The sequence below is a fragment of the Streptomyces sp. NPDC001617 genome, from assembly GCF_053596855.1.
Genome location: NZ_JBSFHA010000009.1, coordinates 1 through 114,385 on the forward strand (window position 1 = coordinate 1; position 114,385 = coordinate 114,385).

The following is a 114,385-nucleotide window of genomic DNA, read 5'->3' on the forward strand; positions in this document are numbered from 1 at the left end:
CGTCGTCCCGGTCGACGGTCCAGTCATCGGCGAAGTGCCGGTCGCCAGTGGCGTCGGGCACGTACTTCACAGTGACAACGATCCTCAAGCTCACGCCGGCTCTCCTACTGCATCGTCATTTCGGTGCTGCCTACTTTCAGGCAGCATAGGCGCCTCAAGCGGCCGATCCCGATCGGGGCGGCCCGCGCTCCGAGCGAAATATTACTCACCAGTACACCCAGTTCGTTCCCGCTAAGCAAGCGCTTTGAACTGTGACCTTTGCAACGCAGCGTAATCGGAACTCGACCGCTTCGCAGGGCGAGCCGTCGACGATCAGTCACGCAGGCCGTTGAACCGGCCCTGGTGGTAGAGGAGCGGGCTCCCGGGGCCCGTGTGGTCGCCGAGGACGACCTCGGCCAGCACGATGCGGTGGTCCCCGGCGGGCACACGGCCGACGATCCGGCACACCAGCCAGGCGAGGACGTCGTCGAGGACAGGGACTCCTTCAGGCCCCTCGGACCAGGCGGTGGGCGCGCCGAAGCGGTCGGCGCCGCTCCTGGCGAAGGTGGCGGCCAGCTCCTGCTGATGGTCGCCGAGTACGTGGACGCCGATGTGGTCGGTCTCCGATATCGCGGGCCAGCTGGAGGCTCCGGTGCTGATACCGAAGGAGAGCAGCGGGGGCTCGGCGGAGACGGAGGTGAGGGAGGTGGCGGTGAAGCCGACCGGGCCGACGTCGCCCCGCGCGGTGATCACGGCGACTCCCGCGGCGTGCCGGCGGAAGACGGAACGGAGGAGGTCGGGCGAGGCGAGCTGCGGGGTTCGCGTGCCGAGGTCGGGCGTGGCCGTCATGGAATCGTCCTTCTGCGAGGAGGGCCGAGCGGAGTCGTGGCTGCTCAACAGCTCGGACAGCGCGCGCTCGCGTTACGGGCCAGGTCGACGTGCGGCCGCCCGTAGAGAAGGAGTTCCCCAGGCATACGGTCAGGCTGACGATAGGTGGTACGCCCAGTCAAGTACGTTCCGACATATGGGAGATGCCTCACCGTCAGTCTCACAGCCGTCAAACCGCCTCCCCCAGTGCTGCGATGACGTCGGCCTTGCGCGGCTGGCCGGTGGCGCGCCGGACGACCAGGCCGTCGGCGTCGAGGACCAGCACGGTGGGGGTCTTGAGGATGTCGAGTCGGCGTACGAGTTCCAGGCGGTCCTCGGCGTCGATCTCGACGTGCGTCACGCCGGGGACCATGCCGGCGACCTCGCCGAGGATCCTGCGAGTGGCCCGGCAGGGCGCGCAGAAGGCACTGGAGAACTGCACGAGGGTGGCGCGCTCGCCCAGGTCCTCGCCCAACTCGGCCGCGCCGAGCCGCTTTCCGTCGTCGCGCCCACGCACGCGTACCCTCCCGTTCCGCCGCCGGTGAAGCACTCCGTAGGCGCTCGCCGCCGCGAGCACCACCACGCACACCACAAGTCCGGTCATCGACTGCTCCAGCGTTCACGAGACTGCAAAGATTCCCGAGCCCTTGAATCGTTTCCCCTGCGGAATGCTTGATTCATGGACATCGATGTGAAAGGCCCGCGCTTCGGGGCGGCCGTGACGACCCTGGTGCTGGCCCTGGTACTGATCACCGGCAGTGCCTGGCTGCTGGCCTGGCAGACGTCGGCGTTCGCGCTTGGCGCGGCGGGCGGGGTGGGCCGGTCGCCGTACGGCTGGCTGTTCCGGAAGATCGTACGGCCCCGGATCGGCCCGCCGACCGAGTTCGAGTCGCCGGAACCGCCGCGGTTCGCGCAGGCGGTGGGGCTCGTCTTCGCGGGCGTGGGTCTGGTCGGTTTCACACTCGGTCCGGACTGGCTCGGCCTGGCCGCGACGGGGTTGGCGCTCGCGGCGGCCTTCCTCAATGCCACGTTCGGGTACTGCCTGGGCTGCGAGATGTATCTGTTGGTGCGGCGGGTGACGGTGCGCACCGAGTAAAGACGGATTAAAAGCACGAGGTGGATCACCGCGGCCTACGTGACGAGGATCTCCGCCGTTCACAGGAACTTGGACTGGCTCCCCGGCCGTTCTTGGGGCACGATCTGCGGGATGCCGTAAACCTACGGCTGCGTAGCTTCCCGCCAGGAGACCCGTTCCCAGGCAGAGAGAAGGGTCCACCCCGTCCATGGCTGAGCTTGTCTACCGTCCCGTCGTCGGTCTCGCCCAAACGTTGTTCAAGGCCTGGGACCTCAAGATCGACTGCAAGGGATCGGAGAACATTCCGCGCTCGGGCGGCGCCGTGCTGGTGAGCAATCACATCAGCTACCTGGACTTCATCTTCGACGGCCTCGCCGCTCTCCCGCAGAAACGTCTCGTTCGCTTCATGGCGAAGGAGTCCGTGTTCCGGCACCGGATCTCGGGTCCTCTGATGCGCGGCATGAAGCACATCCCGGTGGACCGCAAGAACGGCGAGGCGGCGTATCAGCACGCGCTGGAGTCGCTGCGTTCCGGCGAGATCGTGGGCGTCTTCCCCGAGGCCACCATCTCACAGTCCTTCACCCTGAAGAGCTTCAAGTCGGGTGCCGCGCGCATGGCCCAGGAGGCGGGCGTCCCGCTCATCCCGATGGCCCTGTGGGGCACGCAGCGCCTCTGGACCAAGGGCCACCCGCGCAACTTCAAGCGCAGCCACACCCCGATCACCATCCGCGTCGGCGAGGCGGTGGAAGCGCCCCAGGACCAGTACGCGGGCGCCATCACCCGCCGCCTGCGCGAACGCGTCCAGGAGCTCCTGGAGGCCGCCCAGCGCGCCTACCCGGTCCGCCCGAAGGACGCGAACGACACCTGGTGGATGCCGGCACACCTGGGCGGTACGGCACCGACACCGGAAGAGGTGAAGGCGGCGGACTCCAACTGAGGTCGGTCGGCTAATTCCCGCGCGTTCCGGCCTGGACGGCTCCGGGGAGCGGCGCGTAGCGGGAACGGACGGCGGATTTCGGCTGGTTGAGCAGGAGCCCCCGCCACCCCCACAAGCGCGTCTCCGCCACCTGGACGGCCCGTTCGGACCCCGCCGGGCCTGTTCCGTTCTTCGTGGCGAAGCCCGAGGCGCTCTTCAGAGCGTTGTGGGCAGCGATTTCCACAAGTGTGGTCGGTCAAGGGCCGTCTTCAGGGCGCTGAGGACGGTCGGGTGCGGTTCTGCGTACAGGGTCGGGTAGTCCGCCTCGCCGGACTCCGGGGCCGGGATCCAGGCCAGTTGTTCGCCGGTGAGGGAGAACTGGGCGTTCACGCCCGGCTTGTTGCCGCGTGGGTCCTGTCGGTGCCAGGAGCCGTTGAAGCGGACGGCGACCAGGCCGTGGACGGCGTGTCCCTCGCCGTCGTCGTGGGCGAGGCGTTGATAGCAGAGCGCCGTCGGGATGTCCTCGGCGCGGAGCAGGGCGGCGAGGGCGTGGGCCTTGGCGTAGCAGATGCCGGTGCCCTGTTCGAGGACGTCGGAGGCGCGCCAGGTGACGCGCGGATCGCCGGAGTCCTGGGAGTGCGGGATGGTGTCCCGTACGAACTCGAAGGCCAGGCGTGCATAGACATACGAGTCGTCGGCGTGCTTGGCCAGGCGTGCGGCTGTCTCGCGCACCAGCTCGTGGTCATGGTCGATGGCCTCGTCAGCGGCCAAATACGCGGACAGGTCAGGGGTGTTCTGGATCAGCTCCATACCCGTAGAGCATAGAAACGCGGCCACCCGGCAGTCAATTACTTTACGGGAGACCGCATATCTATTCATCACCGAGCGTGGTCTAGCGTGCCATCTCCTGCTTCAGCGCCGCCACGAACGCGTCCACGTCCTCCTCGGTCGTGTCGAACGCGCACATCCAGCGCACCACACCCGCGGCCTCGTCCCAGAAGTAGAACCGGAACCGCTTCTGGAGGCGCTCGCTCACGTCGTGCGGAAGCCGGGCGAAGACTCCGTTGGCCTGGACCGGGTGGAGGATCTCCACGCCGTGCACCGCGCGGACGCCCTCGGCCAGACGCTGGGCCATCTCGTTGGCATGGCGGGCGTTGCGCAGCCACAGGTCCTTGGCGAGCAGGGCCTCCAACTGCACCGAGACGAAACGCATCTTGGAGGCGAGCTGCATCGACAGCTTGCGCAGGTGCTTCATATGGCTGACGGCGTCCTGGTTGATGACGACGACCGCCTCGCCGAACAGCGCGCCGTTCTTCGTCCCGCCGAGGGAGAGGATGTCGACGCCGACGGCGTTGGTGAACGTCCGCATCGGGACGTTCAGGGACGCGGCCGCGTTGGCCATGCGGGAGCCGTCCAGGTGGACCTTCATGCCACGCGCGTGTGCGTGCTCGCAGATCGCGCGAATCTCGTCCGCCGTGTAGAGGGTGCCGAGTTCCGTGCTCTGGGTGATCGAGACGACCTGCGGCATCGCACGGTGCTCGTCGTCCCAGCCGTACGCCTGCCGGTCGATCAGTTCCGGGGTGAGCTTGCCGTCGGGCGTGGGGACCGTGAGGAGTTTCAGGCCGCCCATGCGCTCGGGGGCGCCGCCCTCGTCGACGTTGATGTGCGCGCTCTCGGCGCAGATCACCGCGCCCCAGCGGTCGGTGACCGCCTGGAGCGCGACGACGTTGGCGCCGGTGCCGTTGAAGACCGGGAACGCCTCCGCCGTGGCGCCGAAGTGGCTGCGGATGACGGCCTGGAGGTTCTCGGTGTACTCGTCCTCGCCGTACGCGACCTGGTGCCCGCCGTTGGCCAGGGCCAGGGCGGCGAGCACCTCCGGGTGGGCCCCGGCGTAGTTGTCGCTGGCGAAGCCGCGGACCTCCGGGTCGTGATGGCGACGAGCGTCGGTCTTGGGAGGGTTCACGGCTTCTCGGTCAGCCACAGACGCTTTCCGTTCACTTCGGCGGCGGACTTGGTCCAGACGTCGGCGATGGCCTCCGCGAGGTCCTTGACGTCCGTGAAGCCCGCGAACTTCGCGTTGGGGCGCTCGGCGCGCATCGCCTCGTGCACCAACGCCTTCACCACCAGGATCGCAGCCGCCGAGGTCGGCCCCTCGGCGCCCCCGGCCTTGCGGAAGTAGTCGCTCATGGCCAGGGTCCACGCCTCGGCGGCGGCCTTGGCGGCGGCGTACGCGGCGTTCCCGGCGGTCGGGTTCGAGGCGCCGGCCGCGCTGATCAGGACGTAGCGGCCGCGCTCGCTGCGCTGGAGCGCCTCGGAGAAGGCGAGGGAGGTGTGCTGCACGGTGCGGATGAGCAGCAGCTCCAGGAAGTCCCAGTCGTCCAGGCTGGTCTTGATGAAGGTCTCGCTGCCGCGCCAGCCGCCGACGAGGTGGACCAGGCCGTCGACACGGCCGAAGTCCTTCTCGATGTGCGTGGCCCAGTCCCGGGTGGACTCCAGGTCCAGCAGGTCGACGGGTTCCCCGGTGACGGTGGCGCCGCCCGAGGCGTAACGCGCGGCGTCCACGGCTTCCGCGAGCCGCTCGGGGTCGTTGTCCGCGCCGACGACGGTCGCACCGGCCTCGGCCAGTCGCAGCAGCGTCGCCCGCCCGGCGGGTCCGCCCGCGCCGGCCACCGCGATCACCGCACCGCTGAGAGCTCCGTTCCCCGCCATGTTCTTCGCCTCCTGAGCTTGCTGAGCAGTGTTCTCGGTGCCGCGGTCGTTCACGCGGCGACCCGCTCGGCACTCTCCGCGGTGATGCCCTTGGTGGAGGCGATCACGTTCTTCAGCTTCTTGGAGAGGGCCTCATAGAACATGCTCAGCGGAAACTCGTCCGGAAGCACGTCATCGACGAGTTTCCGCGGCGGCTGGCTCAGGTCCAGGGCGTCGGGACCCTTGGCCCAGCGGGAGCCCGGATGCGGGGCGAGGTACCGCGACACCAGGTCGTACGCCGCGAACCAGTGGACGAGCTTCGGACGGTCGATGCCCGCCCGGTAGAGGTCCTCGATCTCGGCGCACAGCTGGTTCGTCACCTGCGGGGCGCGCTGCCAGTCGATGTGCAGCTTGTTGTCCGTCCAGCGCACGACGTCGTGCTTGTGCAGGTAGGCGAAGAGGAGCTGGCCGCCGAGGCCGTCGTAGTTGCGCACGCGCTCACCCGTCACCGGGAAGCGGAACATACGGTCGAAGAGGACCGCGTACTGCACGTCACGGGCCTGCGGGACGCCGTCGGCCTCCAGCTTCACGGCCTCCTTGAAGGCGGTGAGGTCGCAGCGCAGCTCCTCCAGGCCGTACATCCAGAACGGCTGGCGCTGCTTGATCATGAATGGGTCGAAGGGCAGGTCGCCGTGGCTGTGGGTGCGGTCGTGGACCATGTCCCACAGGACGAAGGCCTCCTCGCAGCGCCTCTGGTCGTGGACCATCGCGGCGATGTCCTCGGGCAGGTCGAGGCCCAGGATGCCGACGGCGGCGTCGGTGACCCGGCGGAAGCGGGCCGCCTCGCGGTCGCAGAAGATGCCACCCCAGGAGAATCGTTCCGGCGCCTCGCGTACGGCGATGGTCTCCGGGAAGAGCACGGCGGAGTTGGTGTCGTAACCGGCCGTGAAGTCCTCGAACGTGATGCCGCAGAACAGCGGGTTGTCGTAGCGGGTGCGCTCCAGCTCGGACAGCCAGTCGGGCCAGACCATGCGCAGCACGACCGCTTCGAGATTGCGGTCGGGGTTGCCGTTCTGCGTGTACATGGGGAAGACGACCAGGTGCTGGAGGCCGTCCGCACGGTTCGCGGCGGGCTGGAAGGCCAGCAGGGAGTCCAGGAAGTCGGGCACCTGGAAGTCATCCACGACCCACCGGTCCAGGTCCTTGACCAGGGCCTCGTGGTAGGCGCGGTCGTGCGGGAGCAGCGGGGAGAGCTCCTCGACGGCCGCCGCGACACGCCGTACGGCCACCTCGGCATCGGTGCGCCCGGGCGCACCCTCGGCCTCGAAGTCGATCGATCCGTCCTTGGACTGCCATGGCCGGATCCGCTCCACGGCATCCTTGAGCACCGGCCACGCCGGGTGCTCAACCACCCTGGTCGCGGGAGGAACCTGTTCCCCCGATGCCACCTGCACAAGAATTTCCGTCATGTCCCATCCTCCACGGGAGAACCTCGCGTAAGGAGACCGTATACATACGAGCTTCCTCCCAGCAAGAGCGGTCTCGGGAGATTATCCTGCCCACCAGCATCGTCACCGAACTTTTTCCTGCCGGATACAGTGGAGACGACTGTTCCGGGTATATATCCGTGCTCGGCGGGTACCAGCCATCGGTCAATGCCCACGGGACTCGCCCACGCCCGGGTGACCGCTCCCGGCGATACGGACCAGATACGCCCCATACGCCACGCCGATCCCCCGTGTACGCGCGGGTTCATCGCAGGGCGGGGCCGTTAGGCTGCGGCTCTGCCCGTGCGACCGTCCGCTCCGGTCCGCGCGTGGTCCGAGCCGCCGTCGACGGAAGCGAGTTGAACCTTGAACTTCCTTACCATCGGTCATCGCGGAGTCATGGGTACCGAACCCGAGAACACCCTCCGTTCCTTCGTCGCCGCCCAGCAGGCCGGCCTCGACGTCATCGAACTCGATCTGCATCTGAGCAAGGACGGCGCCCTCGTCGTCATGCACGACACCGACGTGGACCGCACGACCGACGGCACCGGACCGATCGCCGAGAAGACCCTCGCCGAACTGCGCGCCCTGGACGCGGGCCGCGGGGAGCGGGTGCCGGTCTTCGAGGAGGTCCTGGAGGCGGTACGGACGCCGCTGCAGGCCGAGATCAAGGACGTGCAGGCGGCGCGGGCGCTGGCCGAGGTGATGCTCAAGCGGGACCTGGTCTCCCGGGTGGAGGTGTCCTCGTTCCACGACGAGGCGGTCGCCGAGATCGGCCGCCTGGTGCCCGGCGTCCGCACCGCGCTGATCGGCAGCCGCTACGGCACCGACATCGTCGACCGCGCCGTGGACGCCGGCGCGCGGACCGTCTGTCTCAACATCCGCCGCCTCACGCTGGAGATCGTGGAGCGGGCCCGCAAGGCCGACCTGCGGATCATCGGCTGGGTGGTGAACACGCAGGACCAGCTGCGTCTCGTACGGGCCCTGCAGCTGGACGGCGCGACCACCGACTATCCGGAGATCAAGCGCACGGGCCGCTTCACGGCGTAACGATCATCCGAGCTCCTTGACCAGCAGCTCGAACTGGAGGTCGTCGCGCTGCGGGATGCCGAAGCGCTCGTCGCCGTACGGGAAGGGCGTCATCCTTCCCGTACGGCGGTAGCCGCGGCGCTCGTACCAGGCGATGAGGTCGTCCCGTACGGAGATCACGGTCATGTGCATCTCGTCGACGCCCCAGGCCTCGCGCGCCGTGCGCTCCGCCTCCGCGATGATCACCTTGCCGAGACCCCCGCCCTGAAGCTTCGGGCTGACGGCGAACATCCCGAAGTAGGCGTGGCCACCGCGGTGTTCGAGCTGGCAGCAGGCGACCACCTCACCGTCCCGCTCGACCGTCAGCAACCGACTGTCCGGCGACTTGATGACGGCGAGCACGCCCTCCGGGTCGGTGCGCTGTCCCTCCAGGATGTCCGCCTCGGTGGTCCACCCGGTCCGGCTGGAGTCTCCCCGGTACGCCGACTCGATGAGCGCGACCAGAACGTCCACGTCCGCGTCCGCGGCGTCGCGGAAGGTCAGTCCTGCGGTGGCGGCGGTGTCCATGGGTGAGGCTCTCCGATCTCTGGCGCGGCGCGGGCACCGTTGAGAGTAACGCCGCCACTAGGCTCCGGGTGCATGGTGCACATTCTCAGCGGCCGGATCCTGCTCCGTCCCACCGATCCCGAGCTGTCGAGGCGCTTCTACGGCGAGCAGCTGGGCCTCTCCGTCTACCGCGAGTTCGGCACGGGCCCGGAGCGCGGCACCGTCTACTTCCTCGGCGGCGGCTTCCTGGAGCTCTCCGGCCGCTCCGAGACGGCGACGTCCCCGGACGTACGGCTGTGGCTCCAGGTCGCGGACGCGGCCGCGGCGCACGAGGAACTGCGCGGGGCCGGGGTCGAGATCGTGCGCCCGCCGGTCAAGGAGCCGTGGGGCCTGATCGAGATGTGGATCACGGACCCGGACGGGACGCGGATCGTTCTGGTGGAGGTGCCGGCGGACCATCCGATCCGGTATCGGCCGGGGATCTGATCGGGGCGGGGACTTGTCGGGCCGGGCGGCAGTCGGGTCGGCCGGGTCATGTAGGGGCGGGGCGGGGAGCGGTCGGGCACGCGGGCCGGTCCGGTCGGAGTGTCGGCGGTGGGCCGGCCAGGCCCCCCGGTGGCGGGCTGGAGGGTGATCGAGGTCCGGGGCTGTTCCCCTGCGGGCCGGTGACTCGTCGGCGCCGTATGGGAGGAAGTCCCGCCGGATGGCCCCGGCCCCGGCCCGGGCTTGGCGTGCTGGAGGGGGCTGGCTCGGCTTTGTTGTGGAGGAGCGCCTGAAGCTCGACAAGCCCGTCGTCGGCGGACCCTGTTGGACCGAGCTGGGGACCGATGACCTCGAGGGTGCCAAGGGGTTCTACGCGGAGCTGTTCGGCTGGCGTGCCGAGACCGATCCGCGGCAGGAGGCGGGCGGCTACGCGGTCGCGCACCTCGGGGACGCGGCGGTCGCCGCGCTGACGCCGCTGTACCAGGAGACACAGCCGGTGGCATGGAACGTGTCGTTCGCGGTCGCCGACGCGGACGCGGCCGCGCGGGAGGTGACGGCGGCCGGCGGGACGGTGCTGCTGGGGCCGATGGACGTGTTCGACGTGGGCCGTTTCGCGGTGGCGGTGGATCCGACCGGTGCGGTCTTCCAGATCTGGCAGGCGCGGGCCTTCCCGGGCGCCGGAGTGTTCAACGCGCCCGGCTCGTTGGGCTGGGTGGAGCTGCTGACCCGGGCCCCGGAGCGGGCCGTGGACTTCTACACGACGGTCTTCGGCTGGAGCGTCGACTCCTCGGCCCACTACACGCAGTGGGGCATCGACGGCGCCGACTTCGGCGGCATGGTGCGGATGGACGAGAAGTTCCCGCACGAGGTGCCGCCGCACTGGCTGCCGTACTTCGCGGTGGCGGACGTGGACGCCACCGCGGCCACGGCGACGGAGGCGTCCGGCACGGTCCTCATGGAGCCGAGATCCGTGCCGGACGGACCGCGCATCGCTGTGCTGCGGGACCCGCGGGGGGCGGTGTTCGGGGTGTATGTGGCGGGGCAGGAGGGCTGACCCGCTCCTCAGGAAGTGGTGGTCGGCGCGGTGAGCGGTGTCGCCGTCACCTGGTCCACGACCGGTGCGTACGCCGAACGCTGGCCGTACGGGTTGCGGGTCTCGCCGTCGAAGTCGGGCAGTTCGTCGGCGGTGAAGGTGACCGTGTTGGTGCCCTCGTTCAGGGTGACGGGGACGGAGAGGTCCCAGAAGTTGTTGAAGTGGAAGGTGGTCGGGAACAGGACGCGGTGCGGGGCAGCCCCGTTGACGGAGATGTCGGCGTGCCGGCAGATCGGGTCCGGGTTGTAGTGGGTGGCGGGGGCCTGTTCGCCGTTGGAGTAGCGGATCGTCAGCGCGTGGCGTCCGGCGCGCTCCGCCGTCACCGTCAGGGTGAGGGCGTTGGCAGGGCCTTCCCCGATGCCCTCGACCGCCTTGCCACCGGTGGCGTACGGGAATCCGGTCACCTTGGCCGTGCCGCTCAGGCTGCCTTCCTCGGCGGCCGACACCGACGTCGGCAGCAGTCCACGGGACGGCCCGACGGTCAGCCGGTCCACGACCAGGCGTTCCGAAGTCCCGGTCACCGTCACCTTGTTGATACCGCCGGCCAGGAACAGCGGGACGGGGCCGCGCTCCACCGGCCCGACCTCCTCGCCGTTGACCGTGAGCAGGCCTTCCCCGGGGCCGAGCAGGTCGACGGTGACCGTCGCCTCTCCGTCCCCGTCGGCGTGCACCCAGAAGGTGGCGGTACCGCCGCGCGGGAGGACGGCGGTGCCGGGTCCGGAGGCGCCGGGGTTGGTCCAGTCGGCCTGCGCTCCCTCTGCGAGCGCCGCGAACTCGGCGTCGTACAACGCGGGTTGGCGATCGTCATGCAGGGCGAGGTCCAGTTTGTCGATGACCGCGTCGCCCCTGGTGACGCCCAGGTCGGGGTCCTGGGCCGCGAGGGTGATCCGGTGCGGGCCCGCGGTGAGCTCCGCCCGGATGTCGGTGTGGCCCCACACGGCCCACTTGTAGCCGAGCGGCAGCCGCAGTTCGCGGGCGTCCTCGCCGTCGATGCGCAGGAAGACGTTGGTGGGGCCCGACTCCCGTACCAGGTCGGCCTGGTTGTGGGAGTTGGCGAAGATCCGGATGTCGTACGTCCCGTCCTGCGGGACCTCGACGTCGAAGGCCAGGACGCCGTCGGAGCCGGTGCGCAGGCCGCCCACATGGTGGCCGCCGGAGGTGGCGAACTTGTCGACGGCGGACGGGGATCCCTCGGGGCCGTTCTTCGAGTAGCCGGTGCCCGTGTACGTCGCGTCCTCGGCCTCGTAGGTCTCCCGCCAACTCACCGACGACGGCAGCAGCTTGGCGCCGTTGCCGCCCGGCGCGAGGATCAGCTGGTAGGCGGACATCTCGTCGAGGCCGGCCAGCGGCAGCCGCACCCGGCCGTCCACGACGGGCAGTTCGATGTCCCGTAGCCGCAACGGCTGGGCACAGGAGCCGACTTGGCCGGTCCAGGGGATCTCCTGCAGCCGCAGATGAACCCGCGTACCGAAGACCTCCGGGTCGGCGCCCTCGACGACCAGGTCCGCCGCTCCGCCCGCGCCGCCGAACAGCACCCGCGCCTGCCGTTTCTCCCGGTCGAGCGCGGCGACCCCCTGGAGCGTGTACTGCACGTTGGGGTGCGGGGCGGTGACCCGGACGGTGCTGCCGGACAGTTGGCCGTAGGCGTTGAACAGCCACCACTGGCCGTTGCCCTTGTTGGCCTCCACGGCCGAGTCGTTGAGGTTGCCGGCGATGTTCCAGTACGCCATGTCGGCGTCGACCTTGGACTCCTCGATCGCGGCGATCCACTGGATCATCTGCCCGGGGACGGAGAGGTGGTAGTTGTGGGCGTACTCGTTGAGGTTGACGGGGAGCGGGCCGATGCCCAACTCCTCTTCCAGCGCACGGTACTTGGCGACGTTCGTACGGACCTCGTCCGGTGAGGACAGCTCGTGCCAGGTGATCACGTCGGGCAGGACGTCGTGCTCCTTGGCGTACTCCAGGAAGCCGCGCACCTCGGGGTAGAGGATGCAAGTGTTGGGGCCGGCGATACGTGCGCCGGGGTCGATCTCCCTGATGAGGCGGTGGGCGGCCGTCCAGGCCGCGAAGAAGGGGCCGGGTTCGGTGTGCCAGGAGACACCGTCGTAGCTCCACTCCCCCGTCCCGAACATGTTGCCCTCGGGTTCGTTGAACGGGACGTACACGACATGGGACGTGAGCGCGCCCAGTGTCCGCACCTGCTCGACCTGGCGGCGGACGTGGCCCAGATAGGTGGTGAGCTTCTCCTCGCCGGTGGCGCCCGGCCATTCGTAGGGGAAGCCGCGGTGCAGGTCGGGGAAGTAGATGTACACGTCCTTGCCGCCCGCCGCGACGAAGGACGGCAGGATCTCCAGGGCGTCGGCGCCGGGGTGCTGGACGCCGTCCTGGGCCTTGGTGGTGACCGTGCGGACGTACATGCCCTCGACGACGGTGCGGCTGGGTACGCCGTCGCCGTAGACGCCGTAGAGCGTGCCGCTGGCGCCGCCGTGGAAGGGGCCGGTTTCCGTACCCAGGTCGACGGTGAGCGTCTCGGCCTTCACGGGAACCTCTTTCGTTCGGCATGTCGTACATCGGCCGACGATCCGAACCGGCCTGGTCGAACGTAAGGACCACAGCGGGATCACGTCAACGGGCGCCCGGCCACCGAAACTTCCGAAAGCCACCGCTCAGGTGCGCAGGGCGCTCGGGCTGCCCTCCAGTCGGCCGAGCAACTCCCCGAGCAGGTCGGCGAGTTCGTCCTGACCCTGCGGGGCGAGGACGGAGAGTACGGCGGTCTCGTAGGCGAGTTGTTCCGGGAGGATTCCGTCGACGAGCTCGCGGCCCGTGTCGGTGAGGCGGACATGGGCGACGCGGCGGTCGCGGGTGTCGCCGCGGCGTTCGACCAGACCGCGTTCGGTGAGCTGCTTGAGGCGCTTGGTGACGGCGGCACCGGAGGAGAAGGTCTCGCGGGCGAGCTCGCTGGGGGTGAGTTCGTGGCCGGTGCGGCGCAGGGCGCCGAGCAGGTCGAACTCGGAGCGGCTGAGGCCGGCCCGGCGCAGCGGGGCGTCCTCGGCCTGCTGGAGGAGGGCGGCACAGCGGTTGATGCGGCCGATGATCTCCATGGGACCGGTGTCGAGGTCGGGGTGGACGGCCTGCCACTGCAGGACGACCGCGGAGACGGTGTCGCCCCTGGTCACGCCCGCCTGCCGCCCGTTCGCTGCCGTCATGGCCGTATGCCCTCCGAGCTCGCGCTCCAGTGCAGCCCCTGCTGCCGTACCGTTGCGGCGAGCGTACGGTGTCCGGTCTGCTCGGCGCGCACGACCCGCTCCTGGGGCAGGGCGCGCTGCCACCACTCGCCGGAGGCGGCGTCGAGCGTGGCGCGCAGGTCGGCCAGCGCGGCGGCGAGGGAGCGACGCGAGGCCTCCAGGGCGGCGGGTGCGGGGGCGGGCTCGGCCAGGAGGCGGGCGGTGCGCTCACGGGCGCGCTCGGCGGTGGCCAACGCCTGCTCCACTCGGTCACCGGCGCGCCGGTTGGTGACGGCGACGGCGGCGAGGAAGCCGACCAGGGCGCCGACCACGGTGTCGACGACCCGCTCGGTGATCAGCTGTCCGGGTTCCTGGAAGCGGGTGAACTCGGTGATGAGCAGAGCCATCGGGGTCACGCAGACGCTGCCGAGCCAGTAGTTGCGGCTGATCAGGGCCTCGGCGCCGAAGTTGAAGGCGAGACAGACGAGGACCAGGGCCGCCTGGCCCAGGTGGGCGAGCGGGGCGACGGCGGCGAAGAGGAGCACACCGACGAGGTTGCCGACGACGCGCTGGACGCCGCGGCTCCAGGTGAGCGCGAGGTTGGCCTGGTAGAGGGAGGCGGCGGTGACCAGGGCCCAGTACGGGCGGCCTATGCCGAGGGCGAGGGAGGCGTAGCCGGCCAGGGCGCAGCCCAGGGCGGTACGGATCGCGAGGGGGGTGAGCGGGCCGAGCCTGGTCCACAACGGGCGTGCGGGGGCGGCGAGTTCGGCTTCGGCACCGAGGAGTTCGTCGGTGCCGCGCGGGTCGTGCAGCTCGGGGACCGGGCCGGTGCCGCACACCTCGCACGCCCAGGTGCGCAGCAGCTCGGGGTCGGAGTCGGCGGGCGCGGCGAGGGCGACCTCGGCGCGGACGACGAGGCGTTCGAGGGCGCGCCGGGTGCGGGGGTGCCCCGTCGCCAGGAGTGTCTGCCAGGCGGCCTGGATGGCGGCGGCCGCCGCGGCACGGGAGCGGGGGTGCCCGTCGCCTGCCGGGTGGGCTGCGGCATACGCGGCGGCGGCGTTCAGGGCCTGGGCGGTGGCCCTGCGCTCGGGGCCGTGCGGGCGCAGCAGACCGGGTGCCATGCCGACGAGCCAGGCCCAGGCGCCCGCCGCGAGAGCCAGGGCGAGATGTCCCGGGACCTGGGCGAGGGTCTGCGGGGCGAAGAGGGAGGCGGAGCTGATGAAGGTGAGCACCACATTGCCGGGCGGGCCGATACGGGTCGCGTCGCACAGCACCTTCTGTACGGCGGCGAGCAGGGCGCCGACGGTGACCAGCACGACCGCGCTCGAGGTGACGGAGGCCGCGGTCAGGGCGACGGCGAGGCCGCCGACCATGCCGAGGACGACCCACGTGAGGGCGCGGGCCCGGGCGGCGTACGGGCGGTTGTGGGCGTAGAGGGCGCACAGCGATCCGGCCATCGTGTACACGGCGAGGTCGAGCCGGCCGAGCGCCAGGAGGGTGAGGTTGGGCGGGGCGACCGCGGCGACCACGCTCAGGGCGGGCTTGAACCAGATGTCGGAGGGGCGGCCCAGGCGCAGCACGCCGGCCAACGGAAGGTGTGCCATGTGACATAACATTAGCAGGTGTTTTACTCGTAAAGAATACCCCCAGCACCCCGCTCACCCGCCGTGCTCCCTCGAATGCCCCCCGTGTACATCCTTGCGCTCGCGTGCGCGCCGCATGGCCCGGGCATCGACGGACTGTCGAGACCTTCGAGCGGGGAGGTGCGCGTGCACGGACCGGCTTCGCCCGGCTGGCTGCTGGTCGCGCTGTGTGCGGCGACCGGGGCCTACTGTCTGCTGCGGATGCGCAGCACCGTCGAGGAGCAGCGCCGGGCCGCGGGGGGCGAGGCGCTGATGGGGTTCGGGATGGCGGCGATGGCCGTACCGACGGCGGTCTTCAGCCCGCCGTCGTGGACCTGGCCGCTCTACGCGGCCGTTTTCGGTGCCGCCGCGCTGCGCGCCCTGTGGTCGGCCCGTACGGACGCGCACCATCTGCACCATCTGGTCGGCACCTCGGCCATGGTCTACATGGCGGTCGTGATGGCCGCCTCGCCCGGACACCATGCCGGGCACGGGAGTTCGTCCGGGGTCCCGCTGGTGACGGGGGTGTTGTTGCTCTACTTCACGGGCTATGTGCTGCTGTCCGGCGTACGGCTGATACCCGTCGCCGCGGGCGGCGAAGGCGCCGCGGGATGGGGCGACCGACCGGAGTTGGCGCGGGCGTGCCGGTTGTCGATGGGGATCGCCATGACGGCGATGCTGATCACGCTCTGAGCCGGCGGGCCGCTGCCTCGCGACCGTTGCCTGCGTCACTTTGCCGTGGCAGCCGGTGTCGCGGAGGGCGGGCCGCTCATAGGGTGATCGCCATGATGGTCCCCGCGGCACTGTTGCTGCTCGGCGCGCTGGCCGCCGTGGTCGCTCCCCGGCTGCTCGCCCGGGCCGACTGGCCGGACCGGGAGCCGGTGGTCGCGCTGTGGGTGTGGCAGTGCGTGGTGGCGGCGGTACTGGTGTGCTGTGCGCTGTCGATGACGCTGAGCGCGGCGGCCGCCTGGCAGGCGGTGCGGGGCGATGTGTTCGCCACGGCGCCGCACGGGGTCGTGGACGCGTACGCGCTGCGGACGACCGGGCCCTGGGCGGCGGTGACCGCGGTGGTGCTCGCGGGGGCCGGGCTGTGGAGCGGGGCGATGCTGGTCCGTGAGGTCGTACGGGCGCGTACGCGACGTCGGCGACGGCGGGCCGAACTCCTCGTCCGTGCACCGCTGTTGCCCGGGGAGGAGCCCACGGGCGGGCAGTTGGTCGTGCTGGAGGGCGAGCGGGCCGACGCCTGGTGGCTCGCCGGCGCGGCGCCCCGACTCGTGGTCACCACGGCCGCGTTGCGCCGGCTGAAGGGGCGGCAGCTGGATGCCGTCCTCGCGCACGAGCAGGGGCATGCGCAGGCCCGGCACGACTGGCTGCTGCACTGCTCGGCGGCGCTGGCCGGCGGGTTTCCGCAGGTGCCGGTGTTCGCGGCGTTCCGCGACGAGATGCACCGGCTGGTCGAACTGGCCGCCGACGACATGGCCTCCCGCCGCCACGGCCGGCTGACCACCGCGCTCGCCCTGGTCGAACTCAACGAGGACCGGGGCGTGTTCGGCCCCTCCCCCACACCCCAGGCCCACGTCCCGCAACGCGTCCACCGCCTTCTCACCCCACCCGACCGACTCCCGGCCATCCACCGACTGGGGCTGACGGCGACGGCCGCGCTGGTGCCGGCGGTGCCGGTGCTGGTGGCGTTCGTGCCGGGGTTGCGGGCGTTGGGGTAGGAGGAGCTTTTCCGGGCAGGAGAGCCGGGAGACGCAGAAACCACCCCGTATTGGCCTCCCGCCCCAACCGTCGGCGAGGATCACTTCATGCACTCCCCGTCCGTCGACTCCCCGCCCCGCCCGCCCGACCACCGCCCCGCCGCCCGCGCCGCAGCCGCCCTCGCGCTGTGCTCGTCCCTGTTCCTCGTCCTGGTCGCGGTCGAGTGGCACCCCTTGTTCGGCCTCGACGGCGACATCGCCCGGACCACCCACCGCTGGGCCGTGGAAGAGCCCGGCCTCACCCACGTCTTCCGCATCCTGACGGACTGGGTCTGGGACCCGTGGACGATGCGTCTGATCACGGCAATCGTCGTGGTGTGGCTGGCATGGCGGCGTTCGGCATGGCGGACGGCGCTGTGGCTCGCGATCACGGTCGCGCTGGGCTCGGTGCTCCAACAGTCCCTCAAGGCGGCGGTCGACCGCCCCCGCCCCGTCTGGCGCGACCCCGTCGACTCGGCCCACTACTCGGCCTTCCCCTCCGGGCACGCGATGACCGCGACCGTCGCCTGCGGCCTCCTGCTGTGGCTCGTCCACCACTACGGCACCGGCCGCACCCGGTGGCGTACGGCCCTGTGGGTGGCGGTGATCTCGGTGATCGGTGTCGGCCTGACCCGGGTGTGGCTGGGCGTCCACTGGCCGTCGGACGTGATGGGCGGCTGGCTGCTGGGGGCGACGCTGGTGGCGGCCGCCGTGGCGGTGCACCGGCGGTGGGTGCCGTCCGCTTCGCCGAAGCCGACGGGCCTGGTCGGCCAGCGTAAAGGACGGCATTCGTGGCTGTTCAGGTGAACCTGTGATGCGCCGACGTGAGCGCTGCGCGGCGTTCTTCCGTGGCCTCGGGATGCCGGAGAAGTTCCGCTTTCCTTCCGAAGGCGAGCCGCACCAGGCCGAGATGGAGGCCGCGGGCGTCCGGATCGGGTTCAGCTCGGCCAGTGTGGGCCGTGAACTGTTCGGCATCGCCACGGCGCCCGGTGAGAACACCGAGGTCGTCCTGGGGTGCGCCGATCTCGACGAGCTGCACCGGACGGCGCTCGATGCGGGAGGCGAGTCACTGACGAGCCCGGCCGACCCGCCCGACGGACGACTTCGGTGCTCCTGGCTGCGCGACCCTGAGGGTCACCGCGTCAAGCTCGTGCAGGAACGCACCTGAACCATCGCCCCGTAGGATCCCCCCATGCTCGCTGTCCTCTTCGACTTCTCCGGCACCCTCTTCCGTATCCAGTCCACCGAGTCCTGGCTGCGCGGCGGGCTGAAGGAGGCCGGGATCGTGCTGCCGGAGCCGGAGATGGTGCAGACGGCCAAGGCGTTGGAGGCGGCGGGGGCGTTGGCCGGTGGGGTGGCCCCGTCGCACGTGCCCGAGGAGCTCGCCGAGGTGTGGCGGCTGCGGGACGAGAGCGCGGAGCTGCATCGGGCCGCCTATACCGGGCTCTCCCGCCAAGTACCGCTTCCCGACTCGGACTTGCATGATCTGCTCTACGACCGGCACATGACGCCGGCCGCGTGGACCCCGTATCCCGATGCCGCCGAAGTGCTCTACGGGCTGTGCGAACAGGGGCTCGGCATCGGCGTGATCAGCAACATCGGTTGGGATCTGCGCCCGGTCTTCGAGGCGCACAACCTGGACCGATTCGTCGACGCGTACGTGCTGTCGTACGAACACGGCATCCAGAAGCCCGACCCACGGCTGTTCGCCATCGCCTGCGAGGCGCTCGAGGTCGAACCCCGCGACGTGCTGATGGTCGGCGACAGCCGGGAGGCGGACGGCGGTGCGGCCGTCCTGGGCTGTCAGGTCCACTTCGTGGACCATCTGCCGGCGGACCGGCGGCCGGACGGGCTGCGTCCGGTGCTGGCCCTGGTCGACTGACCCGGGCCGCTACTCGAGGTAGCCCTCCACCTGCGACGACGGCCGTACGCTCGCCTCGTCCGGGTTCTCCCCGAACTCCTCCTTGGCACGCCGCTGCCGCAGCAGGTCCCAGCACTGGTCGAGCTCTCGCTCCAGCTGCCCCAGCCGCTGGTGCTCCGTCTCGTTGTCGATCTCTCCGGACGCGAGCGACGCGCGCAGCTTCCGCTCGTCCTCGACCATCTCCGTGATCCTGCCCAGGATCCGCTGGTCCTGTTCCATGTCCGTACGCCTCCTCGGCTCGGCACCGATTGACCACTGTAGGGACGGCAGGGGCGCTGTGCGGCAGGGTTCGAACGACGAGGACCGCGCAAGTAGTCGCCTCAGGACACCTTCAGGGGCGAAGAAACCGCCCGCCTGAGACGATCCCCCGCGTCGCCCCAGACAGACGGCAGCCCCGACCAGATCCTTGGAGGCATCGGCCCGGATGCGCTGAGTATAGTTGGCTGGCAGCCAGTCAACGCAGGAGTTACAGCATGTCCCCGCGCAGCGCCTCGGTCAATGAAGAGTTGCGGAGACGTTCCCGGGAGCGGCTCCTGCAGGCGGCCGTCGAGATGGTCGGCGAGCACGGCTACGAGGCGACGACACTCGGCGACATCGCGGACCGGGCCGGTTCGGCGCGCGGCCTGGTGTCCTACTACTTCCCGGGCAAGCGGCAGCTCGTGCAGTCCGCGGTGCACCGGCTGATGCACCGGACGCTGGAGGAGGCGCTGGAGCGGGAGCCGCGTACCGAGGACGGGCGGGAGCGGATGGCGCGGGCCGTGGACGCGATCCTGGAGCTGGCCCGGGACCGGCCCGTGCTGATGCGTCAGCACATGGCGGGGTTGCTGCAGGCGGAGGGGTTCGTGCAGTGCCCGGAGCAGCAGCGGCTGGCCGAGTTGTTGCGGGACACCGTCGTACGGCACGGGTCGGCGGACGTCGACACGGACTATCCGATGCTGCGGTCGCTGCTGATGGGTGCCGTCTACGCGATGGTGCTGCCCAATGCGCCGATGCCGATCACGACCCTGCGGGCCGAGCTCTTCGAGCGCTACCGGCTCGACTGGGAGATGGGCGTCCCGCCGGACTCTGGGGAAGCGTCCGGCGGGACTCGGGAGACCGACCTGTCACGGTTCTTCGCGACCGGCGACGGTCCGGACGAGGAGCACGGCCGGCCCGATCAGTCGAAGTAGTCCGGCTGCGACTGGACGTTGAGCTCGTCCAGCCGGACCCACTTCGCCGGATCGGTGCGCCGGTCGGTGAGTTTGAGGACGTCGAGGCCCTTGGCGATGTCGTTCGAGTAGATGTGGCCGTTGTAGTAGTACGCCGACCACGAGCCGCCGACCCTGAGGGTGTCCGTGGTCAGCGGGCCGCGCTCGAAGTAGGCGATCTCCTTCGGGTGCGCGGAGTCGGTGAACTCCCAGACGGAGACGCCGCCCTGGTACCAGGCCTGCACCATGATGTCCTTGCCCCTGACCGGGATCAGCGAGCCGTTGTGGGCCACACAGTTCTCGGTGTCGGCCTGGTGGCGGGGGATCTTGTAGTAGCTGCGGAAGACCAGTTTGCGCTTGTCTCCCTTGCCGACGATGTCGTAGATGCCGTCGGCACCGCGGTCCGGACCGACGGCCGCGTTGCAGGTGGCCGCACCTCCGCCGCCCAACTCGTCCGTGAACACGACCTTGTCGGCCCTCTGGTTGAAGGTCGCCGAGTGCCAGAAGGCGAAGTTGACGTTGTCCTGGACCTGGTCGATGACCTTCGGGTGCTCGGGATCCTCGATGGAGAACAGGATGCCGTCGCCCATGCAGGCGCCCGCGGCCAGGTCCTTCGAGGGCAGCACGGTGATGTCGTGGCAGCCGGTGGTCTTGGAGACGCCCGGGTTGGTGGGCGCGCCCGGGTTGCCGCCGCCGTCCGGGCCGTCACCGGGGAAGAGCACCGGGAAGCCCACGACCGCGGCCTTCTCGGGGTGACTGCGGGGCACCTTGATGACGGAGATCCCGTCGTGCGGCGGCTGACAGTCGGGGTAGGTGGCGCTCGGCGAGTACGAGGAGACGTAGATGTAGACGTTGCGGCGCTCGGGGACGAGCGTGTGGGTGTGCGAGCCGCAGGCGGTCTCGACGGCGGCGACGTACCTGGGGTTCCTGATGTCGCTGATGTCGAAGACCTTCATGCCCTCCCAGGAGGCCTTCTCGGTCGCGGGCTGCGTGGTGCTGTTGCAACTGCTGTCGCTGCGCGAGGAGTCGGTGGACAGGAAGAGCAGGTCTCCGGAGACGGAGATGTCGTTCTGCGAGCCGGGACACAGGACCTGGGCGACCGTCTTCGGCGCCTTCGGGTTGCCGATGTCGAAGATGCGGAAGCCGTCGTAGTTGCCGGCGAAGGCGTACCGGCCCTGGAAGGCGAGGTCCGAGTTGGTGCCGGCCAGTGCGTCCTTGGGGATGTTGACCAGGGGCTCGATGTTGGCGGAGTGGGCGGTCTCGTCCTGGCCGGGTATCTCACCGCTCCCGATGGCCGCGGCCGCCTCGGCCCGGGCGCTCTCGGATACCTCCTTCTTGGCGGCCGGGGCGTCCCCGGGGTCGGGGGTCGCGGCGGCCGGACCCGCGGTCAGCAGCGCGGCCAGGAGACCGGCCGCGGCGGCGGCAACTCCCAGGCGTCTGTGCCGGGTTCGGGACGCGTTCGACAGGATCACTGTTTCCTCCCTTGTTCCGTTGGTGGCGGAACGGTTCACGCACCCCCGAAGTATCGTCTTTATCATGCCCAGATCAATAGATGGCAATGAAGTCGTAATGAAGGTCTTCTCTCGGTCATGGAGAGCCCTGGCCGTGACGGCTCTGGCCCTGTCGGCGCTGACGGGTTGCGACTCCGGCTCCGACGCCAAGTCGTCGGCGCCGAGCGGCTCTTCGGTGATCGTGCCGGGCAGGCCCGGCGAGGTGAACCGCACCCTCTCCGCCGCCGACGCCGCCGAACAGCGCGCCGAGGACGACTCCCCCAACTCCGCGGACGTCGCGTACGCCCGCATGATGATCCGGCACCACACCCAGGCCCTGGAGATGACCGAACTCGCCCCGCGCCAGGCCGAGTCGACTCAGGTCAAGCGACTGGCGGCACGCATCGCCGCCGCCCAGGGGCCCGAAATCACCGCGATGCGGGGCTGGTTGAAGACCCACGGCAAGGCGGAGAACGCCGACGACCACGACCACGAGGCCATGCCCGGCATGGCGACGGAGGCCCCACTGAAGAAACTACGCGCGGCGGAGGGCAAGGCCTTCGACGAGCTCTTCCTCACCCTGATGATCACCCACCACGAGGGCGCGATCACCATGGCCACGGATGTGAAGGCCCAGGGCAACAACATCCTGGTCGAGGAGATGGCCGACGACGTGATCGCCCAGCAGACGAGCGAGATCACACGGATGCGCTCGCTGCTGTGACCGTCGGCGGGGAGGGTGGACCGGCCGACTCGACCAGGCGACGGGGCGGGTCAGCGGCGTGCATGGCTGGGCGTCAGGAAGCCCGCGTCCCGGGCCTGCGGATTCATCCTCAGTTGACTTGCGGCGGCTGCGTCCCGTCGCGCACATCACGGCCCCTCGATCCAGTCGGCGAGCGCGTCGACGCGGGCGCCGTCCGGGCACGCCAGCCGGACGGTGAACCACTTCGTGACGCTCTCGTCCTCCTGAACCTCCCACGCGGGCCACACGGACACCACGCCGTCCGTCGGGAAACGATCAGAAGGATGAGGACAGGATGCTTCCAGCGCATACACAAAGTAACCTCATGATCACACTCCATACGAATGGACCCACACCCGTGTGGCGCACCTGCACCCTGTCAGCGCAGCACCGCCGGTGCGATGCTGGAGTCGTCAGCGATCTCCTGTCGTAAGGAGTTCCGCCGTGCTGCATGTCGCCGTCGTCGGCTCCGGGCCGAGCGGGTGCTACACCGCCCAGAGCCTCGTCCAGCTGGACTCCGGGGTGCGCGTCGACGTCCTGGACCGGCTGCCGTGCCCGTACGGCCTGGTGCGGTACGGCGTGGCGCCGGACCACGAGAAGATCAAGTCCCTGCAGAACAACCTGCGTGCGGTGCTGGAGCACGAGCGGGTGCGGTTCCTGGGCGGCGTCCAGATCGGGCCCGGCGGGGTGTCGGCCGAGCGGCTGCGGGAGCTGTACCACGCGGTGGTGTACTGCGTGGGCGCGGCGACCGACCGGCATCTGGGCATCCCGGGCGAGGACCTGCCGGGCAGCTGGTCGGCGACGCAGTTCGTGTCCTGGTACAGCGCCCATCCGGACGCCGGCGAGGACGGCTTCGTCCGTGACGCCCGCTCGGCCGTGGTCATCGGTGCGGGCAACGTCGCGGTGGACGTGACGAGGATGCTGGCCCGGGGCGCGACGGAACTGGCCCCGACCGACGTGCCCCAGGCCGCACTCACCGCCCTGGCCGCGAGCCGGGTGACCGACATCCACATGGTGGGCCGCCGCGGCCCGTCCCAGGCCCGGTTCACCACGAAGGAACTGCGCGAGCTGAGCCGTCTGCCGGACGCCGAAGTGGCGGTGGACCCGGCGGAGTTGGCACTGGACCCGGCATACACCGACCCGTCCGCACTGCCGGCGGCCCAGCGGCGCAACGTGGAGGTGCTGCGGGGGTGGGCGAACAACACGACCGGCCTCGCTGCGAGCACTCCTCGCAGCATCACCCTGCGCTTCTTCCTGCGCCCCGTCGAGCTCCTCGCCGATGGGGGGCGCGTGGGCGCCGTGCGCTTCGAGCGGACCGTGCCCGACGGGCTCGGCGGGGTGACCGGGACGGGGCAGTTCGAGGAGATCGAGGCGCAGTTGGTGTTGCGGTCCGTGGGGTATCGCGGAGTGCCGTTGGAGGGGCTGCCCTTCGACGCGAAGGGCGGGACCGTGCCGCATCTCGGCGGGCGTGTGCTGCGCGAGGGTGTCGTCGCGGCGGGCGAGTACGTGGCCGGTTGGATCAAGCGGGGCCCGACCGGGGTCATCGGCACCAACCGGCCGGACGCCAAGGAGACGGCGACATCACTGCTGGAGGACGCCCCTGCGCTCGCGGCGAAGGACCTGCCCGGGGATCCGCTCACGGCACTGCGCGCGGCGGGCGTCGAGCCGGTGCCGTGGACGGGCTGGCAGGCCATCGAGCGGGCCGAGGCGGCGCTCGGGGCCTCGCTGGGGCGGAGTGTGGTCAAGCTGGCGGACTGGGAGTCGCTGCTCGCGGCGGCGCGGACGACGGCTCCGTGACGAACGCGCACGACGGCCTCGCAGCAGAGTCGGACGGGGATCGGTGGGCAGGACACACATCGGCAACAACCCAGAAATCAACAAACTGTTTAAGCCTCTTACGGTCTCGTGCTGTTCGGATGCCCCCTCCCCTCCGCCGCTCTGGAGTGCCCATGGCCACGACCACCCCTGTCCATCCCGTCGACGAGGTCCCACCCGCACGACAGTTGGCCGCCTTCGGCCTCCAGCACGTGCTCGCGATGTACGCCGGCGCGGTGGCCGTACCGCTGATCGTGGGCGGTGCGATGAGGCTGTCGCCCTCGGACCTGGCGTATCTGATCACCGCAGACCTGCTGGTCTGCGGTATCGCGACGCTCATCCAGTGCGTGGGCGTCTGGCGGTTCGGTGTGCGGCTGCCGATCATGCAGGGCTGTACGTTCGCCGCGGTGTCGCCGATGGTGCTGATCGGGACGACGGGCGGCGGACTGCCCGCGATCTACGGTTCGGTGATCGTCGCGGGGCTCGCGATCATGCTGCTCGCGCCTGCGTTCGGGAAGCTGCTGCGGTTCTTCCCACCGCTGGTCACCGGCACGGTCATCCTGATCATCGGGGTGTCCCTGCTTCCGGTCGCGGGCAACTGGGCCGCGGGCGGGGTCGGTTCGAAGGACTTCGGGGAGCCGAAGAACCTGGCGCTGGCCGGCTTCGTGCTGCTGGTGGTGCTCGGTGTGCAGCGGTTCGCGCCGGCGTTCCTCAGCCGGATCGCGGTGCTGCTCGGCATCTTGGTGGGGCTCGCGGTGGCGGTGCCCTTCGGGTTCACGGACTTCAGCGGGGTCGGGGACGCCGACTGGGTGGGCATCAGCACGCCGTTCCACTTCGGCACGCCCACCTTCCATGCCTCGGCGATCATCTCGATGCTGGTGGTGGCGCTGGTGACGATGACCGAGACGACCGGTGACCTGATCGCGGTCGGCGAGATGACGGGCCGCGGGGTCGAGCCGCGCCCGCTCGCGGACGGACTGCGCGCGGACGGACTGTCGACCGTGCTGGGCGGCGTCTTCAACACCTTCCCGTACACGGCGTACGCGCAGAACGTGGGCCTCGTCGGCATGACCCGCGTCCGCAGCCGCTGGGTGGTGGCCACCGCGGGCGGCATCCTGGTCCTGCTCGGCCTGTTGCCCAAGCTGGGCGCGGTCGTCGCGGCCGTGCCGGCGCCGGTGCTGGGCGGCGCCGGTCTGGTGATGTTCGGGACGGTGGCCGCGAGCGGCCTCAGAACCCTCGCCCAGGTGGACTTCAAGGACAACCACAACCTCACGGTCGTGGCCGTCCCGGTGGCCGTGGGCATGCTGCCGGTCGGGGTGCCGACGGTCTACGAGAAGTTCCCGGACTGGTTCCAGACGGTGATGAACAGCGGTATCAGCGCGGGCTGTCTGACGGCGATCGTGCTGAACCTGCTCTTCAACCACCTTCCCTCGAAGGCGGGTTCACCCGCCGAGGCGGGCGTCCTGCCGAGTGGCGGCGGCGAGCAGGGCGTCGAGGAGTCCCGGGAAGAGGTCGTCTAGGTCCTCGCGGCGCAGGCCGTTCATCTTGGCCGTGCCCCGGTAGATCTGCCGGATGACCCCCGCTTCGCGCAGCACCCGGAAGTGGTGCGTGGACGTGGACTTGGTGACCGGCAGCTCGAACTGCGAACAGGAGAGCTCGTCGCCGTCGGCGGCGAGCTCTCGCACGATCCGCAGCCGCATCGGGTCGGAGAGCGCGTGCAGCACGGCTTCCAGCCGGAGGTCGTCGCGGGCGGGGTGCGGCAGGTCGCGGCCGGCGGTGGCGGGGACGGGGGCGGGGGCGGGGGTACTCACGGCAGCCATTGTACGAGAGGCATCGTAGTTTGACACTTGCCGTACTACGATGCCTATCGTACGAGCGCCTTTCGTCCCGCGAGAACGGAGCAGCTCCGCATGAGCGCCCTCTTCCAGCCCTTCACCCTGCGCGACGTGACCCTCCCGAACCGGGTCTGGATGGCGCCGATGTGCCAGTACTCGGCCGCGACGGAGGGCCCCGACACCGGCGCACCGAACGACTGGCACTTCGCGCACTACGCGGCGCGGGCGGCCGGAGGCACGGGGCTGATCGTCGTCGAGGCCACCGGCGTGTCGCCCGAGGGCCGGATCTCCCCGTACGACCTGGGCATCTGGAACGACACACAGGTGGCGGCGTTCCGCCGCATCACCCGCTTCCTCGTCTCGCAGGGCACGGTGCCTGGCATCCAACTGGCACACGGCGGCCGCAAGGCGTCGACCGACCGCCCGTGGAAGGGCGGCGCGCCCCTCGGACCGGAGGCGCAGGGCTGGCAGCCGCTCGCCCCGAGTGCGGTCCCGTTCGATGAACGGCACCCGGTACCGGACGAGTTGACGGACGATCAGATCGGCGAGATCGTCGGCCGGTTCGCGGACGCCGCGCGCCGCGCCCTCGCCGCCGGCTTCGAGGTCGCCGAGATCCACGGCGCCCACGGCTACCTGATCAACGAGTTCCTCTCGCCGCACTCCAACCACCGCACCGACGCCTACGGCGGCTCGTACGAGAACCGCACCCGCTTCGCGCTCGAAGTCGTGGACGCCGTACGGGCGGTGTGGCCGGCGGACAAGCCGCTGTTCTTCCGTGTCTCGGCGACCGACTGGCTGGAGGAGGGCGGCTGGAGTGCCGACGACACGGTCCGCTTCGCCGCCGACCTCGAGCGCCACGGCATCGACCTGCTCGACGTCTCGACCGGCGGCAACGCCTCCGGCGTGACCATCCCGGTCCGGCCCGGCTACCAGGTGCCGTTCGCGGCCCGGGTGAAGTCCGGGACGTCCCTGCCCGTCGCCGCCGTAGGACTGATCACGGACGCCGAACAGGCCGAGAAGATCCTGGCCAACGGCGAGGCGGACGCGGTGCTGCTGGGCCGCGAGCTGCTGCGCAACCCGTCGTGGGCGCGGCACGCGGCGCGGGAGCTGGGCGGGGATGTGCACGTGCCGGAGCAGTACCACCGCTCGGTCTAGGGCCCGCCGAGGGTCTCACTGCGGGTCGAAGTCCGAGAGGTCCGCATCGGCCACGGGGTATCCGTGGAGCCCCTGCAGCGCCTGGTGCTGCGCCTTCTCGGCCACTTCGCGGGTCTCCGCGACGACGTCGCCGCGTTCGCGGACGAGGCTGTCGTAGACCGGTAGGTGGTCGTTGTGGGTCGCGTTCGGTGTCACAGGAATGATCCTTCTCGGTGCGGTACGGCCGACCAGCAAATAAATCAGAGCGGGTGGGACGTAACCGCGAAGAACGTGAGCGCTTACTGTGCCCATGATGGAGACATCCTGTGGGCCGAAGCCGGACGCCTCCGACCCCAGGAGGACGCGAGAAGGTCAACCCGCCGTGCAGGCCGTCCCGTTGAGCGTGAAGGCGGCCGGCGCCGCGCTGTTCCCCGTGTGGTTCGCCTGATAGCCGATGGACACGCTCGCGTTCGGGGCGATCGTCCCGTCGTACGAGGCGTTCGTGGCCGTCACCGCCCCGGTGCTCGGCGCATAGGTGGCGCCCCAGCCGTTGGTGATCGTCTGCCCCGTGGGCAGGGTGAAGGCGAGCTGCCAGCCGTTGATCGTCGTCGTGCCGGTGTTGGTGACGGTCACGGAGGCGGTCAGGCCCGTGTTCCAGGCGTTGGTGGTGGCGGTCACCTTGCAGGCGCCGGGCTGCGGCTGGGGCGCGGGACCCGAGCTGTCGAGACCGAAGAAGGTGAGGGCGCGGGACGCCATGCCGTACGTGTAGAGGTTGTGGCCCACGCCCTGGAGGCTGATCGCCTCGACGGGGGCCTGGTCACCGGTGGAGCCGTAGCGGGTGCGGGTCCAGCCGGAGACGGGAGTGTCGGTGGCGGCCGGGGTCTGGCTGACGCCGAGCACGTTGGTCCACTCCTTGATCTCCTCGCCGAAGTTGGGGTAGCGCAGTGTCGCGTCCTCGGTGCCGTGCCACAGCTGCATACGCGGGCGCGGCCCGGTGTAGCCGGGGTAGGCGCCCCGCACCAGGTCGCCCCACTCCTGCGGGGTGTGCGTGATCGTGCCGTTCGCGCACGCGCTGTTCCACTCGGAGCCGTCGGTGGTGGCGAAGCAGCCGAAGGGCACGCCGGAGAAGGCGGCGCCGGCCGCGAAGACGTCCGGGTAGTCGCCCAGCAGGACGTTGGTCATCATGGCGCCGGAGGAGATGCCGGTCGCGAAGATCTTCGTCGTATCGGCGTTGTAGGTGCGGGTGACCCAGTCGATCATCGACTTGATGCCGACGGGGTCGCTGCCACCGCCCCGCTTCAGGGCCTGCGGCGAGGAGACGTCGAAGCACTTGCTGGCCCGGGTGACCGAGGGGTAGATCACGACGAAGCCGTAGGTGTCGGCGAGTTGGTGCCACTCGGTGGCGTTGTACATGTCCGGCCCGGAGCCGGTGCAGTAGTGCACGGCCACGACGACCGCCGGGTGTGCGGTGACGCTGTCGGGGACGTACAGGTACATCTGCAGGTTGCTGGGGTTGGTGCCGAAGTTCGTGACCTCGGTGAGGGTCGCGGTGGGTACGGCCGCGCGCGCGGCGGCGGTGGCCGGGGGTGCGGTGAGCGTCACCGCGGCGAGTAACGGCACGAGTGCGGTCACCAGCGCCAGGAGGACCCTCCGCAGGGGTCTGTTCGCGGCTGTGCGGGTGCGGGTGGACACGGCCTTGCTCCTTTCTCGACGGGTGTTCAGCAGGAGGCCTCGGTCTGGGTCAACAGCCCGAGACGCCAAGGGAGTTGGGAGTAGTCGCCGGTCGCGCCCGGGTCCATGCCCTGGTAGAGGAAGCGCAGTCGGCAGGGATCGACCGTGAGGGTCTGGTCGACGCCGTCGCGGATCATCTCGCCGTGGCTGAAGTCGGTCGTCCAGGCGCTCTGCCCGTCCGCGAAGGTCACGTTGTTCGAGCGGATGAAGGCGTTGGCCTCGGTGTCGGCGAGCGGCGTCCAGGTGCCGTCGAGGCTGTCGGCGGTCCAGGCCCGGAAGTAGCGGCGCCAGTCCGAACCGGTGGCCAGGCCCTCGACGAGCATCAGGTACGTGCCGTTGTCGCCCAGCCGGTAGACGTTGCTCGCCTCGAAGAGGTCGAAGCGGTTGGGCTCGGAGAGTACGACGGTGGTGTCCCGGAAACCGTTCGGGAACTCGGCGAGCGTGGTCCGGGCGCGGTACTCGTGGCCGTTGTCGTCGGAGAAGAACAGGTAGCAGTCGGCCCGGTCGCAGATGGTCCAGAAGTCGAGCCAGCCGCCGCTGCCCTTGTTCTCGGTGACGGCGGGCGGCTCACTGTCGAAGAAGTTCCGCGGCGCGCTCCAACTGGACGGGTCCGTGGGGTCGTTGGTGGTGGAGTACGACGGCGGTCCGGTCTGGTAGACCATGTACCACTTCTTCTGCGGCGCGAAGTAGAAGACCTGCGGGGCGGCCGCGTACCGGGTGCCGATGTTCGGGTTGGTGTCGAGGAAGGTCTGCGGGGCGGTCGCCGCCTTGTCGAAGTCGGCGAAGCTCGTGTAAGCGAGGCTCCACCGGCCCGAGGTGTCGGCGGTGGTCATGTAGACGTTCCAGCGATTCTTGTAGCGGAAGACCGTCGGGTCCTTGACCGAGACGACCGGGTGGGTCGCGTCCGGTTGCGGGCTGATCAGCGGGCCGGTCGAGGACCAGGTGAACGACCCCGGAAGCGGGCCCGCCCGGCCGGCCCCGTCGGCGCTCGCCGGCCCGGGTGACAGGACCAGCGTGCCCACCGCCAGCAGGAGCGACACCAGTCCACTTGCGAACGTACGCGTGCGCGGAGTCGTCATCGACTCGCCCCTTTCGGAAACCTCTCGGAATCTCTCGGGAATCTCCCGGAAAAGGGAACCGTCCGCCCCGCATGGTGGCATGGACACGACCGCCATGGAAGCGCTCCCACACCACTTCGGCACCCAGATCCGGACAAGCCCTTGCCACCCACCAGGGCTGACGGAATGTCTTTTGCGCAAAGCGTTGACCAGAAAGCGCTTACCCTCTACGTTCCGTTCAGCGATGTGACCGAGAGGCGCCCCTGATGGGTCAAACCGCCACATTGCTCGCGCGATGAGTTCAGCATGACGTACATCGTTCAGATACATGATCGAATTGGACCTCCCGAAGGGACGCACCCGCATGCGTACTCGCCCCCCACGTACACACGCGCAAAGATCCACGCTGGTGACGGCCGCGGCTGCGGCCCTCGTGACGGTCACCGTGCTCACCCTTCCCCAGTCCGCCTCGGCCGCCGAGTCCTCGCCGGTCGGCTTCGGCGCAGGCACGACCGGCGGCGGCAGCGCGTCGGCGGTGACCGTCTCGACGCTCAGCGCCTTCAAGTCGGCGGTCGCCGGAAGCACTTCGAAGGTCGTCAAGGTCAGTGGCCTGATCTCGCTGAGCGGTCAGGTCGACATCGGCTCCAACACCACGGTGCTGGGCGTCGGTTCGTCGTCCGGGTTCACCGGCGGCGGACTGCGACTCAAGAACGCGACCAACGTGATCGTCCGCAATCTGAACCTCAGCAAGGCGGTCGGCACGGACGCGATCACCGTCCAGAAGTCGACCAAGGTGTGGATCGACCACAACTCCCTGTCGTCCGACCGCGACCATGGCAAGGACTACTACGACGGCCTGGTCGACATCACCCACGCCTCGGACTACGTGACGGTCTCCTGGAACACCTTCAAGGACCACTACAAGGGCTCCCTGGTCGGCCACAGCGACAGCAACGCCAGTGAGGACACCGGGCATCTGCGGGTGACGTACCACCACAACTGGTTCGACAACGTCAACTCCCGCATCCCCAGCCTGCGTTTCGGCACCGGGCACTTCTACGACAACTACGTCGTCGGCGCCGAGACCGCCGTGCACTCGCGCATGGGCGCCCAGATGCTCGTCGAGAACAACGTGTTCCGCTCCACCGAGGTCGCCGTCACCACCAGCCGCGACAGCGACGAGGACGGCTACGCCAACCTCAAGGGCAACGATCTCGGTGGCGCCACCACCGAGATCTCACAGGTCGGCACCTTCACCAGCCCGCCCTACAGCTACACCGCCGAACCGGCCTCGTCCGTCGTCACCTCGGTGACCGGCGGCGCGGGCGCCGGAAAGCTCTGACCCCACCCCCCACCTGGAAGAAGGCACCAGGACATGACTTCACCAGCACGCACGCGTGCCCGCCGGCGCGCACTGGCCGGAGGCCTGGCCGCACTCGGGCTCTCATCTGTCATGATCATGACAGATAGCGTCTCGCCGGCGAGCGCCGCCACCTGGCCCACCGCCAACGGCAGCCAGGCCGTCACCGCCACCATCTCCCTGTCCGGCACCAAGGACTACGGGATGAAACGCCTCTACGGCAGCGGTGACCTCGGCACCGGCGGCCAGAACGAGGACCAGGACCCGATCCTGGACCTGGCGGCCGGCACCGTTCTGAAGAACGTCATCATCGGCGCCCCCGCCGCGGACGGCATCCACTGCGAGGGCAGCTGCACGCTGCAGAACGTGTGGTGGGAGGACGTCGGCGAGGACGCGGCGACCTTCCGCGGCTCCTCGTCGTCCAACGTGTACACCGTCTCCGGCGGTGGCGCGAAGGAGGCCAGCGACAAGGTGTTCCAGTTCAACGGCGCCGGGACGCTGAACGTCTCCAACTTCGCCGTACAGAACTTCGGCAAGCTGGTGCGCAGTTGCGGCAACTGCAAGACGCAGTACAAGCGGACCATCAACCTCAACACCATCGAGGCGACCTACAAGGGCAGCGCGCTCGTCGGGATCAACACCAACTACGGCGACAGCGCGACCCTGAAGAAGATCACCATCGTCGGGGACTCCAGCAAGAAGATCGTCCCCTGCCAGAAGTACATCGGGAACAACACGGGTGCGGAGCCGCCGAAGAACGGCTCGGGCGCCGACGGGACGTACTGCAAGTACTCGTCGTCCGACATCACCTACAAGTAGGCCCCCCACGGGGAATCCGGCCGTACGAAGCGCACCCGCACGGCGCTTCGTACGGCCGCCCTGTCATGTCCCGATGGCTCATGTCCCGATGGCTCCGGTGAACTCGCGCCGGTACTCCGCATAGGCGTCACGCAGGGCCGTCCCCGGCCAGCGGGCGGGCAGGAGTTCGGGGGGCAGCACGGGGTCGGTGAGCAGATGGCGTACGACCGCGGCGAAGGCCGTGAGCCGGTCGGCGGGGCGGTCCGCCCGCGCGATGTGGGCCAGCAGGGCGCGGGCGGTGGCGGCCCAGGCGTCCAACGGCCAGAGGTCTGCGGCCAGTTCGCGGGGCGGCCGGTCGGGGCGGGAGGTGAAGGACCGGGCCACCGGCACCAGGTCCTCGGAAAGCGGGCGGGTGAGGTTGGCGGGGCGCAGCCAGACGCCCTCGCGGAGTTCCGCGAGCCGCAGCGCGGTCAGCCGGGCGCGCAGGTCGACACGTTCGGCGGGACCGCGGCCGGTCGCCGTGATCACCACCATCTCCCAGTCGCCGTCCCACGCGCGCGTGTGGGCGTCCACCGACTCGTCCTGGCGGCGCTGGCGGGCCAGCAGGCGGTCGCTGAGCCGGTACACGGAATCGGTGCGCCGCAGGTCACCGGCGGTCACCATCCGGCTGAGCGCGGCACGCAGCGTGGAGCCGCCGACGCCGAAGGGCTCCACCGCGCGGACGAGGTCCTTGACCGGGAGCTCCGGCGGGTGCGTGCCCAGCAGCAGGCTCAGCACGACCGACCGTGCGGACAGGGGCCGCAGGTCGACCTCGCCGGGCCGCTCCGAGACGTTCATGCGCATGGGGACGTACTGTACGTGCGTCTTCTTGTTGCATCATTGCTACAGCCGCAGGAAGGGTGCAACATGTCGGCATGGTCTCGACACCCTCCCCCACGCAGCCGCAGTACGCCACGCACGACGTCACCAACCAGCCCCCTCCCCTGACGCCGTACGACGCCTCCGAGGACACCGCCCTGCTGGAGGGGGTGCGCCGCGAGGGCGCCGGGTGGGCCGAGGAGGATCTGCGGCGGCTGGGTCTCGGGGCCGGCAGTGCCGAGGCGCAGGAGTGGGCCGAGCTGGCCAACGTCCATGAGCCGGTGCTGCGTACGCACGACCGGTACGGCAACCGCGTCGACGAGGTCGACTTCCACCCGAGCTGGCACCACCTGATGCGCACCGCGGTCGCCGAGGGGCTGGCCGGTTCCCCGTGGGCGGACGAGCGGCCGGGTGCCCATGTGGCCCGTACCGCGGGCGGGTTGGTGTGGGGACACACGGAAGCGGGGCACGGCTGCCCCACGTCGATGACGTACGCGGCGATCCCCGCCCTGCGCGCGCAGCCCGAGCTGGCCAAGGTGTACGAACCCCTGCTGACCAGCCGCGTGTACGAGCCGGGTCTGCGGGTGCCGACCGAGAAGCCCGGTCTGCTCGCGGGCATGGGGATGACCGAGAAGCAGGGCGGCTCCGACGTCCGGACGAACTCGACCACGGCGACGGCGACCGCCGAGCCCGGCGTGTACACGCTGCGCGGGCACAAGTGGTTCACCTCGGCGCCGATGTGCGACGTGTTCCTGGTGCTGGCACAGGCCCCGGAAGGCCTGTCCTGCTTCCTGGTGCCGCGCGTCCTGCCCGACGGCACCCGCAACACGTTCCGCATCCAGCGCCTCAAGGAGAAGCTCGGCAACCGCTCCAACGCCTCCTCCGAGCCGGAGTTCGACGCAACCGTGGCCTGGCTGGTCGGGCCGGAGGGCCGGGGGGTCAAGACGATCATCGAGATGGTCAACTGCACGCGGCTGGACTGCGTGATGATGTCGGCGACGCTGATGCGCAAGACGCTCGTCGAGGCGGGTCACCATGTGCGCCATCGCAGCGCCTTCGGGGCCCGGCTGATCGACCAGCCGCTGATGCGCAACGTCCTGGCCGACCTCGCCCTGGAGTCCGAGGCCGCCACCACGCTCACGCTGCGGCTGGCCGGGGCGGCCGACCGGGCGGTCCGCGGGGACGCGGGTGAGGCGGCCTTCCGGCGGATCGCCACCGCCGTGGGCAAGTACTGGGTCACCAAGCGGGGCCCGGCCTTCACCGCGGAGGCCCTGGAGTGCCTGGGCGGCAACGGCTATGTGGAGGACTCCGGCATGCCCCGCCACTACCGCGAGGCTCCACTGCTGTCGATCTGGGAGGGCTCGGGGAACGTCAACGCCCTTGATGTGCTGCGGGCTTTGAGCCGGGAGCCGGGTACCGCGCAGGCGCTCTTCGAGGAACTCGCCCTGGCCCGGGGCGCGGACGCCCGACTGGACGCGGCGGTGGCCCGCCTGGAGGGACTGCTGGCCGCCGGTTCCGAGACCACCGCGCGCCGCCTGGTCGAGCTGATGGCACTGACCCTGCAGGCCTCCCTCCTGGTCCGGCACGCCCCGCCCGCCGTCGCCGACGCGTTCTGCGCGACCCGGCTGGGCGGCGACTGGGGACACGCCTTCGGCACCCTGCCCGACGGCGCCGGCCTGGACGCGATCCTGGAACGGGCGCTGCCCGACGGGCGGTTGAGCCTGTTGTAGGCACACCGTCACCTCGCGATTCCGCTTCGTTGTCAGTGGCGTGGTGCAGACTCACGATCAGTTGGCACTTCGCCTGGGGAGGACAACGTGTTCACGGGGATCGACGAGGTCGACTGGGCCTCGCTGCGGCATGCGTACGGCAGTGCGGAGGACGTGCCCGGACTGCTGCGGGGGCTGGCGTCGGGGGACCCGGCCGAGCGGGAGATCGCGCTCGACGGGATGTACGGGGCGGTGCACCACCAGGGAGATGTGTACGACTCGACGCTGGCCTGCATTCCGTTTCTGTTCGCGCTCGTGGCGAGCGAGGCGGTGCCGGAGCGGGGCGGCATCGTGGAGCTGTTGGTCAGCATCGGACAGGAGGGCGAGGACCGGGAGCGTGCCGACGGCGCCTACGCGATGGCGCGCACCGCGGTCCGGGCGGGGGCCGGGGTCTTCGCCCGGCTGGCCGAGGACCCGGAGTCCGAGGTGCGGCGGGCGACCGCGGGCGCGCTGGTGCGCTTCCTGGACGAACCGGCGCGGGTGCTGGGCCTGTTGCGGGAGCGGATCACGGTGGAGCGGGACGACCGGGTGCTGCTCGCCCTCACGGAGGGTCTCGGGGTCTTCGCGCGCCGGCACCCGGGGCACGCGGCCCGGGCGGTGGAGCTTCTGACAGCCCAGAGCGCTCCGCCGTTCGGCCCGGGGCTGCGGCTGGCCGCGCTCGGGCAGCTCGCGGGCTGCGCGCCCGCCCGGCTCCCGGCCGACCTGGTGCCGACCGTCGTTCGGCTGCTGAGGGAGCGCTCCGGACGGCGTCCGTGCCGACCGGAGGAACCCGGCCGGCCGGACACGGACACGCTCGTCGGCCGGTTGCGCAGGCTGCGCCCCTCGGACGAGGAGGGCTCGCAGCTGATGCGGACCCTGCACCGGGCGCTGGACGGCCGGGTGGACGACCGGATCGCCCTGCTGGTGGGGCAGTTGAGCAGCCCGGATGCGACCGATCGATGCAACGCGGTGTGGATGACCCCCGGGCTGCTCCGCGAGTGGCGGGCCGACTACGGCGAGGTCGTGGCGCTGGTCGGCGCCCAACTGGGCACGGAGGACGACCGGTTGCGCGAGGCGGCACTGTCCGTCCTGGAGGACCTCTTCGACCTGGCCGCTCCGGCCGCCGACGACCTCCATGCCCTGGTCACCTCACGTCCCGATCTTTGGGTACGGCGATGGGAGCGCGGGGCGCCGACGCTGGGCGACCCGGTCAAGGCACTGGCCCGGTGCGGAGATCCGCGGGCGGTGCCTGTGCTGGCCCAGGTGCTGGCCGGGCCGGTCGTGCCGGACGACCTGGGGCGTGCGGTCGTCCATCTCGGCTCCGCCGGTGCTCCGTTGGCACCGGCTTTGCGGCACCGGCTCGGGGGCGTAGGGCTCGATTCACCCGAGATGTACGACCGGGCGGCACCGCTGTTGTCGGCGCTGGGGGCGCTCGGTGACGCGGAGGCCGTGCCGGAGGTGCTGCGGCTGCTGCTGGGGGCATCGGACGGGCGGTGGCTGCGGGAGGCGGCGGTGCGGGCGCTGGAAGCGTTCGGGGCGGCGGCGCGGGAGGCGATACCCGCGTTGCGGGGGCTGCTGGACACCGAGTCGGCGGTCGCCGCGGCGGTGGCCTTGTGGTCGGTGGAGGGCGATGCCTCAGCCGTACTGCCCGTGCTGATGCGCGAGTTGGCGAGCGAGGGATACGGCCGACGGGCTGCGGCCGATGCTCTGGCGCGCCTGGGGCCACCGGCCCGTGCCGCACTGCCCGAGCTGTGCCGCATGGCGGGGTCCGACGATCTGTGGGAGCGGACGGCGGCCGCGTGTGCCCTGTGGCGGATCGGCGGGGACCCGGAGCTCGCCGCGCCGGTCCTCAGGGCCGCGTGGGAGCAGAACCCGCACACCCGGCGCACCGTCGCGGCCTGCGTCGTCGCCCTGGGGCCCGCGGGCGAGCCGCTCCACGATCTGCTGCGCGCGGAACTCGCCTCCCCCCGGCGGCACAAGACTTCGTCCGGCGGATACGGCAGCCACGACATCGTCGAGGACCTGGAGCTGCTGCGGGTGTGCCGGGAAGGGGTGGGCGACCTGTAGCGGTACCGCGAGTCACGTCCCGGCGGTCGGCGCCGATCGCGGCCGGCACTCCCGTGGGCCGGGCGCCGATGACGGATGCCTTGGGGCTGGGCCGAGCAGCGGAGGCAGCGCCATGGCGCTGAGCGGGGCGCCCGTGACAGCTGACGCGGCGATGGGCCACGCGCCCGTGGCACCTGGCGCGGCGCTGGGCCGGGCACCGGTCGCAGCCGGGGCGGCCTGGTCGGCCGCCCGGTCCGCGTACCGCTCGTCACCTCGTCTTGCGGCCCCAGAGCGGCCCGAAACGGGACCACTCGGTGTCCCAGAGGTCCATGCGGCGGCGCTCCAGCCGGCCGCACAGGACCCGGCCGCCCACGAAGGGGACCGCCGCGGCGCTGATGCCGACCAGGACGCCGATCAGGGAGGCTCGCAGATGGGCCTGGGAGGCCGTGGCGGGCTTGGTGACCAGATGGCCCTGCGGGTCCGACCAGATGGGGACCGTGGTGCCGGCCCGGCTGCCGGGGGCGACCCGGACCTGCCCGGTGTGGCTGGTGCCGTCCGGCGCGGTCCAGCGGACATTGCCCCACACCTGGTCGCCGCTCACCGTCGCCGTGTCGGCGGTGGCCTTTCCGGGAGCCTTCGCGGTCAGCCGCGCCTCGACCCGCTGCCACTCGGCCCGCTCCCGGGCCAGCCCGTGCTCGACGGACTGGGTCGCCGTCAGACCGGCGAGCACTCCGGCGACCACGGTGACCAGCCAGGCGCCGAGCACGACCCAGGCCTCCACCGTGTCGGCGCGGCGCTTCAGCGGATTGTGGCGCCAGCGCCAGAGCCACACCTTCGGACCACGGAACGCCATCGAAGGCTTCCTCCTCATGAGCACATGACCATCCCCGATCTCCATCCCATACGGGCCCGGGTCCCCGGATGCTCAGGCCGGGTACCGGCACTTCGACGGTCGCACGAGTCCGCGCATCCCGCAGGGGACTTCGGGAAAGAGGCCGGAAGAGCACCGTCACAGACCTTCGACACCCCGCTGACCAGTGGCGATGCGACTTCCGGGGGTGACTGTCAGTGGTGGGGTGCAGACTGGCCAATGTCTGGGACAAAGAGGTCGCGGAGGTGATCGGGATGACCGAGGTACTGCTTGCCGTAGGGACACGAAAAGGCCTGTTCATCGGGCGTCGGCGGGGTGGCGTCTGGGAGTTCGACGAAAGTCCGTATTTCAACGCGCAGGCCATGTACTCGGTGGCCATCGACACCCGGGGCGACCGGCCGCGGCTGCTGGCCGGGGGTGACAGTTCTCACTGGGGGCCGTCCGTGTTCCACTCCGACGACCTGGGCCGGACATGGACCGAGCCGCCGCAGCCGGCCGTCAAGTTCCCCAAGGACACGGGGGCTTCGCTGGAGCGGGTGTGGCAGCTGCACCCGGCGGCCGCGGAGGAGGACGTGGTGTATGCGGGGACCGAGCCGGCCGCGCTCTACCGCTCGGAGGACCGCGGGGAGACCTTCGAGCTGGTTCGTCCGCTGTGGGAGCACCCCACGCGCTCGAAGTGGGTGCCGGGAGGCGGTGGCGAGGGGCTGCACACCGTGATCACGGACAAGCGCGACCCGCGGGCGGTGACGGTGGCCGTGTCCACGGCGGGGGTGTTCAGGACGACGGACGGCGGGGCGAGTTGGGCGCCGTCCAACTCCGGCGTCTCCGCGGTGTTCCTGCCCGATCCGAACCCGGAGTTCGGGCAGTGCGTGCACAAGATCGCCCAGGACGCGGCGACACCGGACCGGCTTTATCTGCAGAACCACTGGGGTGTGTACAGAAGCGACGACGCGGGCGCGCACTGGACCGACATCGGTGCGGGGCTGCCGTCCACCTTCGGCTTCGCGGCAGCCACCCACCCCAGGCGGGGCGACACGGCGTATGTGTTCCCGATCAACGCCGACGCGGACCGGGTGCCCGCCGACCACCGGTGCCGGGTCTTCCGCACGACGGACGCGGGCAAGAGCTGGGAGCCGCTGTCAGCGGGGCTGCCCCGGGAGGACCACTACGGGACGGTGCTGCGGGACGCCATGTGCACGGACGACGCCGACCCGGCGGGCGTGTACTTCGGCAACCGCAACGGCGAGGTGTTCGCGTCGGCCGACGACGGTGACAGCTGGCAGCAGTTGGCCTCGCATCTGCCGGACGTGCTGTGTGTGCGGGCGGCGGTGGTCGGATGAGCCGGGTGGGGGGATCGGGGGGCCTTGGCCACTGGTTGATTCCCGCTGCCCGTACGGCAGTAGGGTGACGCCCGTGGCACCACGACCGTTGCATGAAATCGTCGAAGCGGGCTGGGCGCAGGCCCTTGAACCCGTCGCCGGGCGGATCTCCGAGATGGGGGACTTCCTGCGGGGGGAGATCGCCGAGGGGCGCACCTACCTCCCGGCCGGGGCGAACGTCCTGCGGGCCTTCCAGCAGCCCTTCGACGACGTACGCGTCCTGATCGTCGGGCAGGACCCGTATCCGACACCCGGGCATGCGGTGGGGCTGTCCTTCTCGGTGGCGCCGGACGTGCGTCCGCTGCCGGGCAGCCTCATCAACATCTACCGCGAGCTGAACACCGACCTGGGCCTGCCCCAGCCGTCCAACGGCGACCTGACGCCGTGGACGCAACAAGGGGTGCTGCTGCTCAACAGAGCGCTGACGACCGCCCCTCGCAAGCCCGGCGCCCATCGCGGCAAGGGCTGGGAGGAGGTCACCGAGCAGGCGATACGCGCGCTGGCCGGCCGCGGCAAACCCCTGGTGTCCATCCTGTGGGGCCGTGACGCCCGCAATCTGCGCCCGCTTCTCGGCAACCTCCCCTCGGTCGAGTCCGCCCACCCCTCCCCCATGTCCGCGGACCGCGGCTTCTTCGGCTCCCGCCCCTTCAGCCGAGCCAACGACCTCCTGATCGGCCAGGGCGGCCAACCGGTGGACTGGCGTCTGCCGTGACCGACGGGGGTGGCGGCGGGCTGGGACCGGGCACGGGCGGCGAAGCCGCCGGCGGACCGGGCGACGGCCCTGTCGGTGTCCTCGCCGTTGACTCCGGAGGCTCGGGCCTGCGTGTCGTCGTCGCCGACAGCCACCGGACCGTTCTGGCCCAGCGCGCGTCGTCGGAGCCGGTGCGTATCGGGGCGCGGGGGATCGATCCCGGGCATCTGATGGAGCAACTGGTGCCGATGGTGCGGGTGTTGCTCGCCGACAGTGGGGTGACGGAGCTGCGGGCCGCGGTCGTTGGGGCCGCCGGGCTCGCCAGCCTCGGTGATGCTCTGCGTGCCGAGCTTCCGGGCGCCCTCGGGCGGGAGTTCGGGGTACCGGCGGTCGCCCTCGCGGCCGACGCGGTCACCGCCTACGTGGGTGCGCTCGGCGCGCGGCCCGGGGCCGTGGTCGCCGCCGGTACGGGGTTGATCGCCGTCGGCACGGACCTGGACCACTGGTGTCGCGCCGACGGCTGGGGACATCTGCTGGGCGACTGCGGCAGCGGCGCCTGGATCGGGCGGGCCGGGCTGGAGGCGGCGCTCCGTGCCCACGACGGGCGGCCCGGCGGGTCGGCGGTCCTGTTGGCGTGCGCCGAGCAGCAGTTCGGGCCCATGGCGGGGCTGCCCGGGCAGCTCTACCCGCGTCCGGACCGGCCCGCCGTCCTCGCCTCCTTCGCACCCCGGGTCGCCGCCTGCGCCGGGCACGACCCGGTGGCCACGGACCTCCTGCGCACGGCGGCCCGGCACATGGTCGAGTCCGCCGCCGCGGTGTGCCCCACCGGCGGCGAGCCCCGAGTGGCCTTCACCGGCGGCCTCTTCAAGATGGGCGAGCCTCTGCTCGTACCGGTGGCGGAGGAGCTGGCGATACAACTCCCGCACGCACGGCGGGTGGCGGCCGCCGGCGATCCCCTCGAGGGTGCGCTGCGCATCGCGGTCGACCTCGCGGCGGGCACGCTCACCCTCCCGGGTGACGCGGCGATGTTGTCCGTGATGACCGGTTAGAGGGACGGGGCATCACGCTTCACAAAAGCGCCCGGTTCGTACAGCAATCTCTTCTGATCTGTCCGTAACTCATCAGACAAAACCGGACGGATACCGCTCACCTGCACCCTCCCCGAACAGGGGAACCCAGGAAGCCAGTAACATGCGTCGCCATGAGCTCCCCCACTGGGCCCGCGTCCGGCCTGCCAGTACGAATGCCGCGACCTCGCCAGCCCGGGCGGCACCGCCGACCCGAGCCGCTGGCGGCTCCCGAGGGCGCGCCCGCGCTCGTCCTCGCGGTGCCGGGCACCCCCGCCCCGGCCACGCGCAGCCTCGCCGAGGAGGTCGTGAGCATCGCCCGCTCCGAGCTCCCCGGCCTCGACGCGCGCATCGGCTACCTGGACGGGGACGACCAGGAGTTCCCCACGCTCCAGGCCGTGCTCGTGCATGCCGCGGAGGAGCGCACGGCCCGCTTCGAGCAGGCCAAGGCCGCCGGCCTCGACGTCAAGGAGCCGGACGGCCCCGTGGCCGTCGTCGTGCCGCTGCTGGCCGGTCCGGACAGTGCGCTGCTGCGAGTCGTCCGCCAGGCCGTGATGGACAGCCGCGTCGCGGCCGACCTGACCGACGTCCTGGGCCCGCATCCGCTGCTCGCCGAGGCGCTGCACGTGCGGCTGTCGGAGGCGGGTCTGGCCCGCGCCGACCGCGCCCGCCTGTTCACCGTGGCGACCGCGGCGGACGGCATCATCCTGGCGTCCGTGGGCGGTGACGAGGCCGTGCAGGCGGCCGGGATCACCGGCATGCTGCTCGCCGCGCGTCTGGCCGTGCCGGTGATGGCGGCGGCCCTGGACCAGGAGGGCTCGATCGCCTCCGTCGCCGAGCAGCTGCGCGGCTCGGGCTCGCAACAGCTCGCCCTGGCGCCGTACCTGATAGGGCCGGAGATCGACCCGGGCCTGATCGAGGAGGCGGCCAGGGAGGCGGGCTGTGCCGCCGCCGAGGCGCTCGGCCCGTACCCGGCGATCGGCAAGCTCGCCCTCGCCAAGTACACGACGGCCCTGGGTATCGCCCCGCAGCAGCCGCAGGGCGCGCCGGTCCGCTGACGCCGACGCGCACGGCACGGCCGTAGAAACGCCGAAGGGCCCGCCCCGGAACTCGGGAGCGGGCCCTCGGCATGTGCGCGGCGCGCCTCGGGACTCGGCGGTCTGCCTCAGGGCCCAGCGGGTGTACCTCAGGCTCAGTCGAAGACCACGCAGGACACGGCCGGGACCTCGACCGAGCCCTCGTAGCGCGGCAGTCCGGTGTCCGGGTCGACGGCGAACCAGGTGATGTCGCCGGAGCGCTCGTTGGCGGCGTACAGGAAGCCGTGGGACTCGGTGAGGGCGCGGGGCCAGTGGCCGCCGCACGGGCCCGTGCCGAGCAGCCGGAGGTCGTCGCCCTCCACGGCGAAGGTGGACAGGACGTCCTCGCCCCGGGTGGCGATCCAGACGAAGCGGCCGTCGGGCGAGGCGACGATGCCGGACGGGTAGGCGTCGCCCGCGGGGGCGCCGGGCAGCACCTGGGTCTCCGTGAGGGGCTTGAGGGTGCCGTCCTCGGCGTCCCAGCGGCAGGCGGTGACGGTCGGGGTGAGTTCGTTGACGACGTACGCGCGGGTGCCGTCCGGGTGGAAGGCGAGGTGGCGCGGGCCGGAGCCGGGGCGCAGGGCGATCTCGCGGTGCACGGCGAGGGTGCCGTCGGTCAGGGCGCAGACGCGGACCGAGTCGGTGCCGAGGTCGACGCTGACGGCCCAGCGGCCGCTGGGGTCGGCCTGGACCTGGTGGGCGTGCGGGCCCTGCTGGCGGCGCGTGTGCGGGCCCGAGCCGGTGTGCCGGAGCACTCCGGAGGCGGTGTCGGCGAGCGTGCCGTCGGGGCGGACGGGTACGGCGGTGACGCTGCCGGAGCCGTAGTTGGCGGTCAGGACGTGACCGGCGAAGAGGCCGAGGTGCGTGGGTCCGTCACCGCCGACCGGGACCGGTGTACCGGCCCGCTCCAGCCGGTCCCCCTTCACGCGGTACGCCGCCACCGCGCCCTCGGCCGTCTCGCTGACCGCGTAGAGGGTGGCCGCGCCGGGCGCCAGGGCCAGGTAGGACGGGTCGGGAACACCGTTCAAGCTGCTCAGGAGGGTCAGAGCGCCGCTGTCGGCGGAGACGGCCGCCGTCACGATCCCGGGGCCTCCCGCCGCCGTGAACGACCCGATGAAGGCCCGCCGTCGCCGTCCGCCGCCGTCTGTCACCGCTGTCCCCTCTCGGTTCTGTGCCGTCGGGGTGACCGTAGCAGTCGATCACGTGCGGTCTAGACCATACGGGATCAATTCACGGGGCTGCAACGGCCGTCCGCAGCGGCGTCGCCAGCTCCGCGAGGGCCCGCTCCAGGCCGTGCAGATGGGTCAGGGCAGGGCCGGCCGCCGACGCGTCCGGCGTGACGGTCACGACCCGATCGCGCCCCCCACCCGTGAGCGCCTCCACCGCCCCCTCCACGCGCCGGCACGCGGCGGCCAGACGGGCGTCGTGGGAGGCCTCCGGGTCGGCGGCGACCGAGACCAGACCGCGGATCTCGCGGGCGCAGTCGTCCAGGAGGGCCAGCACCCGGCGGGCGCGCTCCTTGCGGCCGGGCATCGGGTTGAGCGGGTGGACGAGCGGCGCGACGGACAGCCGTACGCGGCCCAGCAGTTGCTCCAGTTCGGTCACCCGGGAGGCCGGGTCGGCGTCCGCGGAACCGGCCAGCCGGGCCGCCGCCTCCGCGGTGCACGCGTGCACGCAGCGCAGGGCCCGCTGGATCCAGGCGTCGGTGGTGGTGTGCGTGGTGACCGGCAGGACCAGGAGCACGGCGAGGGCCGCGCCCAGCGCGCCGACGCCGGTCTCGGCGAGCCGCAGGGCGAGCAGGCCGGGAGTGAGGACGCCGAGGAGGCCGTAGAGGAGCTCGGCGAGGAGGGTCACGCAGAGCATCATCCAGGTGTACGAGACCGCGGCCGTGTAGAAGATCCCGAAGACGCAGGCGGCGAGGAGGACGGCCGTGGGGAGTCCCGCCCCGTTCACCGGTACGGCGACGAGCAGGCCGAGGCCGATGCCGATCACCGTGCCGAGGACCCGGCGGAAACCGCGGACCAGGGTCTCGCCGCGCGAGGCGGTGTTGACGAAGATCCACCAGGTGGCGCCGACGGCCCAGTACCAGCGCTGGCCGGAGACCAGTTGGCCCACGACGAGGGCGAAGCCCGCGCCGGCGGTCGCCTGGACGGCCTGGCGCGTGGTGAGGCGGGCGAGGCCGGTGCCGGCGGGCGGGGCGGGCACCGGCGCCGGGGGCAGCTGGGCCTCGTAGCACCACAGGCCGAAGCGCACCGCCGCCGCGGTGAGGAGGGACAGTGCGACGGCGACGTACAGCTCGGGCAGTCGCTCCGTCGTCGCGTGCAGGAACTGCGCCACGAAGAAGGTCATGAACGCGAACACGCCGAGGCTGTGGCCGCGCGGGCCCCAGCGGCGGGCGTGGACGCCGAGGCCGATGACCGCGAGGAAGGTCAGGTCGCGGGCGACCGGGTGGTCGTGCAGCTCGGCCGCGGCGGCGAGCACCGGCAGGCCGACGGCGGGCAGCAGGGCGGTGGTGACGGCCTGTCCGCGGACCGTGGCGTCGGTGACGGTGAACAGGGCGAGCAGGGCGGCCAGTCCGCCGGTGACGGTGCCGGCGAGGGAGACCCCGGCCAGACCGCACAGCACCACGGCCAGACCGATCCCGACGACGGCGCGCGCGGCGAACCGCAACCGCAGCCGCCCCGGGTCCGGAGCCACGAACACCCTCTTCAGCACTGCTACCCGCTCCCTTGGACACCGGCATGAGAAAGGCGCCGCGGGGTCCGCAGCGCCATCGACGCGAACATTGCAGCATTGCCGCCATGGCTGGCTCAAGTGACGCCGAATATACTGAGCCATTGGCACAGTTATTTCGGTTCCGTTTCATCCACCGGCGGGCCAACGGACCACGTACGAGGAGGCCGCGCCATGGCCGTCGACGAGCTCGACACCCGCATCCTGCGTCTGCTGCTGGAGCAGCCCCGCACGAGCGTGCGCGAGTACGCCCGGATCCTCGGCATCGCCCGGGGCACCCTGCAGGCCCGGCTCGACCGACTGGAGCGGGAGGGCGTGATCACCGGCACAGGCCCGACGCTCTCCCCCGCCGCCCTCGGCCACCCGGTGCTCGCGTTCGTGCACATCGAGGTCACCCAGGGGCATCTGGACGATGTGGGCGACGCGCTGGCCGCCGTGCCGGAGATCGTCGAGGCCTTCTCGATCACGGGCGGCGGGGATCTGCTCACCCGGGTCGTGGCACGCGACAACGCCCACCTCGAAGACGTCATCCAGAAGCTGATCAGCCTGCCCGGCGTCGTGCGCACCCGCACCGAGGTGGCTCTGCGTGAGCGCGTCCCGCAGCGGCTGCTGCCACTCGTCGAGTCGATCGGACGCGCGGCCCGCACATGACCTTTGCCATGCTGGGGCCGTGAGCAAGCTCGGCACTCTCTCGGTCATCTTCGATCTCGATGGAACCCTCGTGGACAGCGAGCCGAACTACTACGAGGCGGGCCGGCAGACCCTGGCCGCGCACGGCATCCCGGACTTCACCTGGGCGGAGCACGAGCGGTACGTCGGCGTCAGCACGCTGGAGACGGCCGCGCTCTGGAAGCGGGAGTACGGCCTGACGGCGTCCGTCGACGAGCTCTTCGCCGACACCGACCGCCGCTATCTGGGGCTGGCCTGCACGTCCACGCGCGCGTACCCCGAGATGCGCACGTTCGTCGAGCTGCTGGCGACGGAGGGTGTGCCGATGGCCGTGGCGTCGGGTTCGTCGCCGGCGGCCATCGACGCGATCCTGGCGGGGACCGGCCTGGACGCCCACCTCCGCACCGTCGTCTCGGCCGACGAGGTGCCCCGGGGCAAACCCGCGCCGGACGTCTTCCTGGAGGCGGCCCGCCGGCTCGGCGCGGCCCCGGCCGACTGTGTGGTCCTGGAGGACGCCGTTCCGGGCGCCGCCGCCGCGGACGCGGCCGGGATGCGCTGCATCGCGATCCCGTACGTCGCCGCACAGGCCGACGCTCCCGAGTTCGCCACCGCCGGTCTGCTCCTGCGCGGCGGCCAGGCGGAGTTCACGGCGCGGGCGGCCTACGACTGGCTGCTGCGGTCGGCCGGGTCCGCCTGAGATCATGACCGGGCCGGTCGACGATGTCCGTGTCCTGGAGGGCTCCATGGGTTCTGCCGCCGTACTGGTCGCCAACCGCGGAGAGGTCGCCGTACGCGTCCTGCGGGCCGCGGCGGAGGCCGGGCTGCGTACGGTCGCGGTGTACGAGGACGGCGACACCGGGCACACACAACTGGCCGACGAGGCCGTGCCGTTGAGCGGTTACCTGGACGGGGACGCGCTGCTCGCCGCCGCGCGGAGCACCGGGTGCGACTTCCTCCACCCCGGCTACGGCTTTCTGAGCGAGGACGCCGGGTTCGCGCGGCGGTGTGCAGAGGCGGGGGTGGTCTTCGTCGGGCCGTCGCCGGAGGTGCTGACGGTCTTCGGGGACAAGACGCGAGCCCGTGAGCTCGCCGTCGACGTGGGGGTGCCCGTGCTCGCCGGGGCCGACGGGCCGGACGGGGCACGGGAGTTGCTGGCGGACGGGCCGGTGATGGTCAAGGCGGTCGGTGGGGGCGGCGGTCGCGGGATGCGGGTCGTGCGGCACGCCGAGGAGCTGGACGAGGCCTGGGAGCGGTGCCGGTCGGAGGCTGAACAGGGTTTCGGACGGGGCGAGTTGTATGCGGAGCGGTTGCTGGAGGGGGCGCGGCATATCGAGGTGCAGGTGGTCGGGGACACGACCGGCGCCGTCACGCATCTGTGGGACCGGGACTGCAGCGCCCAGCGACGCCATCAGAAGCTGATCGAGATCGCGCCCGCGCCTGAACTCCCTGATGCCGTGAGGGAGAAGATCCTCGGCGCGGCCCTGCGGATGGCTCGTGCCGCTCACTGTTCCAGCCTGGTCACCTTCGAATTCCTGCTCCGGGACGAGGAGTTCTGGTTCATCGAGGCCAATCCCCGGCTCCAGGTGGAGCACACGGTCACCGAGGAGGTGACCGGCGTCGACCTGGTCGCCGTACAGCTGCGGTTGGCGGCCGGGACCCCGCTGGAGGAGCTGGGGCTGTCGGGGCCGCCCGTCGCTCCACGCGGGTTCGCCGTGCAGGCGCGGGTCAGCGCTGAGGGGGCAGGACGGATCACCCGCTTCGACGTGCCGACCGGACCGGGGGTGCGGGTCGACACGGCCGTGCGCGCCGGGGATCAAGTCGGCCTGCGCTACGACCCGTTGCTGGCGAAGGTGGTCGCACACCTGCCGTCCGGCGATGTCGAGGCCGCGTGCGCGCGGGCGCGGCGGGCGTTGGGCGAGTTCGGCGTGGAGGGGGTGAGGACGGGGATTCCGCTGCTGCGCGAGGTGCTCGCCGAGCCGCGCTTCTGGGCGCACACGGGTGTGGTGACCGAGCTCGCCGTCCCCGAGGTCCGGTCGGCCGACGGCGCAGTCCTGGCGCCGATGAGCGGAACGGTGCTCTCCGTCGACGTCTCCCCCGGCGAACCGGTGGGCGCCGGGCAGCAGTTGCTGGTGCTGGAGGCGATGAAGATGGAGCACGTGGTACGGGCGCCCGGTTCCGGAGTGGTGCAGTCGCTGCACGCTCGCGTGGGCCAAACGGTCGGTGAGGGTGCCGTGGTGGCCGTACTGGACGACGTGGCCGGCTCCCACCAGGACACCTCGGCCGAGGAACTCGGGGACCCGGACGCCATCCGCCCGGATCTCGCCGAGGCCGTCGGCCGGCACGCCTTCGGGCTGGACGAGAACCGGCCCGAATCGGTCGCGAAGCGGCACGCGCTCGGCCGGCGCACCGCCCGCGAGAACATCGAGGACCTCTGCGACCCCGGCACCTTCACCGAGTTCGGCGCTCTCGCGATCGCCGCCCAGCGGCGCCGGCGGTCCCTGGACGACCTGATCCGCTCGACGCCGGCTGACGGCATGGTCACCGGCACGGCGAGCGTCGACGGCCGCCCGTGCGTCGTGATGTCGTACGACTACACCGTCCTGGCCGGCACCCAGGGGCTGCAGAACCACCGCAAGACCGACCGGATGCTGGAGCTGGCCGAGCGACGGCGGTTGCCTGTCGTGCTGTTCGCCGAGGGCGGCGGGGGCCGGCCCGGGGACACGGACACCACGGCCGTGGCCGGTCTTGACGTGACCACGTTCGGGCGGATGGGGCGGCTGAGCGGGACGGTTCCGTTGGTCGGCATCGTCTCGGGGCGGTGTTTCGCGGGGAACGCGGCACTGCTGGGCTGCTGTGACGTCGTGATCGCCACGCCGGACGCGACGATCGGGATGGGCGGACCCGCGATGATCGAGGGCGGTGGGCTCGGGGTGTACCGGCCGGAGGAGGTCGGGCCGCTGTCGGTGCAGGTGCCCAACGGGGTGGTCGATGTCGCTGTCGCGGACGAGGCGGAGGCCGTGCGGGTGGCGCGGCGGTATCTGGCGTACTTCCAAGGGGTGCGGGGGAGTTGGGAGGCGCCGGACCAGCGGTTGCTGCGCCGGGTCGTGCCGGAGAACCGGCGGCGGGCGTACGACATGCGGGGGGCGGTCGCGGGGCTCGCGGACGTGGAGTCGGTGCTGGAGCTGCGGCCGGAGTTCGGGGTCGGGGTGCTGACGTGTCTGGTCCGGATCGAGGGGCGGCCGCTGGGGCTGCTGGCCAGCAACCCGGCGCACCTGGGCGGGGCGATCGACCGGGACGCGGCCGACAAGGCGGCACGCTTCCTGCAGTTGTGCGACGCGTTCGGGCTGCCGGTGGTCTCGCTGTGCGACACCCCGGGGTTCATGGTCGGTCCCGATGCCGAACGCACCGCCACCGTACGGCACTTCGCGCGACTTTTCGTGACGGGCGCCAATCTCCGAGTCCCGTTGGTGAGTCTGGTGCTGCGCAAGGCGTACGGGCTCGGGGCGATGGCCATGATGGGCGGCTCGACGCGGGGGCCGCTGGCCACGGCGGCCTGGCCGAGCGGGGAGTTCGGCGGGATGGGTCTCGAGGGGGCGGTCCGGCTCGGTTACCGCAAGGAGCTGGCGGAGATCGAGGACCCGGCCGAGCGGGCCCGCGCCTTCGAGGAGCGGGTCGCCGAGCTGTACGAACGCGGGAAGGCGGTCAACGCGGCGGCCGCGCTGGAGATCGACGCGGTGCTCGACCCGGCCGGGTCGCGGGAGTGGATCCTGGCGGCGCTGGAGGGGAGCCCACTCCCGCTACCAGGACATCGACCGTTCGTCGACACCTGGTGACCGGCGGGCCTCCTGGGGACACCCTTGGGTGACCGGAGGCTCGGGGTGCTCCGTCCCCCGCCCGGGGCACCCCTCGGTGATCGTCTGTGGTCAGCTGGGCCGGATGTTCTGGTTCAGCCGGAAGACGTTGTCCGGGTCGAGGGCGGCCTTGATGCGGGCCAGGCGGTCGTAGTTGCCGCGGTAGCTGGCGCGGACGCGGGCCTGGCCCTCGTCCATCATCATGTTCACGTACGCGCCGCCGGCCGAGTACGGGTGCAGGGCGTCGGAGTAGTCGACGGCCCAGCGTTTGATGAGCTCGGCGTTGGCGGGGTCGGGGTCGACGCCGGCGTAGACGGTGGACCAGGTGGCGCCGCGGTAGCCCCAGGGGGTGTCGTCGGGGCCGACGTCGTGGGCCGCGCCGTCGATCGGGTAGAGGTGCATCGTCGACTGGACGGTGGGTACCTCGGCACCGAACTTGGCGTGCAGTTCGACGGCCTCGTCGGAGATCTCGTTGACGAAGTCGGCGCGCCAGTACCACTGGTGGCCGGGCGGGTAGAGCCCGTCGAACATGGACTGCAGGGCCGGATGGGGCATCGGCCCGACGGCGTGCAGCATGGGTGCGGGCAGGGCGTCGAGCAGCGGGGCCATCTCGCGGGCGGCGGCCTCGGTGTCGTCGCCGGTGTAGCACCAGACGACGCCGGCGGTCTTGCGGAGCTGGATCTCCTCGGGGAACGGCGGGGCAGGCGGGACGGTGCCGTGGAGGAAGAACGCGTTGAGCTCGCGAGGTGCGTTCGGGAGGAAGTCCCGGTAGGCGGTGAGGACTTCGGCGCTGATCTCGACCGGCCAGAAGGTCGGCCCGGCGACCACCGTGTCGATCTCGTGCAGCCGGAAGACGAAGGAGGTGGCGACACCGAAGTTGCCGCCGCCTCCGCGGATCGCCCAGAACAGGTCGGTATTCTCGTCGGCGCTGGCGCGCACCTGGCTGCCGTCGGCCAGGACGACGTCGGCGGAGAGCAGGTTGTCGATGGTCAGCCCGCACCGGCGGGTGAGGTGGCCGAGTCCGCCGCCGGTGGCGATGCCGCCGACGCCGGTGGTGGAGACGATGCCGCTGGGGGTGGCGAGGCCGTAGGCGTTGGTGGCACGGTCCACCTCTCCCCATACGCAGCCGCCGCCGACCCGGACTGAGCGGTCCGCCGGGTGGACCTGGACGTCCTTGAGCGGGGACAGGTCGACGACCACTCCGTCGTCGACGGTGCCCATCCCGGCGCCGTGGTGACCGCCGCCCCGGACGGCGAGGGGCAGGTCGTGGGCGCGGGCGAAGCCGATCGCGCGGGCGACGGCGTCCGCGTCGGCGCAGCGGGCGATCAGCGCGGGGCGTCGATCGATCATCGCGTTGTAGACGGCGCGGGCGTCCTCGTAGCCGGAGTCCTCGGGACCGATCAGCTCCCCGGCGAAGTCGGCCAGTTCCCGCCGTGCCGTCTGAGCAGGTGTGGTGGACATTGCGGTTTTCCCCTTTTGCTCGTAGACGCGTAGATTTTATATGTTCTACTCGCGTTGCGCCTGTGCGGCATCCGTGGCCGTCACCTAGCTCGGGCGCTCGGGATACCTACGTTTCGCGGTCGGGGAGCAGCCCGAGCTCCACGGCGCGGACGGCGGCGTGGCGACGGGTGGGCGCGTCGAGCTTCTCGAGGACGGCGCGTACATGGTTGTCGACGGTACGGACGGACACGACGAGCCGGGCGGCGATCTCCGCGTTGGTCAGGCCCTGCGCGAGCAGCCGCATCACCTCCAGCTGCCGTTCGGTGAGCCGGCCGGGGTTGCCGCGGGTGGCGGCGAGCGGGCCGCGCGGAATGCGTCGTACGCCGAGCCGGCGCAGCTCGGAGCGGACCAGGCGGGCCAGCGGTTCGGCGCCGAGGGCGTCGAGTTCGGCGAGCGCGTCGAGCTTGTCCGCGGGGTGCGGGCTCTCCGCGCAGGCGGCGGCGTGCTCGTAGGGGCAGCCCGCGGTCTCCCAGATCGCGGCGGCCTCGCGCCAGTGGCCGCGGGCCTGGAGGGCGTACGGGTGGTCGGAGTCGTCCGACGGGACCGGGTGCCCGGCCTTGGTGAGCCAGTAGCCGAGTTCGGCGCCGTAGGGGACGCCGGCGAGGTGGCGGGCCTGGGCGTGGATCGGCGCGGCGGCCTCGATCACGGCATCGGGGTCCCCTCGTAGCCAGGCGGCTTCCGCGAGCGCCGCCGCCACGGGCCCGGTGCGCTGGAGTTCTCTCGTCCGTACGGCGATCTCCCGTGCCTCGGCGAGGAGTTCACCCGCGCCCGGACGGCCGCAGCGGATCCGCACCCGCGCCAGGACGGTCAGCGCCGGGCAGCGGGCCGGCAGGAAGTCGTGGATGCCGAACTCGGCGTGCCGCTCGGCGTCCTCCCAGTCGGCGGCGGCCAGGCGCCGCATCGCCAGTTCGACGTGGAGGTAGGTGAGGAAGCCGAGGTGTTCGGCGCGGTCGGCCAGGTCCATGGCCGGGGGCAGGAAGCGGTCGGCGTCGGCGTACTGGAGGTTGTCGAGCAGGGTCCAGATGATGTTGGCGTAGGAGCGGCAGGCATGCTCCACCTCCCCGGCTGCGAGGGCGACTTCGAGGCTCTCCTCCAACTGCTTGCGCCCGTCGGGGTCGCCGCCGCGCCAACGGGCCGTTCCCAGGTTGTTGAGAGCGTGCGCGAGGATCTCCGGGTCGTCCGTCCTGCGGGCCAGGGCGATGGCGCGCTCGGCGTGGTCGACGGCCTCCGGGTAGCGGTCGGAGAGCATGCGCAGCTGCGCGATGTTGCTGACGGCGAGGGCCAACAGCCGGTCGTGGCCCGCGTGTTCGAGGACGGCGACGGCCTCGCGGGCGGCCTCCTGCGCCTCGTCCGCGTCACCGGCCCACCAGTGGATACGGGACAGCCAGCGCAGGTCGGCGCCGAGGGCGAGGGTGTCGCCCAGGGAGCGGCGCAGGGCGACGGCCTCGCGCTGGGCGGTGACGGCGGCGGCCGAGTCGGCGATGGTGTAGCTCTCCACGGCGTAGCGTTCGAGCAGGTCGGCGAGTTCGGGTGGGGCGTAGCGGTGGCGCTGCCCGAGGACGAGCCGGAGCTGGGCGGCGGCCTCGCGGTGCGCGCCGGCCGATGCGGCGTCCCGGGCCGCGTCCGGGCCGTAGCGGGCGATGGCGTCGCGGTCGCCGGCCTGGGCGGCGTGGTGGACGATGCGCGCGGCGTCCGAGCCGGGCCGGGCGACCAGCGCCGCGAGGACGCCCCGGTCGAGGTCGATGCGGCGGGCGGCGGGCACGGAGTCGGCGACCGCGCGCCGGATCAGCTCGTGCCGGAACGCCACCCGCTCCGGGGTGACGGCGAGCAGTCCACGCTGCTCGGCCTCCGCGAGGACGGCGACGCCGTCGGCCAACAGGGCGTCGACGAGCGGGCGTTCGACGGCCGAGGGGACGACGGCGAGCTGCTCAAGGGCGTCCACGGTGGCCGCCTCCAGCCCGCGCAGCCGCGCGAGTACGGCGTCCACGACCGTCGGCGGGACTCCCCCGGTGCCACCCGCGGCCAGGACCTCGGTGACGAAGAAGGGGTTGCCGGAGGTCACCGCGTACACCTGCCGCGGGTCGAGCCGGCCGGTCGCGCTGAGCTTGCGTACGGCGTCGAGGGAGAGACGGGCCAGGGGCAGGCGGTGCACACGGGGCGCGCGGGACACCTGGCCGAGGAGGTGGCGCAGGGGGTGGCCGCGGCTCAACTCGTCGTCGCGGTAGGTGAGGACGAGCAGGGCGGGCAGCCGCTCCATGCGTCGCACGAGGAAGCGCAGGGCGTCCAGAGAGGCCTCGTCGGCCCAGTGCACGTCCTCGACGACGAGTACCGCAGGATGCGGAGTGACGGCCAGCTCTCCGTGCAGGGCCTCGTAGACACGGTGGCGGTCACCGCCCTCCGTGACGGCTCGGGCCAGCTCGGCGCCGACGCTGCCGACGAGGTCGCGGAACGGGCCCAGGGGGCGCCGGGTGGCGAGGTCGTCGCACTGGCCGACCAGGATGCGGGCATGCCCGGGCAGCCGGTCGGGCAGCGCCCTGACCAGGCTCGACTTGCCGATTCCGGCCTCACCGAAGACGAGCGCCACGGCACCGGCCCCGTCCGCCGCCTCCCGTGCGGCCGAGACCAGCAGCGCCAGCTCACGTTCACGTTCGAGGATCCCCCAGTCCACGCCGCCGATTGTGCCACCGGGGTGGGGCCGGGATGAGGGGTCTTTCAGGGCCGGTGTCGTAGGGCCGATACACTCGTGTCCGGCCGCGACTGGCGAGGGTGGACGACCACCGGGGAGCGGCCGTTCTGCCACGTGAGCGTCGACCGCCTGGGCGCCTCCGTCAGTGATGGTGCGCTGAGGAGGGCGACAGAGGTGGATCTGCGGTACGGAACGAACCCACAGCAGACAGCGGACGTCTCACCGACACGGCCGGGCCGGTGGCCGGTTCGGGTGGTGCACGGCAGTCCGTCGTACATCAACATGCTGGACGCGCTGAACAGTTGGCAGCTGGTGCGGGAGGCGAGTCGGGTGCTGCTCCGACCGGCGGCCGCCTCGTTCAAGCACGTCTCCCCCGCCGGTACCGCCGTGGCCGGGCCGGTCGACGAGGTGACGGCCGGGCTTCACGGTGTCCAGCAGGCCGGTGTCGGCGCCCTGTCCAGTGCGTATCTGCGCGCTCGCGACGCCGATCCGAAGTCCTCCTACGGGGACTTCGCCGCCGTCTCGCACCCGGTCGACGAGGAGTTCGCCGAGGTGCTGGCGCGTGTGGTCTGCGACGGCATCATCGCGCCGGGGTACGCACCGGGCACGGTCGCGACGCTCGGCAGGAAGAAGAACGGCCGCTTCCTGGTCATGGAGGCCGACGGGGACTTCGTGCCGCCGGAGCGCGAGGCGCGCGAGGTGTTCGGGCTGCGCCTGAGCGAGCAGCGGGATCAAGTGCCGCTGGCGGCCGGGCTGTTGGAGAACGTGGTGTGCGGCGCCCTGCCCGCGACGGCCGTGCAGGATCTGCTGCTCGGCCTGGCGGTGGTGCGCCACACCCAGTCCAACTCGGTGTGCTTCGTGCGCGACGGGGCGACGCTGGGCATCGGGGCCGGACAGCAGTCCCGCGTCGACTGCACGCGACTGGCCGGTGCCAAGGCCGACACCTGGTGGCTGCGGCGCCATCCGGCGGTCCGTGCGCTCGTCTTCCGGCCGGGCGTCCGCCGCCAGGACCGGATCAACTGGCAGATCCGGCTCGTCGAGGGCGACCTCACGCCGTACGAGAGCGCCGGCCTCTCCCAGGTGCTGGCACGGCCCTGGGAGGAGCTGACGGCCGGCCGGCGCGCCGAGTGGCTGGACCGTCTGCAGGGGGTCGCGTTCGTCTCCGACGGAGCGCTTCCCTTCCGCGACAACGTCGACCACGCCCACCGGCACGGCGTCGGGTACATCGCCGAACCCGGCGGTTCCCTCCGCTCCGAAGAGGTCGAACGCGCCTGCCGCGAGCACGGCATCACCCTCGCCCGCACCGGGCTGAGGATGTTCCACCACTGACAACCCGGCGACCGAGAATCCCGCGCCCGCAACCACGCCGTCCGGAAGGGACCTCACCTTGCCCGCTCTACACGACCTGCTGTCCGCCAACGCCTACCCCGGCCGCGGCGTCCTGTGCGCCCGCACCCGCTCGGGAGCGGTGCTGGGCGGCTACTTCCTCACCGGCCGCAGCCCCGCCTCGCGCGACCGCGCGCTGAGACTGGTCGACGGCGAGCTCGTGGTCGGCCCCCTCACCCCCGGACGGCACGATCCGCTGCGCCACTACGCCGCCGCCACGACCACCGGCGACTGGCTGGTCCTCGGCAATGGCGAGCAGGTGTCCCAGGCCGCGCGGCGACTCCGTGCGGGGGCCTCACCCACCGAGGCCCTCAGCGGCTTCGCGTACGAACCGGACGCGCCGATCCGCACCTCTCGCCTCACCGCGCTGATCGGCCGCGGCGACGGACGCACCATCGTCTTCGGAGCCGCTCGCCCCAGTCGTGCCGCCCGCCTGACCAGCAATGTGATGACCCTCGCCGTGCAGGACCTGGAACCCGGCGAAGCGGTCCTGCTGACCACCTACGAGTCCGACGGCGAACACGTCTCGGTGGCCGTGCCGTTCATGGAGGCCACCGTCGGCGCCCGGACGGGCGAGGAACTGCTCGACGAGATCTGGACCGCACTCGACGAACGCTTCCGGATCGCCGCCACCGTCCTCGATCCCTCCCAGGGACCGGGATCCGCGATCCAACGATCTTCTTGAGCCCACCCGTTGACGCTCACCCACCCCCTCCCTATCGTCTGGTCGACCATTCGAATGACGTTCGTTATCTCGAACACACATAGAGGAGCACACATGGCACCGCCCCTCTCCAGACGAAACCTCCTCCAGGCCGCCGCCCTCGCCGCGGCCGTACCGGCGATCTCTTCCACCGGGAGCTCCCGAGCCGTGGCCGCCACCGCCGCAACGCCCGCCGCCTGGACCGTGCAGCCCTTCGCCCTCGACGAAGTGGCGCTGCGACCGGGCGTGTTCGCCGACAAGCGGAAGCTGATGCTCGACCACGGTCGCGGCTACGACGTCGACCGGCTGCTGCAGGTCTTCCGCGCCAACGCGGGCCTGCCGACGGGAGACGCCGTCGCCCCCGGCGGCTGGGAGGGCCTGGACGGCGAGGCCAACGGCAACCTCCGCGGCCACTACACCGGCCACTTCCTGACCATGCTGTCCCAGGCCTACGCCGGCACCGGCGAGCAGGTCTTCGCCGACAGGATCGCCACCATGGTCGGGGCGCTCACCGAGGCGCGCGCGGCGCTGCGCGAGGACCCGGCCGTGCTCGCCGTGGACGGACGCTTCGGGTCCGCCGTCCTCAACGAGCGCGGCTCCTACCAGTACGTCGATCTGCCGGCCGGCGTGCTCGGCGGCAGCTCCGCGATCACCCTGTCCGCCTGGGTGAAACCGACCCACGCCGACAACTGGGCCCGCGTCCTCGACTTCGGCGACAACACCACCCGGTACATGTACCTCGCCGCCCGCAACGGCAGCGGGGTCCCGCGGTTCGCCCTCACCACCGGCGGGGCGGGCAAGGAGCAGGGCATCGACGGCACCGCCGCACTGCCGCTCGACGAGTGGAGCCACCTCGCGGTGACGATCGCGGACGGTACGGGAACGCTGTACGTCAACGGCACGGCCGTAGCGCGCAATACGGCGATGGGCCTGACCCCGGCCGCCCTCGGCACGCCCGCCAACAGCTGGCTGGGGCGTTCGAACTACTCGGGCGACCCTGTCTTCGCCGGTGCCTTCGGCGGGTTCGACGTCTGGTCGCGGGCGTTGAGTGCCGACGAGGTCGCCGGTCTCCAGGACCGGCCGGGCAACGGGGATCTGGCGTCCTACGCCTTCCACGAGACCTCGGGATCGACCTTCGCGGACGCCTCCGGCCGTGGTCTCACCGCCACCCTGCGCCGCACCTGGGGCGGGCCCAGTCACCCCGGGTTCCTGGCCGCGTACCCGGAGACGCAGTTCATCCGGCTGGAGTCGATGGCCGGCAGCGACTACACGAAGGTGTGGGCGCCGTACTACACCGCGCACAAGATCCTGCGCGGGCTGCTGGACGCGTATGTCGCCACGGACGACAGCCGGGCCCTCGACCTCGCGTCCGGCATGTGCGACTGGATGTACTCACGGCTGTCCGTCCTGCCCACCGCCACCCTCCAGCGGATGTGGGGGATCTTCTCCAGCGGCGAGTTCGGCGGCATCGTCGAGGCGATCTGCGATCTGCACGCGCTGACCGGGAAGGCCGAACACCTCGCGCTGGCCCGCCTGTTCGACCTCGACAAGCTCATCGACGCCTGCGCCGCGAACACCGACACGCTCGACGGCCTGCACGCCAACCAGCACATCCCGATCTTCACCGGGCTGGTGCGGCTCTACGACGCGACGGGCGAGGAGCGTTACCTGACGGCCGCCAGGAACTTCTGGGGCATGGTCGTACCGCATCGCACGTACGGCATCGGCGGCACCAGCACGACCGAGTTCTGGAAGGCGCGGGACGTGATCGCGGGGACGATCAGCGCGACGACCGCGGAGACGTGCTGTGCGTACAACATGCTGAAGCTGAGCCGGATGCTGTTCTTCCATGAGCAGGCCCCGAAGTACATGGACTACTACGAGCGGGCTCTCCACAACCAGGTGCTCGGCTCCAAGCAGGACACGCCGGATGCCGAGAAGCCACTGGTCACGTACTTCATCGGGCTGACGCCGGGTCATGTGCGCGACTACACGCCCAAGCAGGGCACGACCTGCTGCGAGGGCACGGGGATGGAGAGCGCCACCAAGTACCAGGACTCCGTCTACTTCAGGGCGGCCGACGGCAGCGCGCTGTACGTCAATCTGTACAGCGCGTCCCAACTGACATGGGAGGAGAAAGGGGTGACGGTCACTCAGACGACGCGTTACCCCGAGGAGCAGGGGACGACCCTCACCGTCGGCGGTGGTGGCGCAGCCTTCGAGCTGCGACTGCGGGTGCCGCAATGGGCGACCGCCGGCTTCCGGGTGACGGTCAACGGGCGTGCGGTGCAGGGCAGTCCGGTCCCTGGGAGCTACTTCGCCGTGTCCCGGAAATGGTGCGCGGGCGACACCGTACGGGTCTTTGTCCCCTTCCGGCTCCGCGTCGAGAAGGCCCTGGACGACCCGACCTTGCAGACCCTCTTCTACGGTCCCGTCAACCTGGTCGCCCGTAACTCGGCCACGGAATACCTGGAGTTGGGCCTCTACCGCAACGCCGCCCTCTCCGGCGACCTCCTGCCCTCGCTCACCCGGCTCCCCGGCGAACCCCTCCACTTCTCCCTGGACGGAACCGAGTTGGCCCCCTTCTCCGAGGGCACGGAAGACCCGACGCACGTCTACTTCCGGCGCTCGGAACCACGGGTCGTCTTCGGTGGCAGCGACTCGGGGGTCGCCAACCCCGTGAAAGCCGACGGCACTTCCCTGCTCGACGAGATCTGGGCCGGAGCGCCGTTCCGTGGGAGGGGTGCGTTGGTGGCGCGGGTGCGGGCGAGTGTGACGGCCTGGGTGTCCGCGGGGCTGCTGGACGCGGCCGACGCGGAGACGGTGGTGGGTACGGCGGAGAGGGCGACCTTCGTGCCCTAGCGGGCCGCCGCCGAACCCGTCGGGTCGTCCAGGAAGGCGATCAGGGTTGCCGTGAGTTCCGCCGGGGCGTCTTCCTGTACGAGGTGACCGGCGCCGGCGATGGGCTCGAAGCGGGCGCCGGGAATCCGGGCGGCGAGTTCGTGGCCCTTCGTGACGGGGATCCAGGTGTCGTCCTGGCCCCAGCACACCAGCGTGGGGATCGCGATCTCGCCGTAGCGGTCCTGCATCTCGTCGGTGTACAGCTGGTCGGCCTGGGCGATCTGCCGGTAGAAGGCCGCCTGGCCGAGGTCGCCCAGCCACGGCTGGACCAGGCGGTCGAGGACCGCGGGGTGCAGGCCGGGGCTGCTCGCCGAGCCCACGTACTCGCGTACCAGAGCCCGGTGCAGTGCGGGCGGCAGCTGCTCGAAGACGTCGGCATGCCTGCCGACCAGCCGGAAGAACGGGGACCCCCAGGGGGCCAGCGCGACCGGGTCGACCAGGGCGAGGGCGCGGTAGTGGGCGCCGTGCAGCAGGTGGGCCCGGAGGGAGACGGCGCCGCCGAAGTCGTGGGCCACGACCAGGGGGTCCGGCAGATCCCAGTGGGCGAGGAGTTCGGTGAAGACGCGGCCCTGGGCGGCCAGCGAGACGTCCTGGCCGGCGTACATCTCCGAGGCTCCGTAACCCGGCATGTCCCATACGAAGACCTGGTGCCGACGGACGAGGGAGCGGGCGATCGCGCGCCAGACGTACGAGGAGAAGGGCGTGCCGTGGAGGAGGACGACCGGGGTCTTGGCGGGGTCGCCGAGGCTGTCCCAGCGGACGTCACCGGCGGAGCTTCGGAATGTCCTGGTCAGGGTCCCCTCAATCACGGAGCTTCCTCTCGGCTGACGGCCGGGCGGCCTAGGAGCGGCGGCGGGGTTTCCCGCGGTTCGTGTTCTTGGTGCCCTTGGCGCCCTTGGTGCTGCTCGTCGCGCCGCGAGGGCTGCGGCCCTGTGTCTTGCCCGCGGTGGGCTTGCGCCGGGCCGCGGGCTGGTCCGCCGGCTTCTCCTGCGGCTGCGACCTTCGGCCCCGGGAGCTGTTCGGCGTGCGGCCCCGGACGATGCCGATGAAGTCCTCTACCAGGTCCGTGGTGGCCTCCTCCGGCCAGGACAGGGCGACGCTCGACTGGGGAGCGTCCGTCACCGGGCGGTAGGTGAGGTCGCGGCGGTGATGGAGGCGGGCCAGGGACTGGGGAACGACCAGGAGGCCGATGTTCGCCGCGACGAGTTCGATCGCGTCCTCGGTGGTGGCGGGGCGTTCGAAGGCGGGCTCACCGGGCGGGCCGTCCCAGTCGAGGACGTCGTCGAGGGGGTGAAGGAGCACCTCGTCGGCCAGGTCGGCGAGGGTGATCTCCTCGGCCGCGGTGATCACATGGTCCTTGGGGACCACGACCACCGTCGTCTCGGTGTAGAGGGGGATCGCGCTGAAGAACGCGCGGTCCACCGGCAGCCGCACCAGGCCCGCGTCGGCCTCGCCGGCCCGCAGGAGGTCGGATGCCTCGGTGACCGGTACGGCCTGGAGGGTCAGCGGGGTGTCGGGCAGGCGCTCGTTCCAGATCCGCACCCACTTGGCGGGCGTCGTCCCCGGGACGTACGCAAGCCGGAACGTCTGGGATGCTTCCGAGCCTGTCACCCCGCCAGGTTACCGGCCGTGGTCGGAGGTCTCGTACGCGCTCGATACCCTGGACCGTATGAAGTCGCACCAGACCACCCAGACGATGAAGCCCGCCACGGCGGCGAAGAAGCTGGGTGTGTACCTCGAGGCCACCCCCACCGAGTTCCGTGCGGGTGACGTCACGCGCGCCCGGCTCGACGAGCTGCAGGCGAATCCACCCGAGTGGTTGCGCGAGCTGCGGGCCAAGGGTCCGCACCCCCGACCGGTGGTCGCGGAGAAGCTCGGCGTGTCCATCTCGGGTCTCGCCCGCGGCGGGATCACCGAGCCCCTCACCACCGAGCAGATCGAGACGCTGAAGCAGGAGCAGCCCGAGTGGCTGGTGAAGGAGCGCGCCGTCCAGGCCGAGGTCCGCAAGGAGGGCGCGCGGATCAAGAAGCGGAACGCCGAGCGCGCGGCCGCCCACGACGAGCGCCCGCGTTCCTGACGCTCTCCGCTCGCCGGGTTGGACCACGGTCCGTAGTCGAACGGATGCCGTGCGTACACAACGGGCGGATCTGACGACGCGTCACGACGAAGGTCACAAAAGCGTATCGGACATTCCGGCCTTCAACCTTCACACGGGGCGCACAAGTTGGCTAACTTGGCCTCAGGCCGCTCGAGTCACTCCGGCGAACCCCGTCGGGAAGAGCGGCCTCCGCCGAATCCGGTGCGTCCGCATGGGCAGCCGGAGCCGGGGACCCAACCGAATCATGGGGTGAATCGGTCCAACTGTCCTTCGGGGCAAGGACCGTAGGGCAATCCTTCCGGAACGGCCGCCCGAACCCGACAGCTAACTCGGTAGGCGGAGTACGGAAGGAGTACGGCTCCCATGGCGCCGGAACGATCGTCGCGCGCCGGAGGCTTCGGGCTTCCCGGTGCGCGTAACTCCGACGAGGGACCCAGCCGTGAAGCCGTCCGGCAGCGGGTGAGCAGCCTCTACGACCGTGCCGAGGACGACACCGGCCAGTTCAACCTGACCCGGGTGCAGGGCTCGCGTGGTTCGCGGGGACAGGGCGGGAGTGCGCGCAGAGGCTCGGACCCCGATCTCGACAACGTCACCCGGCAGTGGTTCGACGTGGCGCGTGCGTCGCTGGGGCCGACGATTCCGGCCATTCTGCCGACCGACCGGAGGCCGGCCAGGGAGACGTCCGCCCGTCCGGCCGCGTCCCGGCCCGCGCGTCCGGCGGAGCTTCCCGCCGCCCGTGCGCTGGAGGCCCCCGGCCGGCCCGTGGCCGAGCTGCCCGCCGGAGGCGCCCGCCGTCCGGTGGCCGAGCTGACCTCCGGCCCGGTCGCCGAGCTCACGGCCGGTCCCACGCCCGCGCTGCCCGCCGTACCCAGTCCCCGGCAGGAGGCCGCCGGAGCTCCCCCGACCCCGGCGGCCCCCGAGTCGAGGCAGACGGTCCTGCGCCGGTCCAAGCAGGACAGTCAGCGCAAGGTCGCCGCGGCCAGCGATCTCCTGTACCGGCACATCGCCCGGCAGACCTCGGTCCCGCGCGCGGCTGTCGCGACGCCGGCCTGGGCGGCCCAGGGCACCTGGCAGACAGCGACTCGGCAGAGCACACCGCCCGCGGCGATCGAGCCCACACCGACCCAGGTCAACTGGGCCGTCCCGGCCCAGCGCACGGCGACCGACGCCCCGACGGCACAGCCCGGCTGGGACACCGGCGCACAGCAGGCCGTGACGCCGCAGGCGGCCCTGGAATCCCGACGCATGCAGCCCGGGGCGGACATCGGGACACCGCAGGCCCCCGCATCGCCGCCGGGTCTTGAGGCCCGGCGCATGCAGCCGGGCTCGGACTCCGGGACACCGCAGGCCCCCGCATCGCCGGTGGGCCTTGAGGCCCGGCGCATGCAGCCCGGCTGGGACACCGGCGCACAGCAGCTCGTGGCTTCGTCGACACGGCGGGAAGCCCGCCGGACGCAGCCCGGCTGGGACACCGCCGCCCAGCAGCTCGTCACCGAGTTCACGACGCCCCAGGCCGCGCCCGCGCAGGCCGACTGGGCCACCCAGGTCCAGCAGGCCGCCATATCACCCGCGACCCCCGAGGCCCGGCAGACGCAGCCCGGCTGGGACACCGGGGCGCAGCAGCTCGTGGCACCGCTCACGGGGGGCGACCCCCTGGCGGCACAGCCCGGCTGGGCGACCATGATCCAGCAGCCCCTCGCCACGCGCACCGCGGCCGACGCCGTGTCGACACAGGTCGGCTGGGACACCGCCGCCCAGCAGCTCGTCGCTCCGTCGGCACCCCAAGTCGACTGGCGGGACCCGGTGGCGCAGGAGCAGGCGCGCCGCGCGGCCGACGAGGCTCGGCGGCTGCAGGAGCCGTCGGTTCTCGACACCGGTGTGCCGGCGGTCGAGGACTGGCGTGGGCAGCAGCCGACCGTGCTCGAGACGGGCGTCCCGGCCGTCGAGACGACACCCAGCGCCACCAAGGCCGACCGTGCCGTCGCCTTCGCCCGCGCGCAGATCGGCAGGCCGTGCCTGTGGGGCGGGGTCGGGCCGGAGTCGTACGACAACTCCGGGCTCGCCCAGGCCGCCTGGAAGGCCGCCGGTGTCGCCCTGCCGCGCAGCACGCACGAGCAGTCGAGCACCGGCATGGTGATCCCGGTCGCCGAGAGCCGTCCCGGGGACCTGATCTTCTTCCACGACAACTTCAGCCACGTCGGCATCTACACCGGCAACGGCCTGATGATCCACGCGCCCGGTCCGGGCTCGGTCATCCGTGAGGAGTCGATCCACAACGCCGGGGAGGCGGCGATCCGTATCGCGGTACGCCCCGCGTGAGGCCCGGGACGCCGGTCGAGCCGTGACAACGGCGGCTCGCCGGCCCTCGCCCGCGTGAAGCTCAGGTGCGCCGGTCCAGCCGTGACACCAGCGACTCCGTGAACTGCGAGGCCGCCCACGGCAGTCGGCGGCCGAGCATCGTCTGGACCTGGGCCTCGCGCTGCCTGAAGACCGGGTGGTCGATCCGGACGTGGGCGACGCCCTCCGTGCACGCGCCCTCCTCCAGATCGCCGAGATCGCCGACGAGGGCGATGCCACCGCCCGATCGTACGAACTCGTACTGTGGGGCGAGCGCGTCACAGACCAGCGCGGGACGGACCGTGAGGCCCTCCAACTGGACTCCGATGTCGAAGAGTTCACGCTGGCTGGTGCCGGCCGAGCCGAGCGCGAGCGGATGCGCGCACAGCTCGGCCAGGGTGATCCGGTCCCGGTCGGCCAGCTCATGGCCGGCCGGCACGATCGCGGCCACCGGGATGACGACGGTGCACTCCACCCGCACATCGTGCTGCGGACCCATGGCGTAGGTGGCGGCGACGTCGGCGATCCCCTCCGCCACCCGCCGGGTCGCCTCCTGGCGGTCCACGATGTCGAGGCGGAAGACGACATCCGGATGCGCGCGCCGGAACTCGGCCATCACGCCCGGCACCACCCGCCGGCCGAACCCCTCCGAGCAGGCGACGGTCACACTGCGGACGTCGGCGCCGCGCCCGGTGCGCAGTTCGTCGACCAGCGCCGCCGACTCGGCCTCGCTGCGGCGGGCATGGGCGAGCAGCCGGGAACCCGCCTCGGTCACGGTCATCCCGCGCGGATGCCGGACGAACAGCGGCACCCCGATCCCCGCCTCCAGCTTGGCGATCTGCCGGCTGATCGCCGACGGGGCGACGTTCAGCGTGACAGCGGCCTCGCTGACCGATCCGGTCCGCGCGACCTCCAGGAAGTACGTGAGGTGCACCGGCACGAGCTGCATGCGGCCCCCTGGTCGTGGTGTGCCGAAATTAGAACGCGGGGCGCTACAAACGGCAATGGTCGACGACCCGAATCCGCCCTACGCTGCATCGGCATGATGCCTGCGCAACTGGTCCGGAAGGCCGAGGAAATCGTCGACTCGGGTGCCTTCTTCACAGAGCTGAGCTCCATGGTCGGCTACCCGAGCGAGAGTGCGCGCCCGGAGTCACGCGTTGCCGTCAGGGCATACCTCGCCGAGGTGCTGGCGCCGGCACTGGTCGGTCTCGGGTGCAGTGTGCGGACGTACGAGAACGAGAACCCGCGGGGTGGACCCTTCCTGGTCGGCAGGCGGGTGGAGTCGCCCTCGCTGCCGACCCTGCTCTGTTACGGGCACGCGGACGTGGTGGAGGGGCAGGCCGGCCGGTGGAGCGAGGGCCGGGACCCGTGGACGCTCACGGCCGACGGCGAGCGCTGGTACGGACGCGGCGCGGCCGACAACAAGGGCCAGCACCTGGTCAATCTCGCGGCCCTGCGGCTGCTCCTGGCCGAGCAGGGCCGGCTCGGTTTCAACCTGACGTTCCTCTTCGAGACCGGTGAGGAGATCGGTTCTCCGGGGCTCGCCGAGTTCGCGGCGGCGCACCGGGAGGAGCTGCGGGCCGACGTGCTGATCGCCTCGGACGGGCCGCGCGTCGACGCGGCGACGCCGACGCTGTTCCTCGGGGCGCGCGGTGGCGTGCAGATCCGGCTCGACGTCGATCTGCGCCCGGACGCGTACCACTCGGGCAACTGGGGCGGTGTCCTGCGCAATCCGGCGACCACGCTGGCGGGCGCCGTCGCGAGCCTGGTCGACGGGCACGGCCGGATCAGGGTGCCGCGGCTGCTGCCGCCCCAACTCCCGGATGCGATACGGGAGTCGGTGGCCGGTCTCACGGTCGCGAACAGCCCCGGGGACCCGGCGCCCGACGAGGGCTGGGGAGACACCTCGCTGACGGCGGCCGAGCGACTGTACGCCTGGAACACGCTGGAGGTGCTGTCGCTGGGCGCGGCCGACATCGACCGTCCGGTCAACGCGATCCCGGGGCGAGCCCGTGCGGTGCTCCAGCTCCGTCACGTGGCGGGCACGGACGTGAGCCGGGTCGGCGAGGTCATCGCCGAGCATCTCGCCAAGGGCGGCTACTCCATGGTCGACGTGAGGCGTTCGGGCCGGCCCTGTCCATGCACTCCAACTCGCACCTGGGCATCAGCCTCGCCGCCATGACCCATGTCGCGGCGGCCATCCCCAACCTCGACCACTCCTGCGACACGCACTACCCGTGGAACTCGGCCGACGACGTGATCCGTCCGGGCGTGCTGGAGTTCCGGGACGGCGAGGTCGCGGTCCCGAACGGGCCAGGTCTGGGCGTCGAGTTGGACCACGAGGCGCTCGACCGGCTGCACCGGCTGTATGTGGAGTCGGGGGTGCGAAGCCGCGACGACACCGGCCGTATGCAGCGCATCCATCCGGAGTACGAGCTCAAGCTGCCGCGCTGGTGAGACAGCACGCCACCGACTGAGTCACGCCACCGACCTGTGCCGTCCTTCCAGGGGTGCGGACCCGAGCAGGGTCGGCGTCCGGTGCTGGGGGCGGGCTCCGTGGTCGTACGGCCGTCGCCGGCGACCTGACCGAGGATCTCCGCGCGGGTCCGGCCCGTTCGTGGCCCGCCGTAGGTCGGCGAGTGGACGTGTTCAGCGTGCGCGGTCGGCCGCGCGGGGATCAACGGCCTTCGAACCGGCTCGAAAGGCGCAGTTCAGGGAGATGGCGGTGTGGTTGAGGAAGGAGTTCAGACGGCGGCGCTATGTTGACCGGCATGAACGGAACACAGCGTCTGGCCGGGAAGGTCGTCGTCGTCACCGGCGCGGCCGGCGGCCAAGGGGCGGCCGAGGCGGAGGCGTTGGCGCGGGCGGGTGCCCAGGTGGTCGCCACCGATGTGCGGGCCGAGGGCGACGTACGACGCCTCGACGTCAGCAGTGAGAGCGACTGGGCGGAGTTGGCCGCCGAGTTGAAGAAGTCGTACGGAGAGATCCACGGCCTGGTCAACAACGCGGGCGTCATCCGCCGCGAGCGTCTGGGCGAGGTGCGGCCGGAGGACTTCGCGCAGGTCCAGGCGGTGAACACCACCGGGCCGCTGCTGGGCATCCAGTTCCTCACTCCGCTGATGCCGCCCGGCTCGTCGATCGTCAACGTCGGCTCGTCGGCGGCACTCACCGGCTACTACCCGGTGGCGTACACGGCCAGCAAGTGGGCCCTGCGCGGGGTGTCGAAGATCGCGGCCATGGAGCTGGGTCCGCGCGGCATCCGGGTGAACACGGTCCATCCCGGCTACATCGAGACCGAGATGACGGCCGCGGCCTCGCCCGCCTTCATCGAGTCGACCCTCCGGGAGACTCCGCTCGGGCGCAGCGGGAGAGTCGAGGACATCGTGCCGCTGGTGGTGTTCCTGCTGTCGGACGAGTCGTCGTTCATCACCGGCGCGGAGATCCCCGTGGATGGAGGGCTGACCGCGCACGGCGGCGTGAAGTCCATATCGGACGCGGTGCGCGGGGGCTGAGCGTACGGGAACATCTGTCCCAGGACCGTCAGGAGTCATTCATGAAGCCGAACCGCTCCATCCCCGACGCGACAGTCATCTCCGTCCTGATCTACCCCGACGTGCGCGCGGCGGTCGACTGGCTGGGCGCGGCCTTCGGGTTCGTCGAACGGGTGCGGATCGGTGAGGACCACCGCGCCCAACTCGCTTTCGGCGACGGGGCGGTGATCGTCGGGGACGTACGCAAGGACCGGTGTCCGCCGCGCCCGGGCGAGGTCACGCACTCGGTGACGGTGCGGGTCGAGGACGCCCGGGCCCACTGCGAGCGGGCCCGGGAGCACGGCGCCCGCATCCTCATGGAGCCGACCGACTTCGAGTACGGCGAACGGCAGTACACGGCGGAGGACCTCGCCGGTCACCAGTGGACGTTCTCGGAGACGCTCGCGGACGTCGCCCCGGAGGAGTGGGGCGGGACGTCCGTCTCCTGACCACCGGGGTCGGCTCAGCCCTTCGGTCCGGGCCTGCGCAGCGCGTTCGCCTCCCGTCTGAGCGCCCAGGCGTCCGCCACCGGGCCCATGTGGCCGAGCTTGTCGGGGTTGAGCACCGAGCGGATCGTCTGGACCTGCCCGTCGAGGATGTCGAGCACCCAGGCGCTGACGACCTTGCCGTCCCGGTCGCGGAAGACCCCACCAGGCTGGCCGTTCACCTCGTGCGGCTCCAGTACGACGCCGACCTTGCCGAGCATCGCGGCGAACTCGGCGAGCACCCGGGCCACCTTGTCGGGGCCGACGACGGCGCCGGGGATCTGCGGTGCCTTGCCGCCTCCGTCGCCGACCATGTGGACGTCCGCGGCGAGGAGTTCACGCACCCCGTCGACGTCCCCTTCCCTGAAGGCGTCGAAGAACCTCCCGGCGAGCTCCTCGCGCTCCCTGCGGTCGGCCTCGAAGCGGGGCCGCCCCTCGTCCATGTGCCGGCGTGCCCGCACGGCGAGCTGGCGGCACGCCGCTTCCGAGCGGCCCACGGCCGTCGCGATGTCCTGGAAGCCGAACCCGAAGACCTCCCGCAGCACGAACACCGCGCGCTCCAGCGGGGTCAGCCGTTCGAGCAGCAGCAGGGCCGCCATCGAGAGCGAGTCGGACAGTTCGGCGGCCCGCTCCGGGTCCTCGTAGGGGTCGGTCAGCAGCGGCTCGGGGAACCACGGGCCGACGTACTCCTCCCGCCGTACCCGGGCCGAGCGCAGGACGTCGACCGAGATCCGGGTGACCACGGCCGAGAGGTAGGCCTTGGCCGAGTCGGGCCGGGTCGGCGTGGTCTCCCAGCGCAGCCAGGCCTCCTGCAGCGCGTCCTCCGCCTCGCTCACACTGGCGAGGATGCGGTAGGCGATCGCGAACAGCAGCGGACGTAGCTCCTCGAACTCCTCGGTGCGGGTCACGCCAGCTCCTCCTTGAAACCCTGCCGCCAGGACGGGTGGCGCAGTTCCCAGCCGAGTTCCCGCTTCGCCTTGGCGTTGGAGAAGCCGCGCCCCTCGGTCATGCTGATCACCGCCTGGTCGCCGGCCAGCAGCCGGGCCAGCCACTTGGGCACCCGCATCGGCCGCTTGGCGCCCGCGCACTCGGCGAGATACGGCAGCCAGTCGTTCGCCGGCGCCGGTTCGTCGTCGACGATGTTGAAGACTCCCCGCGCCTTCTGCTCCACGGCCAGCACGGTGGCGCTCGCCGCGTCGTCGATGTGGATCCAGGAGCTGTAACCGGCGGCGCTGCCCACCAGCGGGTACTGCCGCTTCCGTACGAGCACCACCTGGTCGTCGATGGCGCCGGGCCCGTAGAAGGCGCCGTAGCGCAGCACCGCGCCCCCGGCCTTCAGGACCGTCTCCTCGACGTGCCGTATCGCCTCCATCCCCACCTGCGCGAGCGTCCCCTCCAGGAGGTCCAGCGGGTCCTCCTCGGTCTTCACCCAGCCGCCCCTGCGGACGCCGTTCCAGCTGGCGTGGCCCTGCGCGACGACATGGGAGACGGCGGTCGCCTCGGCGGCGGCCAGCAGGTGGTCCGTGCCCTCGGTGCGCAGCCGGTTGGTCCGGGCGAACCAGCGGTCCGGATGCTTCAGATCGGGCTTGCCCGCGTGTACCGGGGAGATCGCGGTCATCTGGTGCACGATCGCGTCCGGCCGGGCCTGCGCGACCGCCTCGCCGACCGAGACGGCGTCCAGCCCGTCCATCACGGCCCCGGCCGCGCCCAGCCGCTGCAGCAGACCCAGCTTGGCCGCACTCGTCGTCGTAGCCGTCACCTGGTGGCCCCTGGCCACGAGCCGCGGTATCAGCCGCTGCCCGAGGACCCCGGAACCGCCCGCCACGAACACCCGCACAACCATCACCTTCCTGATCCAGGAACTCGTTCTCACCCTGGAGACGAGACAGACCCCCGCGTCTGTGACATGGGAGGCGACGGCGTTGTCAGTGCCGGGTGCGAGACTTCGTCGCATGGTCGAACCGAATCCGAAAGCGGATCTCCAGCGCTATCTGCAGGAAGGGCGGGACGCCCTGCTGTGGAAGCTCGACGGAGTCTCGGAGTACGACGTCCGCCGCCCGCTCACCCCCACGGGCACGAACCTGTTGGGGCTGGTCAAACATGTCGCCAGTGTGGAGCTTGGGTACTTCGGCGACACATTCGGGCGGCCGTTCTTCGACGAGGATCCCCCGCCCTGGTGGTACACGGAGGACAGCGCGGATCCCCACGCGGACATGTGGGCCACCGCGGACGAGTCACGTGAAGAGATCGTCGGGCTGTACCGCAAGGCGTGGGAGCACTCCGACACCACGATCGCCGCGCTGCCGCTCGACGCGACCGGTCACGTCCCGTGGTGGCCCGAGGAGCGACGGGAGGTGACGCTGCACCACATCCTGGTGCGCGTGATCACCGACACCCAGCGGCACGCCGGGCATGCCGACATCGTCCGAGAGCTCATCGACGGAAGCGTCGGTTATCTCAGGGACAAGAACAATCTGCCGTCGGAGGACCGGGCCGGGTGGGAGGAGCACCGACGCCGGCTGGAGCGCGCGGCGCGGGAGGCCGCCGACCGCTGAGCCATCCGCTGAGAGACCGCTCAGGCCTCTCCGGGCCCCGTGCCGCCCTGGAGGCGTTCCAGGTCGGACGGGCGGACCTGGATGCAGACCACGGCGATCAGCGCGGCGACCACGGCGAAGATCGCCGCCACCACGAAGGCGGCGGAGATCCCGGACGTGAGGACCTCGTCGGACCAGGGTCGCGGCAGCTGCCCGGTGTGCCGGAAGCGCAGCCGCTCGGCCGGGGTGGCCTGGGCGAGGAAGCGCGGGATCTGGGTGTGGGCCTCGTTGGTGCTGGCCGTGCCGAACGTCGTGACCAGGATGGACAGGCCGAGCGAACCGCCCACCTGCTGGGTGGCGTTGAGGAGTCCGGAGGCCGCGCCGGTCTCCCGGACGGGGACGTTGGAGAGCGCCATGAGGGTGAGCGAGACGAACTCCATGCCCATGCCCAGGCTGAAGACGAGGATCGGGCCGAGGATGCTGCCCGCATAGGTGGAGTGGACATCGGTCTGGGTCAGCCAGGCCAGGCCGCTCGCCGCGAGGACCGCGCCCACCACCAGGAAGGGCTTGGGTCCGAAGGTGGGCAGGAAGCGCGAGGCCAGGCCGGCACCGACGGCGATGACCGCGCTGACCGGCAGGAAGGCGAACCCGGTTGCCAGTGGGCTGAAGCCCAGCACGTTCTGCACGAAGAGCGTGAGGAAGAAGAACATGCCGAAGATCGCGGCGGCCAGGCTCAGCATCATGCCGTAGGTGCCGGCACGGTTGCGGTCGGCGAACATGTGCAGCGGTGTGATCGGCTGACTGGAGCGCCGCTCGATCAGGATGAACGCCGTGAGGAAGACGACGGCCGCACCGAACGAAGCCAGCGTGAGCGCGTCCCGCCAGCCCTCCTGTGCCGCTCTGATGAACCCGTACACCAGCAGCACCATGCCCACGGTGGAGGTCAGGGCGCCGAGGAGGTCGAAGTGGCCCGGGTGGCGTTCGGACTCCTTGATCCAGCGGGGTGCGGCGAGGGCGATGAGCACTCCGATCGGGACGTTGACGAAGAGCACCCAGCGCCAGTTCAGCCACTCGACGATCACCCCGCCCGCGAGCAGCCCGATGGCGCCGCCGCCCGCCGAGACCCCGGCGAAGACCCCGAAGGCCCGGTTCCGTTCCGGGCCCTCGCGGAAGGTCGTGCTGATCAGAGCGAGTGCCGTCGGGGAGGCGATGGCCCCGCCGACGCCCTGCAGGGCGCGTGCGGCGAGGAGTTCACCGGAGTTCTGGGCCAGCCCGCCGAGCAGGGAGGCGAGCGCGAACAGCAGCACCCCGAAGACGAACATCCGCCGCCTGCCGAGGATGTCCCCGGTCCTGCCGCCCAGCAGCAGCAGCCCGCCGAACGTCAACGTGTACGCGTTGACCACCCAGGACAGGCTGGTGGTGGAGAAGTCCAGCGCGCTCTGGATGTGCGGCAGCGCGATGTTCACGATGGTGATGTCGAGAACCACCATCAGCTGGCAGGACGCGATGACCAGCAACGCCATGCCGTTTCCTCCGCCGCCGGATGCACCGGTGGTGGCCTGCGCTGCGGAGGTCGGTTGCGGGCTGCTGCTCATGGTGCGTCGTGCTCTCGGTGAACGAGGGCGTCCACTGTTCGACCGTACGCCCGTGCTGTGGGCGTCACCACTCGATTGGCCGGACCCGTGCTGGAGCGCGTCGAGCAGACGGGACGACGCCTGGAGGGCGGTGCGCTGCATCAGGTCTACGACGCCTCGGACGCCCGCCATCTCGGAGCCGCCGCCCGCCCGGCCTGGGCCACCGTGCCGGAGCGCGGGCAGGGGCGAGCCGTGACCGGTGGTCTGGGTCATCGCGTCGAGCGCGGCGGCCTCCTGCTCGCGCGGGACGAGGACACAGCGGATGGCGGTGCACTTCTGGCCCGCCTTGACCGTCATCTCCGTCGCGACCTCGCGGACGAACGCCTCGAAGAGCGGGGAGCCCGGCGTGACGTCCGGGTCCCCGTCAGCGGGTCTTCCGGGTCATCGAGAACTCGTCGGCCGCGGGGAGATCGAAGTCGCCGTGGTCGCTGCCGAGGCCCTGGGCCACCAGTGCCGCGGCGGCGCCGCCGAGCATGGCGGACTCTCGCGGGGTGCGGCCCAGGCTCACTCCGCGCAGGAAGCCGGCCGAGAACGCGTCGCCGCAGCCCGTGGTGTCGACGACCTCGACCTCGAAGGCCGGGACGGACTCGGTGCCCTCGGCGGTGACCAGCAGGGCGCCGTCGCCGCCCCGGGTCACGGCGACCAGGCCCGCACCGGCGGCCAGGAGCTTCTTCGCGCCGGTCACCAGGTCCTCCTCCTCGCTGAAGCCGAGGACCTGGTCGTCGTTGGGGAGGAGGTAGTCGACGTACGGGAGCAGCGGTTCGATCTGGTCGAAGGTGCCGAGCTCACCGGGCGCGAGAAGGTCGACGGACGTCACCACGTCGTGGTCCTTCGCGTACGACAGGATGCGCGCCGCCACCTCCGCGCCGATCAACTCCGGTCCGCCCAGGTGCAGATGGGTGGCGTCGGCGAGCGCGTCCCAGGGGACGTCGTCGAGGCCGTAGGTGATGTTGGCACCGAGGAGGTGGAGCGAGGGCCGGTCGCCGTTGGGGCGGATGGGCAGCACGCTCGCGGAGGTCGAGGTGTCGATACGGCGGACCAGGAACTCCGTGTCGATTCCCGCCTTGTCGAGGAGCTGGATGAGCAGATCGCCGGTCGGGTCGGTGCCGATCGCACCCGCGGTGCGGACCTCGGCGCCGAGCTTGGCGAGGGTGAGCGCGGTGCCGGCGGCCGTACCGGCGGCGGTCATACGGATGTCCTCGACGAGGGTCGCGCCCTGTCCCTCGGGTATCTCCTCCACCGGCCGTACCAGCACGTCCAGCACGTGCACGCCCATCGTGACGACCTTCATCGCTTGCCCTCCTGCGCGGGTGGTACGGGGTGGGTGGTGCCGTAGTTGCGGGCGATCGCGGCCTCGATGACCGCGAGCTGCTGCTGTTCGTCGAGGACGCGGGGCTGCCCGAGCGCGGCCGCGTGCCGGTAGACACCGCACGCCCACTCCAGCAGCAGGGCGTGCTCGACGGCCTTGTCGAGGGTCGTCGCGTGGGTGACCGCACCGTGGTTGGCCAGCAGGGCGGCGCTGCGGCCGTCGAGCGCGGTGAGGACCGACTCGGCCAGCTCCGGGGTGCCGAAGGTGGCGTACGGGGCGACCCGGACGCTGCCGCCCAGGGTGAGCAACTGGTAGTGGATGCAGGGCAGTTCGTCGAGGACGAGGGAGAGCGCGGTGGCCATGGGGGCGTGGGTGTGGACAACCGCGCCGGTACCGTAGCGGCGGTAGACGCCGAGGTGCAGGTCCAGCTCCGAGGTCGGCTCCAGCATGCCGGCCACGACCTTGCCGTCCAGGTCGACCACTGTGACCTGGTCCGGGGTGAGCCGGGCGAGGACGGCGCCGGTCGCGGTGATCGCCACCCGGTCCTCGACGCGCACGCTGACGTTCCCCGCCGTGCCGATGAGCAGCCCCTCGGCCCCCAGCCTGCGACAGGCTTCCGCCACGGCGGCCCGCTCCGGCTCCAGTGCCGAGCTTGAGTCGGTCATGGGCGCGACCGTAACCTAAACCTGAATCAAAGTCACGTTCAGGTTCGGAGGTTTTCCGTGGGAGAGCCGACCTCGGAGTTCGGCGGGGCCGCTCCCCTGCGCCGTACTCCTCAACAGGCGCGCAGCAAGGCCCGGTTGGCGCGGGTGCTGGAGACGGCCGAGTACATTCTGATCAGGGACGGGGTCGAGGCGCTGACGACGACCCGGGTGGCCGCGGCCGCGCGTGTCTCGGTCGGCTCGCTGTACCAGTACCTGCCCGACCGGGACGCGATCATCGACGCTCTGGCGGCCGGGTACTTCGCCAAGCTGGAGGCCGCGATGGACGGCTTCGTCGCGGCCGCGGCGGCCGAGCGGTGGGAGGACCCGGTCGGCCTGCTGGTCGACGCGTACGCCGCGATCTACCGGACCGAGCACGGCTTCCGCGCCCTGTGGTTCGGCAGCGGCCTGACCGAGCGGACCCGGGCCGCGGACCGCGAGCACAAGCGCCGGATGGCCGACGGTGTCCGCCGCATCCTTCTCGCGCTGGACATGGCCCGTGACGACGAGGAGCTCGGCCGCGTCTGCCACGCCGCGGTCCTCGCCGCCGACGCGCTCGCCCAGGAGGCCTTCCGTCGGGCGGCGCAGGGGGACGCGGCGCTGCTGGAGGAGGCGAAGGTGATGCTGCGCTCGTACCTCGCGGCGGTCACGGCGCGCTATCGACCCTGACGGGTACCCGGGCCGTCCGCCGGTCGAGCTGTAGCACCTGGTAACCCCCACGGTCACGTAAAGTCAGGGCGGGGTGGAAGACCAGAGGGGGCCAGGTGCCGTCGGAGCCGGTGGAGTCGGTGGAGTTCTCGGTGCTGGGGCCGGTCCGGGTGCGGCGGGCGGGGACGGATGTCCTGCTCGGCGGGCCTCGGGAACGGGCCCTGCTGGCACTGCTGTTGGTGCGGGCCGGACAGCCTGTCGCCGTGAGCGAGATCGTGGGTGTGCTGTGGGGTCCGCATCCGCCGCACAGTGCGGTGAACGTGGTTCGCCGTCATGTCGGTGCGCTGCGGCGCCTCTTGGAGCCCGGGCTTCCCGTGCGGGCCGCCGGGCGGTGGCTGGCCCGGGACGCGGGCGGGTACCGGTGGACCGCCGACGCGGGCTCGCTGGACCTGCTGCGGTTCCGTCGGCTGCGGGACGAGGCCGGCCGGGTCGAGCCCGCGCGGGCTGTCGAACTCCTCACCGAGGCGCTGGACCTGTGGCAGGGGCCGGTCGCCGCCGGGCTCCCCGCGCAGGTGCGCGAGCGGGCCGGGTTCGGTGCGGTGGAGCGGGAACGGCTCGGGGCCGTGCGGGAGGTCGCCGACGCCGCGCTCGACGCCGGTGCGCCGGAGGCGGTGCTGCCCCTGCTGCGGGAGGCCGCGGCCGACAACCCGCTGGACGAGCCCCTGCTGGCCCGGCTGATCCTCGCCCTGGGGGCCTTGGGGCGCCGGTCCGAGGCGCTCGGCGTCCATCGGGCCACCTCCGCCCGGCTCGCCGACGAGCTGGGCATCGACCCGGGGGCCGAACTCCACGACGCCCGTCGCAGGGTCCTCCAGGAACCGGCGCCGGTCCTTCCGGTGCCCGCCCAACTGCCCCACGACCTGCCGATGTTCATCGGCAGGCAGTCCGAGCTGGACGACATACTGGGCCAGTTGGAAGAACCCTCAGGAACCTCCGTCGTCACCGCCATCGACGGCATGGCCGGCATCGGCAAGACGACCCTGGCCGTGCACTGGGCGCACCGGGTCGCCGACCGGTTCCCCGACGGGCAGCTCTACGTCAATCTCCGGGGTTTCGACCCGTCCGGCGCGGTGATGGGCGCGGGTGAGGCGGTGCGGCTCTTCCTCGACGCGCTGGGGGTGCCACCCGAGCGGGTGCCGCACGGGGTGGAGGCCCAAGCCGCCCTGTACCGGGGGATGTTGGCCGGGCGCCGGATGCTGGTCCTGCTGGACAACGCGCGTGACAGCGACCAGGTACGGCCGCTGTTGCCGGGCACACCGGGCTGTCTGACCATCGTCACCAGTCGCCGCCGACTGCCCGGCCTGGTCGCGGCGCACGGCGCGCACACGCTGACGTTGCGCCCTCTGGACGCCGGACAGGCCAGGGCGTTCCTGGCCCGTCGGCTGGGAGCCGCGCGGCTGCTGGGCGAGTCCCGGGCGGTGGACGAGATCACCGAGCTGTGCGCCGGGCTGCCGCTCGCCCTGGCCTGTGTCGCCGCCCGCGCCGCGGCCCACCCGCACTTCCCGCTGTCGGCGGTCGCGGCCGAGCTGCGGGCGGCGCACGGCAGCCTGGACGCGTTCAGCCGGACCGACACGGCCGCGAACGTCGGCGCGGTGTTCTCGTGGTCGCTGGCAGCCGTGTCACCCGGCGCGGCCCGCCTCTTCCGACTCCTCGGCCTGCACCCCGGCCCGGACATCACCGCACCGGCCGCGGCGGCCCTGGCGGGCCTTCCGGTACGAGAGACACACCGCCTGCTGGCCGAACTGGCGGCCGTCCACCTCGCGAACGAGCACATACCCGGCCGGTATGCCCTGCACGACCTGCTGCGCGCGCATGCCGCGGAACTTGTGGCGGCCGAGCACACGACAGAGGGCAGCACGGTCGAAGCGAAGTCCGGCCCGGCCCAGCGTGACGAGCGTGACGCCGCCCTGGACCGGCTCTACGCCTACTACCTGCACACCGCCCACGCCGCCGAGCGCATCCTCGCCCCGCACGCCGATCCCCTGTCGCCGGGGCCGGCTCCGGCCGGAGCCGTCGTGGAGGTGCTCGGCGGCGACCGGGACGCGCTGGACTGGCTGGCCGGTGAGTACCCGGTCCTGCTGGCCGTGCTCGAGGGTGCCGCCCGCTCCGAGCGGGACCGGCTGGTGTGTCTGCTGGCGTGGTCCCTGGAGCCGTTCTTCGACCGACGGGGGCACTGGCACGACGGACTGGCCGCCCAACGCACCGCGCTCGCGGCGGCGTCACGGCTGTCCGATCCCGTCTGGGAGGCGCGCGGGCTGCTCGGGCTGGCGCGGGCCGAGAGCCGGCTCGGTCTGCACGAGCGGTCCCGTCCGCGCCTGCGCCGGGCCCTTGACCTCTTCACCGAGCTGGGCGACCGCGGCGGACAGGCCCAGACGCATCGCAGCCTCGGCTGGGAGTGCGGCCGGCAGGGCGACCTGCCCGGCGCCCTCCGGCACAACCAGCGGGCCCTGGAGCTGTTCCGCGCGGAGGGCGGGCCGGCCGCGCAGGCCAGCGTCCTCAACTCGGTCGGCTGGTACCACGCGCTGCTCGGCCAGTACCGGCAGGCCCTGAGCCACTGCTTCGAGGCCCTCGCGATGCTCCAGGAGCTGGGCGACCGCTACGGCCAGGCCTCCACCTGGGACAGCATCGCCTACGCCCACCACGGTCTGCACCGCCATCCGCACGCCCTGCTCGGCTACCACAACGCCCTTGCTCTGTACCGCGAGTTGGGCGTGCCCTACCTGGAGGCCTGCACCCTCGTCCACATCGGCGACACCCACCTGGCGACGGGCGCCGTGGACGAGGCGGACGCGGCCTGGCGCCGGGCGCTCACCCTGCTCACCGCGCTCGGCCATCCCGACGCCGAGCAGGTCCGGGAGCGGCTGTCCGGTCGGACCAACAGCCGCGATCTCGCCTGAGAGAGCACCTGAGAGAGCAATCGCACGTGGACATCGACGAGTTGACGCGGTTCGAGGTGCTGGGACCCCTGCGGGTGACGCGCGGGCAGGCCGAGCTGGAGCTCGGGTTTCCCCAGCAACGCGCCCTGCTCGGCCTGCTTCTGGTGCGAGCGGGACGTCCGGTGCCGGCGGGCGAGATCGTCGACGTGCTCTGGCCCGACCGACCGCCCGCCAGCGCGCTCAACGTGGTACGCCGCTACGTCGGTTCGCTGCGCCGGCTCCTCGAACCCGGCCTCCCGCCCCGGGCCCCCGGCCGGCGGCTGCCGCGCGGTGCCGACGGGTATCTGCTGGCGGCCGAGGAGGACGAGGTCGACCTGCTGAGGTTCCGCGGCCTCGCCCGGCGGGCCAAACGGGCGGTCGCCACCGGGCGGCCGGAGGTGGCGCTGCGGCACTTCACCGGTGCACTGGGCGAATGGCGGGGCCCGGTGGCGGCGGGGGTTCCGTCGGCCGTGCGGGGGCACGCCGTGTTCGCCGAGGTCGAGCGCGAGATCGTCCGTACGACGGTGATGGCCGCCGACACGGCGCTGCTGTGCGCCCGCACGGAAGAGGTCCTGCCCGCGCTGCGCCGCGCGATCGCACTCGACCCCCTGAACGAGCCACTGCACGCCAGGCTTGTCATGGCGCTCGCCGCCACGGGCCGACAGGCCGAGGCGCTGGCCGCCTTCGAGTCCGTACGACTGCTGCTGGCACGGGAGGTGGGCGTCGCACCCGGCACCGAGCTGTCCACGGCTCACACGCGTGTCCTTCGCCAGGACCTGCACCCGGCGGATTCCGCGGCGGGTCGCGGGAAGCGGACGCAGCACCGGGCACGGCCCGTCCGGCTCCCGCCCGCTCTCCCGGTGTTCACCGGACGTGACGCCGAACTCGACAGCCTGCGCGCGCACTCGGACGCCGCCGTGCTGTTCTCCGGCATGCCCGGCATCGGCAAGACCGCGCTGGCCGTGCGCTGGGCGCACGAGGTCGCGGACCGGTACCCGGACGGTCAACTCCACGTGGAACTGCACGGGTTCACCCCGCTCGCCGAGCCACTGAACCCCGAGGCGGCTCTGCGCAGCATGCTCACCGCGCTGGGCGTGCCCGAGCGGCGCCTGCCGAGTGGCACCGACGCCCTCGTGGGCCTGTACCGCAGCGTGCTGTCGGGGCGGCGGATGCTCGTGCTGCTCGACGACGCCCTCGACACCGAGCAGGTACGGCCGTTGCTGCCCGCCTCGCCCGGCTGTCTGACCCTGGTCACCAGTCGGCGCGGTCTGTCCGGCCTGGTCACCGCGGGTGTCCGCCCGCTGCGTCTGGACCTGCCGTCCGCCGAGGACGCGTCCGCCCTGCTGGCGCGGCGCGTGGACCGGGCGGAATCGGCCGCCCTGGACGAGATCGTCGCGCACTGCGGTCGGCTGCCGCTGGCCCTGGCGGAGGTGGCCGCCCGGATCGCAGCGCGCCCCGACCGCCCGCTCACCGCCTTCGCCGCCGAACTGCGCCGGTCCCGGGGCACCTTGGACGCCCTGGTCGACGTACGCATCGCGTTCGCCTGCTCGTACCGGCGCCTGTCGGCCGAGTGCGCCCGGCTTCTGTCCCTGCTGCCCCTGCACGACGGCCCCACCCTCACGGCCGAGGTGGGAGCAGCGCTCGCCGGACTGCCCGTCCGCAGAGCCCGTCCACTCCTCGACGAACTCGCCGACGCCCACCTGATCACCGAGACCGCGCCAGGGCACTACACCGCGCACCACCTGCTGCGGGCGTTCACCACGGCACTCCCGGCGACATAGCAGCAGGTCAGAGCCCCACCCTCACTTCACTGTCACTTTTCTTGCACACTTCCCCACCTACTCTCCGAGACGTGAGCGGTTCTGTTCGATCCAGTTCGGAGGGTGTGCATGTGCCTGGATGTCGTCGTCACCGAAACGGCTCCGGCGCGGTTGCCCGGCAAACGGCCGGCCCGGCCGCAGACCTTCCGACTCTCCGCCCGGGCCGACGGCGAGTACCTCTTCGTCGGTGTGCGGGGCGGCACACCCGCCGTGGAGCGGGCCGAGGACATTCGGCTCACCCCCGGGGACATCTGCTTCTACGACGCCGACCGGCCGCCGTCGCTGGACCTGCCCGTGCGGGCCCGGCTCAAGGTCTTCCTCCTGGCACACGAGGCGCTGGGGCTGGAGGACCATGTCGTACGGCGGGTGCTGGCGGCGCCGGTCGGCCGGTCCTCCCGGCTGGGCGGTCTCCTGTCGCCCTTTCTGTCCGAGCTGGCCGACACGGTCGTGTCCTCCCCGCCCGCGATCGGCGAGATGCTCACCCGGCACACCGTGAACCTGCTGGCCGCCCTGGTGACCGAGCGGTCGGGCGAGGGCGGTGGTACCCACCCGCACAGCACGGACCCGAAAGGCACGGACCCGCGGGGCACGGGATCGCCGCTGCTCGCCCCCATCCTGCGCCACATCGACCGGCATCTCGCCGACCCGGGCCTCTCCCCCGAGACGATCGCGACGGCCCATCACATCTCGGTGCGCTATCTGCACAAGCTCTTCCAGGACGAGGGCACCACGGTCGGCCGGTGGATCCAGCGCCGCCGCCTCGAGGAGTGCCGGCGCGACCTGACGCACCGTGTCCGCGGCGGCGGGACCATCGCCGCGGTCGCCGGCCGCTGGGGTTTTCCCAGCGCCCCGCACTTCAGCCGTGTGTTCCGGGCCGCCTACGGCATGTCGCCCAGCGAGTGGCGCGACACCGTGACCTCCTCTCCCGGCTCGTAGGACGGCGGTCGCCGTGCACGGAGGGATCAGTGGTCGTGCGCTTGCGGGCAACTCGCCCCGGCGGTACGGCTCTAGCGTGCCGGTCGAAGCATCCGCGCATCGCGCGCGACATCCCAGGAGGACCGCATGTCCGAGACCCCGGAGCCGGTGAAGCCGGTACTCGAAGCCGCCGCCCAGGCCTTCGCCGAGGCCACCGCCAACCCGCCGTACCTCTTCGACCTGCCGCCCGCCGAGGGCCGCAAGGCGGTCGACGAGGTGCAGTCCGGCGAGATCGAGAAGCCCGCGATCGACGAGGAGTGGATCACCGTGCAGGGCGGCCCCACGGGCAGCGTCCGTGCGCGCATCGTCAAGCCGGCCGGTACCACCGGCACCCTCCCGGTGCTCCTCTACATCCACGGCGCCGGCTGGGTGTTCGGCAACGCCCACACCCACGACCGCCTGGTGCGCGAGCTGGCCGTCGGTGCGAACGCGGCCGTGGTCTTCCCCGAGTACGACCTCTCCCCCGAGGTCCGCTACCCGGTCGCCATCGAGCAGAACTACGCCGTCGCCCGGTGGGTCGTCGAGCAGGGCGCGTCCAAGGGCCTGGACGCCGGCCGCATCGCGGTGGCCGGCGACTCGGTGGGCGGCAACATGACCGCTGCCCTGACCCTGATGGCCAAGGAGCGCGGCGATGTCCCGCTGGTCCAGCAGGTGCTGTTCTACCCGGTGACCGACGCCAGCTTCGACACGGCGTCCTACCACCAGTTCGCCACCGGTTACTTCCTGCGCCGGGACGGCATGCAGTGGTTCTGGGACCAGTACACGACCGACGAGGCCGAACGCGCCCAGATCACCGCGTCCCCGCTGCGCGCCACCACGGAGCAGCTCGCCGGCCTGCCCCCGGCCCTGATCATCACGGGTGAGGCGGACGTGCTGCGCGACGAGGGCGAGGCCTACGCCAACAAGCTGCGCGAGGCAGGCGTCCCCGTCACCGCCGTCCGCTACCAGGCCGTCATCCACGACTTCGTGATGCTCAACGCCCTGCGCGAGACACATGCCGCCGAGGCCGCGATCACCCAGGCCGTCGACACCCTGCGCACCGCACTGCACGGCCACTGAGACACCGACGAGGAGAACCCCGGATGAGCACCACTCCCACTGCCCTGCTCGTGCACGGCGCCTTCGCGGACGCAGGTAGCTGGGCGGGCGTCGTCGCGGAGCTGCGCAACCACGGCATCCCCGTGATCGCACCGCCCAACCCGCTGCGCGGCCTCGCCTCCGACGCCGCCTACATCGCCTCGCTGGCCGCCCAGATCGACGGCCCGGTCGTGCTGGTCGGCCACTCCTACGGCGGCGCGGTCATCACCGTCGCCGGTGCCACGGAGAACGTCGTCGGGCTCGTCTACATCGCGGCGTACATCCCCGAAGAAGGCGAGAGCCTCGGCGAGTTGCAGGGGCGTTTCCCGCTCTCGCCGCTGGTGAGCAACCTCAAGGAGTGGACGTACCCCGTGGCCGGTGGCGACCCCGGGGTGGAGGTCACCATCCAGTCCGAGGCGTTCCCGGACATCTTCGCCGCCGATGTGCCCGCACCGGTCACCAAGGTCCTGGCCCTGTCCCAACGCCCGCTGTCCACCTCGGCGTTCACGGAGACGGCGTCGGTCGCCGCATGGCAGACCAAGCCGTCCTGGGCGCTGGTGGCCGGGGCGGACGAGGCGATCAACCCGGAAGTGGAGCGCTTCGGCGCGAAGCGGGCGGGGTCGACGACGCTCGAACTCGAGGGTGCCTCGCACGCCGTCGCCGTCTCCCGGCCCAAGGAGGTCGCCGACCTGATCCGGGACGCGGTACGCGGGACGAGCTGACGCCGCGAGAGCGGGACAGCCGCGCGGAGGGCTTGTACATGGCCCGTCCGCGCGGCACATGGCATGGGCGGCCCGCTCCTGGCCGGCCACGTCCTCCGGACGGTGCGGGCCGGATCACCGGGACCCGCGACGGGCTCGGCGTCGTGGGTCTCCTCGGTGGCCGGGCGGGCGTCGGGCGGCCACAGGTCGGCGGTCGCGGTGTTGGTGCCGAGCAGCTCACAGATCCCAGGATCTCGGACGCTCCAGCGCCTCCCATTCGGGGCGGAGCAACGACAGCACCGCGACGTCTTGGCGGCGGCCCCGGTGCAGGCACGCCGAGCGGCGTATCCCCTCCTGTACGAAGCCGGACTTGGTCAGGACCGCCAGGGCCGCGGTGTTCTCGGTGTGGGTGACGGCCTGGAGGCGGTGCAGGGGCAGTTCACCGAAGGCCAGGTCGGCGAGGGTGTTGAGGGCGTTGGTGCCGTGGCCCGCGCCGCGGTGCTCCGGGGCCAGCAGCAGGACGGCCTCCGCGGTGCCGTCGGCCAGGTCCTGGTCGACGAGGGCGGTGTAGCCGATCGGTGTGCCGTCGGGCAGCAGGACGAGGAAGTCGTCGCGGTCCGAGTCGTCGATGTCGCGCTCGACTCGCTCACGGAGCCAGGACAGGGCGCGGGGCCAGACGCCGATCTCGTGCGCGGCGACCGGGTCCGAACGCCAGCGGTGCAGGTGCTCGGCGTCGTCGACCTCCAGTGGGGCGAAGGCGATGTCCCTTCCCCGTCGGCAGGGCACCCGACCGCCCGTCGCCGCCGCGCTGTCCCGTTCGTTGTCGTTCACGAGCGGTCAGGCTAGGCGGCGAGGACGGGCGTGGCCAGGGAATTTCCGCGGTCAGGGGCTGGTGAGGACCGCCAGTCGCTGGGTGGCCCGGGTCATCGCCACATAGTGGTCGACCGCTCCCTCGATGCCGTCGCCGAACGTGTCCGGGTCGACGAGGACGACGAGGTCGAATTCGAGGCCCTTCGACAGCTCCGGGGTGAGGGAGCGGACGCGGGACGTCGGGCGGAAGGTGGGGTCGCCGATGACGCAGGCGATGCCGTCCGTGTGGGTGGTGAGCCAGGTGTCGAGGATCGTGTCCCGGTCGGACGTGGAGCCGTGGACGACGGGGATGCCGGAGCTGCGGATGGAGGTCGGCACGTTGGCGTCGGGGAGGGCGGCGCGGATGACCGGCTCGGCCTCCGCCATGACCTCTTCCGGAGTGCGGTAGTTGACGGTGAGGGAGGCCAGGGTGATCCGGTCGAGCCCGATCCGCTCCAGGCGCTCCTCCCAGGACTCGGTGAAGCCGTGCCTGGCCTGGGCCCGGTCCCCGACGACGGTGAAGCTCCGGGACGGGCAGCGCACCAGCAGCATCTGCCACTCGGCGTCGGTCAGTTCCTGGGCCTCGTCGACGACGACGTGCGCGAACGGGCCCGCGAGCAGGTCCGGCTCGGGGACGGGTAGTTCGCCCTCGTCGACCAGGCTGACCTTGGCGTCCTCGCCGCGCAACATCTTCACCAGGCCGATTCCGTCGTCACCGTCGGCTCCGGAGGTGGACACGGCCTCGATCAGGTTGTCGACGACCTGCGCCATGCGCTCGCGCTGGGCGGCGAGCACGGCCTCGTTCCGGCGCCTGCGCCGCGCCGCCTCCGGGTCGCCGAGCCGCTGCCGTGCCGCGTCCAGGATCGGCAGATCGGACACGGTCCAGGCCTGCGGAGCCTCCTTGCGCTGGAGCCTGCGCACCTCGTCCGGGGTCAGCCAGGGAGCACACATCCGCAGATAGGCGGGGACCGACCACAGGTCTCCGACCACATCGGCCGCCTCGAGCAGCGGCCACGCGCGGTCGAAGGCCGTGACCAGCTCCCGGTTGCGCAGCAGCGACCTGCGCAGCAGCTGCGGCGAGACGTCCTCGCCGTCGTGCTTGTCCTCCAGGATGGTGAGCAGTTCCTCCCAGACCTGGTGGCGTGCCTCGTTGTGCGGGGCGCCGGGTTCCGCCGCGTCGAAGGCCGTGGCCCAGTCGTCGGCGGTCAGCGGTACGTCGGTCCAGTGGGTGGTGACCGTCAACTCCTCGGTGGGCGGCTCCTCGTAGAACCTGACGGCCTTCTCGATCGCCCGCACCAGGTCCGCCGACGACTTCAGCCGGACCACCTCGGGGTCGGCCTCGACCGCCGCCTCGGCACCCTCCGCGACGAGGTCCCGCAGGGTGCAGGTCTGCACGCCCTCCTCGCCGAGGCTGGGCAGCACGTCGGAGACATAGGCCAGATAGGGCCGGTGCGGGCCGACGAACAGCACACCCCCGCGACGGTGGCCGAGACGCGGGTCGGAGTAGAGCAGGTAGGCGGAGCGGTGCAGGGCGACGACGGTCTTGCCGGTGCCCGGACCGCCGTCGACCACGAGGGCGCCGCGCGACCCTGCGCGGATGATGGCGTCCTGGTCGGCCTGGATGGTGCCGAGGACGTCCCGCATCCGCGCCGACCGGTTGGTGCCGAGGCTGGCGATGAAGGCGGACTGGTCGTCGAGCGCGGCGTGCCCGGCGAAGGCGTCCGGGGCGAACACCTCGTCCCAGTAGTCGCCGATCCGGCCTCGGGTCCAGCGGTACCTGCGGCGGCTCGCCAGCCCCATCGGGTTGGCGTGGGTGGCGCCGAAGAACGGCTCGGCGGCGGGCGAGCGCCAGTCGACCAGCAGCCGGCGCCCGGTGCTGTCGGTGAGGCCGAGCCGCCCCACGTACACGGGCTCGCCGTCGTCCGCGCCGACCATGCGCCCGAGGCACAGGTCCAGGCCGAAGCGGCGCAGAGTGCGCAGGCGGGAGGTCAGCCGGTGGATCTCCGTGTCCCGGTCCATCGCCTGCCGACCCTCGCCGCCGGGCGCCCGGCGCTCGGCGTCGAGGCGGTCGGTGAGTTCGGCGATCGTCTGCTCCAGGCACTCCGCGATGGCCGCGAAGTGCTGTTCGTCGCCGGCGATCAGCGCCGGGTCGGCCTTGGCGGACAGACGGTCGGAAAGGTCGAACGCACTGGTGGTCAGGGGGTTCACTGCATCAGCTCCGATATGAGGTCGCGCACGACCGTGTCGAGCGGCGAGACGTGCCGAGCCTCGTGCGCTCTCGTGTTCAGGGGCCCTGGGGTTCACGCGGACACGGGCCGGCGGTCCCCGCTGATCTCCTCGACGAGGAGCTTCGCGGCCACCGCGGCCCCGTCGGGGCGGATGGTCCCGGCCACGGTCCTCGCCCGGTCGTGGATCTCGGGGGTCAGGGCCGTTCCGAGGGCGGTCGACAGGGACTGCACGGTCGGGGTCGGACCGTCGTGGGCGGCACCGATGCCCAGCTCGGCCACCCGGGCGGCCCAATTCGGCTGGTCCGCGATCTGGGGTACGACCACCTGGGGCACGCCGGCCCGCGTGGCGGTCGTCGTCGTACCCGCGCCGCCGTGGTGCACGACGGCGGCCACCCGGCCGAACAGCGCCTGGTGGTTGACCTCGCCGACGGCGAAGCAGTCGTCCCCGTCGTCGATCGGGCCCAGCTCGGCCCAGCCCCGCCCGACGAGCACCCTGCGGCCCTGCGCCCGCACCGCCTCGACGGCCACCCGGGCGAGGTCCGGCGCACCGCGCATGGCCATGCTGCCGAAGCCCACGTACACCGGGGGCTCCCCGGCCTCCAGGAACGCCGACAGCGCATCCGGCAGCGGGCGCTCGTCCGGCAGCATCCACGCCCCGGTCTGCACGAGTTCGAGAAACGTCGTGTCCTTCCACGGCCCCAGGACCGGATCGGCGGCCAGCCACACCCGGCTGCCCAGGACATGGTCGCGGACATTGTCCACCGGGGGCAGGCCGATCGCCGCCCGGTGGGTGTTGAGCGCCTCACCGTACAGCGCGTTCACGCGCTCGGCGTCCAGGTCCCACAGCGCCTTCTTGTCGGTCACGCCCGGCGGGGACGGCTTGCCCGGCCGCGCCGACGGACCGTGGTACGGCGACGGCAGTCCCAGGGTATGGAAGCAGGCGATCACATAGTGGATGCCCAGTTTCTCGGTCACCGACCGTGCCCCGGCCGGCATCAGACCGGTCGCCACCAGCGCGTCGCATCCCTCGGCCGCCGGGAGGACCGTGTCGAAGTGCGCGGCCACCAGCGCCGGCGCCAGCTGGAACGCGTCCGCGGGCGCCGCCCCGGTCACCAGCGCCCGCACCGACGGCCCGAACGGCACATGCTCGATGCCGACACCGCCCAGCAGCTCGGCGTACTCCTCGTCCGGCGGTGCGCACAGCCGCGCCTCGACGCCGAGCTCCCGCAGCGCCACCGCGAGCGCCGCCGGCGGCTCGACGTCCCCGCGCGATCCGTAGCTCATCAACAGCACACGCATTCCGGCGCCCCCATTTCCGCAGTTCCCGGCCCAGGCCGGAGATTCTGCGGCACCGAGGGGGCCTTGCCGCAAGCCCCCTGGCGTGCTATAGGTTAGTAGTGGCAAGGAGAGGGCAACCTCCCTTGCCTTCGCTGTTTCTACGGCAGCCCTTTCCCGCGGCCTTCCCACGGCTGCTCTTCTACGACGGTACGTCCATCCTCTGTGTCCCGATCACCGCCAGCAGCCGCAGCGCTTCCGCCGACGGGGTGCCCGGGTCCGCGGTGTAGAGGACGACCCGCTGGTCCCGGTCGGTGATGTCCAGGACGTCGCAGTTCACGGTGACGGGGCCGACGAGGGGATGGTCGAAGGTCTTGCAGAGCGTGGGCGCGGCAGCGACCTCGTGGGCGGCCCAGAGGCGGGTGAACTCCTCGCTGCCGGCAAGGAGTTCGTCGATGAGCGTGGTCACCTCGCGGTCGTCGGGGTAGCGGGCGGCGGTGGCCCGCAGGTGCTGGGCACAGGAACGGGCGAACTCGTCCGCGTCCGAGACGCCGTAGAGCCGCCTGCCCTGCGGGCGCGGTCCGAGGAAGGCCCGGCGGGCGAGGTTGCGGTCGCGGCGGGGCAGGGCTGAGAAGTCCTCCATGAGGGCGGCGGCCAGGTCGTTCCAGGCGAGAACCTCATAGCCGGCCGAGAGCACGATCGCGGCGGCCTGCGGCAGCCGGTGCAGCAGGTCGACAAGGCTCTGCCGCACCTCACGCGAGGGTCCGGCCGGGGGTCCCTGCGGGGTGCCGGCGAGGTCGTGCAGATGGCCGCGTTCGGCGTCCGACAGGCGCAGGGCGCGAGCGAGTTGGGCGAGCACCTCGCGGGAGGGACGGGGGGCACGGGCCTGTTCCAGGCGGGCGTAGTACTCCGTCGACATGTACGCCAGCTGCGCCACCTCCTCGCGCCGCAGCCCCGGGGTCCGGCGCCGCGGTCCGGAGGGAAGCCCCACGTCGGCGGGGGTGATGCGCTCACGTCGGCTGCGCAGGAAGTCGGCCAGCTCTTGTCGGTCCACGGGTCCAGTGTGCGCGGGCGCGGAGGGGCGTAGCCAGGTACCGGCGATGCCTGGATGCGGAGTGCGGGCCGCCCCAGGCTCGACGGCATGGACAACACACAGAACACCCCCACCTCTCTTGGTCTCCTCTCCGGCAAGGTCGCCTTCGTCACCGGTGCCGGTCGCGGTATCGGCGCCGCCGCGGCGCGGCTGTTCGCCCGTGAAGGGGCGCGAGTGGTGCTCGCGGCCCGTACGGAGGCCCAGCTCAAGACGGTGACGGAGGAGATCCGGGCGGCCGGGGGCACCGCGGAGTACGTGCTGTGCGACCTGGCCGACGCGGCGAGCGTCCGAGCCGCGGTCGACCGGACCGTGGAGCTGTACGGCCGGCTCGACGTGGCCTTCAACAACGGGGCGACAGGACAGGAGCCGGGGCCGATGGACAAGATGCCGGAGACCGAGTTCGACCGCATCCTCGCCGTGAACCTCAAGGGGCCGTGGCTGGCGATGAACGCCGAGATCGCCGCCATCCGCGCCACCGCCGGGCGTGGGGCGATCGTCAACAACTCCAGCGTCGGCAGCCTGATGGCCAATCCCCACCTGCCGGCGTACGGCGCGGCGAAGCGCGCGCTCAACAGCCTCACCGGGTCGGCCGCGGTGACGTACGGCCCGGAGAACATCCGCGTCAACGCGATCACGCCCGGGACCACCCTGACCGAGATGATGCGGGAGTGGGACGCCAAATCCCCCGGGATCATCGCCCAGTCGGCCACCCAGACCCCGCTGCGCCGCGCCGCCGACCCGGCGGAGATCGCGGAGGCGGCGGCATGGCTGCTGAGCGACCGGGCGTCGTTCGTCACCGGGGCGGTGCTGCAGGTCGACGGTGGGCTACGGGCCTGAGGTCCTCCCAGGACGGATACGCACACGTCCTCCTGCGACGGATCCACAGCGGTCGAGCGGGCGCGGCCGAGCCACAGCCGGTGGGCGAGGGATCCGGGCATACGGGGCTCCACGAACGGTGGCAGCGGATACCGAGCCGTACCGCGGCCGTGACCGCGCCACGCCGGGGAGCGCCGGTGCACCCGAGGGGACTGCGCCCGGCACGAGCGGCGGGCGTCAGGAACCGCCCCGACCATGGGCAACGTCGCGCCCCGCGCCTAGTCCCCCGGCGATCGAACTCCCGGATCGTCCTCATCCACCCCGTGGACGACCTGCCCGCCCACCATGGCCCCGACCCGTGCCGCCGTCTCGCGCAGCCAGATGTGCGCGGCGTCGTGCGTGTGCACGGGATGCCACCACAGGGCCTCCTGGAGCGGCACGGCCTCGTAAGGCGCCTCCATGATCCGTACGGGGGCGACGGCGCCCAGCAGCCGGGCGAGGCGCTCCTGGACCAGGGCGATCCGGCGCGTGCCCGCGACCAGGAACGGCAGCAGCGTGAAGTTGTCGGCGGAGACCTCGACCTTCGGTTCGATGCCGAGCATGCCGAGCTGGCGGACCGCCGGGGCGTCGTAGATGCGCTGGTACGTCACCCACGGCAGCCGCGCCAGGTCGTCCCGGGTGAGCCGGTCGCCGATCTCGGGGTGGTCCTCGGCGACGACGAAGACCCAGCGGTCGCGGTAGAGCTCGGTGGCGGGGAAGTCGCTGATGATGCCGTGCGGGATGAGCAGGCCGTCGGTGGTGCTGAGCAGGGTGCCGACGCCCTCGACGATGCCGGGCGGGGTCTGGGTGAAGCGCAGCCGGATGCCGGGGGCCTCGCGGTGGACGGTGCGGGCGAGTTCGGCGCCGAAGACGGCCACCGCGTAGTCGGAGGAGACGATCGTGAACTCCCGCTCCTCGCGGGCCGGATCGAAGTCGGCCTGGCTGGTGAAGAGGCGTTCCAGCAGGTCGCAGGCGGCGGAGGTACGGTCGAGAAGGACCTGGCCGAGGGCGGTGAGCTCGTAGTGTCCGCCGACGCGGGAGAGCAGGTCGTCGTCGAAGTGGCGGCGCAGCCGGGCCAGGGCGGCGCTCATCGCGGGCTGGCTGAGGCCGATGCGGCGGCCGGCGCGGGTGACGTTGCGCTCCTCCAGCAGGGCGCGCAGGGCGACGACGAGGTTGAGGTCGAGGCTGGCGAGGTTCACGGCACGCTCCTCATAAACATGCTGGATGATCCGCATCCACAGAATCGATTTCCCAGATTGCGGGAGGTGGGGCCAGATTAGTCACATCGCAATCAGGAGGACACGCCCGTGAAACCCGCAGCTTTCTCCGGACCGTTCGCTCTCGGTACCTTCTCCGCCCCTGGCCAGGCGTCTTTCCCCGGTCTCGTGGTCCCCGCGGGGCAGGTCCTGGACCTTCGGACGGCTCTCGGCGATCCCACCCTGACGAGCCGCGCGGTCCTCGAACGCTGGACCGAGCTGCTCCCCTGCCTGCACGAGCTGGCGGCGGACGAGGAGGCGGACCGGCAGCCGCTCGACGCCCTGCACGTCCATGCCCCCGTCGAGCCGCGTCAGATCTTCCAGTCCGGCGCCAACTACCGCCAGCACGTGATCGACCTGGAGGTCGCCCACCGCTCCCCCGACGACCCACGCACGGTCGAGGAAGCACGAGCCGAGATCGCCGCGGTCATGGACCGACGGGCCGCCGAGGACCTGCCCTACGTCTTCATCGGCCTGCCCAGCACCATCACCGGACCCTACGACGACGTCACCCTCCCTTCCTGGGCCCAGCAGCCCGACTGGGAACTGGAACTGGCGGCCGTCATCTCCCGGCCCACCTACCAGGTCTCCGTCGACCAGGCCCTGGACCACGTCGCCGGCTACACCATCGCCAACGACCTCACCGACCGCGCCACCGTGTTCCGCCGGGACATGAAGGCCATCGGCACCGACTGGCTGCGCAGCAAGAACGCCCCCGGCTTCACCCCGCTGGGCCCGTGGCTCGTGCCCGCCTCCTCCCTCGCCGACCCGGGCGATCTCCGCGTCACGCTGAAACTCAACGGCCAGACCATGCAGGACGAGTCCACCAAGGACATGCTCTTCGGCATCGCCCGCCTGGTCTCCTACATCTCCCAGACCGCCCGGCTCCTGCCCGGCGACCTGGTACTGACCGGCTCACCGGCCGGCAACGGCATCCACTGGGGCCGGCTGCTGCGCGACGGCGACGTCATGGACGGCTCCATCACCGGACTCGGCGCACAGCGCACCCGCTGTATCGCAGAGGTGCCGGCATGAGCCTGGACCGCCACGACCCCGAGGGCGCCATCGCCCAGGCCGCCAAGACCTGCTCCAACTGGGGACGCTGGGGCGAAGACGACGTGCTCGGCACCCTCAACTTCCTCGACCAGGCCAAACGCCGCGAAGGCGCCGCACTGGTACGCCGCGGCGAGAGCTTCTCCCTCTCCCAGCGCTTCGACATGAACGGCCCGCAAAAGGGCTGGCGCCGGCGCACCAACCCCGTGCACACGATGCTCGACACCGGCACCGACGCGGCCCTGGGCAACCAGGGCTTCCCACACGGCATCGGCGGCGCCGACGACGTGATCGCGATGCCGTTGCAGTGCTCGACCCAGTGGGACGGACTCGGCCACATCTTCGACCACGGCCACGCCTGGAACGGACGGCCCGCCGAGCAGGTCGTCACCTCCGACGGCGACCTCGTCACCGGCATCGAGCACATGGCACCGCACGTCGCCGGACGCGCCGTCCTGCTCGACGTCGGCCACGTCATCGGCACCGACGGCGAACTCCCCGACGGGTTCGCCATCACCGAGGAGCACCTCACCGCCACCGCCGAGGCCCACCGGGTGAGGGTCGGCCGCGGCGACATCGTCGTCGTGCGCACCGGACGGCTGACCCGGGCTCGCCGCGAGGGCTGGGGCGAGTACGCCGGCGGTGACTCGCCCGGCCTGTCCTTCACTACCGCCGACTGGCTGCACCGCACCGAGATCGCCGCGATCGCCACCGACACCTGGGGCTTCGAGGTACGGCCCAACGAGTTCGCACACGCCTTCCAGCCCCTGCACCAGATCGCCATCCCCCACATCGGCCTGCTCATCGGCGAAATGTGGGACCCCGACGCGCTCGCCGCCGACTGCGCGGCCGACGGCGTCTACGAGTTCTGGCTCACCGCCGCCCCCCTGCCCATCACCGGAGCCGTCGGCTCCCCGGTCAACCCCATCGCCGTCAAATAACCGGCGGAACAAGGGAGTTCCCCATGACCCAGACCCGTAGCGTCCTCGTCATAGGCGGCGGTGCCTCCGGCTGCGCCGTGACGGTCCTGCTGCGCCGCGCCGGTATCGACGTCGACCTGATCGAGGCCAGGCCCGACTGGAACGCCACCACCGGCTCCGGCATCACCCTCCAGGGCAACGCCCTGCGCGTCCTGCGCGAACTCGGTGTGTGGGAGCAGGTGGCGGCCTCCGGCTACCCCTTCGCCTCGGTCGGTGTCACCGCCCCCGACGGCACGGTCCTGTTCGTCGGCGAGGACATCAAGACGGGCGGCGAGGACCTGCCCGCCACGCTCGGCATGCAGCGCCCCCGCCTCCAGCAGATCCTCATCGACGCGGTCCGCTCGTCCGGCGCCGGTGTGCGCCTGGGCACGACCGCCGAGACCCTGGAGCAGGATGCCGACGGCGTCTCGGTGCGCTTCAGCGACGGCACGAGCGGCCGCTACGACCTCGTCATCGCCGCCGACGGACTCAACTCGGCCACCCGTGCCGCGATCGGCATCACCGAGAAGCCCGAGCCCACCGGCATGGCGATCTGGCGCACGCCCGCCCCGCGCCCGCAGGACGTCACCCGCACCGACCTTGCCTACGGCGGGCCCGCCTTCATCGCGGGCTACTGTCCGACCAGCGAGAACACCATCTACGCGTACGTCGTCGAGCGGTGCCGCGACCGGGCGACGATCCCTCCCGAGTCGTACGCCGACGAGATGCGCGGGCTGGCCGAGGGGTACGGCGGGGCCTGGACGGAGATCGTCAAACACATCACCGACCCGGCGAAGGTCAACTACACCTGGTTCGACCGGCTGTTGGTCGAGGGCTCCTGGCACCGCGGCAGGGTCGTCCTCGTCGGCGACGCGGCCCACTGCTGCCCGCCGACCCTCGCGCAGGGCGCGGCGATGTCCATGGAGGACGCCTCGGTACTGGCGGAGCTGCTGACCGGCGGCCGGGACTGGGACGAGGAGCTCTTCCAGGCGTACTACGAGCGCCGCATGCCGCGGGTGCGGACCGTCGTCGAGGCGTCCGTCCAGCTGGGCCAGTGGCAGCTGGACGGTGTGCGCGACGCCGATGTGCCCGGGCTGATCGGCAGCACGATGAACTTCCTCAAGGAGCTGCCGTGACGGCGCCGACGATCGACGTGCACGCGCACGTCCTGCTTCCCGAGGTCGAGGCCCTGGTGGCCGACCTGCCGGGTCTCGCCGAGGCCAGGGCGCTGGACGCCCGCCGCAACGGGCCGGCCGCGCTCGCCGTCAACGGTCCCATGGTGCGCGAGCGCATCCCGAAGCTGACGGACGTGGCCGTGCGCCTCGCCGCGATGGACGCGCAGGGCGTGGACGTCCAGCTCGTCAGCCCGTCCCCCTCGCACTACCACTACTGGGCGGACGAGGAGACGGCCGAGAAGCTGTACCTGCTCGCCAACGAGGCGACCGCCGCGCACTGCGCCCAGGCTCGTGACCGGCTGTCCGGCCTGGGTCTGGCGCCTCTGCAGCACCCGGAGTTGGCGGTGCGCGCACTCGAACACGCCATGGGTCTGGGCCTGTTGGGCGTCGAGATCTCCTCGCACGCGCCGGGCCGCGAGTTGTCGGACCCGGCGTACGAGCCGTTCTGGACGCGGGCCGAGGAGACGGGCGCGATCCTCTTCCTGCACCCCTTCGGCTGCACGCTCGACGAGCGCCTCGACCGGTGGTACCTGTCCAACACCGTCGGGCAGCCGACGGAGAACGCGGTCGCGCTGTCGCATCTCATCTTCTCCGGTGTGCTGGACCGCCACCCCGGACTGAAGGTGATCGCGGCGCACGGCGGCGGCTATCTGCCGACCCACATCGGCCGCTCCGACCACGCCTGGTCCGCCCGCTCCGACGCGGGTGCCGGCTGCGCCCATCCGCCCAGCAGTTACCTCAAGCGCCTGTACTTCGACTCCCTGGTCCACGACCCGCACGTCCTGCGGGAGTTGATCCGCGTCGCGGGTGCCGACCGGGTGCTGCTCGGCTCCGACTTCCCCTTCGACATGGGCACCGAGGACCCCGTGGGCGCGCTGCGTGCCGCGCGCCTCTCCGAGCCCGACCTCCACGCCGTACGAGGCGGCAACGCCGCCGCGCTCCTCCGGAAGGACTGACACCATGAGCGACCGCCTGCTCACCCATCTGCGCCATGTCGACCTCGCCGTGCCCGACTACGACAAGCAGCTCGACTTCTACTCGGGCGTCTGGGGTCTGACCAAGGTCGCGGAGGACTCCGGGATCTCCTTCCTGGCGGCCGAGGGCAGCCCCGAGCAGTACGTCGTCCGGTTGCGGAAGGCCGACGACAAGCGCCTCGACCTCGTCTCCTACGGCGCGGCCTCAGCTGCCGACGTCGACACGCTCGCCGAGCAACTCCTCGCCGGAGGCGTGCAGTTGATCTCCCAGCCGGGCAAGGTCGACACCCCCGGCGGCGGCTACGGCTTCCGTTTCTTCGACGTCGACGGACGCACCATCGAGGTCTCGGCCGACGTCGAGGCCCGGCAGCACCGCAAGATCGAGGAGAAGGAGTCGATCCCGGTCAAGCTGTCGCACGTCGTCCTCAACTCCCCGGACCTCGACAAGACCCGCGAGTGGTACGAGCGCCACCTCGGCTTCCGGCTCTCCGACACCCTGCACTCGCCGCACATGGGCGAGGTCATGCACTTCATGCGGATCAGCAACCAGCACCACTCCATGGCCATCGCCAAGGGCCCGCACACCGCGCTGCACCACATCTCCTTCGAACTGCGCGGCATCGACGAGTACATGCGCGGCACGGGCCGTCTGCTGAGGTCCGGCGTCCGCAAGATCTGGGGTCCCGGCCGGCACATGGCGGGCGACAACACCTTCTCCTACTTCTTCGACCCGCACGGCAACACCGTCGAGTACACGACGGAGTTGGAGCTTCTGGACGAGGACACCTGGCACCCGCACGTCTACGACTTCTCGCAGCCCGAGATCACCGACCAGTGGGGCACCGCCAACCCCATGAACGAGATGGTCGCCAAGGAGTCCTTCAACGACATCGACCGCGGCGTGTTCGTCGCCCCGCCGGTGTGAGGCGTCCATGCGCATAGCCAGCTACGTCCACGAAGGCCACCGTCGGTGCGGAATCGTCGAAGGCGATGTCGTCCGTCCCCTGCCGGAGGGCACGTCACCGCTCGACGCGCCGACGGCCCGACCGGTCGGCGCCGCCGTCCCGTTGGCCGACGTCCGCCTCCTGCCACCCCTGCAGCCGCCCACCGTGCGGGACTTCGTTACCTTCGAGGAACACGTCGAGGGCGTACGACGGTCGGTGGACGGCGCGGGCGGGGTGCCGGAGGCCTGGTACGACGCGCCGACCTTCTACTTCACCAACCCGTACGCGATCGTCGGCCCGTACGACACCGTCCCCGTGCCACCCGCTTCGCACGTGCTCGACTTCGAGCTGGAGGTCGCGGCCGTCATCGGCCGTGAGGGCCGCGACCTCACGCCGGAGCAGGCCCGCGAACACATCCTCGGCTACACGATCTTCAACGACTGGTCCGCACGCGACCTCCAGTCCCGTGAGATGCAGGTCCGTCTCGGCCCCTGCAAGGGCAAGGACACGGCGGCCACATTGGGCCCGTACCTGGTCACCGCCGACGAGTTGGAGCCGTACCGCGACGCCGGCGGCTTCCTGCGCCTCGCGCTGACCGCCGAGGTCAACGGCGAGGTGGTCGGCAAGGACCTGCTGTCCAACATGAGTTGGACCTTCGAGGAGATGGTCGCGTACGCCTCCCGTGGCACGGTCGTCCGCCCGGGTGACGTCCTCGGCTCGGGGACGTGCGGCAACGGCGGCTGCCTGGCCGAGCTCTGGGGCGTACGGGGTCGCCAGGACCCGCCCCCGCTGCGGCCCGGCGACACCGTCACCCTCACCGTCGAGGGCATCGGTGCCGTCTCCAACACCGTGGTGGCGGGCGCCGATCCGGTGCCGTTGCCGGTCGCCCGGCGCCGCAGCCGGGAGCGGCCGTGAGAGGTCTCGAAGGCAGGGTCGTGGTGGTCACGGGCGCCGCCCGGGGTCAGGGTGCCGCCGAGGCGGACGCCCTGGCCCGGGCGGGCGCCCGCGTCATCGCCACCGACGCGCAGCCACACGGAGACTGTCGCCGCCTCGACGTCACCAGCGACAAGGAGTGGGCCGAACTCGCCGCCGAACTACAGGAGTCGTACGGCGGCGTGCACGGTCTGGTCAACAACGCGGGCATCACCCGGCGCGCCCGCCTCGGGGACGTACGACCCGAGGACCTCGCCCGGGTCCACGCGGTCAACGTCACCGGTCCGCTGCTCGGCATCCAGCACCTGGCTCCGCTGATGCCGCCGGGCTCGTCAATCGTGAACGTCGGCTCGACCGCCGCCCTCACCGGCCACTATCCGGTCGCCTACACGACCAGCAAGTGGGCGCTGCGCGGCCTGTCGAAGGCGGCGGCCACGGAGCTGGGCCCGCGCGGCATCCGTGTGAACACCGTCCATCCCGGATTCATCGAGACCGAGATGACGGCTTCGGCCGCACCGGCCTTCCGCGAGGCCAACATCCGAGAGACACCGCTCGGCCGCACCGGCTCCGTCGACGAGGTCGCCCCACTGGTGCTGTTCCTGCTCTCCGACGAGGCGTCCTTCATCACCGGCGCGGAGATCCCGGTCGACGGCGGCCTCACCGCGCACGGCGGCGTCAAGTCCATCTCGGACGCGCTGAGTTGAGAGCCCTGCCCGTCAAGGGGCAGCTGAAAGGCAATGGAAAGGCAATCCCCTTATGGACAAGGTCAGTTCGACCGCCGAGGAGGCGGTCGCCGACATCCCCGACGGCGCCTCGCTGGCCGTCGGCGGCTTCGGCCTCAGCGGTGTGCCGGAGGTCCTCATCCGTGCCCTGCACGAGCAGGGGGCGACAGGTCTGTCCGTCGTCTCCAACAACTGCGGGGTGGACGGGCGCGGACTGGGCGTCCTGCTGGCCGCCGGCCGCATCGCCCGGGTCACCGGCTCGTACGTCGGCGAGAACAAGGAGTTCGCCCGGCAGTACCTCTCCGGCGAACTGGAGGTGGAGCTCGTCCCGCAGGGCACCCTCGCCGAACGGCTGCGCGCCGGCGGTGCGGGCATCCCCGCCTTCTACACCCCGGCCGGCGTCGGCACCCAGGTCGCCCAGGGCGGCCTGCCCTGGCGCCACGCGGCCGACGGCACGGTCGCCGTCGCCTCCCCGCCCAAGGAGACCCGCACCTTCCACGGCCGCGCCCACGTCCTGGAACACGCCATCACCACCGACTTCGCCCTCGTACGGGCCTGGCGCGGCGACCGCCACGGAAACCTGGTCTTCCGCCGCGCCGCCGCCAACTTCAACCCCCTCGCCGCCCTGGCCGGCCGCATCACCGTCGCCGAGGTCGAAGAGCTCGTGGAACCCGGCGCGTTGAGGCCCGACGAGGTCCACCTGCCCGGCGTCTTCGTCCAGCGGGTCGTGGAGCTGACGCCCACCCAGGCCACCGACAAACAGATCGAGAAGAGAACGGTACGTTCCTGATGCCCTGGACCCGCGACCAGATGGCCGCCCGCGCCGCCGCCGAACTCACCGACGGCTCCTACGTCAACCTCGGCATCGGCCTGCCCACCCTCATCCCCGGCCACCTCCCGCCCGGCGTGCACGTCGTCCTGCACTCCGAGAACGGCATCCTCGGCACCGGACCCTGTCCGCAGGAGCACGAGGTCGACCCGGACCTGATCAACGCCGGCAAGGAGACCGTCACCGTCCTGCCCGGCGCCTCCTTCTTCGACTCCGCCCTCTCCTTCGGAATGATCCGCGGCGGCCACATCGACACGGCCGTCCTCGGCGCCATGCAGGTGTCCGAGCGCGGTGACCTCGCCAACTGGATGATCCCCGGCAAGATGGTCAAGGGCATGGGCGGCGCGATGGACCTGGTCCACGGCGCCCGCCGCGTCATCGTCCTCATGGACCACACCGCCAAGGACGGCACCCCGAAGATCGTCAAGGAGTGCACGCTGCCCCTCACCGGCGAGGGCTGTGTCCACCGCGTCATCACCGACCTCGGCGTCCTCGACGTCACCCCGGACGGCCTCCTCCTGGTCGAGACGGCGCCCGGAGTGTCGTACGAGGAGATCTCGGCGAAGACCGCCGCGCCCGTCCGCGCCCGTCAGCTCAGTTGACAGCGGAGGCCAGGGCCGCCTCGAAGGTCGGGTGCTCGAACTCGAAGCCCGAGTCCAGGAGTCGGCTCGGCACCACGCGCTGGCTCATCAGGATGCCGTCGGCGAACTCGCCGAGCACCAGACGCAGGGCGAAGGCGGGAACGGCCAGGATCGTGGGGCGGTGCAGGGCACTGCCGACGGCGGCGGTGATCTCGCGGTTGGTCGCGGGGTGCGGGGTGGTCATGTTGACCGGGCCGGTGACCGACTCGGTGTCGATCAGGTGGCGCAGGGCGCGGACCGTGTCGGACAGGGAGATGTAGCTCCAGAACTGGCTGCCGCTGCCCAGGCGTCCGCCGAGCCCGGCGCGGGCCAGCGGCAGCAGGCGGCCCATCGCGCCGCCCTTGGGCGAGACGACGATCCCGAATCGGGTGGTGACAACCCGTGTCCCGGCCGTCCGGGCGCCCCGGGCCGCGGCCTCCCACTCCTGGCAGACGCCGGCCAGGAAGTCCTGGCCGGGCCGGGCGGTCTCGTCGACCACGGCCTGCCCGGTCTCGCCGTAGTAGCCGACGGCGGAGCCCGAGACGAAGACGGCCGGCGGCTTCTCGCAGTCGCCGATCGCCGCGGCCAGGGCGCCGGTGCCGCGCACCCGGCTCTCGCGGATCTCCCGCTTGTACGAGGCCGTCCAGCGCCGGTCGCCGACCCCTGCGCCGGCCAGGCCGACCACCGCGTCCGCGCCGTCGAGCAGCGCCGGGTCGACCGCGCCCGCCCGTGGTTCCCAGCGCGCCTCCTCGCTCCCGTCGGTCCGGGCCTGCGGCTCCCGGCGGACCAGCCGGGTGACGCGGTGACCGTCGGCGAGCAGCGACGCGGTCAGCGCGCTGCCGATCAGCCCAGTGGAACCACTGATGACGACATGCATGGAACGAACCTCGATCCGGGCGTACGGGACCATCCCGATATGTTTGATATTTCAATCATCTGTGTAGCCCACGGCATGCGAAAGGGCGGGGCCAGGACTCCCCCGTGGTCCTGGCCCCGCCCCTGCTGCGCTCGTACGTGTTCCCCTCGCACGTACGCGGCGGTGATCACAAGGATGCGCGGAGGGTCGCCGCCGTGTCGTTGGCGGACAGTCCACACCTGGTTGGCAGTCAGTCCACTAACGGGCGGACGGTCCACGTTCCGCTGCCTGCGCCCGCAGTTCGCTCGGCGGGACGCCGTAGGCGGTGCGGAAGGCGCGGGTGAACTCGGCGGCGCGAGGGAAGCCCCAGCGGGCGGCGACGGCGTGGATCGGCAGGGGGCGCAGTGCCGGATCGGCGAGCTCCCGGTGGGCGCCCGCGAGACGCCGCTCACGGATGTACGAGGCGACGGTGGTGCCCTCGGCCTGGAAGAGGCGGTACAGATAGCTGCGCGAGATGTGGTGCGCGGCGGCGATCCGGGCGGGGGTCAGCTCGGGGTCGGCGAGATGACGGCGTATGAACGCCTTGATGCGCAGGGTGAGTGTCCGGGCCCGGGTCTCGGGCGGCAGCCCCCTCTCGGCCTCCAGCGCCTGCGCGAAGACGGCCGTGACCAGGTCGGCGACGACGGTTCCGAGCCGCGGCCCGTCCGACGGCCGGTAGGGACCGGTGTCCGAGACCAGCTGCACGAGGAACTGCGCCAGCAGCGCGCCGATGCCCTCGCGACTCGATATGCGGCTGCCGATGATCCGGTCCGTCCGCCCTCCCGGCAGGGCCACGAGGGCTCGCGGGATCTCGAGTCCGATCACGGTGACCGGGTCCGCGCCGGTGTGGATCTCCCACGAGCGCGAGGAGCTGTTGGTGTGGAAGTCGTCGATGCGGTAAGCGAGCTGCTGCCGGCCCCAACTGGCCGCGCCCTCGCCCCTCCTGAGCAGAGAGAGATGGTAGACCTCGGGGTCGGAGCGGCGTACCAGCCTCGGAGTCCGGCGGAACACCAGGTGGTCGAAGGACGCCGGCCAGACGGTGACGTCTCCGAGGCAGATCAGGCGCTGGATTCCGCGGTAGTCCGCCGCGCGGTCACTGTCCAGTTCCATGGGCGCGTGGGTGCGGCCCAGTCGCTCGGTCCAGGCCTCGAACCGGTCGGCCACCGGGAGGTCCCTGGTCCGGAAGACCGACTCGTCCAGCACGGCCGTAGTCAATCACACGGCTCATGCGCCCCGGAAAATGCGGCTGACAGATCGGAACGGCTGTGGTTACGATCCTCGACGATGACGACTCCTTCTGTTCTCAGATTGGGGGTCCCGTCCACGCAAGGTGAGTGCTGATGGCCACTCACCTCGCGGACGGGGATGCCCGCCTCTCCTTCTGGCTGCGCGTGCGCGAGTTCGCCGTGCCGGCCTCCATGATCCAGACCGCGACCGCCCGGCGTCTCGCCGGGGACTGGGCGGGGGCGTGTGCCGCCGCACGGGTCGACGTGGATCTCGATCTGCGTTCCGTGAAGCGTGCCCATGGGCCTGGGCTCATGGCCCAACTCCGGGACGATCTACGGCACTTGGCGCCCGACCTGCTGCGCTGGCACATGCCGAGGATCGCTCCCGACGGGCTGCTGCGGCCGGGGCTCACCGTCGCCCTGACCCGGTACACGGCCGAGGGACGCGACGGTCCGTACCCGGTGCATCTGGTCGCCCGGACTCCGCCGGCCTGGGCGGATGCCGGTCAGCGGATCAGCCTGGCGGTGTGGGACGGGGCCGACTCCGGGCTCGGGGTCTGCCCGCATCCGCACCCTCATCCCAGCGGCCGCTTCCGCCTGGATCTGCATCGGCATCTCTGGGACGCGCGCAGAGCGGATGAGCTGCGGGTCCGGTGCGGTGCGGATCTGCCGCCCGACGGTCCTTTCCCGGAGCCCGAGTTGCCGCGGTCGGTGCCGCAGGGGCTCCGGTGTGCCGTGGGTCGTTGGTCGGCCGAGGCGGCGATTCTGTTGCGAGCCGAAGGGCGGGGCGGACGCAGGGTCGCGGTTCGGTTGGAGCGACGGCACCGGCTGATCCTGGAGCTGCCCGGGGAGCCGGGAAGCCCGCCCGCTTGGGATCGACTCGGGGGTGGCGACGGCACATCCGCCCTCCCGCCGCTCAGCTGCTCGGCAAGCACGCCCGTGCCGGACCTGCTCGGCAACTCCCAAGCCGTCTCCGGGCTGAACCTGTTCAGGGACTCGGGAGGAACGGCCGCGCTGGAACTTCTTCGGGGCCCGCAAGGCACAGCCACGCTGGAACCTCTCCGGAACCTACAAGGTGCGCCCGCACCGGACCCCCACCGCAACCCACAAAGCCCGACCACGCTCAGATCTCTCCGGGACTCACCTGGCGCGCCCGTGGCGGCGGTCTCGATCGGTCGCGGCTCCTCGCTTCCCGTTCTGCCCGACGCCGCGACCTGGGTGCTGCCCGATCTCGATCTGATCCGGTCCGGTGCGATCGAGGCCGGCCGGCTGCATCCACTGGTCGCCGCCGCGTTGGCACCGGGGCACTCACCGGCCGGCGGGCACCGGGCCTCGGGGCGGACAGGAGATCCGCATCTTGTCGACTGCCGTGGTGCCCCGCACCGGATCGGCCTGGTCGACGGCGTGCTGGCGCCGCTGGACCATGCCCCGGACGAGATCCGGCGGGAGGAGTTGCTGGCCGCGCTGACCGGTACCCCGCTGCCCTGCCTCCAGGCGATCGACGAGGCACACCGCCGCCCCGACTGCCTCGCCGGCGTGCGCGAACGCCTGGACCACGGGGACACGGCCGGCGCGCTGGCCGTCGTAGAAGGTCTGCTGGGTCCTCAGGCGGTGCTGCGCGACGGGCCGTTGCGGGACGAGCTGGAGGCGGCGGCGCAGCGGCGGATCATGTACGGCCTGTTCAGGGCGGGGCTCATCGGGCCCGGGCCCGGCCGGGTCCTCCCCGGGCCGCCGCGTCCGTCCGACCGTCGCTCACGCCGTCGGCACAGCACCTATCGCTGACCAGAAGCTCATCCTCGTACACCCTTCGAACCTCAAAAGGTGATCACACATGCCCACTTGCACTCCGCTCGTCCTGCCCGAAAACACCACTACCTCGCAACTCGACGTAGCCGACGAGCTGTTGGCCCTGCTGCGCGACGCCACCACCGAACCCCGCCCCGACATCCAGCTGGAGGCGCTGACGCTGGCCGTGGCCGCCGACCTGCCCGTGCTGCTGTGGGGTGAGCCGGGGATCGGCAAGACCGCGGCGCTGACGCAGCTGGCCGAGGCCCTGGATCTGCCGTTGACGACGGTGATCGCCAGCGTGCACGAGCCGTCCGACTTCTCGGGACTGCCGATCGTCGGCGACGACCCGGCCGAGCAGGGCGTGCCGATGGCCCCGCCGGACTGGGCCGTCCGCCTCGTGCGGGCCGGGCGAGGCCTGCTGTTCCTCGACGAGTTGTCCACCGCGCCGCCCGCTGTGCAGGCCGCGCTGCTCCGGCTGGTGCTGGAACGGCGTATCGGCACCCTGCAACTGCCGCCCGGCGTAAGGATCGTGGCCGCCGCCAACCCGCGGTCCTCGGCGGCCGACGGCTGGGAGCTGAGCGCGCCTTTGGCCAACCGTTTCGTGCATCTTCAGTGGACCCACGACCACGAGGTCGTCGTACGCGGCCTCGGCGGGACCTGGCCGCGGGCGACGCTGCCCCGGCTCGACCCGCGGAAGCTTCCGGAGGCCGTGGACTTCGCCCGGCGTGCCGTGTGCGGGTTGCTGGCCGTCCGGCCCACGCTGGTGCACCGGCTGCCCGCCAACGAGACCCGTAAGGGCGGGGCCTGGCCCTCGCCCCGGAGCTGGGAGATGACCCTGCGCCTGATCGCCTTCGCGACCGCGGCCGGGTCCTCTCGGGACGTGCTGTCGCTGCTGGTGCGCGGGACGGTGGGGGACGGTCCGGGGCTGGAGCTGCTGGCCAGTGTGGACCGGATGGACCTCCCGGACCCCGAGGAGCTGCTCGCCGACCCGGCGGGTGCCGTCCTGCCCGAGCGCGGGGACCTGCGGCAGGCCACGCTCGACGGTGTGGTGGCGGCCGTCCGCTCTCGCCCCGACAGAGCCCGCTGGGACGCGGCATGGGCGCTGCTGGTGCGGGCGGTGGAGACCGGCGCCCCGGACCTGGTGGTCGTACCCGCGACCACCCTGGCCTCGCTGCGCCGGCAGGACTGGGACGTCCCGGCGTCCATCGAACGCCTCGCCGGGGTCGTGACCCTGTCCCGGCGGGCCGACGAGGCCGCGGCCCGGACCGCCGCGGGGGCGAAGAGGGCGGGTCGATGAGCGGCACGGACACACAGCGGGCCCTGGATACGCACACGCAGGGAGCCCTGGATCTCGACAAGCTGTTCGCCGCCCGTCTGCAGGCCGTCCGTGCCCGGCCCTATCTGGCGACGGCCCTGTTCGCCCTGCACACCGTCGAGTCGCGGGACGTGCCGACGATGGCCGTGGACCGGTACTGGCGTTGCTATGTCTCGCCCGGGTTCGTGGACCGCACGCCGGTGGAGGAACTGGCCGGCGTGTGGGTGCACGAGGTGTCGCACCTGCTGCGCGACCACCACGGGCGCAGCGAGCGGGTCGCCAGGCAGCGCGGGCTGACCGGCCCGGGCGAGCGGCTGCGGATGAACATCGCCGCGGACTTCGAGATCAACGACGACGTGTACGGCGACGGACTGACCCGGCCCGAAGGGGCCGTACGGCCGGGGCACCTGCAGCTGCCCGACGGTCAGCTGATGGAGGACTACCTGCGTCAGTTCCGGCTCGGGCCGCGCACCCAGGGTCTGGCCTGGCTGGACTGCGGGAGCGGCGCCGACGGGCGGGAGCGGGAGTGGGAGCTGGGTCCGGACGGCGCGCACGGGCTCAGCGAACAGGAGAAGGACGCGGTCCGCCACCGGGTGGCACAGGGCATCAAGGGCCGCCCGGGCAGCGCCCCGGAGGGGTGGGAGCGGTGGGCGGAGGAGGCGTTCCATCCGCCGCAGCCCTGGCGGGAGTTGCTCGGGGCGGCGCTCCGCTCGGCGGTCTCCGGCTCCGGGGTGGGCGAGGACTATTCCTACGGCCGTCCCGCGCGCCGCTCGGCCGGACTGCCCGGCGTCGTCCTGCCGAGTCTGTTGCGCCGGCCGCCGCGGGTCTCCGTCGTCATCGACACGTCCGGTTCCGTCAGCGACGCCGAACTGGGCAGTGCGCTGCTGGAAGTCGCCGCGATCTCCCGGGCCCTGGGCGGCCGGCGCGACCTGGTGACGGTGGTGCCGTGCGACGCGGCGGCCCGGGTCGCGCACCCCCTGTGCCGCGCCGAGGGCATCCCGCTGCTCGGCGGCGGCGGTACGGATCTGCGCACCGGCTTCGCGACGGCGCTGCGGACACGGCCGCGCCCCGACGTCGTCGTGGTGCTGACCGACGGGCAGACCCCCTGGCCGAAGGCGCGGCCGGCGGCCCGGACGGTGGTGGGTCTGTTCCCCCGGTCCCACGGGTCCTGGATCGAGGACGACCCCGACTACGTGCCGGACTCGCCGCCCGTCTGGGCGCGGGTGGTGGAGATCGGATAGGTGCCGTTGTCCGCTGGTACCCGGCGGGGGTGCCTCATCGACCCCGGTCCGTTGCCCTTTCCGCCCGGCGGAGGTGCCCCAAAGGCCCCGTCCGGGCAAGCAGACGTGCCCCGACAGCGGTCGCTGAACTGTTCGAGCACCGGTGGCCCTGCCCTAGGCTCGATGATGTTGTTCGGCAAGGGGATTGACGGCGCCGTGCCCCCGGCGGGCGCCGGAGGGGCAGGACCATGACGCACGACCAGCTGATCCGTCCGCTGCCCGAGCTGCTGAAGGCTCATGCCGTGGCCTCGCCGTCGCGAGTGGCCTACGCCGATGACGTACGGGCCGTCACCTACGCCGAGCTGGAGCGGCGCACCGGACGGCTGGCCGCCCATCTCGCCCGCACCGGCCTGCGGCGGGGCGAGCGGGTCGCGATCTGTCTGGGCAACCGCGTGGAGATGGTGGAGAGCGTGCTGGCCACCGTCAGGGCCGGGGCGGTCGGGGTGCCCCTCAACCCCCGCTCCTCCGACGCCGAACTCGCCCACTTCCTCCAGGACAGCGGCGCCTCGGTCCTCGTCACCGACCCCGCGCAGCTCCCCCGGCTGCGGCGCCTGGGCCGCCCTGTCCGCGTCCTCCTCACCGGCCCGGACCCGCTCCCGGCCGACGCCCCCGAGGGCACGGCGCGCTTCACCGACGCGGCCGAGACCGACTCCGCCGAAGCGCCCCGGGACGACCTCGGGTTGGACGAACCAGCCTGGATGCTCTACACCTCCGGCACCACCCACCGCCCCAAGGGCGTCCTGTCCACCCAGCGCGCCGCCCTGTGGTCACCGGCCGCCTGCTACGCCCCGCTCTTCGGCCTCTCCTCCGACGACCGGCTCCTGTGGCCCCTCCCCCTGTTCCACAGTTTCGGCCACTCCCTGGCGATCCTCGGCGTCACCGCGGTCGGCGCGAGCGCCCGCATCACCGCCGAACTCCTCCCGCCCGACGGCCTGTTGCGCGAACTCCACACCCCGCACGCCGACCTGCCCGGCCCCTACACCGTCCTGGCCGGAGTGCCGGCCACCTACCACCAGCTCCTGGCGTCCGCCGAGGGCGCCGCCTCCCCGCCGCCGCTGCGGACCTGCCTGGTGGCGGGAGCGCCGAGCGCACCGGCCCTGCGCCGGGCGGTGGAGGACCTGTTGGGAGCACCACTCCTCGACGCGTACGGCTCCACCGAGACCTGCGGCATGATCGCGGTCAACCGCCCGCTCGGACCGCGCGTCGACGGCTCCTGCGGCCCACCGGTCCCCGGCATGGAGGTGCGCGTCGTCGATCCCGGCTCGGGCCACGACGTCACCGACGGGGCCGAGGGCGAGCTCTGGGTGCGCGGGCCGAGCCTGATGTCCGGCTACCACGACCAGGCCGAGGAGACCGGGGCCGCGCTGCGGGACGGCTGGTACCGCACCGGGGACCTGGGCCGGCGCGTCGAGCACGGCCATCTCCGACTCACCGGCCGGGTCAGCGAGTTGATCATCCGCGGCGGCGAGAACATCCACCCGACGGAGGTCGAGCAGGCTTTGCTGCGCTGCCCCGGAGTGCGGGACGCGGTGGTGGTGGGGCGGCCGGACGACGTCCTGGGCGAGGTCCCGGTGGCCTACGTCGTCCCGGAACCGGGCGGGTTCGACGCCCGAAGTGTCCTGGACGCGTGCCGCCCCCGGCTGGCGGCGTACAAACTGCCGGTCGAGATCCACGAGATCGCGGCCGTGCCGCGCACGGCGTCCGGCAAGATCGCCCGTCACGCCGTCGTGCAGATACCGGCGGCGGCCTCGAAGCCCGGGGGATCCCTGCGCCGAGAGCTGCTGTCCCTTCCGCCCGAGGCACGGGAACGCGCCCTGCGTGAGGCGGTGCTCGCGGAGACGGCCGAGGTCGGACAGTCCGAACTCCCGTCCCCCGACAGCACCTTCACGGACCTCGGACTGACGTCCGCGAGCGCCGTGACCCTCCTCGACCGGCTCGGCGAGGCGACCGGGCTGCGGCTCCCGTCGACGCTGGTCTTCGACCATCCCACACCGACCGCGCTGGCCCGACAGGTGTACGACACCCTGTTCGCACCGGAGACCGCGTCCGCACCGCACACCGGCGCGGGCGGGAGCGACGACGATCCCATCGTGATCGTCGCCATGGGCTGCCGGTATCCCGGAGACGTCAACTCCCCCGAGGACCTGTGGCAGTTGGTGTCGGAGGGCCGGGACGCCATCACCGGCTTCCCCACCGACCGGGGCTGGGACCTGGACGCCCTGTACGACCCCGACCCGGACCGCGTCGGCGCCTCGTACACCCGCAGCGGCGGATTCCTGCACCGGGCCGCGGAGTTCGACGCGGACCTGTTCGGGATCTCGCCGCGCGAGGCGCTCGCCATGGACCCGCAGCAGCGGCTGCTCCTCGAGACGTCCTGGGAGGTCTGGGAGCGGGCCGGCATCACCCCGGCGACCTTGCGCGAGAGCGACACGGGTGTGTTCGTCGGCATGATGCACGCCGACTACTCCTCCCGGCTCAGCACACATGAACTGGAGGCTCATCTGGCCCTGGGCTCGGCGGGCAGCGTGGCCTCCGGGCGGCTCTCGTACGTCTACGGCCTGCGTGGCCCCTCCGTCACGCTCGACACCGCCTGCTCCTCCTCCCTGGTGGCGCTGCACTGGGCGGCGCGGGCGCTGCGCTCCGGGGAGTGTTCGCTCGCACTGGCCGGCGGAGTCACCGTCATGTCGACTCCCAAGGCGTTCACGGCGTTCAGCCGGCAGCGGGGGCTCGCTCCCGACGGCCGCTGCAAGTCCTTCGCGGCCTCGGCGGACGGGACCGCCTGGGGCGAGGGCGTGGGGCTGGTGCTGCTGGAGCGGCTGTCCGACGCCCGGCGCCACGGACATCCCGTACTGGCCGTCCTGCGCGGCTCGGCGGTCAACTCCGACGGCGCCTCCAACGGACTGACAGCCCCCAACGGGCAGGCCCAACAGCTCCTCATCTCCCAGGCGTTGACGGACGCCGGGCTCCACTCCGAGGACGTGGACGCGGTCGAGGCACACGGCACGGGCACCCGGCTCGGCGACCCGGTGGAGGCGCGGGCCCTGCTGGCGGCCTACGGCCAGGGACGCGGGGAGGACCGGCCGCCGCTGTGGCTCGGCTCGGTCAAGTCCAACCTCGGCCATACGCAGGCGGCGGCCGGCGTCGCCGGTGTCATCAAGATGGTGCAGGCCCTGCACCACGAGCGACTCCCGCGCACCCTGCACGCGGACGAGCCGACCTCGCACGTCGACTGGTCCACCGGCCGGGTGAAGCTGCTGACCGAGGCCCGCCCATGGCCCCGCACGGCCTCGGCGCCACGCCGGGCCGGCATCTCGGCGTTCGGGATCGGCGGAACCAACGCACACCTGATCCTGGAGGAGGCGCCGCACATCGCGGATGCGGTGGGCGCGAAGAAGTCCCCTCCGCGGCCTGCACCGGGCTCCGGGGACGGCTTCGAAGCCACGCCCAGGCCACTGTCCGACACCGCCGAGCCCACCACCCTCCCCGAGCCGCCGTCCAGGACCAAGAAGACGAAGACCGAACCGCCTTCCATCACCGACACACCCGGGCCCAGCCCCGAACCGCACTCCCACGCCGCCACACCCGGCCCCACTCCCTCGCCGCACTCCCACGCCGCCACACCCGGCGCGCTCCCCGGGCCGCTGTCCAGGGCCGAGAGGACGGAGGCCGAGCCGCACTCCGGCGCCGACACACCCGGGCCCAGCTCCGAGCCGCACTCCGGCGCCGACACACCCGCCCCCGCTCCCGAACCGCACTCCCATACCGACACACCCGGCCCGCTCCCCGAGCGGCTGTCCAGGGCCGGGAAAACGGAGGCCGAGGCGCACTCCGGCGCCGACACACCCGGGCCCAGCCCCGAGCCGCACTCCCACACCGACACACCCGGCCCGCTCCCCTGGCTGCTCTCCGCCGCCGATGAAACCGGCCTGCGCGCCCAGGCCCGTCGGCTGGCCGACCATCTGGCGGCCCGGCCGGGCTTCTCAGCGGCCGACGTCGGGTTCTCGCTGGCGGTGTCGCGGTCGGCGTTGCCCCACCGTGCGGCGGTGGCGGCCGGGGATTCCGCGCAGATGCTCACCGCTCTGGAGGCGCTCGCCGATGGCAGGAGCGCTCGTGGCCCGGTGCGGGGCATCGCCGACCCGAGCATCCGTACGGCCTTCCTGTTCACCGGACAGGGCGCCCAACGCGCCCGCATGGGCGCCGAGTTGCGCACCGCGTTCCCTGTCTTCGCCGCCGCCTTCGACGAGGTCTGCCAGGAGTTGGACGGCCGTCTCGAACAACCCCTGAGCGTCGTCCTGTCGGCCGCGCCGGGCTCCCCGGAAGCCGCCCTGCTCGACCGTACGGACTTCGCCCAGACCGGCCTGTTCGCCTTCGAGGTGGCACTGTTCCGGCTGCTGGAGTCCTGGGGTGTCCGCCCCGACGTCCTGACCGGCCACTCCGTGGGCGAGCTGGCGGCGGCCCATGTCGCCGGTGTGCTGGACCTGCCCGACGCGGCAGCGCTCGTCGCGGCCCGGGGCCGGCTGATGCGGGCGCTCCCCGAGGGCGGGGCGATGATGGCACTGGACGCGACGGAGGAGGAGGCACTCGCCGCGCTCGCCGACACCGGCGGCCACGTCGCCGTCGCTTCCGTCAACGGCCCGCGCTCCATGGTGATTTCAGGCGTTCGGGAGCCGGTGCTCGCGGTGGCGGCCGGGTTCGAGGCGCGCGGCCGCAGGACCATCCGTCTGCGGGTCTCCCATGCCTTCCACTCGCCCCTGATGGACCCGATGCTCGACGACTTCCGTCGGGTCGCCGAGGACCTGACCTTCCGGGCACCGCGCATCCCGATGGTCTCGGCGGTGACGGGCCGCCCGGCCGAGCCCGACGAGCTCCGCTCCCCGGAGTACTGGGTCCGGCACGCCCGCCGACCGGTCCGGTTCGCCGATGCGGTACGGCGGCTCGGGGACGACGGGGTCTCGGCGTTCCTGGAGGTCGGCCCGGGTCACGCGCTCACCGCGGCGGCCGAGGACTGCCTGGCGGAGAACGCCCCCTTGTGCGTCGCCGCCGCCCGAAGCGGTGAGCCCGAGCCACAGACCCTGCTGTCCGCCCTGGCCCGCCTCCAGGTGCGCGGGGCGCACATCGACTGGCCCACCGCTCTCGCGCACACCGGAGCACGCCGGGTCGACCTGCCGACGTACGCCTTCCAGCACCGCCGCTACTGGTTGGACGCCCCCGGCACCACCCCGAGTCCGTCGGCCACCCCCCACGAACACCCCTTGCTGGCCCCGGCGTTCGCCGTCCCCGACACCGACCGCACGGTGTTCTCCGGCCTCCTGTCCCCCACGGCCTTCCCGTGGCTCGCCGACCATGTGATCGCAGGGCAGGTCGTCGTCCCCGCGACGGCCTTCGTGGAGATGGCCGTACGGGCGGGCGACGAGGTCGGCTGCGGCATCCTCGACGAACTCGTGGTCGTGGCCCCGCTGACGCTGCCCGAGGGCACGGCGGTACGGATCCAGGTCGTGGTCGGCGCGAGGGACGAGTCCGGCCGACGCCCCCTCGACCTCTACGCCTGCCCCGACACCGCGGACGCCCCCTGGACCCGGCACGCGACCGGCCTGCTCGGCGCCTCGCCGACCGCACCGCCCCCGGAACCCGAACTCACCTCCTGGCCACCGCGGGACGCGGCCCGACTCGATCTCTCCGAGGCCTACGACCGCCTCGCGGACACGGGTCTCGTCTACGGGCCGGCCTTCCGTGGCGTTCGGACGGTATGGCGGCGCGGCAAGGAACTGTTCGCGGAAGTCCGCCTGTCCGAAGGGGAGTTGCCGGGAGCCGACCGCTTCGGAATCCACCCGGCTCTGCTGGACGCGGCCCTGCACGCACCGCTGCTGACCGGCTCCGCCTCGGGGGCCGTCCGGGTGCCGTTCGCATGGAACGGCGTGCGCCTCCATGCGACCGGGGCCACCGAAGTGCGCGTACGGATCGCCCCGACCGCGGCGGACGCGGTCTCGGTCACGCTCGCCGATCCGACGGGCCGCCCGGTGGCGCAGGTGGACTCCCTGGCCACCCGCGAACTCCCGGACGGCACGGTCGAGTCGGCGGCTGACGCCGTACGGCGCGCGCTGTGGCGCCCCGAGTGGATCGCCCTGGATGTCGACACCGCCGCGCAGGAACCGGACACCGTGATCATGAGCGTCGACCCGGCGGTGGGGCCTGACCCGCTGGCTGCCGTGCGCCGGTCGACGGCGAGCGTGCTCCGCGCCTTGCAGGACTGGCAGGACGATCCCGGGACAGCGGGTTCACGCCTGGTCGTGGTGACGGAGAACGCCACCGCCTCCGACCCCGACCTGGCCGGGGCCGCGGTGGGGGGACTGGTGCGCGCGGCCCAGTCGGAGCTGCCGGGCCGTGTCGTCCTCGTCGACACGGACGGGCGGCCCGAGTCGCGGCGGCTGCTGCCGGCGGCCGTGGCCAGTGGTGAGCCCCAGCTCTCCGTCCGCGACGGGAAGGTGACGGTGCCGCGACTGACCCAGGCGGCCGCCGTCCCGGGGAGGGCGCCTTCCCTCGACGGCACCGTGCTGATCACCGGTGGTACCGGTGCGTTGGGTGCGGCGCTCGCCCGGCATCTCGTCTCCTCGTACGGCGTTCGGCACCTGGTCCTGACCGGACGGCAAGGGCCCGAGGCGCCGGGCGCCCGCGAACTGCGGGACGAGTTGACGGAGTTGGGCGTCGAGGTACGGATCGTGGCCTGTGACGTGGCCGACCGGGCGGCACTGGCCGGGGTGATCGAGAGCTGTGCGCCGACCCTCACCGCCGTCGTCCATGCGGCCGGGGTGCTGGACGACGGCGTACTGGCCGCGCTGACCCCCGATCGGCTGGGCGCCGTACTCCGGCCGAAGGCGGACGCGGCCTGGCATCTGCACGAGCTCACCCGGGATCTGGACCTGTCGGCGTTCGTGCTGTTCTCGTCCGTGTCCGGCCTGTTGGGGCGCGCCGGTCAGGGCAACTACGCGGCGGCGAACTCGTTCCTGGATGCCCTGGCCCTGCATCGCACCGCGCTGGGCCTGCCCGCCGTCTCCTTGGCGTGGGGTCCGTGGGAGACGGTCGGCGGTATGGCCGCCCCGCGAAATGCCGGTGACCCGTTCCGGCCGCTCTCCGTCGAGCTGGGTCTGGCCCTGTTCGACGCGGCGCTCCGGGAGAGCGAGCCGGTGCTCGTGCCGGTCGCGCTGGACCGGGCCAACCTCCGTTCCGCGCAGGGGACTTTGCCGCCCCTGTTGCGCGGGCTGGTACCTCGGCAGAGGCCCGCGGCGGGTACGGGAGAGCCCGATACCGAGCAGGTGGGTGAGCCGGGAGCCTGGCGGAAGGTGCTCGCCGAGCTGCCCGGTGCCCAACGCGAGGGCCGGCTCGCGGAGTTGATGCGGGCGGACGTGGCGGCTGTGCTCGGGTATCCGGACGTGGACTCGTTGCCGGACGGCAAGTCCTTCGCCGAGCTGGGCTTCGACTCGCTGATGGCGGTGCAGATCCGGAACCGGCTGAGCATGGCGCTGCGGCTGAGGCTGTCGGCCGCCGTGGTGTTCGAGCACCCGACGGCCGAGGGGCTCGCCCGCCATGTGCTCGGCCTGCTCGACGACCTGCCCGGCAACGCGGTCGCCGACGAGCGGCCCACACAGACGCTGTCCGCGCTCTATCGGCGGGTCTGCGAGGCCGGTCAGGTCGTCGCCGCGATGCACATGCTGGTCACGGCGTCCTGGGCGGTGCCGACCTTCGAGGCGGCGGACAGCCGGAAGCACGCCCTCCCGCCCCTGCCGCGCGCCACCGGTCCCGGCGACCGTCCCGTGCTCGTCTTCTTCACCGGCCAGCACCCGCCCTTCGCCGCGCCGGGCGGCGAGTTCGCGCGCTTCCACGGCTGTCTCCAGGGCGAGTTGGACGTCCTCGAACTCCCCCACCCCGGTATCGGCGCCGGCAGCGCCGTGCCGGCGGACCGGGAGACGCTCGCCCACACCCATGCGGAGACGGTGCTGCGGCAGGTGGGCGACCGGCCCTTCGTCGTCGCCGGTGTCAGTACGGGAGGCGCCGTCGCGCATGCCGTGACCCGACACCTTGAGGCCCTGGGCAGGGCCCCGCTCGGGCAGGTGCTGCTCGACACGTACCTCATCAACGACGGCAACAGCGGCAAGGAGTGGCTGCTGTCCCTGCCGGCGGCCATCGCACCGCGCCTGGGCGGCCACGACTTCTCCGGGGACGAGGACGCGGGCGTCGCGGCGCTGGGGGCGTACACCAGGATGTTCCTCGACTGGGAGCCGGAGCCGGTCGACACGCCCACCCTGCTGGTACGGGTCACCGAGCCGACCCCGGAGATGGAGGCGGGCGCGGGCCCGGACGAGTGGCGGACGTCGTGGCCGCTGCCGCACGGCCGGGTCGATGTCCCCGGCGACCACTTCTCGTTCATGCGGGAACACGCCCCGTCCACGGCGACGGCCGTCCAGGAGTGGATCAACTCCCTTGAGCACACCGGCACTTCGAGCACACAAGGAGAGCAGTGAACGCCATCGACGAGCCCACCACGGTCGAGGAGTTCGACGTGATCGTGGTCGGCGGCGGACCGTCCGGGTCCACCGCCGCCACCGCCGTCGCCCTGCGCGGCCATCGTGTCCTGCTCCTGGAGCAACAGGCCTTTCCCCGCTACCAGATCGGCGAGTCGCTGCTCCCCTCCACCGTGCACGGCGTGTGCCGGATCCTGGGTGTCGAGGACGAGGTGGCGCGGGCCGGGTTCAAGGTGAAGCGCGGCGGGACCTTCCGGTGGGGGCGCAACCGGGACCCCTGGCAGTTCTCCTTCGCCCTCTCGCCACGGCTGGCGGACCCGACCTCGTTCGCCTACCAGGTCGAACGGCAACGCTTCGACGCGATCCTGCTGGACAACGCCCGCCGCAAGGGCGTGGACGTGCGCGAGCGCTGCCGCGTGCGGGGCGTGGTCGCCGACGGGGAGCGGGTGCGGGGTGTGAGCTGGACCGGCCCCGGCGGCGAGGTCCGCGAGGCACGGGCCCGGTATGTCGTGGACGCCTCCGGCAACGGCAGCCGTATCCACGGCGAGGTCGGCGGGAAGCGGACGTACTCGGACTTCTTCCGGAACATCGCGGTGTTCGGCTACTTCGCGGGCGGTGCGCGGCTGCCGAAGCCCAACGACGGCAACATCTTCTGCGCCGCCTTCGACGAGGGCTGGATCTGGTATATCCCGCTGCGGGACGGCCTCACCAGTGTGGGTGCGGTGGTGAGCCGGGAGAACGCGGCCGACATACAGCGGGATCCGGTGGCCGGCTGGCGGAGGCTCATCGACGCGTGCCCGGAGGTACGGGACATGCTCGCCGGGGTGGAGCAGGCCACCGAGGCGCCGTACGACCAGGTGCGGGTGCGCAAGGACTGGTCGTACTGGAAGACGCGGCTGTGGCGGCCCGGCATGGTGCTGGTCGGGGACGCGGCCTGCTTCGTCGACCCGGTGCTCTCCTCCGGCGTCCACCTCGCCACGTACGGCGCGCTGCTCGCCGCCCGGTCGATCAACAGCGCGCTGGCCGGGGAGACCGACGAGGCACGGCTGTTCGGGGAGTTCGAGGCCCGCTACCGGCACGAGTACGCGCTGTTCTACGAGTTCCTGGTCTCCTTCTACGACATGCATCAGGACGAGCGGTCGTACTTCTGGAAGGCCCGCAAGGTCACCAACGTGGAGGCGACGGAGCTGGAGGCGTTCGTGGAACTGGTGGGCGGGCTGGCCTCCGGTGACGCGTCGCTCGCCGATCCGGGTGCGCGGCTGACGACCGCCTCCTCGGAGCTGGACGGCGCGGTGGGGCGCCTTCCGGAGTCCGACGGGCTGCGCAATCCGCTCTTCGAGTCGGCCTCCGTGCGTCAGGTGTTCCAGGAGGGGGCGGTGTTGCAGGAGCGCGGTGTGTTCGGCGGGCCGCTGGAGGAGGAGTCGCCGATGCGGCCCGGCGGTCTGGTGGCCTCGGAGGACGGGCTCACCTGGGTGGAACCGGGGCGCTGACCGGCCCCCTCGGACCTCTCCCGTTCACTCCCAGACCACGACATTGCGGCGCACCGGCACGGTCGACGTGCCGGTGGCGAACAGCTCGGGCGAGTGGGCGCGGATGCGCTCGATGTCGTTGAAGACGGCCCGCAGATGGGAGCGCATGGCGCTACGGGCGAGTGCCACGTCGCCGCCGACGGCCGCGGCGAAGATCTCGTGGTGCTGGTCGGCGAAGACGGCCGGTGACTCGTTCTCGTGCAGGCCGAGCCGGCGGGCCCGGTCGAGGTGGCCCTTGGCCGCGGCGACGGTCGTCCAGACGTTGCCGTGGCCGCTCAGCCGCATCAGGCCCTGGTGGAAGGCCTCGTCGAGGGCGAAGAACTCCTCCAGGTCGAGGTCGACGCTGCGCTGACGCCTCAGGTTGTCCCGCAGCTCCTCGACGACCCCGGCGTCGAGCTCCTCGGGCAGGTCCTCCAGCGAGGCCAGCTCCACCGCCTCCCGCAGGAACTGCGCGTCGGCGACCTGCGCCGGGTCCACCCGGGACACGAACGAGCCGATCTTCGGGAAGACCTGCACCAGCCCTTCCTGGGCCAGCATGATCAGGCTCTCCCGCACCGGGGTGCGGCTGACGCCCAGGGACGCGGCGAGTTCGTTCTCCGACAGGGCCGCGCCCGGGGCGAGTTCAAGGGTGAGGACCAGCTGACGCAGCTTCAGGTAGATGTCGCGTCGACTCGTCCGCCGCCCGTTCGATTGAGCCATGTGCACATCCTACGTAGCGCTTCCCTCCGCCGTAGCAGCGGAAAGGCTCTCACCCGACCCTTGCCCGTCTATGCGACAGATGCTTGTATACAAGTACTCCACGACAGGATGGGAGCCGCAAGTGAGCAAGATCGAGCGGGTCGAGGTGCTCGTCGCCTCCCCGGGACGCACCTTCGTCACCCTGCGCATCACCACCACGGACGGGGTGACCGGGCTCGGCGACGCCACGCTCAACGGCCGTGAACTGGCGGTCGCGAGCTATCTGAGCGACCACGTCGTCCCGCTGCTGATCGGCCGGGACCCGGCCCGCGTCGAGGACCTCTGGCAGTACCTCTACAAGGGCGCCTACTGGCGGCGCGGGCCGGTGACGATGACCGCGATCGCCGCCGTCGACACCGCGCTGTGGGACATCAAGGGCAAGGTGGCCGGCCTGCCCGTCTACCAGCTCCTGGGCGGCCGCTCCCGCGACGGCGTCCTGGTCTACTCGCACGCCAGCGGCACCGACGTGCCCTCGCTCCTCGACGACGTCGAGCGCTATCTGGAGCTGGGCTACCGGGCCGTACG

Annotated in this window: 95 protein-coding genes, 3 pseudogenes and 2 riboswitches (1 of these 100 cut by a window edge); of the genes and pseudogenes, 58 read left to right on the forward strand and 40 right to left on the reverse strand. The window is 71.9% G+C overall.

Going from position 1 to position 114,385, the window contains the following annotated elements:
• From ACWC09_RS09515 to ACWC09_RS09525, 3 genes and pseudogenes are all read right to left on the reverse strand, one after another.
• Positions 1-94 (reverse strand): annotated as a pseudogene (locus ACWC09_RS09515) (electron transfer flavoprotein subunit beta); the annotation flags it as partial.
• A 218-nt stretch (positions 95-312) separates the two neighbouring features.
• Positions 313-828: a flavin reductase family protein gene (locus ACWC09_RS09520; protein ID WP_450849963.1), complete on the reverse strand. Its 516-nt coding sequence runs from the start codon at positions 826-828 to the stop codon at positions 313-315.
• 208 nt (positions 829-1,036) lie between these two features.
• The gene (locus ACWC09_RS09525; RefSeq protein WP_450849964.1) at positions 1,037-1,450 is read right to left on the reverse strand and encodes a TlpA family protein disulfide reductase; all 414 of its coding nucleotides are present in this window, start codon (positions 1,448-1,450) and stop codon (positions 1,037-1,039) included.
• A gap of 75 nt (positions 1,451-1,525) precedes the next feature.
• Here ACWC09_RS09525 and ACWC09_RS09530 point away from each other — a divergent pair, with 75 nt between their 5' ends.
• Together ACWC09_RS09530 and ACWC09_RS09535 are read left to right on the forward strand one after the other, a co-directional pair.
• Positions 1,526-1,942, forward strand: a complete 417-nt coding sequence (locus tag ACWC09_RS09530; protein ID WP_450849965.1) for a DUF4395 domain-containing protein — start codon at positions 1,526-1,528, stop codon at positions 1,940-1,942.
• 187 nt (positions 1,943-2,129) lie between these two features.
• Complete coding sequence (locus ACWC09_RS09535) at positions 2,130-2,858, forward strand: lysophospholipid acyltransferase family protein (protein ID WP_450849966.1); 729 nt, start codon at positions 2,130-2,132, stop codon at positions 2,856-2,858.
• A 195-nt stretch (positions 2,859-3,053) separates the two neighbouring features.
• Here ACWC09_RS09535 and ACWC09_RS09540 read toward each other — a convergent pair whose 3' ends face one another.
• From ACWC09_RS09540 to ACWC09_RS09555, 4 genes are all read right to left on the reverse strand, one after another.
• Complete coding sequence (locus tag ACWC09_RS09540) at positions 3,054-3,647, reverse strand: transglutaminase domain-containing protein (RefSeq protein WP_450849967.1); 594 nt, start codon at positions 3,645-3,647, stop codon at positions 3,054-3,056.
• A gap of 82 nt (positions 3,648-3,729) precedes the next feature.
• Positions 3,730-4,800 (reverse strand): threonine aldolase family protein, encoded by a 1,071-nt coding sequence (locus ACWC09_RS09545; RefSeq protein WP_450849968.1) that lies wholly within the window; start codon positions 4,798-4,800, stop codon positions 3,730-3,732.
• Complete coding sequence (locus ACWC09_RS09550) at positions 4,797-5,546, reverse strand: SDR family NAD(P)-dependent oxidoreductase (protein ID WP_450849969.1); 750 nt, start codon at positions 5,544-5,546, stop codon at positions 4,797-4,799. Before ACWC09_RS09550 ends, ACWC09_RS09545 begins: the two co-directional genes overlap by 4 nt.
• A 50-nt stretch (positions 5,547-5,596) precedes the next feature.
• Positions 5,597-6,994: a DUF6421 family protein gene (locus ACWC09_RS09555; RefSeq protein ID WP_450849970.1), complete on the reverse strand. Its 1,398-nt coding sequence runs from the start codon at positions 6,992-6,994 to the stop codon at positions 5,597-5,599.
• 384 nt (positions 6,995-7,378) lie between these two features.
• Between ACWC09_RS09555 and ACWC09_RS09560 the strand changes: the two genes are divergently transcribed.
• Entirely contained in the window at positions 7,379-8,062 is a 684-nt protein-coding gene (locus tag ACWC09_RS09560; protein WP_450849971.1) for a glycerophosphodiester phosphodiesterase, read from the forward strand.
• Positions 8,063-8,065: 3 nt separating this feature from the next.
• On the opposite strand, the gene ACWC09_RS09565 is transcribed toward ACWC09_RS09560, so the two are convergent.
• Positions 8,066-8,608, reverse strand: a complete 543-nt coding sequence (locus ACWC09_RS09565; protein ID WP_450849972.1) for a GNAT family N-acetyltransferase — start codon at positions 8,606-8,608, stop codon at positions 8,066-8,068.
• Positions 8,609-8,680: 72 nt separating this feature from the next.
• On the opposite strand from ACWC09_RS09565, the gene ACWC09_RS09570 reads away from it, so the two are divergent.
• Both ACWC09_RS09570 and ACWC09_RS09575 read left to right on the forward strand, forming a co-directional pair.
• Positions 8,681-9,073, forward strand: coding sequence for a VOC family protein (locus tag ACWC09_RS09570; protein ID WP_450849973.1), 393 nt, complete (start codon positions 8,681-8,683; stop codon positions 9,071-9,073).
• A 286-nt stretch (positions 9,074-9,359) separates the two neighbouring features.
• Positions 9,360-10,124 carry a VOC family protein gene (locus ACWC09_RS09575; RefSeq protein ID WP_450850112.1) on the forward strand — a complete coding sequence of 255 codons (765 nt, stop codon included), beginning with the start codon at positions 9,360-9,362 and terminating at the stop codon, positions 10,122-10,124.
• 8 nt (positions 10,125-10,132) lie between these two features.
• Here the strand turns inward: ACWC09_RS09575 and ACWC09_RS09580 are convergent, their stop codons facing one another.
• The 3 genes from ACWC09_RS09580 to ACWC09_RS09590 all read right to left on the reverse strand — a co-directional run bounded on the left by ACWC09_RS09580 (position 10,133) and on the right by ACWC09_RS09590 (position 14,991).
• Positions 10,133-12,703, reverse strand: a complete 2,571-nt coding sequence (locus tag ACWC09_RS09580; RefSeq protein WP_450849974.1) for a cellulosome protein — start codon at positions 12,701-12,703, stop codon at positions 10,133-10,135.
• A 126-nt stretch (positions 12,704-12,829) separates the two neighbouring features.
• The gene (locus ACWC09_RS09585) at positions 12,830-13,369 is read right to left on the reverse strand and encodes a MarR family winged helix-turn-helix transcriptional regulator (RefSeq protein ID WP_450849975.1); all 540 of its coding nucleotides are present in this window, start codon (positions 13,367-13,369) and stop codon (positions 12,830-12,832) included.
• Positions 13,366-14,991: an FUSC family protein gene (locus ACWC09_RS09590; protein WP_450849976.1), complete on the reverse strand. Its 1,626-nt coding sequence runs from the start codon at positions 14,989-14,991 to the stop codon at positions 13,366-13,368. Before ACWC09_RS09590 ends, ACWC09_RS09585 begins: the two co-directional genes overlap by 4 nt.
• A gap of 165 nt (positions 14,992-15,156) precedes the next feature.
• Here ACWC09_RS09590 and ACWC09_RS09595 point away from each other — a divergent pair, with 165 nt between their 5' ends.
• The 5 genes from ACWC09_RS09595 to ACWC09_RS09615 all read left to right on the forward strand — a co-directional run bounded on the left by ACWC09_RS09595 (position 15,157) and on the right by ACWC09_RS09615 (position 18,630).
• Entirely contained in the window at positions 15,157-15,702 is a 546-nt protein-coding gene (locus ACWC09_RS09595) for a DUF5134 domain-containing protein (RefSeq protein WP_450849977.1), read from the forward strand.
• 92 nt (positions 15,703-15,794) lie between these two features.
• Positions 15,795-16,730, forward strand: a complete 936-nt coding sequence (locus tag ACWC09_RS09600; protein ID WP_450849978.1) for a M56 family metallopeptidase — start codon at positions 15,795-15,797, stop codon at positions 16,728-16,730.
• Between the two features lie 87 nt (positions 16,731-16,817).
• The gene (locus ACWC09_RS09605; RefSeq protein WP_450849979.1) at positions 16,818-17,555 is read left to right on the forward strand and encodes a phosphatase PAP2 family protein; all 738 of its coding nucleotides are present in this window, start codon (positions 16,818-16,820) and stop codon (positions 17,553-17,555) included.
• 7 nt (positions 17,556-17,562) lie between these two features.
• Positions 17,563-17,916: a VOC family protein gene (locus tag ACWC09_RS09610; protein ID WP_450849980.1), complete on the forward strand. Its 354-nt coding sequence runs from the start codon at positions 17,563-17,565 to the stop codon at positions 17,914-17,916.
• Positions 17,917-17,940: 24 nt separating this feature from the next.
• Positions 17,941-18,630, forward strand: coding sequence for an HAD family hydrolase (locus tag ACWC09_RS09615; protein ID WP_450849981.1), 690 nt, complete (start codon positions 17,941-17,943; stop codon positions 18,628-18,630).
• Between the two features lie 9 nt (positions 18,631-18,639).
• On the opposite strand, the gene ACWC09_RS09620 is transcribed toward ACWC09_RS09615, so the two are convergent.
• Positions 18,640-18,888, reverse strand: a complete 249-nt coding sequence (locus tag ACWC09_RS09620; protein ID WP_450849982.1) for a DUF2630 family protein — start codon at positions 18,886-18,888, stop codon at positions 18,640-18,642.
• A gap of 254 nt (positions 18,889-19,142) precedes the next feature.
• Here ACWC09_RS09620 and ACWC09_RS09625 point away from each other — a divergent pair, with 254 nt between their 5' ends.
• Positions 19,143-19,838: a TetR/AcrR family transcriptional regulator gene (locus ACWC09_RS09625; RefSeq protein WP_450849983.1), complete on the forward strand. Its 696-nt coding sequence runs from the start codon at positions 19,143-19,145 to the stop codon at positions 19,836-19,838.
• Here the strand turns inward: ACWC09_RS09625 and ACWC09_RS09630 are convergent.
• Positions 19,826-21,328 carry an LVIVD repeat-containing protein gene (locus tag ACWC09_RS09630; RefSeq protein WP_450849984.1) on the reverse strand — a complete coding sequence of 501 codons (1,503 nt, stop codon included), beginning with the start codon at positions 21,326-21,328 and terminating at the stop codon, positions 19,826-19,828. The two genes, ACWC09_RS09625 and ACWC09_RS09630, sit on opposite strands and share 13 nt — an antisense overlap.
• Positions 21,329-21,425: 97 nt before the next feature.
• Here ACWC09_RS09630 and ACWC09_RS09635 point away from each other — a divergent pair, with 97 nt between their 5' ends.
• Positions 21,426-22,070 (forward strand): DUF305 domain-containing protein, encoded by a 645-nt coding sequence (locus tag ACWC09_RS09635; RefSeq protein WP_450849985.1) that lies wholly within the window; start codon positions 21,426-21,428, stop codon positions 22,068-22,070.
• A gap of 146 nt (positions 22,071-22,216) precedes the next feature.
• Here the strand turns inward: ACWC09_RS09635 and ACWC09_RS09640 are convergent, their stop codons facing one another.
• The gene (locus ACWC09_RS09640) at positions 22,217-22,342 is read right to left on the reverse strand and encodes a DUF6214 family protein (protein ID WP_450849986.1); all 126 of its coding nucleotides are present in this window, start codon (positions 22,340-22,342) and stop codon (positions 22,217-22,219) included.
• A 190-nt stretch (positions 22,343-22,532) separates the two neighbouring features.
• Between ACWC09_RS09640 and ACWC09_RS09645 the strand changes: the two genes are divergently transcribed.
• Positions 22,533-23,885 carry an FAD-dependent oxidoreductase gene (locus ACWC09_RS09645; RefSeq protein WP_450849987.1) on the forward strand — a complete coding sequence of 451 codons (1,353 nt, stop codon included), beginning with the start codon at positions 22,533-22,535 and terminating at the stop codon, positions 23,883-23,885.
• A 152-nt stretch (positions 23,886-24,037) separates the two neighbouring features.
• A complete protein-coding gene (locus ACWC09_RS09650; protein WP_450849988.1) occupies positions 24,038-25,423 on the forward strand; it encodes a nucleobase:cation symporter-2 family protein in 1,386 nt (461 codons plus the stop codon).
• Here the strand turns inward: ACWC09_RS09650 and ACWC09_RS09655 are convergent.
• Positions 25,346-25,714, reverse strand: coding sequence for an ArsR/SmtB family transcription factor (locus ACWC09_RS09655; protein ID WP_450849989.1), 369 nt, complete (start codon positions 25,712-25,714; stop codon positions 25,346-25,348). The two genes, ACWC09_RS09650 and ACWC09_RS09655, sit on opposite strands and share 78 nt — an antisense overlap.
• 99 nt (positions 25,715-25,813) lie before the next feature.
• On the opposite strand from ACWC09_RS09655, the gene ACWC09_RS09660 reads away from it, so the two are divergent.
• The gene (locus tag ACWC09_RS09660) at positions 25,814-26,893 is read left to right on the forward strand and encodes an NADH:flavin oxidoreductase/NADH oxidase (protein ID WP_450849990.1); all 1,080 of its coding nucleotides are present in this window, start codon (positions 25,814-25,816) and stop codon (positions 26,891-26,893) included.
• 15 nt (positions 26,894-26,908) lie between these two features.
• On the opposite strand, the gene ACWC09_RS09665 is transcribed toward ACWC09_RS09660, so the two are convergent.
• From ACWC09_RS09665 to ACWC09_RS09675, 3 genes are all read right to left on the reverse strand, one after another.
• Positions 26,909-27,088, reverse strand: coding sequence for a hypothetical protein (locus ACWC09_RS09665; RefSeq protein ID WP_450849991.1), 180 nt, complete (start codon positions 27,086-27,088; stop codon positions 26,909-26,911).
• A gap of 156 nt (positions 27,089-27,244) precedes the next feature.
• Positions 27,245-28,564, reverse strand: coding sequence for an extracellular catalytic domain type 1 short-chain-length polyhydroxyalkanoate depolymerase (locus tag ACWC09_RS09670; RefSeq protein ID WP_450849992.1), 1,320 nt, complete (start codon positions 28,562-28,564; stop codon positions 27,245-27,247).
• Between the two features lie 26 nt (positions 28,565-28,590).
• A complete protein-coding gene (locus ACWC09_RS09675; protein ID WP_450849993.1) occupies positions 28,591-29,682 on the reverse strand; it encodes a non-reducing end alpha-L-arabinofuranosidase family hydrolase in 1,092 nt (363 codons plus the stop codon).
• A 343-nt stretch (positions 29,683-30,025) separates the two neighbouring features.
• Between ACWC09_RS09675 and ACWC09_RS09680 the strand changes: the two genes are divergently transcribed.
• The gene (locus tag ACWC09_RS09680) at positions 30,026-31,003 is read left to right on the forward strand and encodes a pectate lyase family protein (protein WP_450849994.1); all 978 of its coding nucleotides are present in this window, start codon (positions 30,026-30,028) and stop codon (positions 31,001-31,003) included.
• Between the two features lie 33 nt (positions 31,004-31,036).
• Positions 31,037-31,840: a pectate lyase gene (locus ACWC09_RS09685; protein ID WP_450849995.1), complete on the forward strand. Its 804-nt coding sequence runs from the start codon at positions 31,037-31,039 to the stop codon at positions 31,838-31,840.
• A gap of 78 nt (positions 31,841-31,918) precedes the next feature.
• On the opposite strand, the gene ACWC09_RS09690 is transcribed toward ACWC09_RS09685, so the two are convergent.
• The gene (locus tag ACWC09_RS09690) at positions 31,919-32,662 is read right to left on the reverse strand and encodes a PaaX family transcriptional regulator C-terminal domain-containing protein (RefSeq protein ID WP_450849996.1); all 744 of its coding nucleotides are present in this window, start codon (positions 32,660-32,662) and stop codon (positions 31,919-31,921) included.
• A 71-nt stretch (positions 32,663-32,733) separates the two neighbouring features.
• Here ACWC09_RS09690 and ACWC09_RS09695 point away from each other — a divergent pair, with 71 nt between their 5' ends.
• Positions 32,734-34,407, forward strand: a complete 1,674-nt coding sequence (locus ACWC09_RS09695; RefSeq protein WP_450849997.1) for an acyl-CoA dehydrogenase family protein — start codon at positions 32,734-32,736, stop codon at positions 34,405-34,407.
• Between the two features lie 87 nt (positions 34,408-34,494).
• Complete coding sequence (locus ACWC09_RS09700) at positions 34,495-36,492, forward strand: HEAT repeat domain-containing protein (protein ID WP_450849998.1); 1,998 nt, start codon at positions 34,495-34,497, stop codon at positions 36,490-36,492.
• 247 nt (positions 36,493-36,739) lie between these two features.
• Here ACWC09_RS09700 and ACWC09_RS09705 read toward each other — a convergent pair whose 3' ends face one another.
• Positions 36,740-37,324: an Rv1733c family protein gene (locus tag ACWC09_RS09705; protein ID WP_450849999.1), complete on the reverse strand. Its 585-nt coding sequence runs from the start codon at positions 37,322-37,324 to the stop codon at positions 36,740-36,742.
• A 272-nt stretch (positions 37,325-37,596) separates the two neighbouring features.
• Here ACWC09_RS09705 and ACWC09_RS09710 point away from each other — a divergent pair, with 272 nt between their 5' ends.
• From ACWC09_RS09710 to ACWC09_RS09725, 4 genes are all read left to right on the forward strand, one after another.
• Positions 37,597-38,682 (forward strand): WD40/YVTN/BNR-like repeat-containing protein, encoded by a 1,086-nt coding sequence (locus ACWC09_RS09710; protein ID WP_450850000.1) that lies wholly within the window; start codon positions 37,597-37,599, stop codon positions 38,680-38,682.
• A 73-nt stretch (positions 38,683-38,755) separates the two neighbouring features.
• Complete coding sequence (locus ACWC09_RS09715) at positions 38,756-39,433, forward strand: uracil-DNA glycosylase (protein ID WP_450850001.1); 678 nt, start codon at positions 38,756-38,758, stop codon at positions 39,431-39,433.
• Positions 39,434-39,453: 20 nt separating this feature from the next.
• Positions 39,454-40,461 (forward strand): N-acetylglucosamine kinase, encoded by a 1,008-nt coding sequence (locus ACWC09_RS09720; RefSeq protein ID WP_450850113.1) that lies wholly within the window; start codon positions 39,454-39,456, stop codon positions 40,459-40,461.
• A 152-nt stretch (positions 40,462-40,613) separates the two neighbouring features.
• A complete protein-coding gene (locus ACWC09_RS09725) occupies positions 40,614-41,537 on the forward strand; it encodes a sirohydrochlorin chelatase (RefSeq protein WP_450850002.1) in 924 nt (307 codons plus the stop codon).
• A 134-nt stretch (positions 41,538-41,671) separates the two neighbouring features.
• Here the strand turns inward: ACWC09_RS09725 and ACWC09_RS09730 are convergent, their stop codons facing one another.
• Positions 41,672-42,706 carry a lactonase family protein gene (locus ACWC09_RS09730; protein ID WP_450850003.1) on the reverse strand — a complete coding sequence of 345 codons (1,035 nt, stop codon included), beginning with the start codon at positions 42,704-42,706 and terminating at the stop codon, positions 41,672-41,674.
• A gap of 79 nt (positions 42,707-42,785) precedes the next feature.
• A complete protein-coding gene (locus ACWC09_RS09735) occupies positions 42,786-44,270 on the reverse strand; it encodes an FUSC family protein (protein WP_450850004.1) in 1,485 nt (494 codons plus the stop codon).
• 192 nt (positions 44,271-44,462) lie between these two features.
• Here ACWC09_RS09735 and ACWC09_RS09740 point away from each other — a divergent pair, with 192 nt between their 5' ends.
• The 3 genes from ACWC09_RS09740 to ACWC09_RS09750 are packed head-to-tail and all read left to right on the forward strand — an operon-like array spanning position 44,463 to position 48,790.
• Positions 44,463-44,939, forward strand: a complete 477-nt coding sequence (locus ACWC09_RS09740; RefSeq protein WP_450850005.1) for an Lrp/AsnC family transcriptional regulator — start codon at positions 44,463-44,465, stop codon at positions 44,937-44,939.
• A gap of 19 nt (positions 44,940-44,958) precedes the next feature.
• Positions 44,959-45,654 (forward strand): HAD family hydrolase, encoded by a 696-nt coding sequence (locus ACWC09_RS09745; RefSeq protein ID WP_450850006.1) that lies wholly within the window; start codon positions 44,959-44,961, stop codon positions 45,652-45,654.
• 4 nt (positions 45,655-45,658) lie between these two features.
• Positions 45,659-48,790, forward strand: coding sequence for a carboxyl transferase domain-containing protein (locus ACWC09_RS09750; protein WP_450850007.1), 3,132 nt, complete (start codon positions 45,659-45,661; stop codon positions 48,788-48,790).
• 90 nt (positions 48,791-48,880) lie between these two features.
• Here the strand turns inward: ACWC09_RS09750 and ACWC09_RS09755 are convergent, their stop codons facing one another.
• On the reverse strand, positions 48,881-50,269 hold the full coding sequence (locus ACWC09_RS09755) for an FAD-binding oxidoreductase (RefSeq protein WP_450850008.1): 1,389 nt from the start codon (positions 50,267-50,269) through the stop codon (positions 48,881-48,883).
• Between the two features lie 106 nt (positions 50,270-50,375).
• Positions 50,376-52,976 (reverse strand): ATP-binding protein, encoded by a 2,601-nt coding sequence (locus ACWC09_RS09760; RefSeq protein ID WP_450850009.1) that lies wholly within the window; start codon positions 52,974-52,976, stop codon positions 50,376-50,378.
• Positions 52,977-53,051: 75 nt separating this feature from the next.
• Positions 53,052-53,136: riboswitch (ZMP/ZTP riboswitch) on the forward strand.
• Positions 53,137-53,168: 32 nt separating this feature from the next.
• Here ACWC09_RS09760 and ACWC09_RS09765 point away from each other — a divergent pair.
• The 3 genes from ACWC09_RS09765 (at position 53,169) to ACWC09_RS09775 (ending at position 57,945) form a co-directional block, all read left to right on the forward strand.
• Positions 53,169-54,323, forward strand: a complete 1,155-nt coding sequence (locus ACWC09_RS09765; RefSeq protein WP_450850114.1) for a phosphoribosylaminoimidazolecarboxamide formyltransferase — start codon at positions 53,169-53,171, stop codon at positions 54,321-54,323.
• Positions 54,324-54,381: 58 nt separating this feature from the next.
• Positions 54,382-55,065 carry an IMP cyclohydrolase gene (locus tag ACWC09_RS09770; RefSeq protein ID WP_450850010.1) on the forward strand — a complete coding sequence of 228 codons (684 nt, stop codon included), beginning with the start codon at positions 54,382-54,384 and terminating at the stop codon, positions 55,063-55,065.
• 93 nt (positions 55,066-55,158) lie between these two features.
• Complete coding sequence (locus tag ACWC09_RS09775) at positions 55,159-57,945, forward strand: beta-L-arabinofuranosidase domain-containing protein (protein WP_450850011.1); 2,787 nt, start codon at positions 55,159-55,161, stop codon at positions 57,943-57,945.
• Here the strand turns inward: ACWC09_RS09775 and ACWC09_RS09780 are convergent.
• Together ACWC09_RS09780 and ACWC09_RS09785 are read right to left on the reverse strand one after the other, a co-directional pair.
• Positions 57,942-58,793 (reverse strand): alpha/beta fold hydrolase, encoded by an 852-nt coding sequence (locus ACWC09_RS09780; protein WP_450850012.1) that lies wholly within the window; start codon positions 58,791-58,793, stop codon positions 57,942-57,944. The genes ACWC09_RS09775 and ACWC09_RS09780 overlap by 4 nt on opposite strands.
• A gap of 31 nt (positions 58,794-58,824) precedes the next feature.
• Positions 58,825-59,595 (reverse strand): LysR family substrate-binding domain-containing protein, encoded by a 771-nt coding sequence (locus tag ACWC09_RS09785; protein ID WP_450850013.1) that lies wholly within the window; start codon positions 59,593-59,595, stop codon positions 58,825-58,827.
• Positions 59,596-59,653: 58 nt separating this feature from the next.
• Between ACWC09_RS09785 and ACWC09_RS09790 the strand changes: the two genes are divergently transcribed.
• The gene (locus tag ACWC09_RS09790) at positions 59,654-60,061 is read left to right on the forward strand and encodes a DUF5997 family protein (RefSeq protein ID WP_450850014.1); all 408 of its coding nucleotides are present in this window, start codon (positions 59,654-59,656) and stop codon (positions 60,059-60,061) included.
• Between the two features lie 201 nt (positions 60,062-60,262).
• Positions 60,263-60,437, forward strand: a riboswitch (cyclic di-AMP (ydaO/yuaA leader).
• 8 nt (positions 60,438-60,445) lie between these two features.
• Positions 60,446-62,401, forward strand: coding sequence for an NlpC/P60 family protein (locus tag ACWC09_RS09795; RefSeq protein ID WP_450850015.1), 1,956 nt, complete (start codon positions 60,446-60,448; stop codon positions 62,399-62,401).
• Between the two features lie 61 nt (positions 62,402-62,462).
• Here ACWC09_RS09795 and ACWC09_RS09800 read toward each other — a convergent pair whose 3' ends face one another.
• Positions 62,463-63,368, reverse strand: a complete 906-nt coding sequence (locus tag ACWC09_RS09800; protein ID WP_450850016.1) for a LysR family transcriptional regulator — start codon at positions 63,366-63,368, stop codon at positions 62,463-62,465.
• 96 nt (positions 63,369-63,464) lie between these two features.
• Here ACWC09_RS09800 and ACWC09_RS09805 point away from each other — a divergent pair, with 96 nt between their 5' ends.
• From ACWC09_RS09805 to ACWC09_RS09820, 4 genes and pseudogenes are all read left to right on the forward strand, one after another.
• Positions 63,465-64,604, forward strand: a complete 1,140-nt coding sequence (locus tag ACWC09_RS09805) for a M20/M25/M40 family metallo-hydrolase (RefSeq protein WP_450850115.1) — start codon at positions 63,465-63,467, stop codon at positions 64,602-64,604.
• Positions 64,532-64,879, forward strand: a pseudogene (locus ACWC09_RS09810) (enolase C-terminal domain-like protein); the annotation flags it as partial. The gene ACWC09_RS09805 and the pseudogene ACWC09_RS09810, both read left to right, overlap by 73 nt.
• A gap of 314 nt (positions 64,880-65,193) precedes the next feature.
• A complete protein-coding gene (locus ACWC09_RS09815; RefSeq protein WP_450850017.1) occupies positions 65,194-65,934 on the forward strand; it encodes an SDR family NAD(P)-dependent oxidoreductase in 741 nt (246 codons plus the stop codon).
• 41 nt (positions 65,935-65,975) lie between these two features.
• A complete protein-coding gene (locus ACWC09_RS09820) occupies positions 65,976-66,401 on the forward strand; it encodes a VOC family protein (RefSeq protein WP_450850018.1) in 426 nt (141 codons plus the stop codon).
• 14 nt (positions 66,402-66,415) lie between these two features.
• Here ACWC09_RS09820 and ACWC09_RS09825 read toward each other — a convergent pair whose 3' ends face one another.
• Together ACWC09_RS09825 and ACWC09_RS09830 are read right to left on the reverse strand one after the other, a co-directional pair.
• Entirely contained in the window at positions 66,416-67,345 is a 930-nt protein-coding gene (locus ACWC09_RS09825) for an RNA polymerase sigma-70 factor (RefSeq protein ID WP_450850019.1), read from the reverse strand.
• A complete protein-coding gene (locus ACWC09_RS09830) occupies positions 67,342-68,280 on the reverse strand; it encodes an NAD-dependent epimerase/dehydratase family protein (protein WP_450850116.1) in 939 nt (312 codons plus the stop codon). Before ACWC09_RS09830 ends, ACWC09_RS09825 begins: the two co-directional genes overlap by 4 nt.
• 109 nt (positions 68,281-68,389) lie before the next feature.
• Between ACWC09_RS09830 and ACWC09_RS09835 the strand changes: the two genes are divergently transcribed.
• Complete coding sequence (locus ACWC09_RS09835; protein ID WP_450850020.1) at positions 68,390-68,992, forward strand: DinB family protein; 603 nt, start codon at positions 68,390-68,392, stop codon at positions 68,990-68,992.
• Between the two features lie 20 nt (positions 68,993-69,012).
• On the opposite strand, the gene ACWC09_RS09840 is transcribed toward ACWC09_RS09835, so the two are convergent.
• The 3 genes from ACWC09_RS09840 to ACWC09_RS09850 all read right to left on the reverse strand — a co-directional run bounded on the left by ACWC09_RS09840 (position 69,013) and on the right by ACWC09_RS09850 (position 72,579).
• Positions 69,013-70,566 carry an MFS transporter gene (locus tag ACWC09_RS09840; protein ID WP_450850117.1) on the reverse strand — a complete coding sequence of 518 codons (1,554 nt, stop codon included), beginning with the start codon at positions 70,564-70,566 and terminating at the stop codon, positions 69,013-69,015.
• 403 nt (positions 70,567-70,969) lie between these two features.
• A complete protein-coding gene (locus ACWC09_RS09845) occupies positions 70,970-71,896 on the reverse strand; it encodes a carbohydrate kinase family protein (protein WP_450850021.1) in 927 nt (308 codons plus the stop codon).
• Positions 71,893-72,579 (reverse strand): class II aldolase/adducin family protein, encoded by a 687-nt coding sequence (locus ACWC09_RS09850; RefSeq protein ID WP_450850022.1) that lies wholly within the window; start codon positions 72,577-72,579, stop codon positions 71,893-71,895. Before ACWC09_RS09850 ends, ACWC09_RS09845 begins: the two co-directional genes overlap by 4 nt.
• 57 nt (positions 72,580-72,636) lie before the next feature.
• Here ACWC09_RS09850 and ACWC09_RS09855 point away from each other — a divergent pair, with 57 nt between their 5' ends.
• The 6 genes from ACWC09_RS09855 (at position 72,637) to ACWC09_RS09880 (ending at position 80,829) form a co-directional block, all read left to right on the forward strand.
• Complete coding sequence (locus ACWC09_RS09855; protein WP_450850023.1) at positions 72,637-73,284, forward strand: TetR family transcriptional regulator; 648 nt, start codon at positions 72,637-72,639, stop codon at positions 73,282-73,284.
• A 95-nt stretch (positions 73,285-73,379) separates the two neighbouring features.
• Positions 73,380-76,217, forward strand: coding sequence for a BTAD domain-containing putative transcriptional regulator (locus ACWC09_RS09860; RefSeq protein ID WP_450850024.1), 2,838 nt, complete (start codon positions 73,380-73,382; stop codon positions 76,215-76,217).
• A 26-nt stretch (positions 76,218-76,243) separates the two neighbouring features.
• Complete coding sequence (locus ACWC09_RS09865) at positions 76,244-78,016, forward strand: BTAD domain-containing putative transcriptional regulator (protein ID WP_450850025.1); 1,773 nt, start codon at positions 76,244-76,246, stop codon at positions 78,014-78,016.
• A gap of 108 nt (positions 78,017-78,124) precedes the next feature.
• A complete protein-coding gene (locus tag ACWC09_RS09870) occupies positions 78,125-78,991 on the forward strand; it encodes a helix-turn-helix domain-containing protein (protein WP_450850026.1) in 867 nt (288 codons plus the stop codon).
• A 126-nt stretch (positions 78,992-79,117) separates the two neighbouring features.
• Entirely contained in the window at positions 79,118-80,089 is a 972-nt protein-coding gene (locus ACWC09_RS09875) for an alpha/beta hydrolase (protein ID WP_450850027.1), read from the forward strand.
• Positions 80,090-80,112: 23 nt separating this feature from the next.
• Entirely contained in the window at positions 80,113-80,829 is a 717-nt protein-coding gene (locus tag ACWC09_RS09880) for an alpha/beta fold hydrolase (RefSeq protein ID WP_450850028.1), read from the forward strand.
• A 216-nt stretch (positions 80,830-81,045) separates the two neighbouring features.
• On the opposite strand, the gene ACWC09_RS09885 is transcribed toward ACWC09_RS09880, so the two are convergent.
• The 4 genes from ACWC09_RS09885 to ACWC09_RS09900 all read right to left on the reverse strand — a co-directional run bounded on the left by ACWC09_RS09885 (position 81,046) and on the right by ACWC09_RS09900 (position 86,214).
• Entirely contained in the window at positions 81,046-81,639 is a 594-nt protein-coding gene (locus ACWC09_RS09885) for a GNAT family N-acetyltransferase (protein ID WP_450850029.1), read from the reverse strand.
• 51 nt (positions 81,640-81,690) lie between these two features.
• Positions 81,691-83,865 carry an RNA polymerase recycling motor ATPase HelR gene (gene helR, locus ACWC09_RS09890; RefSeq protein ID WP_450850030.1) on the reverse strand — a complete coding sequence of 725 codons (2,175 nt, stop codon included), beginning with the start codon at positions 83,863-83,865 and terminating at the stop codon, positions 81,691-81,693.
• A 92-nt stretch (positions 83,866-83,957) separates the two neighbouring features.
• A complete protein-coding gene (locus ACWC09_RS09895; protein WP_450850031.1) occupies positions 83,958-85,184 on the reverse strand; it encodes a glycosyltransferase in 1,227 nt (408 codons plus the stop codon).
• A 178-nt stretch (positions 85,185-85,362) separates the two neighbouring features.
• Positions 85,363-86,214, reverse strand: coding sequence for a helix-turn-helix transcriptional regulator (locus ACWC09_RS09900; protein WP_450850032.1), 852 nt, complete (start codon positions 86,212-86,214; stop codon positions 85,363-85,365).
• Positions 86,215-86,301: 87 nt separating this feature from the next.
• Between ACWC09_RS09900 and ACWC09_RS09905 the strand changes: the two genes are divergently transcribed.
• Complete coding sequence (locus ACWC09_RS09905; RefSeq protein ID WP_450850033.1) at positions 86,302-87,090, forward strand: SDR family NAD(P)-dependent oxidoreductase; 789 nt, start codon at positions 86,302-86,304, stop codon at positions 87,088-87,090.
• Between the two features lie 257 nt (positions 87,091-87,347).
• Here ACWC09_RS09905 and ACWC09_RS09910 read toward each other — a convergent pair whose 3' ends face one another.
• Positions 87,348-88,307, reverse strand: a complete 960-nt coding sequence (locus ACWC09_RS09910; RefSeq protein WP_450850034.1) for a LysR family transcriptional regulator — start codon at positions 88,305-88,307, stop codon at positions 87,348-87,350.
• A gap of 108 nt (positions 88,308-88,415) precedes the next feature.
• On the opposite strand from ACWC09_RS09910, the gene ACWC09_RS09915 reads away from it, so the two are divergent.
• Genes ACWC09_RS09915 through ACWC09_RS09955 form a run of 9 tightly spaced genes read left to right on the forward strand, consistent with a single transcriptional unit; the run spans position 88,416 to position 96,555 of the window.
• Positions 88,416-89,399: a fumarylacetoacetate hydrolase family protein gene (locus ACWC09_RS09915; protein ID WP_450850035.1), complete on the forward strand. Its 984-nt coding sequence runs from the start codon at positions 88,416-88,418 to the stop codon at positions 89,397-89,399.
• The gene (locus ACWC09_RS09920) at positions 89,396-90,358 is read left to right on the forward strand and encodes a cyclase family protein (RefSeq protein ID WP_450850036.1); all 963 of its coding nucleotides are present in this window, start codon (positions 89,396-89,398) and stop codon (positions 90,356-90,358) included. The genes ACWC09_RS09915 and ACWC09_RS09920 overlap by 4 nt, the downstream gene beginning before the upstream one ends.
• A gap of 23 nt (positions 90,359-90,381) precedes the next feature.
• Positions 90,382-91,512 (forward strand): FAD-dependent oxidoreductase, encoded by a 1,131-nt coding sequence (locus tag ACWC09_RS09925; RefSeq protein ID WP_450850037.1) that lies wholly within the window; start codon positions 90,382-90,384, stop codon positions 91,510-91,512.
• Positions 91,509-92,507, forward strand: coding sequence for an amidohydrolase family protein (locus tag ACWC09_RS09930; RefSeq protein ID WP_450850038.1), 999 nt, complete (start codon positions 91,509-91,511; stop codon positions 92,505-92,507). Before ACWC09_RS09925 ends, ACWC09_RS09930 begins: the two co-directional genes overlap by 4 nt.
• A gap of 4 nt (positions 92,508-92,511) precedes the next feature.
• Complete coding sequence (locus tag ACWC09_RS09935) at positions 92,512-93,450, forward strand: VOC family protein (RefSeq protein ID WP_450850039.1); 939 nt, start codon at positions 92,512-92,514, stop codon at positions 93,448-93,450.
• 7 nt (positions 93,451-93,457) lie between these two features.
• The gene (locus ACWC09_RS09940; RefSeq protein WP_450850040.1) at positions 93,458-94,384 is read left to right on the forward strand and encodes a fumarylacetoacetate hydrolase family protein; all 927 of its coding nucleotides are present in this window, start codon (positions 93,458-93,460) and stop codon (positions 94,382-94,384) included.
• Entirely contained in the window at positions 94,381-95,106 is a 726-nt protein-coding gene (locus tag ACWC09_RS09945) for an SDR family NAD(P)-dependent oxidoreductase (RefSeq protein WP_450850041.1), read from the forward strand. The genes ACWC09_RS09940 and ACWC09_RS09945 overlap by 4 nt, the downstream gene beginning before the upstream one ends.
• 52 nt (positions 95,107-95,158) lie before the next feature.
• Positions 95,159-95,914 (forward strand): CoA transferase subunit A, encoded by a 756-nt coding sequence (locus ACWC09_RS09950; RefSeq protein ID WP_450850042.1) that lies wholly within the window; start codon positions 95,159-95,161, stop codon positions 95,912-95,914.
• A complete protein-coding gene (locus ACWC09_RS09955; protein ID WP_450850043.1) occupies positions 95,914-96,555 on the forward strand; it encodes a CoA transferase subunit B in 642 nt (213 codons plus the stop codon). The genes ACWC09_RS09950 and ACWC09_RS09955 overlap by 1 nt, the downstream gene beginning before the upstream one ends.
• Here the strand turns inward: ACWC09_RS09955 and ACWC09_RS09960 are convergent.
• Together ACWC09_RS09960 and ACWC09_RS09965 are read right to left on the reverse strand one after the other, a co-directional pair.
• Positions 96,548-97,450, reverse strand: a complete 903-nt coding sequence (locus ACWC09_RS09960; RefSeq protein ID WP_450850118.1) for a TIGR01777 family oxidoreductase — start codon at positions 97,448-97,450, stop codon at positions 96,548-96,550. The genes ACWC09_RS09955 and ACWC09_RS09960 overlap by 8 nt on opposite strands.
• Before the next feature lie 237 nt (positions 97,451-97,687).
• Positions 97,688-98,671 carry a helix-turn-helix domain-containing protein gene (locus tag ACWC09_RS09965; protein ID WP_450850119.1) on the reverse strand — a complete coding sequence of 328 codons (984 nt, stop codon included), beginning with the start codon at positions 98,669-98,671 and terminating at the stop codon, positions 97,688-97,690.
• Positions 98,672-98,808: 137 nt separating this feature from the next.
• Between ACWC09_RS09965 and ACWC09_RS09970 the strand changes: the two genes are divergently transcribed.
• From ACWC09_RS09970 to ACWC09_RS09990, 5 genes are all read left to right on the forward strand, one after another.
• Positions 98,809-100,476, forward strand: coding sequence for a hypothetical protein (locus ACWC09_RS09970; RefSeq protein WP_450850044.1), 1,668 nt, complete (start codon positions 98,809-98,811; stop codon positions 100,474-100,476).
• A gap of 49 nt (positions 100,477-100,525) precedes the next feature.
• Positions 100,526-101,779, forward strand: a complete 1,254-nt coding sequence (locus ACWC09_RS09975; RefSeq protein WP_450850045.1) for an AAA family ATPase — start codon at positions 100,526-100,528, stop codon at positions 101,777-101,779.
• Positions 101,776-103,038 (forward strand): vWA domain-containing protein, encoded by a 1,263-nt coding sequence (locus tag ACWC09_RS09980; protein WP_450850046.1) that lies wholly within the window; start codon positions 101,776-101,778, stop codon positions 103,036-103,038. The genes ACWC09_RS09975 and ACWC09_RS09980 overlap by 4 nt, the downstream gene beginning before the upstream one ends.
• Before the next feature lie 227 nt (positions 103,039-103,265).
• Complete coding sequence (locus tag ACWC09_RS09985) at positions 103,266-111,593, forward strand: SDR family NAD(P)-dependent oxidoreductase (protein ID WP_450850047.1); 8,328 nt, start codon at positions 103,266-103,268, stop codon at positions 111,591-111,593.
• Complete coding sequence (locus tag ACWC09_RS09990) at positions 111,590-113,083, forward strand: FAD-dependent oxidoreductase (RefSeq protein ID WP_450850048.1); 1,494 nt, start codon at positions 111,590-111,592, stop codon at positions 113,081-113,083. Before ACWC09_RS09985 ends, ACWC09_RS09990 begins: the two co-directional genes overlap by 4 nt.
• A 24-nt stretch (positions 113,084-113,107) precedes the next feature.
• Here the strand turns inward: ACWC09_RS09990 and ACWC09_RS09995 are convergent, their stop codons facing one another.
• Positions 113,108-113,821 carry a GntR family transcriptional regulator gene (locus ACWC09_RS09995; RefSeq protein ID WP_450850049.1) on the reverse strand — a complete coding sequence of 238 codons (714 nt, stop codon included), beginning with the start codon at positions 113,819-113,821 and terminating at the stop codon, positions 113,108-113,110.
• A gap of 79 nt (positions 113,822-113,900) precedes the next feature.
• Between ACWC09_RS09995 and manD the strand changes: the two are divergent.
• A pseudogene (gene manD, locus ACWC09_RS10000) lies at positions 113,901-114,385 on the forward strand (D-mannonate dehydratase ManD) (it continues 720 nt past the right edge of the window).

What these genes read in the sequence shown, in the direction of transcription:
- ACWC09_RS09570 (WP_450849973.1), top strand. Translation starts at nt 8,681, where the DNA reads ATGGTGCACATTCTCAGCGGCCGGATCCTGCTCCGTCCCACCGATCCC.
- ACWC09_RS09680 (WP_450849994.1), top strand. Translation starts at nt 30,026, where the DNA reads ATGCGTACTCGCCCCCCACGTACACACGCGCAAAGATCCACGCTGGTG.
- ACWC09_RS09650 (WP_450849988.1), top strand. Translation starts at nt 24,038, where the DNA reads ATGGCCACGACCACCCCTGTCCATCCCGTCGACGAGGTCCCACCCGCA.
- ACWC09_RS09870 (WP_450850026.1), top strand. Translation starts at nt 78,125, where the DNA reads ATGTGCCTGGATGTCGTCGTCACCGAAACGGCTCCGGCGCGGTTGCCC.
- ACWC09_RS09960 (WP_450850118.1), bottom strand. Translation starts at nt 97,450, where the DNA reads ATGCATGTCGTCATCAGTGGTTCCACTGGGCTGATCGGCAGCGCGCTG.
- ACWC09_RS09725 (WP_450850002.1), top strand. Translation starts at nt 40,614, where the DNA reads ATGAGCTCCCCCACTGGGCCCGCGTCCGGCCTGCCAGTACGAATGCCG.
- ACWC09_RS09535 (WP_450849966.1), top strand. Translation starts at nt 2,130, where the DNA reads ATGGCTGAGCTTGTCTACCGTCCCGTCGTCGGTCTCGCCCAAACGTTG.
- ACWC09_RS09895 (WP_450850031.1), bottom strand. Translation starts at nt 85,184, where the DNA reads ATGCGTGTGCTGTTGATGAGCTACGGATCGCGCGGGGACGTCGAGCCG.
- ACWC09_RS09755 (WP_450850008.1), bottom strand. Translation starts at nt 50,269, where the DNA reads ATGTCCACCACACCTGCTCAGACGGCACGGCGGGAACTGGCCGACTTC.
- ACWC09_RS09550 (WP_450849969.1), bottom strand. Translation starts at nt 5,546, where the DNA reads ATGGCGGGGAACGGAGCTCTCAGCGGTGCGGTGATCGCGGTGGCCGGC.
- ACWC09_RS09675 (WP_450849993.1), bottom strand. Translation starts at nt 29,682, where the DNA reads ATGACGACTCCGCGCACGCGTACGTTCGCAAGTGGACTGGTGTCGCTC.
- ACWC09_RS09590 (WP_450849976.1), bottom strand. Translation starts at nt 14,991, where the DNA reads ATGGCACACCTTCCGTTGGCCGGCGTGCTGCGCCTGGGCCGCCCCTCC.
- ACWC09_RS09840 (WP_450850117.1), bottom strand. Translation starts at nt 70,566, where the DNA reads ATGAGCAGCAGCCCGCAACCGACCTCCGCAGCGCAGGCCACCACCGGT.
- ACWC09_RS09775 (WP_450850011.1), top strand. Translation starts at nt 55,159, where the DNA reads ATGGCACCGCCCCTCTCCAGACGAAACCTCCTCCAGGCCGCCGCCCTC.
- ACWC09_RS09520 (WP_450849963.1), bottom strand. Translation starts at nt 828, where the DNA reads ATGACGGCCACGCCCGACCTCGGCACGCGAACCCCGCAGCTCGCCTCG.
- ACWC09_RS09815 (WP_450850017.1), top strand. Translation starts at nt 65,194, where the DNA reads ATGAACGGAACACAGCGTCTGGCCGGGAAGGTCGTCGTCGTCACCGGC.
- ACWC09_RS09875 (WP_450850027.1), top strand. Translation starts at nt 79,118, where the DNA reads ATGTCCGAGACCCCGGAGCCGGTGAAGCCGGTACTCGAAGCCGCCGCC.
- ACWC09_RS09980 (WP_450850046.1), top strand. Translation starts at nt 101,776, where the DNA reads ATGAGCGGCACGGACACACAGCGGGCCCTGGATACGCACACGCAGGGA.
- ACWC09_RS09750 (WP_450850007.1), top strand. Translation starts at nt 45,659, where the DNA reads ATGACCGGGCCGGTCGACGATGTCCGTGTCCTGGAGGGCTCCATGGGT.
- ACWC09_RS09970 (WP_450850044.1), top strand. Translation starts at nt 98,809, where the DNA reads ATGGCCACTCACCTCGCGGACGGGGATGCCCGCCTCTCCTTCTGGCTG.
- ACWC09_RS09635 (WP_450849985.1), top strand. Translation starts at nt 21,426, where the DNA reads ATGAAGGTCTTCTCTCGGTCATGGAGAGCCCTGGCCGTGACGGCTCTG.
- ACWC09_RS09955 (WP_450850043.1), top strand. Translation starts at nt 95,914, where the DNA reads ATGCCCTGGACCCGCGACCAGATGGCCGCCCGCGCCGCCGCCGAACTC.
- ACWC09_RS09540 (WP_450849967.1), bottom strand. Translation starts at nt 3,647, where the DNA reads ATGGAGCTGATCCAGAACACCCCTGACCTGTCCGCGTATTTGGCCGCT.
- ACWC09_RS09880 (WP_450850028.1), top strand. Translation starts at nt 80,113, where the DNA reads ATGAGCACCACTCCCACTGCCCTGCTCGTGCACGGCGCCTTCGCGGAC.
- ACWC09_RS09925 (WP_450850037.1), top strand. Translation starts at nt 90,382, where the DNA reads ATGACCCAGACCCGTAGCGTCCTCGTCATAGGCGGCGGTGCCTCCGGC.
- ACWC09_RS09845 (WP_450850021.1), bottom strand. Translation starts at nt 71,896, where the DNA reads ATGAAGGTCGTCACGATGGGCGTGCACGTGCTGGACGTGCTGGTACGG.
- ACWC09_RS09690 (WP_450849996.1), bottom strand. Translation starts at nt 32,662, where the DNA reads ATGCGCATGAACGTCTCGGAGCGGCCCGGCGAGGTCGACCTGCGGCCC.
- ACWC09_RS09805 (WP_450850115.1), top strand. Translation starts at nt 63,465, where the DNA reads ATGCCTGCGCAACTGGTCCGGAAGGCCGAGGAAATCGTCGACTCGGGT.
- ACWC09_RS09685 (WP_450849995.1), top strand. Translation starts at nt 31,037, where the DNA reads ATGACTTCACCAGCACGCACGCGTGCCCGCCGGCGCGCACTGGCCGGA.
- ACWC09_RS09615 (WP_450849981.1), top strand. Translation starts at nt 17,941, where the DNA reads ATGCTCGCTGTCCTCTTCGACTTCTCCGGCACCCTCTTCCGTATCCAG.
- ACWC09_RS09790 (WP_450850014.1), top strand. Translation starts at nt 59,654, where the DNA reads ATGAAGTCGCACCAGACCACCCAGACGATGAAGCCCGCCACGGCGGCG.
- ACWC09_RS09710 (WP_450850000.1), top strand. Translation starts at nt 37,597, where the DNA reads ATGACCGAGGTACTGCTTGCCGTAGGGACACGAAAAGGCCTGTTCATC.
- ACWC09_RS09565 (WP_450849972.1), bottom strand. Translation starts at nt 8,608, where the DNA reads ATGGACACCGCCGCCACCGCAGGACTGACCTTCCGCGACGCCGCGGAC.
- ACWC09_RS09660 (WP_450849990.1), top strand. Translation starts at nt 25,814, where the DNA reads ATGAGCGCCCTCTTCCAGCCCTTCACCCTGCGCGACGTGACCCTCCCG.
- ACWC09_RS09585 (WP_450849975.1), bottom strand. Translation starts at nt 13,369, where the DNA reads ATGACGGCAGCGAACGGGCGGCAGGCGGGCGTGACCAGGGGCGACACC.
- ACWC09_RS09800 (WP_450850016.1), bottom strand. Translation starts at nt 63,368, where the DNA reads ATGCAGCTCGTGCCGGTGCACCTCACGTACTTCCTGGAGGTCGCGCGG.
- ACWC09_RS09850 (WP_450850022.1), bottom strand. Translation starts at nt 72,579, where the DNA reads ATGACCGACTCAAGCTCGGCACTGGAGCCGGAGCGGGCCGCCGTGGCG.
- ACWC09_RS09600 (WP_450849978.1), top strand. Translation starts at nt 15,795, where the DNA reads ATGATGGTCCCCGCGGCACTGTTGCTGCTCGGCGCGCTGGCCGCCGTG.
- ACWC09_RS09525 (WP_450849964.1), bottom strand. Translation starts at nt 1,450, where the DNA reads ATGACCGGACTTGTGGTGTGCGTGGTGGTGCTCGCGGCGGCGAGCGCC.
- ACWC09_RS09985 (WP_450850047.1), top strand. Translation starts at nt 103,266, where the DNA reads ATGACGCACGACCAGCTGATCCGTCCGCTGCCCGAGCTGCTGAAGGCT.
- ACWC09_RS09530 (WP_450849965.1), top strand. Translation starts at nt 1,526, where the DNA reads ATGGACATCGATGTGAAAGGCCCGCGCTTCGGGGCGGCCGTGACGACC.
- ACWC09_RS09795 (WP_450850015.1), top strand. Translation starts at nt 60,446, where the DNA reads ATGGCGCCGGAACGATCGTCGCGCGCCGGAGGCTTCGGGCTTCCCGGT.
- ACWC09_RS09935 (WP_450850039.1), top strand. Translation starts at nt 92,512, where the DNA reads ATGAGCGACCGCCTGCTCACCCATCTGCGCCATGTCGACCTCGCCGTG.
- ACWC09_RS09695 (WP_450849997.1), top strand. Translation starts at nt 32,734, where the DNA reads ATGGTCTCGACACCCTCCCCCACGCAGCCGCAGTACGCCACGCACGAC.
- ACWC09_RS09820 (WP_450850018.1), top strand. Translation starts at nt 65,976, where the DNA reads ATGAAGCCGAACCGCTCCATCCCCGACGCGACAGTCATCTCCGTCCTG.
- ACWC09_RS09620 (WP_450849982.1), bottom strand. Translation starts at nt 18,888, where the DNA reads ATGGAACAGGACCAGCGGATCCTGGGCAGGATCACGGAGATGGTCGAG.
- ACWC09_RS09555 (WP_450849970.1), bottom strand. Translation starts at nt 6,994, where the DNA reads ATGACGGAAATTCTTGTGCAGGTGGCATCGGGGGAACAGGTTCCTCCC.
- ACWC09_RS09920 (WP_450850036.1), top strand. Translation starts at nt 89,396, where the DNA reads ATGAGCCTGGACCGCCACGACCCCGAGGGCGCCATCGCCCAGGCCGCC.
- ACWC09_RS09610 (WP_450849980.1), top strand. Translation starts at nt 17,563, where the DNA reads ATGCGCCGACGTGAGCGCTGCGCGGCGTTCTTCCGTGGCCTCGGGATG.
- ACWC09_RS09625 (WP_450849983.1), top strand. Translation starts at nt 19,143, where the DNA reads ATGTCCCCGCGCAGCGCCTCGGTCAATGAAGAGTTGCGGAGACGTTCC.
- ACWC09_RS09830 (WP_450850116.1), bottom strand. Translation starts at nt 68,280, where the DNA reads ATGGTTGTGCGGGTGTTCGTGGCGGGCGGTTCCGGGGTCCTCGGGCAG.
- ACWC09_RS09950 (WP_450850042.1), top strand. Translation starts at nt 95,159, where the DNA reads ATGGACAAGGTCAGTTCGACCGCCGAGGAGGCGGTCGCCGACATCCCC.
- ACWC09_RS09905 (WP_450850033.1), top strand. Translation starts at nt 86,302, where the DNA reads ATGGACAACACACAGAACACCCCCACCTCTCTTGGTCTCCTCTCCGGC.
- ACWC09_RS09995 (WP_450850049.1), bottom strand. Translation starts at nt 113,821, where the DNA reads ATGGCTCAATCGAACGGGCGGCGGACGAGTCGACGCGACATCTACCTG.
- ACWC09_RS09940 (WP_450850040.1), top strand. Translation starts at nt 93,458, where the DNA reads ATGCGCATAGCCAGCTACGTCCACGAAGGCCACCGTCGGTGCGGAATC.
- ACWC09_RS09740 (WP_450850005.1), top strand. Translation starts at nt 44,463, where the DNA reads ATGGCCGTCGACGAGCTCGACACCCGCATCCTGCGTCTGCTGCTGGAG.
- ACWC09_RS09605 (WP_450849979.1), top strand. Translation starts at nt 16,818, where the DNA reads ATGCACTCCCCGTCCGTCGACTCCCCGCCCCGCCCGCCCGACCACCGC.
- ACWC09_RS09835 (WP_450850020.1), top strand. Translation starts at nt 68,390, where the DNA reads ATGGTCGAACCGAATCCGAAAGCGGATCTCCAGCGCTATCTGCAGGAA.
- ACWC09_RS09705 (WP_450849999.1), bottom strand. Translation starts at nt 37,324, where the DNA reads ATGGCGTTCCGTGGTCCGAAGGTGTGGCTCTGGCGCTGGCGCCACAAT.
- ACWC09_RS09975 (WP_450850045.1), top strand. Translation starts at nt 100,526, where the DNA reads ATGCCCACTTGCACTCCGCTCGTCCTGCCCGAAAACACCACTACCTCG.